This is a genomic window from Vibrio sp. VP6, from assembly GCF_028823755.1.
In the GTDB taxonomy this organism is placed as follows: domain Bacteria; phylum Pseudomonadota; class Gammaproteobacteria; order Enterobacterales; family Vibrionaceae; genus Vibrio; species Vibrio parahaemolyticus.
On the sequence record NZ_JAPEID010000005.1, the window covers coordinates 57,672 to 173,014 of the forward strand.

Consider the following 115,343-nt stretch of genomic DNA (forward strand, 5'->3'; position numbering starts at 1 on the left):
ATAAAACAAGGAATGTGCCAACTCCGATTAACTGGCGATGAGATGTTCTTTGAAGAAAGCTAAGGTACGTTCCCAAGCAAGAGCCGCTTCCTCGGGTGCGTAACGTGCGGTTGAGTCGTTGTGGAAACCATGATTGACGTTTTCATACATCAAAGCTTGGTACTTCGCACCTGAAGCAATCAACTGCTGTTCGTACGAAGGCCAAGTGTCATTCACACGTTTATCCAACCCTGCGAAATGCAACATTAATGGGCCTTTCACTTGTTTTTGAATCTCTTCTGCAGCGGGTGTTCCATAAAAAGGTACGCCTGCATCGAGCTCATTTGGCATAGCTGCCGCCAGCATATTGACGACATAACCACCAAAACAGAAACCAACCGCGCCAAGCTTGCCGTTTCCATGTTCGTGCTGTTTGATAAATTTAGCGGCCGCTATAAAGTCTTGCTCAATCTTGGCTCTGTCCATCTCTTTTTGCATTGCTCGCCCTTCATCATCATTTCCCGGATACCCACCTAACGGGTAGAGAGCATCGGGAGCAAAGGCGATAAAACCATCTTTCGCTAGTCGTCTCGCGACGTCTTTAATGTAAGGGTTGAGGCCACGGTTTTCATGAATCACCAAAACCGTTGGTGATTTGATGGTCTTTTTCTGAGGCATCACCAAGTAACCACGCCCTTCACCATGCCCATTCGGCGACGAAAAGGTTTCGTACGTGGCTTTGATTTCAGGATCATTGAAGGAGACTTGCTCGGCAAGCGCGTAATTTGGTGTCAGCGCGTCAACCAGTGCGGTCATGCTAAACCCTAGCACCGCAAGGCCACCAAGCCGATTAAGAAATTCTCGGCGCGAAATCTTTCCGTGCGCGTATTCGTCGTACCAATCGAAGGCTTCTTGCGGGATGGGGTGAGCCGCCTTTTCACTTGACGTCGTGTGCTTTAGCATTATCCATGTCCTCATTTCTTATCGAAAAGTAAACCCATCACCGCAATGGTGATGTTTATGCTAACCAGCAAAGAGAGACTTGTGGTGATAAATTCATCACTGACGAGCATACACAAACAATAGATAAAGGAATCCGATCCAACAACTTTGTATCGTTAGGCAGTCATGCAATCAGTTCGCTGCGCAATACGACGCCCAGTACAAAAATGCACGTTCAAAAGCTTGTTCTCTGTCATGCATTTCAGCAAACAAGACAACCGTCATGGTAGCTAACACCGTGTTCGCCATTTGATTCATGTCGGTTTCTTCTGTACCAAATGGACAAGCCGTAGGCATTGGCACCTCTGACAGCATTTGCTCTGTCCAGTAGTGAGATGTCACGCCACTGGGTTGACTAAGCCATACTGTCTGGCTCACTTTCGGGTTGTATTCTGACTCACCCGACTGGCCTTTAAACGACACCACAGCATGCGCCGTTTGGCCAATTTCGTACTCGACTTCAGCATGGAGCTGCTGAAAACCAGGATGGAAGCTACCACGAATACCGACTGTCGCCTGCCCCGGGTTCAGTGCTCGAACCACGGTATTAATCGGTGTTCTAAGACCATAACGATTCTTCCAACCAATCATGGTTTCTGCTTGCGGCGCAAACGCACTCAGCGGTAGATACACGATGTTTTGTGTTTCTAACACACGCTTTGCGTCTTCTGCTGATTCCGCTTTGTTGATAGCAAACTTGTCGAGGTAATCTTCTGCGTGTAAACGACCAGACTGGCGGTCGTGATAGCCGTGCATCAATACTTTATGACCGTTGTCAGCAAGGATTTTCGCTGCCAGTAAATGCCACGGATGACCTGCTGCTTCTCGCTTACCGGCGTAACATGGCCAGTCAATGTCTGCGCCAATGGCAGGCATGCGCGATTGGAATGCTTTCACAAAGCCAGCGATTTCTTGTTGAGTCTCGTTCTGTACGCGGATCAGCATCAACAGCATTGCCATCTGATCGTCGTCGCACTCGCCGTTTAGGTATTCATCCATAACTCGAAACGCTTGGTCAAAGTTCAGTGGTTTTCTACCACGCTCGCCACGACCGACTGTTCTGATACATTCCAAAATGCTGCTCATATTCCCTCGAATTCCGTCACTGACTGTACGGTTTCTATTAGTTGTTCGCGCAGTTTGACAACTTCTCCCATCACAATCAATGCTGGGCTGATGCCTTTGAGTGTAATCGATAACTCATTGAGCTGATTGAGTTGGGTAACATACACTTGCTGTTGGGGGCTACAACCATGAGTGATGACCGCGACAGGGAAATTTTCTCTCAAACCAGAGCTAATTAAACCCGTTTGTATTTGCGATGACTTTTCTAACCCCATGTAGAAGACTAACGTTTGTCCGCTTTGCATCAGTTGGCTCCAAGCCTCAAATGCGCCCGTGACAACTTGCCCTGTCACAAAGGTAACGCTGCGAGCAACACCACGATGAGTCAGTGGAATTAAGCTGTTTGCTGAACACCCTATCGCTGCAGTAATACCGGGGATGACTTCATACGGAATCGCATGTTTGACTAGAGCTAACGCTTCTTCGCCACCTCGCCCAAACACAAACGGATCGCCTCCTTTCAGCCGAACAACACGTTTGCCTTGCTGAGCTAATGACACCATTAAACCGCAGATTTCTTCCTGACCGATGCTAGGTTGTCCGCATCGTTTTCCCACGTAAATCCAATCGGCTTGTGGCGAAGCCAACTCCAAAATATCTTTGTTAACCAAACGGTCGTACAACAACACCTCTGCCGACATAATCGCTTTCACTGCCTTTACTGTTAACAAGTCAGGATCGTGCGGCCCTGCTCCGACAATCCACACAAAACCTTTGTGGTTCGCGTCTAGGTCTACTGAATGGTCTTCTAAAAGTTGGTTCAGTTTGCATGCTTGGTCATGCTTAGAAAAACGAGACGAGCGTTCTTGTTTCTGACTCGCTTGTCCTTTCTTAAACCAAGACTTTTGATAAGGCGCTTCCATGTGCTTATCCTCTTTGTGACTTACTTTATTTGAATAGCCAGACTTTGCTGGCTCGCTTGCTGTTTGCCCTTTTGATGCTGATGACTGTCGACCATCTGTTTGATTTGAGAAACGCACGAGCCACAGTTAGTACCGCATTTGAGTTTGTTTTGAAGTTGGGTCACTGACATGCAATCTTGTTTCTCCATCGCGTCATGTATTTGTTTATCAGTGACGCGGAAACAACTACAGATCAGTTTGGCGCTGCTTTGCGATTGAGTGATGGTAAGCAGTTGCGATAGCTCCATCGGCTTGCCAATCAAGCCGGTAAAGTTGGTGTAGTCGGTTTGAATCGGTTCGCTAGACACCACCAAAACCGAACGAATGATACGAACGTCTCCAACAAGGTCGTAATCCACCGCTAGCCAACCTTGGGCAATATCTATCGCAATTCTGCGGCTCTTTTCCGTTCGACAAAAACTCTGCTTTTTTGGTCGTTTATCGTGCGCAAAGCGCCAGATGCCCAAATTACTTTCTGCTTGAAATGCGCTGTAGAGAAACTTGCTGGAATCAAACTGTGTCCCGATGAACATACCGTAGGTTTTTACCGCTGCGTCTTGCACTTCAACATAAGACGACTTAAACGCAGGTTGCCCAGAAATAGGGTCTTTTGCGCTGTTTACTATCGCGTTAACACTGCTTTCACAGCCATATCGACCCGCCCAGTGCATTGACATAAACAGCTCCTGAAAACCTAAACCTTCATCAATGGCAACTTTGGCATAAATACTGGTGTTTGAAGTAGGCTGGAACAGCTTGGTGAGTTGTCCTGCTTTTAAACGATTTTGAGTGGCAGAGAGTGTGTTCATGTACACGGTTGGTTCTAACTCAGAGGCGGCAAGGTGTGCAATATGGCCTGTACGTGTCATGGTGTGCCATTGATCTCGTTGTCTGCCCGTATTGAGCCACCAGCCTTTCGTTCTGGCTAAACGCTGTGGCGATTCGCGAGTTACTACAAACCGCGCTTTACCATCTGGGTGAGAATACACGCCATCGGAAAACGGTCGCTCACCGCCCCATTGGGTTGGCTGCCACTCTTCGTACTCTTGCTCATTCAAATTGGCATATTGAGACAGATCTAGCTTTAAAGGCGACTTCGTATTCATGCCTGTCATGGCAGCGTACTCGCAAAACACCTCGTGTTCAGAGTCAAAATCAAAACCATTCTTTGTCTCTTCTAAGGTGCATAATGCTTGCCCGACTTGGCTCACTGCCCACCAGTCCAATTTTGCCTCGCCGGGAGGGTTTTGGAACTGACGCTGTCTTGAAATCCGACGTTCAGAATTCGTCACCATCCCCTGTTTTTCACCCCATCCAGCCGCCGGAAGCAACAAGTCGGCATAACTCGCAACATCCGACTCAGCGGTAATATCCGAGACAATCACAAACGGACAGCGTTCTAGCGCCCTCTTAACAAACTGATTGTCTGGCAAAGAGACAACGGGGTTGGTCGCCATGATCCACAGGACTTTAATCTCACCACGCTCAACCGCTTCAAACAGTTCAACCGCTTTTAACCCCGGTTTTGTAGCGATTTCTGGTGACTCCCAAAACGCTTGTACTTGTTGAATGGATTCGCCATCAAACCCTCGGTGCACCGCTAATTGATTAGCTAAACCGCCAACTTCTCGCCCGCCCATTGCATTAGGTTGCCCGGTAATGGAAAACGGGCCACAGCCCACCCTGCCAATTTTACCCGTTGCTAAATGCGCATTGATGATCGCATTGCCTTTATCGACACCATTTTCGGCTTGGTTAACCCCTTGGCAAAAAAGCGTAATCGCAGTCGGGCTGTGGGCAAACCATTGGAAAAACGTTGTGAGTTTGTCTTGTGAAACGCCTACATCAGTTGCTAAATTAGTGACATCGTAACGTTTTTGAGTTACTTCTCTCGCTATCGCATCAAAGCCATCGGTATAAGATTGAATGTATTGAGAATCAAGACATGGCTGCTCGATAAGAAATTTAAGTAGACCGTTAAACAATGAAACGTCGCCGTCGTTTTTTATCGCTAAATGTAAATCGGCTTGCTGCGCCGTAACAGTTTCTCGTGGATCGATCACCACTAACTTGAGACTTGGATTGTTCTCTCTCGCTTGTTGAATACGTCGAAATAAAACAGGGTGCGTCCAAGCGGTATTAGCACCGCAAATTATCAATAGCTCGGTGTTATCAATGTCGTCGTAATTGACGGGAACGACATCTTCGCCAAATGCTCGTACATGAGCCGCAACCGCCGAAGACATACACAAACGGGAGTTCGTATCGATATTAGCGCTGCCGACGTACCCTTTCATCAGCTTGTTAGCAACGTAATAGTCTTCCGTTAATAACTGACCTGACACGTACATCGCAACAGAATCAGGTCCAAACTCCGCTTTAGCTCGATGGATCTTTTCAGCAATAATGTTTGTGGCTTGCGACCAGTGAATTTCTTTACCTTGTGGCCGCTCTTTGGTGACAAGCTTCGGATACAAAAGGCGTGATGGCATGTTTAAGCTTTCAGCCAACGCAACACCTTTCACACATAAGGCTCCCGCGTTCGCAGGATGGTTATCGTCCCCAACAATTCCTTTTGAGTTTACTTCAACCCCACACCCTACCCCGCAATAAGGACAGGTCGTTTTTCTGCATCCTTGCGACATTACGCCTCCTGCTATTGACCAACACGACTTACAAACCCAACCATATGAGCAAAAAAAAGCCTCTCCAAACTGGAGAGGCTGCAATGCCTTTAACGCTGTAAGTACATTTTTAAAAAGTAATACCCTAACCCGCATCTCCGCCTGCTCTGGAGAGCGGTCATCGAGTTAACGATGAACATTCTACAAATAGCAAACAAAGTGCCAATAATGAAAATGCTTTAATTACAAGGCATTATGAAAAATGATGAACGGCACATTTTTAAATCCGCACATTTTAAGTGCAGATTGGACTCATTTCTGTGCAGGCCTACTTTACGAATTCCATCACCAAACGGGATTCTTCATCACCGAAGTAATTCGCTTCTTCTTCTAGTACGGTAAAACCCATAGATTGATAGAGAGACAATGCAGGTTGGTTGAGAGGATCAACCGTCAGTTTAACACTAGAACCTTCGGCCAGAGGTGCCATCACCCGCTCAACTAATGATCTCGCAATTCCTCGACCGCGAAATTCGGAATTTACGGCTAGCGACATTATCCAATAGTGCTTCGCGACATTGCTGGTGGTTAAAAGCACATAACCAGCAACTGCTTCTCCTTCCTTTGCAACTAACAAGCTTTCACCCCAACAATCGTACGCTTGTCGTATAAAAAACTGAGGATACGAATGTTCTCCAAACAACTTGTTTTCTAAAGCATAAACAGCGGCTAAATCTTCTTTACGCGCAGACAAAATGTCCATCTCAACTCCACTCCTAAACTCCTTTGTCTGCAGCAATATAGAGGAATCCTTCGTTAAACCCAACTTTTGCTGTCAACTCAAACAGTTGGAGCGGAACACTTTCCTTGCCCGATCCATAGCAAACACCACCATGAATACATTTTAACCACAAAATCTAAAACTAAAAAATATTGTAAATTTAGTAAATAAATTCAATTCACACACCAAATGTTAGAATATAAATCTAGTTTTTAAAAATATTCATAGTTTGATAATTTACAAAATTGTCTTTTTATCAGCACGATTCACCACATAGTTGATGTGATAACAATCACTAAAACAGATACCATCCGCCACATTATTATTTTTATAAAGGCGAGTCTTAAGTGAAAGAATCTCGAAATACGTTAAATTCTAGTGAATTAAACACAACAACCTCTTGGTCAAAACATGACACACATTGGGTACTTAGCCTATTCGGGACCGCCGTTGGTGCCGGTATTTTGTTTCTGCCAATCAACTTGGGCATTGGTGGATTTTGGCCACTAGTCGCAATGGCGTTTTTGGCATTTCCAATGACTTACCTCGCCCATCGCGGTTTAGCGCGCTTTGTATTGTCTTCTAAGATCAAAAATGCCGACTTTACCGATGTGGTTGAAGAACACTTTGGCGCAAAAGCGGGACGTTCAATCTCTCTGCTTTATTTCCTATCGATTTTTCCTATCCTGTTAATTTACGGCGTGGGCATCACCAATACTGTAGACAGCTTTATGGTGAACCAAGCGGGAATGGAAGCCTTACCACGCGAGCTACTTTCGGGCGTATTAGTGTTCGCTTTGATTGCCATTATGATGGCGGGCGAAAAAGTGATGCTGCGCGCGTTTGCCGTTATGGTGTATCCGCTTGTTGCGATTCTAGCTTTCCTCTCATTCTACTTAATGCCGAACTGGACAATGCCCGTGCTTGATACACCGGACATGGGTGCGTTTGCGAGCACAATGTGGTTAGCCGTTCCTGTTGTGATTTTCTCGTTTAGCCATGCAGCAGCGATCTCTAGCTTTGCCAATGTTCAGCGCCGACACTACGGCGATGATGCCGATGCAAAAGCCGAACTGATTTTACGTCGCACGAGCATCATGCTTATCGCATTCGTACTATTGTTTGTTTTCTCGTGCGTATTAGCACTTTCGCCAGAGCAACTTGCACAGGCAAAAGCGCAAAACGTATCCGTACTCTCTTACCTTGCAAACGCAACGGATAACCCATTCATCGCAACACTTGGTCCTTTGGTGGCGTTTGTCGCGATCACTTCTTCTTTCCTTGGTCATTTCTTAGGCGCACGTGAAAGCTTGAACGGCTTAATCACAAAGCACTCAAATTTGTCTGAAACACGTGTTGATCGTATTAGCGTAGTGGTTCTTTTCTTGTCAATTTGGGCTGCAGCAATCATGAACCCAAGTATTTTAGGCATGATGGAAGCGTTATCTGGGCCAGTTATCGCAATGATCTTGTTCATTATGCCGATGTTGGCGGTACATAAGATTGAGTCGATGAAGCAGTATCGTGGAAAGCTCTCTACCTATTTTGTTCTGATCACAGGTATTGTTGCGGTAAGTGCTTTGGTTTTTAGCTTACTCAGCTAAGAATGGGTTACTTTGAGTGATTTTCAGGGGAATACCGTTTACAACTGAAGGTAATTCCCTGAATTTTGCTTTTGTTTTCTAAAACGTAATCTAGCTTACGTCACTCCACTAAATAAGAGCGAAAACACCCGCCAACATTACTACTGAGGCGATACAAGTGCGAGCAATGATGCCGAAGTGCGACGGTTGAATCATTTCGTTATGCATAAATAATCTCCTGTTTGTTATGAACAGCCAATTTACTTTGGCTTAATAACACTATGTCGAATATCCATTTTTTTAACAACCCATACAAACATTAAATATTTATGACACCAAAATCATCTTTTGGAGATCGGAATTACTTTTGGGAGCAGTATCACACATAATTCACATGGAAATATCTTCATCGATTATCGCTATTTCTCAGTCAAAACCTCCGGTTCCCTTATATTGCGATTAAAATTATTTCCCAACTTATAAAAAGCACTTTTCTTTATAAATCAAAAAATTAAATTAAATCAATCAATTATACTCGCCTTAAAATCCCTTATTCTTGGGGAATCCATAAGCACTTAATAGATAAGAAGTGATAGACTTAGCAAGTACTGCTACTTAACGAGATCACAATTTATTAATAAGCTCATGCACTTTCCGATTAAAACGCTGTCTTGCGCTCTATTAGCGGTGATTGGACTCTTCTTCCAGACTGGTTATGTCTTCGCCAATACAGATAAACATATCTATCTCGAAGAACACATTTCGCCCGAAAGCCAACCCATGTTGAGTACCTACTTCCGTTCTATGGGTAAGCCTCGCTCAATCAAAGAAAATGTGCTCACGGTTCCGCAAGATGCTTCGCCCGAAACGCTCGCCCTCTACTATTTTGCTCGTATTTATTTAGAACGCTATGAAGGTGTTCCCCTACCTGACGACATGCCAGATTTGATCGAATTTGGTCGAAAACACAATATGCCTTGGGTTGTCGCAGAAGCAAAATTGAACAAAGCGATTCGAATGATTGAGTTGGATGACGATTGGCACGCAGAGCTTTTGCTCCACGATGTAATTGGGGAGTCTCGTGATATTGGCTATCTGGCGCTGCAAGGCCGCGCTTATCGCTGGATGGGAAATTTAGAAATTGCGCGTAACCAAATCCACAACGGATTAAAACATTATCGTACGGCCTACGAGTTACTCGAAAATACAGTGTTTGAGATTCAAGTAGCGATGACACTTAACAACATCGGTACTGTCTATTTAGACTCCTCCGATTGGAATCGCGCAAGCAACTATCTAAAACAAGCACTCGATGTATATGAGAGCAGTGAATATGAGTACGACAACAGTTTCTTTATTGGCGTAATCTATGCCAACTTGAGCATTGTTCATCTTGGCTTAGGAGACAGTGAGAAAGCCGAATACTACTTCCATGAGGCAATTCGACGCTCAATGCAAACTGGGTCGGATGTCATTAAACATCATTCATTGTCCAACTTTTCTCAAATGCTAAGTAGCATCGGTAAAACAGACGATGCCCTACTGCTCGCACAACGCTGTGTCGAGTTACCTAACCCAGACGGCATCGAAATCATTAAGATGCCATGCTATGAAGCATTTGCCGAAGCGTATCTCGCCGACAAACAATACGACAAAGCGATTAGAACCGCTCTCCTCGTCCTAGAACAAACCAAATCAACCAATGAGCTTGAGCTAAAACAGCGTATCGATATGTTGTCGGTTTTGGTTAACGCCAACCAAGTACTGCAAAATTATGAAGCCGCCTTCCGCTATTTGTCTCAGTTGAGAGCACTTGAAGAGGAATTTTCTGAGCACATTCACGGCGAAGAAATGATCAACATTAAGTTTGACCTTGAAGCGAAATTGGCTCAGAAAGAGTTGAATTTGCTTGAGACGAAAAACGCACTTCAAGCCTCTGAGTTGCGCTCGCAACGTTACCGAGAAATGTTCTACTTTATCGCTATTGCAGCCATTGGTGTAGTAGGTTTCCGTTATGTTTTGCGAGTCAAAAAGATCAATAAAGCACTGACGCAAGAAAGTACTACAGATCTTTTGACTGGCCTTCACAATCGCCGCTATTTAGAAGTGTGGTTAGAGAAGATGGCCCGCCGCACTCCAGATAGAACCTTCGCGCTTGCGGTTCTTGATGTCGACCATTTCAAAGCTTTTAACGACACTTATGGTCACGACATCGGCGATCAAATGTTGATGCACATTGCCTCTATCTTCAACGAATCCACTCGCTCAGGTGACCTGCTGATTCGCTGGGGCGGTGAAGAATTTGTGTTGCTGGTGGAGGTGAACGATCCAAATGATTGTGCGAAATCGCTAGAGCGTTTGAGACATGTCATTGAAAATACGCCATTAATCATTGACTCTAAGCCAATAAACGCCACAATTTCGCTTGGTGCGGTCGACAGGTTATCAGCCCAAACCATCAAACAAGAGTGGGACCAATGGTTCTTCTTGGCCGACCAAGCGTTATATGACGCAAAACAAGCGGGCAGAAACCAATTTAAGATTCACTCGACGTCTTAGTGGCGTCCACGAGTAAATAGATACTTCCATGAAGAAAAAATTAATATTCGCCTTGCTTTCTCCTGTTGTTTTATCCGCTTGTAGTAATCAACAAGCGTCGCAAATGGGCATGCGTAGCAGCAGTGTGAACATGTACGCTCAACAAATGAGCAATACTCAACTTTGTGAGACGCTGTATTACAATCGCTCAACGAACCAAACCAAAGTCGCGATTGGTGCAGAATTCAACCGCCGTGGACTCAATAAAAAATGGTGCGATAACGAATTGAATAAGTGGTATTTGGAGAAGTTTGTCGATAGCGTGCTACCAAAGAAAAAGCCAGCACCGCGCAAACCGATGGCAACCATTCAGCCAGCCTCCACCAAATAGTAACTGTAGTAGCTATCACCTCTCTCTAGCTAACAGATGAGATAGAAAGCAGAAAGTCCTTACCAACTTTCTGCTTTTTTACATCTAACAATGATCAAGATCAGCCAAAACCTTCCTTTACTTCAGTGAGTTAACATCAATTTACGCAGTCCGTCGAAAAAACAACGTAAACAATTTGTAAACAGTTTGCGTCCTCATTCTTTGCCGCTAGTTTTATTCATTCCTGTTTAAAGGAGTATCGAACAGGGACAAAAATTCCAAACAAAGACATGAGGTCACAAATGGAAACACGCTTTAATCGCCTATTTGCCGCTATGTTGGCTGTGGGCCTTGCACCTGCCGTCTCGGCGTTTGATCCGCTCTATTCAGAACAATGGCATCTCGACAACACTGGCCAAACTGCATTCGCAGCAAACCCTGCTGTTGCGGGTAATGACTTAAACACCAAACTTACGCAAGCCATGGGCATTGCCGGTATTGGCGTTAAAGTTGCGGTCATTGATTCTGGTGTGCAGATCGATCACCCAGACCTTGCAGGTAACGTAGTCACAGGTAGCAGAAACTTCGTTGAAGACTCTTTATTCCCATCCAGTTATCCCGTAGACACCAACGGCCACGGTACTGCCGTTGCTGGTTTGATTAGTGCGGTAGGTAACAATGGTGAAGGTGGTCGCGGCGTTGCTTCTCGCTCTTCGCTTGTTGGTTTTAACTGGCTTGCAAACCAAACATTAGAAGGTTGGTTAATTTCTCACGGTATGGACCCAGCGACGCGAGATGTACGCGTATTTAACCAAAGCTATGGCTTTAGTCCGATCAACCCAATCGCGTTTGATGAGAATGACCCACAGTTCAAGCTTGAAATGGATGTCATGCAGAACGTCAGCGAAACGAACGCTTGGGGCCGCGGTGCACTGTTTGTCAAGTCTGCGGGTAATGGTTACCGCTATTTCAACACTGGACGATTCTTCGTTCTTCCTAGCGATTTCTTCGCGGGAGGCGGAAACCAAGGTTTACCGATGCACAACTCGGCGCAATCTTACGACAACTCTAGCTACTTCAACCTTGTCACCAGCGCGCTACGCGCAGATGGCACACGAGCAAGTTACTCTTCTGTTGGCGCTAACGTGTGGGTTGCCGCGCCAGCAGGAGAATACGGGCAAGACTTCCCTGCGATGGTCACAACTGACCTGATGGGATGTGAAGAAGGACAAAACACCAGTGACGGCCTTGGTATTAATGGTCTACACGGTGGTACAGAGCTTGACCCGAACTGTAATTATACCAGCACCATGAACGGCACATCATCGGCTGCGCCGAACACTTCTGGTGCAATCGCCGCGATCATGTCAACCAACCACGCTTTATCTGCCCGTGATATTCGTGCGTTGCTGGCAGAAACCGCACGCGTTACCGATGCCGAGCATCCGGGTGTTCAACTTGAATTTACCAATAATAAAGGTGAGTTGGTGAGCTACGAAGCGATCTCACCTTGGCAGAAAAACGCGGCTGGCGTGAACTTCCATACCTTCTATGGTTTTGGTGCCGTTGATTTGGATGAAGCGATGAAACGCGCTCGCATGACAAATAATGTTCTGCCAGCGCAAATCATCACACCGTGGGCAAACAATGCAACAGAAGTCAGTGTGCCAGATGCAAGCCTTGCTGGTGGTTCGTCAAACATCGCAATTACTGACGACATTACCGTTGAGTCTGTACAGGTGCAGCTGACGCTAGAGCACTCGCGTCTACCTGATTTGGCAATCGAGCTTGTTTCCCCATCAGGCACTCGCTCCGTATTGCAAACACCACGTAACGGCCTTGTTGGTCAGTCTCTTGATCCAAACATTACGGGTTACGAAAACCAACTGATGTTGTCTAACCAATTCTACGGCGAGAATGCCAAGGGTGAATGGACACTGAGAGCTATCGATACAAACGGTGATGAAGTCTTCTCATTTATCGCTTACTTCAACTCATCCGCTATCTATGATGTACCGATGGCGAACAACGCAAAGCCAGGAGTTATCAAAAACTGGTCTATGCGTATCTTTGGCCACTAAGGAGTCAATCACATGAAATATCAGACATTTTCTATTTTGGCTCTTTCACTAATAGCCAACGCAGCCTATGCCGAAACGCAGTTGTCGCAACAACCAAATCCCGAGTTATTTGTTCCTTCTGATGCAGTTGAGGTGAATGGTGAAGCGTATCGTAAAGTGCAAACGAACACAGTGAGCAATCTCTCTGAAGCAGTTAAACTGCAAGCCGGTGACGAGGTGTTTAAGAACGCGTTTGGCAATGTGTCTAAAGCGACGGGACTTATCTACATCACCGTAAACAACGCCGCTGATGCCAAAGCAGTAGCAAAAGAGTTAAAGCTAGACGTTGTGTTTGCAGATGGTGAATCTGCGGTGCTAAAAGCTTCTGAAGGACAAGACTTGCTTAGCATCAGCGATTACTTGAATGCTGACAGTCGCGTCAAAGCGTCTAAAATTGAACTAAACAGCGGTAAATACCGTGCACAATAATTCTCTAGCAAGAGAAGTTGGCTTCTAAAACAATGCCTCAGCAATTGCTGAGGCATTTTCTTTGTTCTTTCGTTTACAGATTAACTTCTAACTTATCTTCGGCTAAAAAATGTCTCTTATTGAAGATAACCAATCAACTTGTTTGCGATATCGGTATTGTTCTGAGAGCCAACGAATGCTTGTGACCCCTTACCATAAGCAAACACCTGAACATCCACCGCGGTATGCCCTTTTGTCGTCCAACCTGTAAGGCTTTGATCGTTGATGATTGACTTTACGGCTTGATAAAGCGCTTTCGCGGGCTCTTCACTCTTCTTCGCGTCAATGAGGAGCGCAAATTGCACATCTGACAGCGCCCAATCTACTGATTCTGACCACACTTGTTTGATGTCTGAACCCTTTGCAAGTGACGTTGCTAATGGCCACGCCGTTTGATGCACGCCTTTGATCACATCCGTTTTCCAGTCGTATTCTCCATTTGCGCCGATAGTTAAACCTCCCGTGGAGTGATCGGCGGTGACAACGAGCAAAGTGTCAGGATGAGCATCAACATACGCCTTGGCTAAAGCAATCGACTTAGCAAAATCATCCATTTCTGCCATCGCGCATGCTATATCGTTAGCATGACCGCACCAGTCGATTTGGCTTCCTTCGATCATAACGAAAAAGCCATGCTCTGAGCGCGACAATAACGACAGCGCCTTATTCGTCATCTTCTCGAGTCGGTTGGGATTCTCATCCAAAGCAAACGGAAATGCTTTGTCGGCAAACAACCCAATCGCAGGCAATGTTTGCAACGAAGGCAAGGTATCAAAATCCGTTAGGTAGTGATAACCCTGCGTTTTAAATTCTTCAATCAGGTTTCTGTCTTCACGCTCAAAGTATCGAACACCTCCACCAAGTAACAGATCGACGGGCAGCTTTCCATTTACTTTGTTATCCAAGTAGTCGTCTGCTATCTGATCATAATTACGACGAGATTCGTTGTGCGCGGCAAAGCTTGCGGGCGTCGCGTGGTTAATTTGCGAAGTCGCCACTAGAGCGGTTGTCATGCCCTGCTCTTTCGCTACTTCCAACATTGTTTTAACTGGCTTTTTATGGGTATCGACAGCGACGGCGCCATTGTAACTCTTTATACCACTGCTTAAGGCCGTCGCGCCTGCTGCACTGTCAGTGACATAAGTATCATCATCGGGATAGGTGTGAGCCATGCCAACCAGTATCGAGTCAAAGACTGTAGGCTCAATCTGTTTAGTTTCTGGGTTATCTTGATAATAACGGTAGGCGGTTGTGTAGGCAGGGCCCATTCCATCACCGATCATATAAATAATATTTTTCGGTGCTTCATTGGCGTGAACAAACCCGGCCAGTAAACTGGCCGCAAGTAAAGAGTATCTGATTGTCATATTTCATCCATGAAAAAGTGACTGCGAATATAAGCCGTCACTTTAATTACTGTTTTGCTTACAAGTATTCATCAATACTATCATTCAGTTAGGATGAAACCGCGTGTTACATCATGGTTTTGCAACCCAAATCATTTCTTAAATAGGATCACTTCTGTACGTAGGCCGGCTTTAGGTGTCTCATTCGGGTTATTCAAGTAGCGCTCAATCCCCAAAGGCTTGCTCTTCACTTTTATGCCGTTTTGGCGTGTCAAATTCATCCCTAACGACCACGCATTGCCCAAAAACTGGTAGTCACCTTTGTGCTCAATCACAAAAGTTTCACACGCTGGAATCGTGCCAAACACAAAACCATTTGGTACCTCTACCATTTCACTCACGGGCAAGCAGGTTACAAATTCAAAATGACCGAGCTTCATATCCATTGAAAGGTAATAGCAGAACAGTTCGCCGCTGACGGGCAGACTTTCTTTCTGCATCAGTTCGTACAGACTTTGAGTTTGCTTTTTCATGATTGGACCAAGCTCAGGAATTGTCCCTGAACCTTGCAAACCAACGTAATGAATCAAATCTTGACGACGAGTGCCGATTTCGCTCAACTGCGACAATATTTGCCCAGTTTCTAACTGGCTTTTTAGCATCTTGAGTCCACGGTCGTAATCCATTTCAATCATGGATTTGAACATCGTTTTCAGAAAAAACAGATACCAAGGAACACAAGACTGCATTTGCCATTCTACGGTACAACCATCTTGTGACGGCGTCACGATAAGCGTCACCTTGCCGTGGCTTTTAATGGGGCGAAAAAAATGCAGCTCCATGTCTAAACAATGTTCTTGTGTGCTTTCCAGAACAACCGCCCCCGTCCCAATTCGTTGCCCATTCCATTGGTAACCAGCTCCAACGTGGCCTTGATTGTCACTGTAAGTCAGCTCGCAGCTTGGCTCCAAAATAATCCAAGGAGACCACTCAGGCCAGTTTTTAAAATCCTTTAGATAATCGATGATCTCACTTTGAGATTTGTTGATTTCAATACTTTTGCTAACCTGATAAGCAAGCATAGCCATTCCTTAAGTTTCTGTTTCGCTCTACTTATTCTAAATCAAATCCTAGTTTTTTCTTGTTTCACTGTGAGTTAGAGGTAAAAAGTGAGACAAAAAAGCCAGAACGTTAACTCTGGCTTCATTGGCAAATTGGGACGTTAAGAAACAAACGTCACTTTCGCGCTAAATCGGACGCCATCATCGTTTAATTCAAACGGCCACCCCATCCGTTCACAAATGCGTTGCACTATCACTAAGCCGCAACCATAACCCGCATTATACGTTTCGTTACCGTCATGACGATTGGTGATAATCAGCGTGTTTTGCTGTAGATCGATCTCGATGTCTCCAACGCTGTAACTGAACGCATTTTTGATTAAGTTGTTGATGACTATCGTCACGAAGCTTGCTGGCGCATACACTTCGCCGCTATTTTGTTCGTTAAGCTGATAATGCGCATCTTGCTTTGCAAACAACGGAGCAAGCTCTTCCAATTGCTGGTGTAAACAAACTAAAAAAAACGCCTCGGTCAAAACGCGCATGTCTTCACACGCGGCTTGCATTCGCGCAATCGCTTTTTGTGCCACCCTTGGCTGGTCAGGCACCCGGGATAAAATATCTGTTGAGCCTGCGATCACCATAATAGGCGTGCGAAGCTCGTGGGAGGCAAAGCGACTAAACTCTTGTTCGCGGCGGAAGTAGCCCGCGATGTCGTTCTTACTGTCTAACAACGTCTGCTCAATATGCCGCGTTTCACTGAACTTCGTTTCCACTTCAAATGCAGGCTGGTCGGGTGGCATCTGGCTGATTTTTGACTCGATTTTAGCGAGCGGTCGAGACAAAATTTTCACCATATAAATACCGTAACCAAGCATAATCAAGGAAAACAACCCGCCCAATAACAGAGTGAACTGGTGCAATGAGCTTTCGTATTCATCCAGATAATCGTCCGAGTCATCTTGGAAGACGATGTACATCAAGCCTTCGCCAGAAGGATGATCAAACACTACAAAGTGCTTATCCTCTTCGCCCAACAAGTATTCATAAAAGCCTGGAGATTTGAACGCGAGCAACCAACTTGGCGTCGGTGCTTTACTCCAATAGGAGTTAAATTCCAACTTGTTTGGTAACGGGGCCTTCCAACCCTGCTTTTGAAAATTTTCGCTGTAGAGCGCCGCTTCTGTATCGAGCCAGTGATGAAGGCTCAATACCTCAAGTTTGTTTTCTGCGACATAAATCAGTGACCAAAACAGCGTAAACATGACGAACGTCATCACGCCAAAACCCCAGCGAATCTTGCGATAAATACTTGGGTATTCGTTATGCTTTAAGTCGGTAGCCTTGTCCATGAATAGTCTCTAATCGTGATTCTTCAAAACCTTTATCGAGTGCGGTTCGCAAACCATAAATATGACTGCGTAATGCGTCACTACTAGGTGGTTCGTCACCCCAAACACTTTCGATCACTTCCGTTCGTGATACTGACGCAGGCGCGTACTTCAAGAGCAGCTTTAAGATTTTGGTTTGGATGCGACTTAGCTTGATCTCTTTACCATCGCGCGTGACTTTACCAGTGCGCGCATCTAAACAGATATCAGCGAACGTCAGCGTACCAATGTCTTGGCGTGGACCACGACTAGCTAAAGCATGAATGCGTAAGCTGAGCTCTTGCATCGCAAACGGCTTCATTAAGTAGTCATCCCCACCCGCTTTAAATGCCGCTATTTTGTCATCTAATGTGTCTTTTGCGGTTAGAAAAAGAATGGGCGTTCCGCAAAACTGTTCCTGACGCAGCTTTTGTACGGCACTGATGCCATCGAGTTTTGGCATCATGATATCCATAATGATCACGTCGTAATGGTTATCTTCCAACAACGCCAGCGCAGCCTCTCCGTGATACGCGCAATCTATCGTCATACCTTCGAGTTCTAGGTAGTCAGCAATGGTCTCGGAAACATTGTGGTTATCATCAACAATTAAAATTTTCATACGGCTCACATTTCTTCACGATCTCTTCACGGTATGCCTCATAAGATACCGCCAAATTCCTAAACTAGCTCGTAAATTGAGGTTAATACAATGAAAAAACTGGCTCTTATTTCTGTCGTAGGTTTGGCATTGTCTGGTTGTGGTGGTTCTGGCAGCGACAATAACGACAGCTCATCAACACTCCCAACAGCAAAACCAAGTGCAGCTATTGGGTCTGTTGAATCTGTAGATGCTCAAGAAAACACATTAACCGTCAATGGATATACTTACCGCGTTTCAAAGGTGGTTTACGGTACAACTCCATTAGCGTTAGCTGTTGTGCAACCAAATATGATGGTAAAAGTGGATGAAAACATCCAAAAAACAGCAAATGCGCATGCCGTTGTGTCACTAGAACCAACCATCACAGGTCGAGTGACTGCCATTGATTACGCAAAGAAAACCTTCACCGTAAATGGTGTAGAACTGCAGTTTGATGGCTTAAGTAACGAGATCGGTTTAGGTGATTGGGTGATGGTGTCTTCACTTCCAACTGCTGATGCTGGCTACAAAGTCTTATCTGTGGTGGAAATTGACGTTGACCACTACCCAAGTATAGGCGACATGTACGAAATTGAAGGCCGAATCGCAAGCATTGATGCAAACCAAAGCACCTTCAAACTGGGTGCAAACATCACCGTGTCTTACCACAGTGTTGGCCAACTAAAAGTAGGTCAATGGGTAGAAGCGGAAGGCAAAATGGAGAGGGATATTTTTGTCGCCTCTGACGTCGAAATAGAAGGCTATGACAACCTAGAAAACGACAGCGATGTGGAAGGCATCGTCACTTGGGTTGCGAACGATTACAGCGAGTTTTCACTAAACTACCGCGGTGCGTTCTTTGTTGATAACGCGACTAGATTCAAAGACGGTAGCAAAATGAGTTTAAAACAAGGCCAAGAAGTCGACGTTTCTTCTGTCTTGAGAAATGGCAAACGCATTGCCACCGTCGTTGAGTTTGAAGCGCCAAATTTTGATGACAACCATCAATGGCAAGGCAAAGAATTTGAATGCGAAGGTTATGTGTCAAATTACGATGCGAATGCAAGAACATTTGAAATCGAACGTTGTGAGAATGATGCTGATCAACTGCTAAATAACAAATTAGTGGTTATCGATGCGCAAACTCAATTCCAAGGCATTGAAGAACTGAACTTGAATGGTGCTCGTGTCGAAGTCGATGGTGTGATCATCAATAATCAAAACGTCGCTCGCGAAATCGAGCGAGAAGGCTACGACGACTAAACTTGGTCTGCCACCACTTTTAAACAAAGCCCAATAAAAGTGTCACTTCGGTGGCACTTTTTCTTACTTTGCATCCCTAGCTTAAACCAGCAAATTCTCAGCCAAACTCTTTTCCCTCAATTACACTTTACCTATGTTTCACAACATCGGTGACTACCATGAAAAAACGTAACCTCGCTCTGCTTATCTTGCTTTTTGGTTCAACCACCAGCATAGCTAGCGTGATGGATCCCGACTGCGATGCAGAAAAAGCAGCCAAAGCCGCAGCAACAAAAGCCGTGGTTGGTGTTGGCGGTCGCTGTACGCCTAAAGAAGCATTGAAAGATACCGCAGTTGATGCAGGAAAAGACAAACTGCCGGATGAAGGGATGGCGGGCAAAGCAGTTGATGCAATGACACCAGAAAAAGAGAAGAAAACGGTGAAAGACGTAACCAAAAAGCTCAATAAAGATTAACACCTACACCATTGAGTTCGGGCGTAGAAAATATGTTCTTGAAATAAATTGTTTATTTACTTGTTGTTTGGTACCCACGTTCAATCTTGTTCTTTCATATTTCAAGATCGGACTTTAACCACATATAATTTTTTTGCAAAACAAGTTCATTAATTAGTAATAGCCTCTCCTAACTTTGAGATTTTGAGCCGAATAACAAAAGCTACAACTTGCATATGAATCACTTACCTATATTGTACGATTAACATTTATTAAAGAAAGGAGGTCTAACAATGGTTAGTGGTTATAGTGAGCAGACGCGAGAGGATTTGTAAGCGATGTTTTGGATACTGGGCCTTTTGATCTCCTTGTTTATCATGTACTCAGATTATGCGCATTACTTCTATACTAAGCGACATGGAAAGAAATCTAAGGTTCCTCGATTATTAAGCTTATTTATCACGGTAACGCTTCCTATGCTTGCGGCTACCGAGATTTTGAACGAGCTTGGGGCTGGGGAAGTCGCCTACCAAGTATGTGTAATTATTGTTTCGGCTTTAGTTGGTCTTTTGGTCTGCCTGTCGGAACAATATCGTTTTAAGGCAGAAAGAGATTAGTTGTATCGGGTTGTATAGCTATCAACAAAAGGCTGCAAAAAAACATCTCTATTGGCTATCGCATCTGATTTATAAAAAAGCGACAACCATGCGCCGCTTTGGATATTAATCTTAGAAAGGGATGACGCTATGCTTGAGCAATCAACGCTTCTAAAGCCGTGATAGATGCAAGCTTTTCACCTTCCATCATCACTTTAGCTTCATCTACGTACTGACCTACCCCTTCCTTCACATCTTGTTGATAAAGCACGACGTTGTTTAAGATCGAAGCCACGTGTAGACCTCTCAATCGACCAACCGTAAACAGCGCCGAGGTTTCCATGTCTGCACCTAGAATACCTTTCTTGTTCCAGTACTGACAAATGGCCTCTTCGTCATCGGTGTAGAAACTGTCGTGAGAACGTACTACGCCTAAATGATATGGCGTCGTTTGCGTCGACAAATAACGCTCGACTTCTTTCAGTAGAGTAAAGCTTGCGTACGCAGGGTAAGCAGAATCGACGTACGATTTGGAGCCACCTTCGTCTCTTACTGCACCTTCAGCAGCAATTAATTCTCCAAGCTGAATCTGCGATTGCATTGCACCAGCAGATCCAACACGTACCACATGAGTTACGCCGCATTGTTTGAGCTCTTCTACCGCAATGATCATCGATGGCGCGCCGATGCCTGTGCTGCATACAGAAACAGCCTGACCTTTGTAGTTGCCGGTAAACACGCGGTACTCACGGTTTTCCGACACCATTTCTGCATCATCAAATAATGCCGCGATACGATTCGCTCGATCTGGCTCGCCACATACAATAACAAGAGGAGCAACTTGTGTTTCATCAACACCGATATGAGGTTGTTTAGCCATTGACTTGTTCCTTACGCCGTTGCTTGAGCTAAGGTTTTATCGCCATTGCGCTTGGCACTACGAGCCCACTCACGCGTACCATTGGCAGCAATGAACATAAGAATCGCGTACTGAACAGACATTGCGTAAACACCTTGCGTCGCGTAGATACCCACACTGATGATGTTAATCACAACCCATAGAATCCAGTTTTCGACGTATTTACGTGTCATCAGAATTTGTGCAACAACAGAAAGTACCGTCATGGTTGCATCCCAGAACGGGAACGCATCAGGCTCAAGTACTGGCTCAGACAGGCCTGCACCGAAAATGTTTAGGCTATCAACAGCAATGTTTGCCAGCGCGAAGAAGAATGGGTCAATGTAGATGGTCAACAATGCAATCGAGACCACACAAACAACCGCAGTCGCCATCAGCTTTTGCTTGCTAAGCCAACGAACTTCCAACGTTTCACCTTGTGCATTTGGTCGAGTCCATGCGTACCAACCGTAAATGTTGGCGCAGAAGAAAAACAGTTGAAGAAGTAGCAACCCGTACAACTGAATTTGGAAAAAGATAACAGCAAAAAGCGTGACATTCAGTAAGCCGAATACGTAGTTGATGGTCTTCTCTTGGCTCGCAAACCAAATGCAAAGCAGACCAAAGACGGTTCCAAATGCTTCGATCCAGCTCATTGCGTAGCCGTCTCCAATCGGAATGTTAACGAGGGTATTGTTGATATCGAGTAAGGCAAATAGGTCCATGGTGATGTCCTTTATTATTTTGTTTGGAATACGCCCATATTAGGGTGCAGCAACAAACAAAAAGGAGGACATTTGTCCTCCTCTTGATGCACTCGATCATAAATCAGATCATTACTTACTTGAAAGCGCCTATTTATCTCAATTATTCATTCCAAATGAACTAGGACTCGTGTCCTAGGTAGCGCTTTTTGAACGTCGATGCTGACGCGAACAGTAAAGTCGAAGCAAATGTAAACACCACGCCAGCCAAGTATACATACTCTTCATTCGCAAGTAGCTCATAAACACTCACGACAAACACCGTTAATACTAGTGAAATATTGAAACGGTGAAACCACGGCCTCTTTACTGAATACTGTGCATATCTCTTAATTAACATAAAGATTTTCCATTCATCTCAATAACTTACAACTCTAATTATAGGCTTTATTAATAATAAACTTTTTAAGCACTATCGACACGAAATCTTTCGAGTTACTCGCAAAAAATCACACTTTTCAAATATTGATTTAATAAATTCGAACATCTATTTTGCATGCTTATTTATTTTTAACCCATTTTTTATAAATTATATGCGCTAAATTTGTTAACCATGCGTCTATTCTTAATTAAGAGAAATTCGTCACACTGTTGCGTACAACCAATGTTGGTTCCAGTTGAACGACTTGAGCTTCGTTAGATTTGTCGTCCAGTCTTCGGACAAGAGTTTCGACGGCGGCTTGGCCGAGTCGATATTTGGGTTGGTGGATGGTCGTTAAGGAAGGCGACATAAATTTCGCGATATGAATGTCATCGTAGCCAATAATGGAAAGATCATCTGGCACTTTAATACCGAGCTCATTTGCGGCGTTAATCACACCCATCGCCATCATATCGTTAGAGACAAAAATCGAGCTGGGTAACGTACCTCGTTCAGCCATTTTCTTGAACGCTTGATACCCACCCTCACATTCGAAGTCCGATTCAATGATCCAATTGGCATTAAATTCCAAGCCAGCTTCGTTCATTGCTCGCTTATAACCTTCGTATCGCATTTGCGCCTGGTGTTTAATCAAAGGGCCGGTGATACATCCGATTTCAGTGTGACCGCAATCAATCAAGTATTTTGCCGCTAAGTAACCGCCACGAAGTGAGTTATCTTGAATTTTATCGCTTGTAAACAGCATCGGCCCCCAGTCCATCACCACGACAGGGATATCTGGATAACGCTCAAATACATCGATACGCTCCCCTTCTAACGACGAGCACATCAAGATCAAACCATCGACACGCTTTTGCAAAAGCGTATTAATGGATTGGCGCATGCGTTCGTTGTCACCTTCAGTGTTACATAGAATGAGACTATAACCTTTGTGGTAACAGCTGCGTTCCACGCCTTTTACGACTTCGCCAAAGAATGGGTTGGTAGAGGTTGTCACTAGCATACCAATGGTTTTGGTACGATTGACTTTAAGGCTACGCGCCAAAGCAGATGGCGCGTAGTAGTTGAGTTCTTTTGCTGCATTGTTAACACGTTCAGAGATTTCTTCACTCACGAAACGCGTCTTGTTAATAACATGGCTCACTGTTGAAGTGGAAACCCCTGCCAGTTTTGCGATGTCTTTCATCGTCGCCATGTTATTACTCCTTTTTTATGAGGCGTTGTGCGCCTTATTGTTCAGCGAGAAACGCATCCACCTCTTCGCGAGTTGGGATCGACGTTTGCGCGCCAAAGCGGGTCACAGAAATTGCAGCCGCCGCATGTGCAAACTTAATCGCTGATTCTAAAGGTAAATCTTCTAAGAGACCAGTGACGAATGCCCCATTAAACGTATCTCCTGCCGCGGTGGTATCGGTCGCTTCGACACGGAAACCAGGGATGATTTCACCTCGACCATTTTGGCTCAACCAAACGCCTTTTGCACCGAGAGTGATCATGACAATTTCAATACCTTTACCATGTAACACATTCGCCGCTTCTTGCGCGCTTTCGTTGTCTGTTACAGTAACACCTGTCAGCACTTCAGCTTCCGTTTCATTTGGCGTGATCACGTCAATACAAGCAAGCAGTTCATCTGACAATTCGCGAGCTGGAGCTGGGTTTAAAATTACGTTGGTTTTTGCATCTTTTGCCACACGCGCGGCTTTCTCAATGCCGCACATCGGCGTTTCCAATTGCATTAGCAAGTAATCCGCTTGGCGAATACGCTCTAAATCTGGCTCAATCGCTTCTGATGTCAGTTTGGCGTTCGCTTCTGCTGATATACAAATGCTGTTTTCACCACTGTCCGACACTTGAATCATCGCGATGCCTGTCGGGCAGTTTGGTTGCATCTTAACACCTGTGATATCGATGCCGTCCATTTTGAAGTTTTCACGAATGTTGATGCCGAAAGAGTCATCGCCTACACAAGCAATAAAACCAATATCTGCATTTAATCGCGCCGCCGCGACGGCTTGGTTGGCACCTTTGCCACCTGGGATAACTTGATAGTTTCGACCATGCAGCGTCTCGCCAGGGCGAGGGAAAGAAGGCACTTGAAGAACATGGTCAGCGTTTACACTACCTAACACCACTAACTTATTCATACGGTTATCCTCGGTTCTGAATGAACCCTTTTTTGAAAAACTGTTTTTGGAAAATACTTAGATGACTTTAACTTCTCGTTTGAGTCGCTATAAAAAGTCAAAGGCATCTATACCCAAGCAATCTCAAGATGCATCGCTGCTTAGGTAAACCTTGCCCTCTCCCCCTAAACGACAGATATAAATAGAGGAGAGAGCAAAGAAATTAGGACGCGTTATCGCGCGTCAGGCTTATTTTGTTACCACTTTTAGAGGAACTGGGATGTACTCATCCACTTTCTCGCCTTTCAGTACTTTGTCAGCCGTTTCAACGCCTAACGCGCCGATAAGATCAGGTTGTTGTGCGATGGTTGCTGCTAGCTTGCCACGGTTAACCGCTGCGATGCCGTCTTCTGTGCCGTCAAAACCAACGATCATGACGTTTTTGCCAGACGCTTGAACCGCGCGTAGTGCACCTAGAGCCATCTCATCATTCTGCGCAAACACCGCTTGAACATCCGGGTTAGCAGCCAGTAGGTTTTCCATTACGTTGAGACCTTTCGTGCGGTCAAAGTCAGCCGGTTGGCTAGCAAGAAGCTCCATATCGCTTCCCTTCACAGCGGTCATGAAGCCTTCACCACGCTCACGAGCCGCAGACGTACCAGCAATACCTTCCAGCTGAATCACTTTTGCTTTCTCGCCAACTTTTTCCATGATGTAGTGGCCAGCCATCTCGCCGCCTACAACGTTGTCAGATGCGATGTGGCTCACTACTTCACCACGGCTTGCACCACGGTCTAGCGTTAACACAGGGATGTTAGAACGGTTTGCCATACGAATCGCATTAGACACTGCGTCAGAATCCGTTGGGTTGATCAAAATCGCTTTTACACCGCGAATGGTTAGGTCTTCGATATTTGACAGTTCTTTGCTCGGGTCATTTTGCGAGTCCAGTACAATCAAATCGTATCCCAGTTCTTTCGCTTTAGCTTCCGCACCGTCTTTCATCGTTACGAAGAACGGGTTGTTTAGCGTCGAAACCACAATCGCCATCGTATCTTGGGCTTGCGCCGCTACTGATACAGTGGAAGAAAGAAGCGCAGCAGAGATAAGAGTTGCTAGTTTTTTCATCGTTTCTAGTCCTTTGTGTAGGGTGAGCCAGCACACGCCTACTGGCTCGGTTTGTATTCACATATTGATATGTAGATTGTTATGAATTACTTGTTTTTGTTGTCTACCAATACCGCCAGCAAGATAACCACTGCTTTTGCAATCATTTGGTAGTAAGAAGAAACGTCCAGTAGGTTAAGCGCATTGTTCAAGAAGCCGATGATCAGCGCACCAATCAATGTCCCCATGATACGGCCTTTACCGCCCATCAAGCTCGTACCGCCAAGTACCACAGCTGCAATCGCATCCAGTTCGTATCCCATACCCGCCGTTGGCTGAGCAGAAGACAGACGAGATGTCACGATGATGCCCGCAAGTGCAGCTAACATACCGCAGATGGCGTACACACCAATCTTCACTCGGTCTACGTTAATACCAGACAGGCGAGTCGCAGACTCATTGCCGCCTAGTGCGTAAACATAGCGACCAAAGCGAGTGTGATTAAGTAGGTACCAAGCCGCTGCGAATACAACAACCATCAACCAAACTGGCACTGGAATACCTAACGCGTAGCCTGTACCAAACCATGCGAATGCGTCTGCCGTGTCTGTGAAGCCAGTAGAAATTGGTCGACCGTCGGTGTAAACCATGGTAACACCGCGCAGTAATGTCATGGTGACCAGCGTCGCGATGAAGGCTTGCACTTTGCCTTTAGCGATGATGATGCCACTGATTGCGCCCAGTGCTGCACCAGCTAATAGAGCCGTTGGAACCGCAATTAAAACTGGCACTTCCATCGCGATTAGGCTCGCGGCAAATGCACCACAAAGCGCAAGGACAGAGCCGACACTCAAGTCGATACCAGCAGTTAAGATAACCAGAGTCATACCTACGGCGATGATCGCGTTAACTGAGGTTTGACGAAGGATGTTAAGAATGTTGTCTACCGTAAAAAAGTTCGGGTTTAAAAAAGACACTACAACAATCAAAAATAGCAGTGCAATCAGTGATTTTTGTTCAATCAACCACTCTTTAGTAAACAGCTTTTTGCTGCTTGTTTCGGTCGGTTTGCTCATGGTATTGGTACTCATGCTGCTTCCTCATTGATCTTTTTGCCTACGGCACAGGCGAGTAATTTTTCTTGGTCGGCGTCTTTCGCATCAAATTCGCCAGTAATGCGACCTTCATGCATCACAAGAATGCGATCGCTCATGCCTAGCACTTCTGGCATCTCAGAAGAAACTAAGATGATGCTCATGCCGTCGGCTTTAAATTTGTTGATGAGTTGGTAGATTTCTTTCTTCGCACCAACGTCAACACCACGCGTTGGTTCATCCAAAATCAGAACTTTAGGCTTGGTCATTAGCCCTTTCGCAATCGCCACTTTCTGTTGGTTACCACCAGAAAGGTTGCCAATAATTTGGTCGCGAGTTGGTGTTTTAATGTTGAATAACTTGATGAAATCTTCCACGGCAATGACTTCTTCGCCGTGCTGGATTTGTACGCCTTTGGTTAGCTTATCCAATGCACACAGAGACATGTTCTCTTTCACGGATAAGCCCAGCACCAGACCATCCCCTTTGCGGTCTTCCGAGATGTAAGCGATGCCATTTGCCAAGCCATCTTGCGGACTAACCGGGTTAATGGTTTTGTTATCGAGATTGATAACGCCATGCTCGCTTGGTAGCGCGCCGTAAATCACTTTCATTAACTCGGTACGGCCTGCGCCCATCAAACCAGAGATACCCAAAATCTCACCGCGTTTAAGCGTGAAGCTCACATCGTGAACGCCAGAACCTGTCAAGCCAATCACTTCAAGACATGTCTCGCCGTGCTTTACATCAATACGTGGGTATTGCTCTTCTAATTTACGGCCAACCATCATTTCGATTAAGCCGTCTTCATCCGTGTCTGCTACTCGGCATTCACCGATAAATTTACCGTCACGAAGCACGGTAATGTCGTCACAGATTTCAAAGATTTCTTTCAGGCGGTGTGAGATATATACAATGCCGCAGCCTTGCTCACGAAGCTCATTAATCACTTTGAACAGAGATTCGGTTTCTGTATCAGTAAGCGCATCGGTTGGTTCATCCATGATGATGACTTTCGATTCAAACGAGAGCGCTTTGGCAATTTCTACCATTTGTTGCTCACCCAAACTTAGATCACCAAGCAAGGTTTTCGAGCTGTGTTTCACGTTCAAACGTTGTAGAAGTCTGTCCGCTTCCGCGTACATTTTGCTCCACTGAATGCGCCCCATAGAACCGGTAAATTCACGACCGAGAAAAATGTTCTCAGCGATTGTCAGTTCAGGGATTAAGTTCAACTCTTGGTGAATAATGCTGATGCCCGCTTCTTGAGAATCTCGCGGACCTTTAAACGCAGCAGCTTGACCTTGATACTGAATGCTACCTGCATCCATATGATAAATACCGGTCAGCACTTTCATCAATGTTGACTTGCCTGCCCCATTTTCGCCCATGAGCGCCATAACACGACCTGGGTATACGTTCAGGCTCGCTTTATCTAGCGCCTTTACACCTGGGAACGCTTTTTCAATTTCGCTCAGTTGTAGAATGGCTTGAGTCATAATCTGTCCTCAATTCTCAGGCTTAAAAAACCACGCCCGCTTGGAAAATCACGTTCGCGTACGGTGTGCATTCACCGGTTCGAACCACTGCGCGACTTTGCTCTGTGCGTGCTTTAAAAGCCTCGTGCGAAACGTATTTGATTTCAATCGATTTGCCCGTTTCCTCACTCTCTTTGCTCAACTCTTTAAGCAGTGCTTCATGAAGAACAGGACTGACATCGGAAAATTCTTCTGCAATGATGACCCCTTCAATCTGTGACTCAGACAAAATCACGCGAACGGTATCAAGAAAACTTGGTACGCCATGCGTTAGCGCCAAATCGATACGCTGTACATGATCAGGAATCGGCAGCCCCGCGTCACAAATCGTGATTTCATCGGTGTGGCCTAGCGTTGCCACTAAGTAAGAAATATCTGAGTTAATAAGGGTACTTTTTTTCATCTCATCGACCTTTCGGTTACACGTTCATACAACAATGAGTGCCTGTTTTAGGAAATTTTAATTATTAACAGAAAACTCATCGAAACGTTTCGATGCAATAATAAGACGCTTGCGAGATTTCACCAGTCACCGATCGGTAAGGTGTGAGAATGATCCGTGATTTTTCCAACTAAGAGAAAGAAAAGGCCGACCAAGTCACACTTTACTCATCGAAACGTTTCGATGGGCATTTTTAAAGCCCACAAAAACCCTACGGTTTGTGCCCGCGAAAGCAGAAATACGTCCAATTACTGAGAAAGTCTCTAGTTAACGGGAAGGAAATCTGCCACATCATCACATTTCTAAAATGGTTGTCTGATTTTCGAGAACACCCACCTTACAATCTGGTTACAATTTGCAAAAAATATATCATCCGTTCAGTACCGTTTAGGTAAGCAACGTTTGTAGGGACACAAACGGAAGTCGAAGAACCATAATGAAATTAAGCAATCGAGTTATCTTGCTTGTCGCACCCGTGATCATTTTGAGTGCGCTGGTATCGAGTTACATCATCTATAGCATTCAAAAAGTAACACTCATCAAGCGCGAAGATAGCTACATACAACTTCAGATGGAAAAACTGGCGGGGCAATTTCGACAAGCCAATATTTTTCTTAACAGCTATGCGTACACGCTGAGTAAAAGTGATGTGCTGCAGGACTATTTTATCAATCACGACAACCCCTACCGTGAGCGAGTACTTTTTAGCCGCCTAGATGAAACCGCTGATGTCCTGAGCCATGGTTATAAAGGTGATGCGAGCATGGCGATCCTCGACGGCAAGCAAAATCTGCTTTATTACACCGAAAACCAATATTACGAATCGTCCGGCGTTGTTGACCCAAAGGTGCTGGAGTACATAGCGACCAGCTTCGCGGCTCGTGGTGAATACAGCCACACAGGGTTCATTTATAACTCCAGTGGCCAAAGCATCTTGTTGCGATACGAACTCATTGATAAACGAACAGGCGCACCGCCAGTTAGCTTCGATCCTAGCAACGTGTTTTTTGTTGTCGTGTCCGTATCTTTAGAAGTGTTTAACGACATCAAACACGACGTCGAATTCGATACTCATAGTGTGATTACGTTTGCCGATAAACCCATTTATCTAGACATCCCTCTTGCGCAAACCATTGAACTTCTGCCCCACTTTTATGCGGTGCTCTCCCCTGCGGAGTATCTGATGTGGAACAAAGTGGACAAAGTATGGCTAGAGCTTGCACTTTCTTTTGGTATCGCGGCATTTTGTACCATAACGCTGATCGTCTTAGTGCTCTATCGTTACGTTTTGCATCCAGTCTCTCGCCTCGATAAACAACTCAGCGAGCTAGAATCGAATCAGCGAGACAACATCGAAAAGCTCGGAACCAATGATGAAATTGGCCGTCTTTCATCACGCTTTTTTGATATGTACGAAGAGCTCAACGTCATTTACAAAAAGACCAAACGTCTCGCAGAAACTGATCACCTTACTCAGCTGGCAAACCGTCATCGATTCCACCAACTTGCCACGCGTGAACTAGCCTCGCCACCTTCTCATTTGTGGGTGATTTATGTCGATCTGGATAACTTCAAGTACGTGAACGATAAATATGGCCATGAACTTGGCGACAACCTGCTAAAGGTCTTCTCGACTCACATTAAAAACGCCTGTCAAAAGTTCTCTCAGCAATACGACAGCCCTTGTTTTGGCGCGCGTTTATCTGGTGATGAGTTCGCCATTCTACTCAGCTCCAATAAAGACGTGGGCAGCATCCCAGATTTACTCGCCAAAGAACTATTAAAACCAATTAGCAACCTCAGCCAAACTTGGGCGAACGCCTTCCCGGTGACCGCCAGTGTTGGCATCGCTCAGTACCCGCAAGATGGGCAAGACATCGCGAAACTGTTGTCCAATGCAGACGCAGCAATGTACCAAGCCAAACGTGCTGGAAAAAATCAGTACGCGTACTATTCAGCAGAGCTAAATTTGGAATCTCAGCGACGCAGTCAGATCGAACGTGCACTGCGTAAAAGCAACGTTGAAGATGAGTTTAGGCTTGTGTTTCAACCTTACATGAATAACAAAGACAACGAAATTGAAGGCTTGGAAGTGCTTCTACGTTGGGACTCTGAAGGCTTGGGGCCAGTGCCACCAACCGAATTTATTCCAATCGCCGAGCAAGCTGGGTTGTTTGACAGAATAGACCGTTGGGTGTTTGCCAATGCAACCGAGGAATACCATCATTTAAGAAGCATTTTTGGCAAAGACATTGTCCTGTCCATCAACCTTTCATCGGCCGAATTAAACTCGTTAGAAATGGCGCAATTTATTCATAAACACGTAACGAGAAATGGCATCAAACCAGAATGTATCGAACTAGAAATTACCGAGACGTTTGCCGCGGAACAGCAAGGCACGGCATTGCTTGATGAGCTTTCGAAACTGGGTTATCGACTTGCTATTGATGATTTCGGCTCTGGCTACACGTCGCTCACTCAACTTGTTCAATATCCAGTACAAAAGATTAAGTTTGACCGAGAATTTCTACTGACGTTGATGAATACCAATAATGGACACGTGATCAAACCGATCATTGAGCTGTGCCATGCTCAAAACAAAACCGTGACCGCCGAAGGCATTGAACACGACGTTATGCACAAATGGTTGTCCGCTTATCGATGTGATTTCATGCAAGGATACTTGTTCGGAAAGCCAATGGACAAAGAGCAACTTAGCTTGTGGTGGAAATCGGCCAACGATGACAATCGATTCTCTCAGCCGCTTACAACCAAACTCGCGGCTGAGGGTGGAATTTGAAGGTAAAGAATCGATAATGTTTACTTTGACGAACTCATAAAAAAGCAGCACTTAATGTGCTGCTTTTCGTATTCTCACCCTATTGCATGCGCTTAAGCATGTTGAGCGTAATGGTTGCTGAGTTATCTGCCGTCGCTTTTTTCAGCTCAGAATAAACCACATCAGCAGAACCATCCGCTTTGTCGGAAATCGTGCGGATGACAACGTACGGAACCTTAAAGGCGGTTGCAACTTGTCCCAATGCTGCACCTTCCATTTCGACGGCTATCGCGTTGAACTCTTGGTAGATGCCCGTGACTTTTACTTTACTGGCGATAAATTGGTCACCAGAAGCAATGATGCCTCGGAACACACTCTCTTTGCCTAACGTCTCCACCGCTGCTTCATACGCGTAATTTTGTAGCGCTTTGTCAGCATAAAAGTAACGCTCTTGATAGTCCGGTAATAACCCTTTCGGTTTGTTGAATGCGGTTAAATCAACGTCATGATGTACAGTACGAGTAGAAATAACCACGTCCAATGGATCAAGTTTCGGGTCACTTGCTCCTGCTATACCAGTAAAAATCAGTTGGTTCACACCAAAAGATTCAATCAGCAAAGTGGTCGTCATCGCAGCATTGACTTTGCCAACACCAGATTGCGTTACCACGACGGATTTACCCTCAAGCTCACCGATATAAAAAGTGTGGTTCGCAACTTTTTTGATTTGTTGATTCTGAATTTTTGGCAGCAGAGCTTCAACCTCCACATCCATCGCGCCAACAATACCTATCGTTGATGCAGCAAATGTAGGAAGTGAAAACGCGGCAAGAATGAAAACAAGAGATTTCTTAAACATACGAGTCCTGAAGTGTAGCAATGCGCCGCCCTTTTGCGACGCGCCACACATTATATACCCTTGAGATTTAAAGGGGGAATATTCCGTACGCTATCAGTCAAAACAATCAGCAATGAGACAAGGTGAGCTTCTCTACAACCTCAGTTTTTGGGTTCTTGACTTGTCGGGACTCGCAGTTTCGTTGAAATCGTAGGCATAAAAAATTCGCAAGCTATCCTAGTTGCGCAGGTAGGATGTCCCCAAGCGCCACATATATCCTGATCGCTTGATTTCACTCTCGTGAATTGTCGGCATTGACCACATTTATTCGTCATTAATTCTTCTCCCTGAAAATGATCTTATTGATAAGCAAGCGGTCGTTAAGCGTAATTCTATAACGCGATAACGACCTCAACTAGCCAAATTAGTGTTTAGAAACTAACACAATGTTCTGAGTGAAGATTTGACTTATAACCGTACTTTGCTCAAAAAATTTAAGAAACAAATTCAGAGAAGACAAAATAATATTTTATCCAGACCACAATTTTTATTTATCGAATAAAAATAATTTAAAAAAATGAAACTAATTCCGTTTCAACTTGTCTTAACCGAACATTAATTCATTTATAATAAAAGTCTAATTGCTTATTCAGTTCATAAAAAGAAAACATAAAAATAATGGCTACCCATCACTTTCGTTTTTCCTTATATAAAATTGCCTGATTTAGAGTTTCCATTCGTTCCATATCCGTACCTTATAAAACTCATCATCACATTTTTTTCACTTTTTTCAGTTGGAGTGAAACGCTCAGATGAAGAGCTGTTTATCTATCTTTCCGTTCTACATCCTTTATTCTACTTATAAAACTGTAATCACAACGATAAGAGACAGCCCCTTAAGTAACGCGGCGTTTAGAGCTGGATCACAGAGTAAACTTTTTGTCCTCCGCTCATGGTTCTAATAAATACTTTGAAATTAAAAGATATTTTCCACATCCATTTAATTAAACATTGTTTTTTAACTTTACTCTATCAAAAATATTGCTAAACACAGTTTTATTAATTAGCGAAATCGGCTAGTATTTACGTCGAAGTTTTTCAAAAGCAACGATTAACTTATTAATATTAAGCAGTTTCAATTGGTTAGACAGAACCCTTGAAACTTAATGGAATCCCAACATTACGTGCTTTTGTGCATAATAAGAAACATTGGGAATATAATTATATTGATGTGCAAGTTGTTTTAACGAGTGCATGAAGCAATCGATAAATTTGTAACACCAAAGAGTTTTTATTTAGTCAAAATGAAAAAGTTATTTTTATTGTTGATATGGACATGTTTGTCGGTATCTCCTTTTGCAATGGCGCAACACCCAAATAGCAAGGCAGAGAACCGCGTATCCCAACAAGTTATTGAAAAAACATATAAAGAAGCCAAACTCAATGGCGTCATCGACTTTAAACTGTTTCGCGATGCCTTCATCGCCTACCAAAAAACACCAGATAGAAAGAAGTCGATACTAACCATTATTGATTACAGCAAACCATCGACCGAAAAACGTTTTTATGTTGTGGACGTAAACAAAAAGAAGCTGATCTACAACACTTACGTGGCTCATGGTGTGAATAGCGGAAAGAAAACAGCAACGCAGTTTTCGAACGTCGTGAATTCTCGCAAAACATCACTTGGCACGTTTTTAACAGACACAACATACTACGGTTCTAACGGCTATTCACTGCGACTAGATGGTCTTAGCTCTGGCCTTAATGACAAAGCTCGCGAGCGCTACATCGTTGTACACGGCGCAGACTATGCGAACCCTTCTTTCATTAAAAAGAACGGTTACTTGGGACGCAGTTGGGGTTGCCCAGCGTTACCTCAAAAGCTGTCACGCGAAATCATTGACACGATTAAAGGTGGCAGCGTGATCTACGCCAGCGCGTAAACCACGCAGCACACCAATACTAAGGGAGCCTAGCTCCCTTTTTTGTTGCCTGATGTTCTCACAAGTCGCGGGTAAAATCGCATGTCGAGCAGAACAACGCCAATATTTGTGTAATCTTTGAGAGTCAATCACGTCATGAATCTATTAGCGCTTTTTCAGGTGTTGGTTAGATTCGCTTAAAACACTGTTCATTCCTGTTTCGTCTCGTTAGTATACGCACAATTGGTCACTTACCGACTGATGTATTGCCCAAGTCTATACCCACTGACGTTTAGGATTGTTTTTTGCGTTATCTTCTTCGTATTTTATTTGTGCTGACACTGTCCATGCTCTCTGGGCATTTGTATGCAGCGCACCACAATACAAATCACGTGACGTCAGAACGCCTCGACAAACTCGTGCAATCTGATTTTCAATCCGTAGTCAACGCCCCACACTCAGAAGCACAACAACACTATTGGAGTTCTGATGGGTTTGAGCGCCACATCAAGCGAGACTTGTTCGCTCTGGTGAGTTACCGCCGAACGTCTACTGATGACGGATCGCTCTCCCTCAGCTTTGAATCTGAATACCATCTACTTGTCGCGTTTTTGCCTCCTCCATTAAAAGAGTTAGCGTGGCAAACTATTCCGTTGCCTTCTGATAGCTATGGCATGTTAAAAAACCAACGTTCTCTCTATCGTTTATCAGGGCGGAAAGAGGCGAATTTACTGTACGTGTTTAAACACGGCCGCGAATCGATCATCACAGTTTGATACCACAAAGAAAAACAAGGAAGCATGTCACACCAGGCATGGATGTCCTCAAATTTATCTGATCTGATTCGAGGTCTATTTATGAAAAAATTCACAGCAGCAGCGTTAACGGCCCTACTTTTCACTGCAGTACCAACATTTGCAAATACAGACACAAACGCGGACAAAATGACAAACGAAACGCTATTGGAATGCGCAAATGCTTCCAATGCTCGTAACGCGATACCAGAGCACCGAGCCGTTTTTCGTCATTACTTGATGTCTGAACGTGGTTACAGCTTTAGCCAACTCTCTTCCACCGAAACCGAGTTTAAAGCACAAGACAACAACGATTCTGAGATAGAACAGTTCTATCAAACACAGTGTAAAGATGTTGGTGAGCAGCTCTACCGCGTGGGCTACTGACACCAGCGAGAATGAAGAACTCGCTAAAGGGTTAACCGTTCCAAAAACAAAAGGCGCATTCTCTGCGCCTTTTGCTTACATCAATATCCTAGTTACACATGAGTGAACCATTGTTAAGAGAGCTGAGACGCCGCCTTAGATTTAAACCGCGCTTTGCGCACCTTGAGGATCACAAAACTCATCACAGCAATAGTAAGAGTAATCACTGGCGCAGCCATTAACCCCATCGTCACCATCTTGCTGATATTCTCCGGAAGCAAAGGCAGGAGCATGCCAAAGCCGCACAGTAATAACGTCCACAATATGGCGCTCAGCCATGCAAAGTAATGGAACTTCGACACGCGTTTCACACGTAATCCCATCATCAATGGCAAAAGCGAACGCACCACCGGAATGAAACGCGCGCAAAACAATGCAATTAAGCCATGTTTACCCAAAAGAACATCGACTTGTTCGAGTCTTTTCTGTGGAACAGCATTCACCCAGCCTTGAACTTTAGGTAGGCGGTTTAGCCATTTTCCTTGCAAGTATGCCGCCCAACTTCCTAAGCCCGCACTCACAATAATCACCAACATGATGGCAATAGGATCAAGCACGCCTACCGCCGCAAGTGTGCCAGACAACACCACTACACTATCGCACGGAAATGGCGCAGCAGGAATAAAACCACTTTCCAAAAAGATTAATGTCGCCACGACAATATAAATAATCCCTGCACTTCCTGGCGCCATAAGTGCAGAAAAGTCTTGATGCCAAAAGGCAAGCAAGACGCCCATCATTGAATCAAACATAAAAAAGCTCCTAAACATCACTAAATAACAACAAGGTAGATGCTTAGAACTATCGAGCGTGAATAAACCGATAGATAAGATTAGAGCCTAACCCATCTCCAATTTGATATTTTGAATGAGAGAAGTCTTTCGCAAGACCAAGGAAAGCCGTCAGACCCGCGTTCAAATATGGCGTTTCTGATAAAGCGCGGTTCCAATGAGGAGCCAACGTTTCGAACCAACCGATATCGAGCTCATCAAGATCTGATTTTGAATCATGAACTCGCAGTGCATTGCGATTTAACAGGCTAGCAAACGAATGAAAAGGTGGTGCTAGTGGCGTTTCGGAAAATTGTGCGTCTTCATCATAAAACACACTGCCGACGGTGTAGTGGTGAGTAGTTTCAGGCGACGTTGATTCTTGACCAACAGAAACCGCCAATAAGCTCAGAAATAGCCCGAAAAAGCTAATAAGAAGAGCACGCACAACGTTCACCTACATCACAGTAATACGTACTTTTAACTCTGAGGGCGAGAATTTGCAATCGAAATTCTCGCCTCGTGGTTTTAGCCACTCAGTTTGATATAATTGAGGACTTAGTTCTTGCCATATGGGTAGTTTTCGAACATTTTCGCCACTTCTTCTGTGATCAAATTTTCCCTTTTCTCAGTACTCATTGATTCGGTTAACTTGCGGCTTGAAACGCCTTTCCACACAACTTGGTTCGCCTTACTATCCACCAGCTCTACCACTAACTTCCCGTATTTGCGTTCTTTATATCGTTCAGGGCTTGATGTAATCACACCAAAGCTGTTCCATCCATAACCGACGCTAAAAGAAGAACCAGACGCTACCAACTCCGACTCCTCAACGATATCGTGATGAACGTATAAATCACCACCACTTGCAACTCGAGAAAGCCCCTTCGATTCCAGTTGAGCAGCCAAACCTTGTTCTATACGGCGTCCATCGATACTTGCTGGAGCATCATTTTGAGTACCAAAATCAAACGTTTTGTAAGAAGCGAAGTCCGCTTGTTTATCCACGTCTGTTGTTACTGTCGTACAAGCGGCCATCAAAAGCGCCATTGCCCCAATTGTTACTGTTTTCCACATACGCGCTCTCCTCGTTTTTTTACTTATACGGCTGACAATAAAGTTGTGTCATTTCAATATTGAGTCTTGACCATGAATGATAAGTGTTCAATGTCAGGTGATGATTAAACCATCAAATGGATTGACGATTAATGAGCCAGCTCTGTCACATAACGGTGTCATTTTCGTCGAGCATCATCAGGAAGCCATTTACGTTCATCGAAAGCGTATTTTTTCACCAAGAAGACAATTTTTTATACAACTGACAAGCGACTGATGAAAAAAGACTTTTCTTTTGAAATCAATGTGGCATATTAGCTGAGTCCTATCGATGCGCGGGCATCGTATAATGGCTATTACCTCAGCCTTCCAAGCTGATGATGCGGGTTCGATTCCCGCTGCCCGCTCCAATATCTACTCCCAAAAAATTCTTTTCTAAGTTACTCAGTTGAATCCGAAGGCGGAGCAAACAAACAGCGCCAACGTTGTTGCCATGTTAAATTTGGTCGACGTACCTCGTTGAACATATCTTTCCATTCTGCAAACGTCACCTTGATTGGGTTGAAGCTGTTTACCGGTTTAGAAATGCCATAACGAACCGTTTCTATTTCTGGTTCAAAAGTGCCAAACATTCGATCCCAGATAATCAAAACGCCTGCGTAATTTTTATCAATATATTGACGATTGATCCCGTGATGCACTCGGTGGTGAGACGGCGTGTTGAATACCCACTCCAGTGGGCCAAGTGAACGAATCGACTGCGTGTGCACAAAGAACTGCAAACCTAGATTCAACAACACCACGAATACTACCCATTTAGGGTCAAAACCAATAATGACCAAAGGTAGCCAGAACAGCCACATCCCCGCCAACGGGTACATCAAGCTTTGGCGAAACGCCGTACTAAAATTCATTCTTTCTGAACTGTGATGCACCACATGTGCCGCCCACATCCAACGAATACGATGGCTAGCACGGTGGAACCAGTAATAGAAAAAGTCTTGCAGCAACATAAGAAGCAAGAAGGCCGATACACTCATTTCGATATCAAATAATCGCCAATCAAACATCCACAAGTAGAAATGCGCAATCAGCAACCCCGTTAAAATATCAGCAGCTTGATGTAATCCTGCCAACACAAAGTTACACGCCACTTCCGGCAGATAATATTGTGCGCTGTCAGGCAGTTTACCTCGACGCTGTCCCAAACCGTATTCCGCGGCGATGCAGAGAAAAAAGATAGGAGCCAAAGCCATAAGCAAGAGCTCCGGTCGTTCCATGATTTGTGACCAATCCATTGTCTTATCTACCATTTTGCGTAGTGATCTTCCGTTAAACCCACAACACCGTCTAGTTCGTGCTTACTGCCATTGCCATCCACAACAAACCCTGAAAAGTGGCCGATATATTGACGAAAGTTACTTTTCAAAAACCAGAAGTTCTTTTTCTCAGAACGTTGATTGATAGGCTCAAACACTAAGTCTACGCAACCATCTTCGGAGGTGATGCGCCAATCCGTACGTGGATTCTGACGTGAAAATTGAAACTGCACCGGATTAAGCAAATGCCTTTCACCATCCACCCACAGTACATTTTCACAAAACCCGGTTTCGTTTACGCCAGCGGCGAGGTTGAGACCCAAGCTTTTGTCGCCATCTTTATGGTTGATACTCGCCCAGCGCCAGCTCGTTTCCCTTCGCATGTAACCCGCCGAGAAATCATAACCCGCTGCAACCTGTGACAGGTCTTGCTCTTCACCCAGAATAAATAGATTTCCTGTTACCGTCATCGCGTTGTGTTTTTGCGTATACGTCCATCCGGAGTAACCCGTTGGCGTAGAGAGCATAAGAGGTAAACTTTGTGGCTGTGGATGCAGTGTAATGTTGGCGTTAACGGAAGGCGTCACAAACTGAACATGCCACTGCCCCTCCTCAATAGAGAACTGAATTGTATTGTTCGCGAGATGTGCTTTGCTCAACCAGCTCGATGGTTGAGTCTGATAACCAAGCTGACAAGGTTTAAGCCATTGCTGCTCGGTGAGTGCATTGCGCTTAATATCGAACAAATAACAAAATCCGGAAGCCAAATAGCGAATATCGGCAATAGCAATCCCGACGACATAGTCAGGGGTCACGAGAGACACGAACTGGAACTGCTTGTAATCGAAATGTTTTCGCCACTTCGATACAGGATTGTCCATCTCATTGAGATATTGAAATGACTCTAAATCGAGTGATCTTGGAATCGCCGACAAGTGCCCAAAAACCGGCATACCATCTTGCTGAATAAATGAGTCCAAAGGCTTAATTACGTCCATGATTCTGACTTGGCTAATCACACATGGATCGATATTAACATTAATTTAACAACAAACGAGTTGCGCGACTGCACAACAATCACGCATTTAAGGCAGACAACGAAGCAATAGTGTGAAACAGGTCACTCATATCCCATCACTATCACTGCGATTTAGAGTTTTAGCTTGGCTGTAGAGCATTAATCAGAATGAAGAATATTGGTTACGATCTCCGTTTTCACCGAATTCGCGATAAAACAGTTTTCATGCGCCATGTGATGCATTTTTTCCAATTGCTCATAGCTTGGCTGCTTATCACCAGAAAATACAACTTTCGGATTTAACACCACTCTCGAAACCCACTCTTTCCCATTTTCACCAACGGTCAACTCCCCTTCAGCTGCATCAACATAAGAGTCGATAACATAACGACGCTTTGCTGCAATCGAAAGGAAAACCAACATATGGCAACTAGAAAGTGCCGCAACAAACGCCTCTTCGGGATCGACGTTTTCTTCTACCGACAGCGGCAACGGAACAACATGAGGAGATGGCGAAGCAGGAACTAACAAACCGCCATCAAAGCGCCAAGTGTGCGCTCGACTGTATTGATTATCGCTAAAGATTTCATTGGCCTGGCGTTGCCACGTTATTAATGCCGTGTGCTTACTCATACTCATTCCCTGATTGTTGAGTGGTGTAGTAAATCACAGCTCAATACGGAAAGAAAACAGACACTGAGTGAAATGAGCGAACAGCCACTTCAAAGCACCTGTTCTGAGTTTTGTTGCGCTTTTACTAACTCATCTCTCAAACGGTGTCCTTGATGAATATTCACTTGGAGGCGATTGATCAACATCTGTAGCTGTTCAATCGCTGGCACTTGGTTCATTTTTAACTGTGTTTCGAGTTCCAGCGCTTGGCTAGCCAGTATCTTCAGCCCTAAATTCAACGCCATTCCCTTGGTCGTATGCATCGTCAATTTGAGAGAGTCGAAATCGCTCTGCATAAAGTTTTCAATCAGGTCATCAACCGCCAGTTCAAAATCGGTGATGATGCTATTGAGCAGATCAAGTAACTCATTCGGATGTTCTTTGAGGGACGCCAACATTTCGGAGTTCGACAGTTCCTCTTCCGTCAGCCTCAAGTTTTCAATCGGCTTACGTTGCAGTTGCAATACATTGCTCGCTGGCGATACCTCTTCAGTTTGTTTCACTTTGAGCCTCGCACTGAATTGCTTCAAAGCGTCAGCAAAACTTTCCCTTTGCAGAGGCTTGGTTAGGACATGATCGGCACCTGCCGCGATAAAGTGGTCATGGGCCTCACGAAAGACATCCGCAGTATAGGCAAACAGCAACGTCTTTACCCCTAGCTTTTCGCGAATAAAACGAGTCGCTTCGACACCATTCATCTCTGGCATGTGATTATCCATCAAGATAAGGTCATAATCGTTGTCGCGTGCCTTTTCTACAGCAACCAGCCCGTTTTCTGCGACATCCACTGCGTGCCCTAACTTTTCGCAAAAGCCTTTCGCCACCAAAGCATTTACGCGGTTATCTTCTGCCAACAAAATGCGCAAGTTCTGAGTGCTTCGGGTTTGAACTGGCGTATGCTGCGGGCTAGGTTTTTCGCTCTCATTCCATGGTATCGGCAAAGTGACAATAAACTGCGTGCCGACCCCTACTACGCTCTTTAAGGTAATAGAACCACCCATAAGCTCAGTGAGCTTTTTAACGATGGCCAACCCTAAACCCGTTCCTCCAAACCTTCTTGTAGTTGAAGAATCTGCTTGCTCGAAGGAGTTAAATACTCGCCCTTGTTTATCGGGCGCGATACCGATCCCCGTATCACTAACGATGATCAACAGCTGTTTGTCTTCACCATTTAACTCGGTACGAATCAGTACGTGCCCTTCATTGGTAAACTTCACGGCGTTACCCGCCAAATTAAACAAAATTTGGCGAAGTCGAGCACAATCGCCTGTGAACTCGGTGTTGTTCGGAACGTCGTTCTCAACAATCAGCTCAATGCTTTTTTCATCAATTAACGGTTGTATGGCGCTGCAAACCGGAGTTAAGACTTGCTCAAGATGAAACGGGGCCTCTTCCAGTTCTAGCTTATTTTCCTCAACTTTAGAAAAGTCCAAGATGTCGTTGAGGATAGTCATTAAATGCTGCCCTGAATCCAGAATCACCTTAATGTGCTCTTTGGTGACGGGCTCTTTGGTTTCCTCTGCAATCAACTGAGAAATCCCGAGCACACCATTCATTGGCGTTCTTAATTCGTGACTCATTGCAGCAAGAAAGCTGGATTTAGCCTTCGCCGCTCGCTCTGCTTTGTCCGTCTCGGCTTCCAACTCCGAGTTAAGCTGCTTCAAGTTGTGCATTCGGTATTGCAGTTGATACAAGAACGACCCGACTAACAACATCACTGCGACAAACACAAACAGCCAAGTGAAGCGCGCCTCATTTTGGGCGAGATCAAGAAGTGAGTGCTCGGCCTCTTCCACAAACACAAAGTAATTGTGATCCAGTAGCTCATTGGTCAACAGCTCGATTTTTTTATCGCTTTCATGTAAGCGCCCCAAAAAGTTCGCGCCACTTTCGCTTTGCTCCCCACTTTGATTCACTAAGTCGCGGCTAAAAAACTCGACGTAATGTTTATCTAATTGCGTTTCACCAATGTGCGTCGAAAACTCCTCTTCATAGATGTCCAACAGCATCAGCAAGGCATATTGATTTTCGACTTGTACCCCAATCAACATGTCTAATTGCGAAGTGGTTTGAATAACCCGTTGCTCAAACTTGGCTAACGTCTGTTGTATTTTCTGGCGGTTGGGTGAGATGGGAAACCAAACGGCATTATCGAAGGTATCAGCCAATTTTTCCGCTTCAACTTCAATATCAACCAACGATTTAGTGAGCTCGAAGTTCTTTCGCTCCTTGATGGCATACTGATTCACGATCACATCGCGTTCTTCAATCAGCTGATGGCCGACCTCAGAAAGCGCGCTATGAAGTTGTTGCGTACTCTTGGAGTTAATGTGAGCCATGTAGGCAAAGGTGCACGCCACCAGCATCGCAATAAATAAGCATGAATTGACCAACCTAAACTTATTCATTTTCCAGCACCTCTAAAATTACTGGCCTTGGGGCGCTGAGTGACGTCAAGAACGCTTCGATGTCTTCGATGTTGCTATCACTCATCGTAATACCAAGCTGCGTTTGCGACATGATTTGAATCGCCTCAGCAAGGGTGGTCACTTGCCCGTTATGAAAATACGGCCCCGTTAATGCGACGTTTCTTAAACTGGCAACACGGAAATAATACCCTTCATCCCCTTCCGTTGTGAGTAAATGGCGACCTGTGTCTTTCTGCACGGGTTTATGCTCAAAGTAAGCGAAGCGTTGAATCATCGCGCCGCCAACATTTTTCCCTTGATGACATTGTACGCACCCAGCTTTCTGGAAGGTTTTCCAACCGCGCTTCGCTTTCTCATTCAAAACATGCGTGTAACCCAATAAGTAGGCATCAAACGGCGCGCCTGGAGTTTCAAGCCCTTTAACAAACTCAACAATGGACGCTTTGATGTTGTCGATAGAAATTGGCAGGTTTCCAGCGCGTTTAAACAGCGCTTGATACTGCTCGTTGTTTTGAACGTAGCTTTCAATCTTCGGCCAGTTGGAGTCCATTTCTAACGGGTCGTGAATTGGGCCATCCATTTGAGAGACTAACGTATTCGACGAGCCATCCCATAACAGTCGGTAATTCAGTGACGCATTAAAAACCGTGATCGCGTTTCGTATTCCTGCCCCTTTTACACCTGCTGCTACGGCTGTGTTTTGCGCGCCATTCGTTTGTAGATTGTGGCAACTTTCACAACTGACTTTACCATTCGATGACAAGTTGGGATCTCTAAATAAATGCCAACCAATCCGCGCTAACTTAACGTCGACGACCGGATCGCCCTCGATAGGCAAAACAAGTTCGACTTCTGCTTTTGCAACACTGACGGATGATGCGGTACAAACGAATAGCACGGCGGCACCCCATTTGATAGCTGTACTCAGCCTCATAACTTGAACTTCCTATAACGCCCTAATTATGAACCTAGTTGCAAATGCGATTTTTTGCCATTTTCAGGCGAGAGTAAAAGGTATGATTTTGTTTCGTATAAAGCTCAAGAGGGAGAGAGATAAAAACAGACAGAGCGAGTCCAATAGAATTCGAACTCGCGTCCGGAAGGCAATAGAGCGTGGCTAGTTGATGAAGGCAAGCAGGCGATAAAACCAAGTGACTTCACCGTAAGCAATCAAATCAAAGATGGTGAAGAAGATGACACAGATGATGGCCAATTTGACCAAGCGTTGAACTATAAACATCACAATTTCCTGTTGTTTTTTCGCAGTTTACTACGTCAACAGGCGAATGAAAAACGGATGCTTGTATCAAGGCGTGTTAAACAATCAACAAAATTTTTTGCAAAAAATGACGTGCTAGAAGCGCTGTTATCTAAGCGATTGTACTATCTACTTTTTTATTAATTTACTGCTCGTTTTGCTTAAAAAGCAATCGGTTAACTAACTGTATAACCTAGATAAGCGAGCGAAAATGGATGTCGACAAGTTGGACGAGCATCAACTATTTCAAATATGATATGTCGTACACTTTTTTAAAACTAATACTTATAACTATTTTTTAATGCAAACACCTCGCTTGTTTAACTTAAATCTTCGCTACAAGACTGCCTTGTATTTCTCGCTCGGTCTGCTCGGGATGATAATTAGTTTTCTTTTTATCAGCCGATACTTTTTCCTGTACAGCTTAGATGAGTTGGAAAACATGGAAATTGACCACTCAAGTCAGCAAGCTATAGCCGTAATTGACATGATGGTGACTCAGCAAGAAGGAAGTTCCTATGATTGGGCTTACTGGGATGAGACCTATGACCTTTTCGCACACCGTGACATCGCAAGTTACAGCGAACGCAACTTATATGTCGAAACCCTTGATGCGCTGAACCTCGATTTGATGTCGTTTATCACACTGGATGGGCAGTCCTTAGTGTCATTGAGTCGTGAAAACACACCAGAGTCTTCATCCTCACTAAACAATAAAGTCGTGTCCGTGCCACTCCTCCAACAGCATATTTTGGCGATGAACAGTAAGCTTGATGTTCACCGCGAAAGTTTGGCGGGCATATTTAAGATCAATGACAACATTTGGGGGTTGAGCTTAGCGCCGGTTCGCAACAGCGAAGGAGATCGTCCTTCGAACGGCTGGATGCTTTGGGGACGCAATCTGTCTGAGCGTTTCCCTGGCGACTTTAAAGCGATGATGTCTGCCAACAATACGCTCGTGACCAAGTCGTTTAATCCTGTCGATCATGCCAAAACTAAAAGCATCGATAAAACCTCAGAGTCCATCATCAAATGGACCCCAATCAGCGATCTCGCGGGTGAGCCGATTGCGTGGTTGAAAACACAAACCAAACGCGAACACTATTCAAAAGGTAATACGCTCTTTATTTACCTCTTTGCGACGGTTGGGGTGGTAGCGTCAGTCATTGCTACCAGCACGTTTTTCATCTTCAAAAGAAAGGTGGCAACACGCTTTAGCCACTTTGCAGAAGGCATTAACGAAATCGCCTCCCAATATCAGCTTGAAGGTTTGCAGTCCGTAAAGTTCGATGAGTTAGAACTCGCGACAAAGCTTGTGCAAAAGCTCTCTGAAAACACGTCTATGACTCAGTTACAACTGAAAGACTCCATGGAGAAATTCGGCGCACTTTACCACAGCTCATCGTTAGGCATGCTGATCGTTATTGAACGTGAAATCGTCGACGCCAACCATCGAGCGCTTGAACTACTGAGTTATAAAAAGTCCGACCTTCTTGAGCAGCCATTAGACTCGCTCTGCCCTACGACTGCTGATGAGTGTCGTGTTGATGCAATGTATCGAGAGCTTCAACATGGCCGCAATCAGTTTGAAGCACAGATGCTAGACAGCCATGGCGAAACCATCGATTGTTTAATAGAAGCAACACTGATTCAGCACAACGGGCACACCGCCTTGATGCTGCTGTTGCAAGATTTGAGTGAAAACAAACAACAAGCTGAGATGATTCAAAAGCTGACCGATTTTGATCCTGTGTCCGGCTTTTGTAATCGCCCGGTAATCTTAGGTGCACTTGAAGAGTTGGTGAAACACCAGCCGAATCACTTCTCGTTCATCTACATAACAAGTAAGAGCCTCAAGCAAATCGCTGAAGTGTACGGACACCTGATCTTTGATGAGGCGATCCAGTACATCTCGACTTTGTTGCGCGACCATTTGGGTACTCACCAAATTGGTCGGATTAGTGAGCATGAGTTCATCGTCATTCTTCCCAACGCAAGCGGTCACAGCGACGCGTTGGAAGCGGCAAACCGACTGTTAAATCAGCTCTCTTACAAAATCGAACTCTCTGGGATTATGTTGTCGCTCGACAGCAAAGCCGTGATGGTTGACCCTAAAATCACCCACCAATCCCTTGAGCACCTATTGCTTGTAGCTCGTTACTCTGCGCAGTCAATGAGCGGTCGTCACATGCATGAAGTGTTGGTCGCTGATGGTGAATTATCTGAGCAGGCAGAAACGTCGATGATCATCCATCGCGACTTAGAAGTAGCGATTCGACAAGACAACATCATTCCTTATTTTCAACCAATCGTGAACGCGAAATCAGGTGAAATCATTGGCTTTGAAGCATTGGCTCGATGGCCGCATCCAACGCTCGGCATTATCTCGCCGTTGATCTTTATTCCGCTTGCAGAGCAAGGGAAACTAATTGTTGAACTTGGAGAATCCATCCTCAATCAGTCTTGCGATTTTATCGGCAAACTGAACACAAAGAGACACAGCCAAGGCTTGCCGCCACTGACGGTGCACGTCAACCTGAGTGCGCAGCATTTCTACCATTCACGGCTGATTTCATTCCTGCAAACCATGATTGAAGAGCACAACATCTCTGCAGGTCATTTGGTGCTAGAAATCACCGAAAGTATGCTGATGGGCGGCGAAACGGAATCCATCCACTGCATCAACGAAATCAAACAACTGGGCGTACAACTGGCGCTGGATGATTTTGGTACGGGCTACGCATCATTCAGCAGCGTGTGCAACTTCCCTCTAGACATCGTCAAACTCGACAAATCGTACGTGGATGAAATTGAAACCAACGACCGAGCCAAAACGCTCGTGCGAAACATTGCCAATATGTCGCAAGAGTTAGGATTAACCATCGTCGCAGAAGGGGTCGAGACGGCCAGCCAAGTCCGCAAACTAAAAGTGTGGAATATAGATGAGTTACAAGGTTTCTACTTCTATAAACCGATGACTCGAGAAGACGCATTCGCTCAGTTTTCTGGCTTGCCCCACTGTTAATCTCGCTCCCCCTCCCAAGGCAAAGCCCTTTTTTGTTCCCCAATCTCTCTGCTTCTTGCCACGTAAGACTCAGTATTGCATCGCACTGATGATCGAACACGGTTTCAACCCGATATAAATGTCTGCGTATATACTTTAAACAAGGTTTTCAATAAGTCCCTGTCACCGGACAAGGAGGACTGCATGAAACGGACATGGATATGGCTACTACCGCTGCTTCTATTTGCTGGCCAAACACTGGCAAATACGGTTTGGATTGTGCCCGTAAAAGGGGCAATTGGCCCAGCCAACAGTGACTACCTCACTAGGGAAATTGAACAAGCTCAAATCAACGGCGTGAGCCTAGTGATTCTCAAAATGGATACCCCTGGCGGGCTAGATAGCGCGATGAGAGACATTATTCACGCCATTACAACCTCGACCACACCGATTGCGACTTGGGTTGGGCCTTCAGGCTCTAGAGCCGCGAGCGCGGGCACTTACATTCTGCTTGCCAGCCACGTTGCGGCAATGGCAGAAGCGACCAACCTAGGCGCAGCAACACCTGTCGCCATAGGTGGTGCACCACAAGCGCCCTCTTCTGATGACGGCAAAGACAAAGAAGCCTCGGATGAAAACAAACCCAATGCAGAAAAGAGCGGCGATCAAGTTCCGGCTAAAACCGCCATGGAGAAAAAGGTCATCAATGACGCAAAAGCCTACATTAAAGGGCTCGCAAAATTACATGACCGCAATGCACAATGGGCAGAAAAAGCCGTCAGTGAAGCCGCCAGTTTAGACGCAGAAGAAGCCTTAGAACTCAATGTCATTGATGTCATCGCCAACTCGCCAGAAGAGTTGGTCACCGCGATAAACGGTAAATCCGTCAAGGTGAACAATCTCCCCATGACATTGTCACTCGAGAATCCCATTTGGGTTGAAAGAACACCGGACTGGCGTGCAGAAATGCTTGCGGTGATCACCAATCCTAATGTCGCCTACATTCTAATGCTCATCGGCATTTACGGCCTATTACTCGAGTTTTATAACCCCGGAGTGGGTTTACCCGGTGTGCTTGGCGGCATCTGCTTACTGCTTGCGATGTACGCACTGCAAATGATGCCCGTCAACTACGCAGGTTTAGGGCTGCTGCTACTCGGTATCGCGCTCATGATTGCCGAAGCCTTTAGCCCAAGCTTTGGCATTTTAGGCTTGGGCGGCGTAGTAGCATTTGTGCTTGGTTCAATATTCCTGATGGACAGCGAGCTCCCGGGCTTCCAAATTGCCCTACCGTTGATTTTCGGTATCGCCATTTTCTCTATCGCGTTGATTCTTCTCACTATTGGTTTCTTACTCAGGATTCGAGGAAAAGGCGTCACCACAGGTTTAGAGACCTACCCCGGTAAACATGCCATTGTGAGTGACGACTTCATCGACGGACAAGGCCGCGTGCAGTTTGAAGGTGCATTTTGGCAAGCGAAGACCGAACAAGATCAAGAACTCAAACAAGGTGAATCGGTCACCATTGTTCATGTTAAAGGGCTAACCTTAACGGTGAAGCCCAATGACCGCCCTAAAGAATAGGAGGCGTTTATGATGCTCTACACTGTTGCTGTGATCGTGGTGCTGCTGTTCGCATTAGCGACACAAATGTTTAAGGTTCTGCGCGAGTACGAACGAGGCGTAGTGTTCTTTCTGGGGCGATTTCAAGAAGTAAAAGGCCCGGGCTTGATCATTTTGATTCCTTTCATCCAACAAATGGTTCGTGTTGATCTGCGAACCATTGTGCTGGATGTGCCAACACAAGATTTGATCACCAAAGATAACGTCTCTGTGCGCGTTAACGCGGTGGTGTATTTTCGCGTGGTTGACCCACAAATGGCAATCAACAATATTGAAAGTTACAGCGATGCCACCAGCCAGTTAGCACAAACGACGCTACGCTCGGTGCTGGGCCAACACGAGTTGGATGAACTGCTATCCGAACGAGAACGACTCAACAAGGATTTACAATCCATACTCGATCAACAAACCGACGATTGGGGCATTAAAATCTCCACCGTCGAAGTCAAACACGTCGATTTGAACGACAGCATGGTTCGCGCGCTGGCTCGCCAAGCCGAAGCTGAACGTAACCGCCGAGCCAAAGTGATTCACGCAACGGGTGAATTGGAAGCGTCGAACAAGCTGAAAGAAGCCGCAGAAATGCTAAACGAAGCGCCAAACGCGCTGCAATTACGCTATATGCAGACCTTAACCGAAATTACGACGGACAAAACCTCAACCATCATCTTCCCAATGCCAATTAATTTGGTCGAAGCGGTGACGGACATTGCCAACGCCGTTAAAAAGAATCAGGGGCAGGATAAAGAAGAATAGCCACATTAATTTTCAAATAAGGGCGGAAGCGGCTTGGGTTTAACTTGAGCGGACTTAGTTTGGTCTCGTTGAGTTTGGTGTAAACAGTAAGGCCGCTTCTTCATATTAGATATCACAAACCTTTCGATCACTGATCCGTGTCGGATTTACTTGGCGGTGTACCACATTCGCGTTTCATGATTTCCAGACCCGATTTAAAACAAGCGCGCCATGCCTTTTCAACGTCGGAGTTGTACTCATAATCACACTCTTGTACTGTTTCCAATAAGCTTTCAAACCAAATATCAATGTCTTCGGGTTTGATACCAATGTTATCGATACCGTGCTTTTTGCCATACTTTTCCATCATTTTTCGCGCATCAGAAGACGTGTCTGTCATCATAAAAAAGACGATCGAACCTTTGAGCATACGAACTTGCTTTTGCATATCTACGCCTTCAAATTTCTGCCGAAAGCTCTTTCCTTTCGACCAAAACTTGGCATAAAACCGCTCGAAGAAGTGCTCACTGAGAACACAACGCTCGTAACTGTCGTTGAAAACCTCAATCACATTCATGACCACTCCAAACGAAAACCAGAGTACAACTCATATTTTATGAGTGTAATTTAATATCTCAAACAAGGGGCAAGCGAATATCTCAAAGCTTGTAATTTTGGCCAAGAAACAGCAAAGACCACGTTCTCTACGCAGAGTTTGAAACATCACTCCCAAGTTCTCTGTTCGATTTTCAACAAAAAGTTAAAAGTGATTTAAATAAAAGCCATCTTATCAATTGCTGGTTATTCGGTACTATGAACTCACTTTCGAGGTACGCGTGGTTGTCGAAGCTAAAAGCGGCCGATATAAAACTGAATAACGAGGATAAAAACGTGTCTCATCAAATCATTAAAGATCTAAACAGCCGCTACACAGCGAAAAAATACGACGCAGAAAAACGCATTTCTCAAGAAGATATGGCCATCATCAAAGAAGCCATTCGTCTGTCTGCATCGTCAATTAACTCGCAACCATGGAAATTCATCGTGATTGAAAGTGATGAAGCGAAACAACGCTTCCACAGCACGTTCGCGAACAAACACCAATTTAACCAACCCCACGCAACCACGGCGTCGCACACTATCCTTCTTGCTTACGATCCTAAGTTCACAAAAGAGAAGTTTGCAAAACGCGTGGATGCCGAAGTCACTTCAGGTCACCTACCAGCAGATATGTACAACACCTTTATGGGCGCATACGCATTTGCCGAAGCGAACACCGATGAAAATGGCTTCAACGGTCATTGGACTAAGGCGCAAGTTTACATCGCACTGGGTAACCTACTGCACACATTAGCGCGCCTTGGTATTGACTCCACTCCAATGGAAGGCGTTGATCCTGAGCTGATTGGCGAAGAATTTAAAGACGAGTTGGAAGGCCACGTTTGTGAAGTTGCGCTGGCGATCGGTTACCACAAAGATGGTGAAGACTACAATCACGGTTTACCTAAAGCGCGTATGGCATTGGATGATGTTATCACCACGCTATAAAAGCTGATTGAAATCATCATTGTTGAATGAACAAGCCGCACATTGATGTGCGGCTTGTTTGTTTTGAGTGTAATTTGAGTTGAGTATCGCTTTCAGTTCAGACGTTTATCTCAACTAAGCCACTTGCTCGGATTTAAAATTACCAAGCAGCGCGTCATACAACTCGTGATCACTCAACACACCAACCAACTTGTCATCTTCCACCAGCAACAGAGGCTGGTTACTGCGCTGCTTAAGCTCTATCGCTTCGCGCATGCTGATGTTCGGGCTAACCTGAACCAGAGAGTTAGATTCGACATCATCAAGGTTCGATGATTCGCTTACCCACTGAATCAGCGACTGTTCAGAGTTCGGCAAACTCAGGCCTTTCGACTCTTGCGTCACCCAAATTTCTTTATCAGGACAAATAAGCACACGCTCTTTTTCACGTACCAAAGCATCACTCGACTTCATTAGAGAACGACCTTTAAGCACATTCAGAGGATTCGTGTGGGCAACGAAGTCCGCCACATAATCGGTTTCTGGTGCCAGAATGATCTGCTCTGGTTTGCCATGCTGAATGAGTTTACCCGATTCCATAATGGCAATGTTGTTACCAATTTTAAGTGCTTCATCTAAGTCATGACTTACGAACAAAATCGTTTTGTTCAGCTTTTCTTGCAGCAGAATCAGTTCATCTTGAAGTTGTGCACGAATCAGTGGGTCAAGTGCTGAAAACGGTTCATCCATGAGAAGAATGTCCGTATCCATCGCAAACGCACGAGCCAAGCCCACGCGCTGCTGCATACCGCCAGAAAGCTCATGCGGGAACTTACTCTCCCATTCTGACAAACCAACCATTTCTAACTGTTCACGTGCTTTTGCACGGCGCGCTGCTTTACCTATACCTTGCATTTCAAGGCCAAATGCCACGTTATCCAGTACCGTTAGCCAAGGCATCAGAGCAAACTTCTGGAACACCATCGACACTCGATGAGTACGTAGATGACGAAGCGTCTGCTCATTACAGTTAGCAAGCTCTACCATATCGTCGCCATCTTGAATTTTCAGCGAACCACGAGAAATATCATTGAGCCCGTTCACGGTGCGAAGCAAGCTGGATTTTCCAGAACCAGACAAACCCATCAATACACAGATTTCACCACGTTTGACCGTTAGAGAAACATTATCAACACCAACGACCTGACCGGTTTCGTCGATGATCTCCTGACGAGACTTACCTTGACCCAGCAAAGCCAAAGCTTGTGATTGCTGCTGACCAAACACCACATCAAGATTTTCAATAGTAATAGCGTCCATGATTAAGCCTCCTTCTGGTTTGGCGCTTTGCATAAGCGATCAAGAATGATGGCAACAAGAACAATCGCTAAACCAGCTTCAAAACCTTGTGAGATATTTACCGTGTTCAGTGCGCGCACAACTGGCTTACCTAAACCATCTGCACCTACTAGTGCGGCAATGACCACCATCGAAAGAGATAGCATAATACATTGAGTAACCCCCGCCATGATGCTAGGTAATGCCGCAGGTAACTCCACCTTAAACAGTAACTTCATACGGCTTGCGCCAAATGCTTTACCCGCTTCCAGTAGTTCTTGTGGCACTTTGATGATGCCCAAATACGTCAATCGAATTGGTGCGGCAATGGCAAAAATGATGGTTGAAATCAGTCCCGGTACAATGCCTAAACCAAACAAAACTAATGTCGGGATCAAGTAGACGAATGTCGGTACGGTTTGCATCAGATCCAAAATAGGTCGAAGTAACGTGTATAACCAAGGGCGATGCGCTGCCATGATCCCCAGTGGAACGCCAATTAATACGGAAATCGTTGTCGCTGCAAACACAAGAACAAAGGTTTCCAGCATTTCTTGCCAGTAGCCAAGGTTAAGAATTGCCAACAGAGCCAATACAATAAATACGACCAACGGGAGACTGCGGTGCAAAAACCACGCTAACGCAGCAGTCATAATGATAGGAGCGGCTGGCGGCATCCATTTAAAGATATCCACCACAAACATAATGATGGTTTCTAGGGTAATAGAGATTGCATCAAAAAAACCTGATGCATTGATGGTTAACCAATCGACGCCCGTTTCCATCCATTGGCCCAACGGTAGTTTGTTGTCCGTAATAAAATTCACAATAAAACCTATGTGTTGATGATGTGGGCATTGCTGCCCACTAAGAAAATCAATTAAGCGTTGTCTTTAAGGTAACGAGCAATTGCCGACTGAGCGTCTTGGCCATCGACGGTTTTCACGTCTTTCAGCCACGCTTCGATTTTGTCTGCGTTCGCGTTTAACCATGCCTGTGCCGCTTTAGATGGCTTTTGCTTCTGGTTAAGAATCGCTTCCATCAGCTCGTTTTCCATTTCTAGGCTGAATTCTAGGTTTTTCACTAGTTGACCCACATTCGGACACTCAGCAAGGTAGTTTTGACGTACGTTTGTATAAACGTTTGCACCGCCGTAATTTGGACCGAAGAAATCATCGCCACCCGCCAGGTATTCCATTTCAACGTTGCTGTTCATTGGGTGCGGTGCCCAACCCAAGTAAACGATCCACTGATTGCGACGTACCGCACGTGATACTTGTGACACCATGCCCGCTTCACTTGATTCAACTAGGCTGAAGTCTTTTAAACCAAACGCATTGCTGTCGATCATGGATTGAATCAGGCGGTTACCATCGTTACCTGGTTCGATGCCGTAAATGCGGTCTTTAAATTTGTCGGCATGTTTTTCCAGGTCAGCAAAGCTCTTCACACCGGCGTCATAAACGTATTTTGGTACTGCCAGAGTGTATTTCGCACCGACAAGGTTCGCTTTTACCGTTTCGACAGTGCCAGCATCTCGGTACTTAGCGATGTCACCTTCCATCGTTGGCATCCAGTTACCAAGGAAGATATCAATGTCGCCGTTCGCCATAGAAGAATAAGTTACTGGTACAGACAGCAGATCCGTCTTGGTTTTGTAACCCAAGCCTTTCAGTAGCTCTGTGGTTACAGCAGTGGTTGCGGTAATGTCTGTCCAACCGACATCAGCAAAACGAACCGTTTCACATTGATTTGCGTAAGCGCCAGTCGCTACAGAACTTAATGCGATAGTCGATAGTATTTTTGTCATCTTAGACATGTTGAATTCCTTTTAATAATTTCTGACTTTATTCTCAGTTTTTAAAGATTAAGAGATCGACTCCAAGTCTCTTTTCGGTGGATGCATTCGCTGCATCTCTTGCCAGTTCGGTGCAATCCAAACCGGAGTGTTATTTGATTTTTCTAGTGCGTTACCCAAGATCATGTCCGCAGCCCGTTCTGCAACCATGATGGTTGGCGCATTCAAGTTACCATTTGGAATGGTTGGGAAAATTGACGAGTCCACAACACGCAAACCCTGGATGCCGCGTACCTGACACTGCTCATCCAGTACGGCTAGCGGATCATCGTCTGCACCCATTTTGCAGCTACATGAAGGATGATAAGCACTCTCAACATTTTGCTTAACCCACTCATCAATTTGCTCGTCGGTAGTGATATTGAGACCTGGCTGGATCTCATCGCCACGGAACTCATCCATCGCAGGTTGATTGAGAATTTCGCGCGTCAGACGAATACAGTCACGCCAGTCCTGTTTATCTTGCTCGGCCGAGATGTAGTTAAACTCAATCTTTGGCTTATCATTCGGGTTAGAAGAAACCACCTCTACAGTGCCCCGGCTCTCTGGTTTATTAGGGCCGACGTGTACCTGGAAACCATGGCCATCAAAGGCAGCCTGTCCGTCATAACGCATTGCCGCAGGTAGGAAGTGATATTGAATATTTGGCCACTTTAATCCTTCACGCGAACGAATAAACGCACACGATTCAAAATGGTTAGTTGCGCCAAGACCTTTTCGAGTCAGAATCCACTCGGTACCGATTAACCCTTTGCTCACCAAGCCTAGTTTACTGTTCAGTGTGATTGGCTGCTTACAGTGGTATTGGAAGTACACTTCCAGATGGTCTTGCAGGTTTTTACCTACCCCTTCCAACTGGTGTTTCAACTCGATGCCCGCTTTTTCCAGTACATCTTTAGGACCAATACCGGAAAGTTGAAGTAGCTGTACCGAGCCGATTGAGCCTGCACTAGAAATGACTTCATTTTTCGCGAAACACTGCTGAATTGAACCTGCTTTCTCAAATTCAACGCCGACCGCTTTCTTGCCTTGTAGCCCTGTCTCTTCAAGTAACACACGACGCACAGTCACTCGCTTCATGAGCGTGAAGTTCTTGCGCTTTTTAGCACGGCTTAAGTATGCATTAGAGGTTGAAGCACGTACGCCTTTATCAACGGTCATGTGCATCGGACCGAAGCCTTCCTGCTGGAAACCGTTGTAATCGTCAGTTTCGGGATAGCCCGCCTCTTTACCAGCCTCAATAAAGGCTTCATACAACGGGTTCAGCTTCATGTCATTGCCGCTACATGTGCCTAGCGGACCACTGTCACCTCGGTACTCATCAGCACCACCGACCCAAGATTCAGCTTTGCGGAAGTACGGTAAGCACGCTTGGTAATTCCAACCTTTAGCTCCCTCTTCTTCCCACTGGTCGAAGTCGCAAGCATGGCCACGTACGTAAACCATACCGTTGATAGAAGAGCTACCACCGAGAACTTTACCGCGAGGACAGTGCAACTGGCGTCCATCAAGACCATCTTCTTGTACGGTCTCAAACTGCCAAGCGTATTTTTCAGTGTTCATCGGGTACGAAAGTGCTGTCGGCATTTGGATGAAAATACTCTTATCCGTACCACCCGCTTCCAGCAATAATACTGAGTGCTGACCACTCTCACTCAAGCGATCCGCTAACACACAGCCGGCCGAACCCGCACCGACGATAATATAATCGTAGTGTTGTTTCATTTTGTGTCTCCTAGGTGTGTTTAGGCGTAAGGGCTTTCGAAGTCGCTAAGCTGAACCAGTACGCTCTTAGTTTGCGTGTAGTGCTTCAGTGTTTCGACGCCGTTCTCACGGCCAATACCGGATTGCTTATAGCCACCAACTGGCATTTCTGCCGGAGAGTCACCCCATGCATTAACCCAGCAGATACCTGCCTGAATCTTATGAATTACGCGATGAGCGCGAGAGAGGTTCTGAGTAAAGACACCAGCAGCCAAGCCATAGTCCGTATCGTTAGCTCGCTCGATAACTTCAGCTTCTTCGCTAAATTTAAGCACGGACATTACAGGACCAAAGATCTCTTGCTGTACGTGGCTCATGCTGTCGTCACAGTCGATAAATACGGTTGGAGCAACGAAGTTACCATTTTGCAGACCATTATCTGTTACTTTGTAACCGCCGGTCAGCAGAGTGGCACCGCTCGCTTTTGCGCTCTCAATCGCTGACAGCACTTTGCTTTCATGTTCTTTTGAAATTAGGGCACCGATTTGTGTATTTTCATCAAGAGGGTCGCCGACAACCAGTTTCTCAGTACGAGTTTTAAGCTGTGCAACAAAGTCGTCGTAGATAGATTCATGGACGAATACACGGGTACCGTTGGTACATACCTCACCCTGAGTGTAAAAGTTAGCAACCATTGCGGCCGATACCGCATCATTCAACTTCGCATCATCAAAAACGATCAGTGGTGACTTGCCACCTAACTCCATTGTGACTTGCTTAAGCGTTTTTGCACTGTCACCCATAACAACTTTGCCAGTACCTGATTCGCCAGTGAACGATACTTTAGCAATATCCGGATGCGCCGTTAGCATCTGCCCTACGCGGTAGTCACCCTGCACGACGTTAAACACACCATCAGGAAGACCCGCTTCAGAATAAATTTCCGCAAGCTTAAGTGCTGTAAGCGGTGTTTCTTCCGACGGCTTAAAGATCATTGCATTACCCGCAGCCAGTGCTGGTGCTGATTTCCACATTGCGATTTGAATAGGATAGTTCCAGGCGCCAATACCTGCGCAAATTCCCAAAGGTTCACGGCGGGTATAGAAAAACTGGTTTTCATTAAGTGGTTGTTGCTCACCCTGCAAACTTGGTGCAAGACCAGCGTAATATTCGATAACATCTGCGCCTGTCGTAATATCAACAGCGATCGCTTCTTGAATTGGCTTACCCGTGTCCGCCACTTCTAAAGCGGCTAACTCGTCATTGCGTTCACGCAGAATCGCTACCGCTTTGTTGAGAATTCGGCTACGTTCTATGGCCGTCATTGCAGACCAAACCTCAAAGCCGCGCTTTGCAGATTCAATAGCGGCTTCCATATCGCTCTGGTTTGCTTGTTTAATATTGGCCAATGGCTCACCATTTGCCGGATTGTAAGTGGTGAAATGCTCTTCAGAACATCCGATATACATTGCACCATCGATGTAATGTGTTTTCATTTCCATAGTGAAGACCTGTGACTTTTATATTTTATGAGAGTAAAACGTTAGCTGCTTTTCGAGATAATCGTTGATGATGATCCTCGCTTTATCAGCATCGATGCCTTGCGGGTTGAGCGTGCCGCGTAGCCATATACCGTCAATCAGTGATGCTATCCCGTGAGCAACCAACTCTGCTTGCTCCGCACTTAATAGCGCTTTTAATTCTCTTCTTAGATGGGACAACAGACGTCGTTCATTCACTCGTTGCAAACGCTTAAGTTGCTCGTCATGCATTGAGTAAGACCAGAAAGCCAGCCACGTTTTAGCGACTTTGTTTTCTGCCTGATAACCAACAAAGTTGCCGTCAATAATGGCGTTGATACGCTGATGATGAGCATCTGCTGGCAACGCACGAAGCTTCCCAGTGATTGTTGAAGAAAGCTGACGAAGGATCTCGCGCATGGTTTCTTCTAACAACCCATGCTTACCACCGAAGTAGTGATTAATTATCCCCGTTGATACTCCAGCCTCTTTACTGATCAACGAGATGCTCGCAGCATGTAAACCGACTCTGTCAATCACTGACATGGTCGCTTTTACAAGCTGCGGTTTTCTGATTTCAGGCATCCCCACCTTTGGCATTTTGCGTCCTTGTTATTTTTAATTGAACGGTTAGTTAAATATAAAATGCCAAAAATTTAGTTCGAACTCAAACCATTTATTGTTAAAAGTAGTGATAATGAGATTTAAATACATGCCGTAATAAGACAAACCCAACCCTACCATCCATTCAAAGATCCGCCAAAAAACAAGAAACAAAACAAATTAACGCAATTAATTTCAACAACTTAATTAACAACAGCAGTTAAACTGAACTTCAACACCAACGAAGCGAACAACGCAACGCAGAAGCGTTAGAAAACATTTACATCGAACACTAATTATTTGTGTTGTTTCATTTCTGAATGGTAGGCAAGTAATTCCAATTAACTGCCCAGCCCCGTGAGTTGCTAGATTGTTACCAACCACAACTACGTAAATTAGAAGATTTAAATGAAAGATGGGAGCACCTGGCAAAATGGACGCATATCCAAGTGCTGCACTTGCAGGAAGCATATTGATAAGATTCAGATAGATAAGTACGTCGAGTTCTGCCAGAACTTAAGAAGGGAGTGGTGAGCACATAAAACTGGCAAAAAAAGAGCCGCGTTGCGCGACTCTTATTGTGCCATGCTCAGCTAAACGACAGTGCTTTCACACAGTTTCGTCCACTGGATTTGGCTTCGTACAACAACTTATCTGCTTGGCTACAAAGCGCTTCAAATGAAACGTCGACGTCATCCGAAGTGATCACACCAAAACTACAAGTGACATTCACGGCTTGATTGTTCTCCGTTACAAAGCCACGTTGAGAAAGCGCAATACGCAGTCGTTCAGCCAGCGCGGTTGCTTCTTCAAGATCGGTATTAGGAAGAACGATAACGAACTCTTCCCCACCAAGACGAGCAACAATATCACTCTCACGCACCGACGAGTCGAGCACTTTGGCTACGCCAGTTAATACGACATCACCAAACACATGGCCATAGGTATCGTTGACTTGTTTGAAGTGGTCGACATCCATCATAACCAGCGTGATCGGCCCTGTTTCCGGCTTTTTCGCTACCATTTTTTGCTTATCAAGCTTTCTTTCAACCCAATGATTGAGCGCCAAATAGCCGTAGTGAACACGCATGACTTGCTTGTTTAGCTTGTGAACCAACTTACCTTTCTTCGTTTCTGGAATTGGCTTTTCAATCAGCTTAGGCTTTTGCTCTGCAGGTTTCGCAAACCATTCTTCCAAGAATCGGCGGTTAAACAGGCCCGTTAACATGTCGGTTTTCGCCAAACGACGCATACGTAAACGCGAACGGTTCACGTACAAAAATACCAACGCCATAAGCAATAAAATACCAATCATTACCAATAACACTTCACCCAACAGGTAGAACGTTCGGCGATTATTCTCCAGCTCTAGACGCTGTAATACATTATTCCAGTTGAGGTTTTCGTTCTCGTACTCTAATCGCTCTAGCTCAAACAAGGTTTGTTGTCGCTCTAAGTTCTCGACTTCACGCTGATTACTAAATTGAATGAATTTTTCATGATATTGACCGTAGGTTTGATAGGCCAATTCGAAGTTTTGATCTCCGGCGTAAGCCATAGCAGCGACTTTTAACAGCTCCATTTGCTGCTGTTTGATGTAGCGACTCTCGATGATCTCAGGAAGTAAAGGCGTAATCATCGTTAACAAAGCTTGATACTGCTTACGCTCTAGCATGTACTCAGCTTGCAACAACTTAAATGTTGCCAAGTACGCATTCGAGGTTTCACGATACTGCAAGTTTTCGGCAAGCTTGAGATGACGCAGCATGTTTTTTTCGTTGTTGGTTTCGCGATACAGAGACGCAAGCTCCAAGTTCACCCGAAAGCGAAAACGTCCGTCACCAATAATCTGCGCAAGCTTTAAAGCTGCTTGATAAGATTTGATGGCTTCATCGTATTGGAACTGAGCTTTGTGTAGCTTTGCAATAGTTAGGACGCTAAGCAACTCATTAAACGACATGCGGCGGTCTTTAAAATAACGATACGCCTGCTTCAGCACGACTTCAGAGCGGTCATAGCCTTGAATTTTTACCAATACATCACCGAGCTCTAGCGCTGCACGTTCGACTAAGCCCTGCGCACCCGATGACTCCGCCGCTTCCATCGAAGACATCAACGCCGCGTACGATTTCTTATAGTCCCCTTGCTCATCGTAGTAACGACCTTTGAGCAACAGAACTTCCGATTCCAATTTCTTGTCACCTTTTTCTCGTGACGTTTCAAGCAAAGCATCCAACGACGAGAGCGCGGTATCGATATCTCGATTGCCCATCATGGCTCGAATTTGGATCAGCTTGAACAGCAAGTGCTCTTGGCTTTGTTCTGGTGTCAAACTCAACCCTTTATCTACCACTGCTAAGCTCTCTTTATCGCGCCCTAACAACTCAAGAACGGTCGACTTCGCCAGCCAATAACGAATCAACAGATCCTTGGGCTGGTTTTGCAGTAGAGAGTCTTCTTCTAATGATTCGATTTGTGCTAGTGAACTTTGTGGCAGCGCGTAAATTTGGCTCTCAATCCCTTCAAGAGATTGCAGAAACTTATCTTTTGGCTCAGGGCTTTGCGCATAGACTTTGGTCGTCAAAAACACGAACCAAAACACAAGCGACAACGCTCTGAGCTTATAAAATTGCGACATTATTATTATTCCCTGATGGGTAGTTACTTCAGTGTGGTGGGAAGTTTTGATTATTATTTTGCACGTGAATGACAATGGTCACACCGCGCATGCTTTCCCATGCATTCTGTAGTGAATAATAAATCACCAACTTTCGATGTAGAAACGATTTCGTCCCACAAAAAAGACAAAGAGAATAATTTTCAACCATAAAAGGGAATTTCTCATTTAAGAGACAAATGAATAATTTCAGTTTTGACGCAACAATAGATTTTATGGTTATTTCACGCGAAAACATCACAATTCTGGATAAAAAAGAAATTGCGTCGTGTCACTGAGCATGGTGTGTTATGAAAACTAGCGTATAAACGCTGTTGGAAGAGGACATTACGTGAAACTAAAGTGGCGCTTTAATGATCACTAGAATAATACGGAAGAACCAGCAACACTGTTATCGCTGGTCCTCTTATTAAGATTACATTCGCATTCCACCATCGACTTCTAGTACCCTCCCGGTGACGAACTCGTTGGTTAACACATATTTGATGGTCGATGAAATTTCGTCCGCAAGCCCTAAGCGTCCCACAGGGATCATACTAACCAAGCGTTCCATTGCTTCAGGTTTTATTTGATCGGTCATTGCGGTTTTGATAACGCCCGGTGCAATCGCCACTGAGCGGATGCCAAAACGCCCTAACTCTTTCGCCCACACCGTCGCCATGGTGGCTACGGCCGCTTTGGATGCGGAGTAGTTGGTTTGACCAATATTCCCGGCACGCGCAACGCTGGATATGTTGATCAGCACACCTTTACTGTCGGTGTTGAGCATTACCTTGCTCGCTTCACGACCGCACAGAAAAGTGCCTTTCACATTCACATCCAGAACGGACTGAAACTGCTCTAGCGACATCGCGTTAACCTGACCATCTTTTACTTTAATGAACATGCCATCGCGCATAATGCCTGCGTTATTGATCACGCCATTGAGCTGTTTGAAATCCGCTTCAATTTGCGCAAATGCAGTGCACACCTGCTGCTCGTCAGTCACGTTCGTCACGTAAAAACGAGCGGTAACGCCGAGAGATTCACACTCCGCTTTCGTTTCAGCCAGTTGGTCTGGGTTGAGGTCGATAAGCGCAAGATGAACGCCACTTTGCGCCAAAGACAGTGCCATTTGTTTACCCAGCCCCTGCCCAGCCCCCGTGATCGCAATGACCTTATTTGCTAACTCCATAAGCGCTCCTTAGGCCTGATTTTGCTTTTGGTAGAACTCGAACAAGCTTGAGAAATCTTTTTGCCCGTTGCCCTGACCGTTGTGAAAATTAAACAGATTACGAGCCAAGCTGCCCATTGGTGTTGATGTTTGACTGGCAACCGCCGCTTCCATCGCAAGACCGAGATCTTTCGCCATTAACTGGCTCATGAAGCCACCCTGATAGCCATTACTCGCAGGCGTATTTTCCATCACGCCCGGACACGGGTTGTAGAGCTCTAGAGCCCAATTTCGACCCGAACTTTGCAGCATAATGTCGGACAACACTTTAGGATCGAGTCCGTTTTCCATGCCTAAATTGAGTGCTTCACAAGTGCCGCTCATCAAAATGCCCAACATCATGTTATTGCAGATCTTCGCCACCTGACCGGCTCCGGCATCGCCAGCATGAAAAATGTTTTTGCCCATGTGGCTAAGCACCGCTTTGGCTTGAACAAAGTTCTCTTGTGAGCCGCCAACAATGAAAGTCAGCGTACCTGCCGCTGCGCCCGCAACGCCGCCAGACACCGGCGCGTCCACAAAGCTGATGCCACGCAGCTCTGATTGTTCTCCGACTGATCGTGCTGTCTCCGGATCGATGGTCGATGAATCAATCAGCAAAGTGCCCGATTTAACGCTGTCTAAGATCCCGTCTTGACCGAGATAAACGCTTTGAACGTGTTGGCTCGCTGGCAACATGGTGACTACCACGTCCGCACCTTGTACTGCCTGCTGAACCGAATCGGCACTTGAAGCGCCTAGTGCGGTAAGTTCTGCCACTGCGTTTGGGTTCAAATCAAACACTTCAACGTTCAAGCCCGCTTTGAGTAGGTTCTTAGCCATAGGCGCACCCATGTTGCCAAGGCCAATAAATGCAATTTTGTCCATGTCGTATTTCTTCCTTGTCTAAAGTACCGCAGTGGCAACCGACGATGCGGTCAGTGGGTATTCTGCTGAGTCAATTGGCGCGAAGAAGCGTTCCAAAGCTTGTGGCGTTACGTCAGAAACCGTGCGATGTTGCCAAGTCGGTTGATTGGTTTTATCAATAATCAGCGCACGAACCCCTTCTCTAAAATCACCTTCTAAACCACAACGTAGTGTTAGGTTAAATTCCATATCAAAACACGCTTTCAAAGAGAGATTTTGATACTGCGTTAACTGCTGATAGGTGATATTGAGCGACAACGGACTGCCATAGTTCAATGCTTTTTGCGCATTGACGAACCACTTGTTATCAACGTCAGCACTGCTGATTGCGCGAACAATCGAATCTAAATCACCCGAACAAAGCTGCTCAATCAATCCCGCATATGGCATCAACATCCCTTCGCTTGGCTCGTCCACTTGTACCAAACGCAGCGTAGTGGCGATTTTTTCGTTGATATTCGCTTCACCTTTCCAACTTATGGATGTAAGCAGATCCAACAGTGCTTGTTTGCTTTCTGGCTTTGCAATCCATTGGCTTAACCCCAACGCTTTCATGTCTGTCGCGTTGATTTGGCAAGCCGTCAAACTCAGAAAAAGTGCCAAATGTTTTGGCAGCTGATTTAGGAAGTACGTCGCGCCTACGTCTGGGTAAAGGCCGATCTTGATCTCTGGCATCGCAAAGCGTGTGGTGGTTTCTGCAACGCGATGGCTGGCGCCCATAAATAAGCCCACACCGCCGCCCATCAAATAACCATGTCCCCACGCGATGATCGGTTTTGGATAAGTGTGAATAAGATGATCACAGCGATATTCAAGGTCAAAGAAGGTCTCCATGGCTGAAAACGCAGAATCAAAATCTTGCTCTTTGTTTTCTAGAGCACGGTAGATAGCCTGAATATCACCACCTGCACAAAACGCTTTTTCACCCTGAGCATGCAAAAACACCGCAACGATACTGTCGTCCATTTGCCATTCATTAAGCTGTTTGTACAACTGCTCAATCATCACATAGCTAAGTGCGTTGAGGGCGGCTGGATTATCAAGCTCCAACACACCAATGGCAGAGCCGTCAGCACATTCTATCTGTGAAACATTTACCGTACCTGTCATTTGGCCTCCGCTAGCTGTTTGTCCATTGTGGCTTACGCTTCTGCAAGAAGGCATTCACACCCTCAGTCTGATCTTGTGTATTGAACAGCTGTAAGAACAGTTCACGCTCCGAGACCAATCCGGCCGCGTGAGTTTGGCTGCGTCGGCCTTGAATGAGCGTTTTGCACGCAGACACGGATTTCGGTGATTGACCTGCGACACGCTGTGCAAGTGCCATCGCTGCATCTAGTGCTTTGCCTTTTGCAACCACTTCTTCGACTAAACCAATTTTTTCCGCTCGCTCGGCCGTCACACGCTCACCACACAGGATCATGCGCTTCGCCCAACCTTCACCAACCAACGCGGTCAGGTTTTGCGTCCCGCCCGCGCAAGGCAACAAGCCGACCGATGCTTCAGGAAGTGCCATTTGTACTTGTTCTTCTGCGATGCGAAGGTCGCACGCCATTGCCACTTCCAAACCGCCACCCATCGCGTAACCATTAATTGCCGCGATGGAAACACCATCGAGCGCAGACAGCGCTTCAAAGGCTTCACCAAATGCGAACGCCATATCTGCGGCTTGCGATTTATCGCCGGATGCAAAGTTGTTGAGATCCGCGCCAGCAGAAAAGAATTTCTCTCCTTCGCCTGTCAGTACCAACGCATAAATAGAGCGATCATTACTGAGTTCAATCGCCAACTCTTTTAGCTGATTCAAAGATTCAAGCGTCCAAGTGTTTGCTGGCGGGTTACTAATCGTGAGCTTGGCAATGTGCGCTTCACGCTCTAATTTGATTTGTGCCGTCATAATCTTTCAGTCCTTTGTTATTCCTTGAGGTAAGGCTGTGTCTCGCTGACTAAAGCAGCTCTACGCCTTCCGTGAGTAAACGTCTTGAAATGATCAGACGCATGATTTCGTTGGTACCTTCAAGGATTTGGTGAACACGAACGTCTCGGAAATGGCGCTCGACCGGATATTCTTTGATGTAGCCATAACCACCGTGAATTTGCAGCGCCTGATCGCAGACTTTAAAGCCCACATCCGTGGCAAAGCGTTTTGCCATGGCACAGTACGCGCTTTTTTCTGTATGTTGCGCATCGAGTTTGGCGGCAGCAAATCGCACCATTTGACGCGCAGCAACCAGCTCAGTCGCCATATCGGCCAACTTGAATTGCAGGGCTTGAAATTGCGCCAGTGAACGTCCGAACTGTTTGCGTTCAGTCATGTATTGTTTGGCTTCGTTCAGTGCTTGTTGTGCCGTGCCGACGGAACAAGTAGCAATGTTGATTCGGCCGCCATCCAGACCAAGCATGGCAAACTTAAAACCTTCGCCCTCTTCACCCAACAGATAGTCGGCAGGAATGCGGACATTTTCGAAAGTGATCATGCGCGTTGGCTGGCAGTTCCAACCCATTTTGGCTTCTTTTTTACCGTAGCTAATGCCTTCGATGTCAGCAGGAACGACGAACGCAGAAACGCCACCCGCCCCTTCGCCGCACGAACGCGCCATCACGACGAGAACATCTGTATCACCCGCGCCAGAGATAAACACTTTTGCGCCATTGAGGACAAACTCGTCACCGTCACGTACCGCACTTGTCGTCAGCGAAGCGGCATCAGAGCCTGCGTTTGGCTCGGTTAAACAGTAGGAAGCAAGCTTTTCACCCGAAATTAAATCCGCGCTAAATTGCTGCGCGACTTCGGTTTTGGCAAAGCTGGTGATCATCCAAGTTGCCATGTTATGGATTGTCATAAACGCTGTAGTCGCGGTACAACCCATGGCCAACTGCTCAAAAATGATCGCTGCATCCAAACGAGATAACCCCAAGCCACCATGCTCTGGCGGTGTGTAGATGCTTAGAAAACCCAGCTCACCCGCCTGACGAAGCACATCTTTAGGGAAGTGATGGTTTTCATCCCACTCGGCCGCATGCGGTGCTAACATTTGGTCTGCAAACTGCTTTGCTACTTCGGCAAACGCGAGTTGATCTTCGTTTAATTCAAAATCCATCTTGAAGTCCTAAGGTCTAATTCGTTGCACTTGAAGCCAAGCCCACTTAAACGGAGGGCTTGGCTAGAGGTATCGCCAATCCAGTAATTAGCTAAGTTGGATAGTCATGTTTGGACCGCTTGGAATGTCATCTTCAAACCAACGCGCGGTGACGGTTTTCGTTTCGGTGTAGAAGCGAACCGCCTGTTTTCCATAAGCATGCAAATCGCCATAGAAACTGCCTTTCCACCCCGTAAATGAGAAGAACGGCAATGGCACCGGAATCGGCACGTTGATGCCTACGTTACCTACTTCGATATTGTGTTGATACTTTCTCGCGGCAGCGCCGTTCGCCGTGAAAATAGACGTACCATTACCAAAACGATTCGCGTTGATTAGCTCAATTGCCGCATCTAAATTGTCGACTTCCATTGTCAGCAGCACTGGGCCAAAAATCTCTTCCTGATAAATCGACATGTCAGTAGTCACGTTAGTGAATAGCGTTGGACCAACCCAGTTGCCGTTCGGGAAGCCAGGTACTTGGCAATCTGTCCCATCCAGAACACAGTTCGCGCCTGACGCTTTGCCTTCATTAATCAGATTCACCACTCGCTGCTTCGCTTGCGGGCTAATCAGCGGACCATAACCGGCGGTTTCATCATCCCACGCGCCTGGTTGAACTTGAGCTAACGCCTCTTTAAGCTCTGGAATCCATTCTTTGGTTTCGCCGACAAATACCGCCACCGAAATCGCCATACAGCGTTGGCCTGCGGCACCGACTGACGCGCCAACTAGGTTATTGATGACTTGCTGCTTGTTTGCATCTGGCATGATGACCATGTGGTTCTTCGCACCCGCAAATGACTGCACGCGCTTTAGGTTGTCTGTACCTGTTTTGTAGATGTATTCACCAACTGGCACAGAGCCTACAAAAGAAATCGCACGAACCACCGGATCGGTAAGAATGCGATCGACTTGTTCTTTCGAGCCATGGACAATTTGTAGTACGCCTTTTGGTGCACCTGCTTGCTCAAACAGAGCTGCCAGTTTCATTGCTGTCAGCGGCACTTGCTCTGAAGGTTTCAAAATGAAAGTGTTTCCACAAGCGATCGCCATTGGGAACATCCACAGTGGGATCATCGCCGGGAAGTTAAACGGGGTAATGCCAGCACAAACACCAAGAGGCTGGACATAAGAGTAACCATCAATATTGGTTGCCACGTTTTCTACCGTTTCGCCCATCATCGAGCTACAGATATTCGCCGCTTGTTCCACCACTTCAATACCACGCCAAACATCCCCTTTTGCATCCGCTAGGGTTTTGCCTGTTTCGCTGGAAAGCAGTATCGCCAACTCATCGTGTTGCTCTTTTAGTAGATGTTGATAGCGCAGCATCAGTCTTGCACGCTCGGGCGCCGCCACTTCTTTCCAACGCTTAAACGTTTCTGTTGCGCTGGCAATAGCCGCATTCATTTCCGATTCCGTGGCACAAGGCACTTGCGCAATCACCTCATTGGTTGTCGGGTTAGTTACATCTAGCCATTGTTTTGAGTCGGATTGGGTAAATTCACCACCGATGTACTGCTTTACTTGTTCTGTCATGATGACATCCTTGTATTTTTCAGCTTTGTACTGACTACTGTTAGTAAAATCGACACTGGCTTACGCCGCGGTCAAAGTGTTGTGTTCAAAAGTCTTAACAGATCTCAATCGCAATTGCGGTTGCCTCGCCACCACCAATACAAAGCGATGCAACGCCACGTTTACCGCCTGTTTGTTTAAGAGCGTGAATCAAAGTCACGAGGATTCGGTTACCACTTGCACCAATGGGGTGGCCTAAAGCACATGCACCGCCGCGAGAGTTCACTTTGCTCGCGTCCAGTTCGAGTGTCTTCACCGCGTATTGAGTGACAACAGCAAAGGCTTCATTGATTTCCCAAAGGTCCACGTCTGATTTGTCCCAGCCCGTTTTTTCCAACAGCGTTTCAATCGCGAATACGGGTGCGATGGTGAACTCATCTGGCTGTCTTGCATGCGTGCTGTACGCGACAATTTTGGCTAGAGGTTGAAGGTTTTCCTGACGGCCAAATTCACTATCGACCAATACCATTGCCGATGCACCATCAGAAATAGAACTGGAGTTGGCTGCCGTTACGCCGCCATCTTTAGCAAACGCAGGGCGTAAGGTAGGAATTCTAGTGACGTCGAGTTTACTCGGTTGCTCATCGTCTACAACCAAGGTGTCACCACGTCGACTTTTTACGTTAACAGGCACGATCTCTTCTTTGAACAAACCTTGCTCAATCGCTTGCTGCGCACGAGTCACCGATTGTTGTGCCCATGCATCCATACTTTCACGGCTGAATTGGTACTTTTGCGCGGTTTGTTCGGCAAAGACACCCATCAATTCGCCTTGGTAGGCATCCTGCAAACCGTCATAAAACATGTGATCAAGCACTTGCTCGTGACCTAAACGGAAACCATCACGCGCTTTCTTTAATAGATAAGGAGAAGACGACATGTTTTCCATACCACCAGCGATAACCGCATGCGCATTACCAGATTGAATAAGATCATGGGCCAGCATCACGGTTTTCATACCCGATCCACAAACTTTGTTCAGTGTCGTACAACCAATCGATTGTGGCATTTCAGCTTTAAGACTTGCTTGTCTTGCTGGCGCTTGCCCCACACCGGCGGGTAAAACGCATCCCATCAACACTTCGTTTATTTTGTGCACATCGAGTTGGCTTTCGGCTAGCGCCCCTTGAATGGCTTTCGCACCGAGTTCCGTGACATCTGTTGAAGCTAATGCACCTTGAAAAGAGCCGATAGGCGTTCGCTTAGCGGCAACAATCCATGTTTCATTTTTCATTCCATTAACCTTTTGTTGACGTTTACGTCATAACTATACTAACATTTACGTTAACGTCAAGTTTGAGGTTATTGTTTGTTCGAGTGATTCTTTTATTTCGAGTAAATGCGAGTGATATCAAGGCTCAAGAGTGGATGTTGTTTGTTTACTTTAACGTTAACGAATTGTATATTCGTATGAATGTTATACGAAAGTCGTAAGGTTAAGGAATGAACACATTTAAGATCAGCGAGCTCGCGAAGGAGTTCGACATTACTACCCGAAGTATTCGCTTCTACGAAGATTTAGGTCTCCTAACTCCAGAACGTAAAGGCAACACTCGAATCTACAATGGTCGCGATCGAATTCGACTAAAACTGATTTTGCGAGGTAAGCGATTGGGCTTTTCTCTTGCAGATATCAAAGAGTTATTTGAACTCTACGATACCGATCAAAGTACTGAGCAGTTGAACTATATGATTCGGTTGATCGAAGAGAAGAAGGCAGCATTGCAACAGCAAGCAAACGACATTCAAGCGGTAATGATGGAGTTAAACGCGGCACAGTTGCGATGCCAAAACACACTGAGATCCATGAAAGGCGAAAAAGTCACCTGATACCTCAGCACTGGGATGTAGGTGACGTAAAGGCAAGGACACGCAATGAAATCTACCTACTCTTCCCTGAACTTTGTTTATGACGAAAATACCGATTTGCTTCGCGAGCAAATCAATAGTTTTGCTGCAAGAGAAATTGCGCCGCTAGCGCAATCTATCGACCAATCTAACGACTTTCCAAACCATCTTTGGTCCAAGCTGGGTGACATGGGTCTTTTAGGCGTGACCACCAGCGAAGAGTTTGGTGGTGCAGGCATGGGCTATCTCGCCCACGTTATTGCCATGGAAGAAATCAGCCGAGCTTCCGCCTCGGTCGCATTAAGTTACGGCGCTCACTCCAATCTTTGTGTCAATCAAATCCACCGCAACGGCACACAAGCGCAAAAAGAGAAATACCTACCTAAACTCATCTCCGGTGAACATATTGGTGCTCTAGCAATGAGCGAGCCCGGCGCTGGCTCTGATGTGGTCTCTATGCAGCTTAAAGCGGAACGTAAAGGCGATATTTTCCTGCTAAACGGCAACAAAATGTGGATCACCAACGGCCCTGATGCACACACCTATGTTGTCTACGCCAAAACCGATCCAAGCCAGCACTCCAAAGGCATCACGGCCTTTATTGTAGAACGTGGATACCCGGGATTCACTCAAGCGCAAAAGCTCGACAAACTAGGCATGCGCGGTTCGAACACTTGTGAATTGGTATTCCAAAACTGCGAAGTCCCTGCGGAAAATATTCTCGGCGAAGAAAACCAAGGCGTGAAAGTGTTGATGAGCGGTTTGGACTACGAACGCGTTGTCCTTGCCGGCGGCCCGCTTGGCATTATGCAGGCATGTATGGATATCGTTGTGCCATATATCCACGACCGTAAACAGTTCGGCAAATCCATTGGCGAATTCCAGCTTGTGCAAGCGAAAATCGCGGATATGTACACACAAATGAATGCTGCTAAAGCCTACGTATATGCTGTGGCAGCTGCTTGTGATCGCGGTGAAACCACACGTAAAGATTCTGCTGGTGCGATCCTCTACAGCGCAGAGCTGGCAACCAAAATGGCATTAGATGTCATTCAGCTACTCGGTGGTAACGGTTATATCAATGAGTTTGATACCGGTCGTTTGCTACGTGATGCCAAACTATATGAAATTGGGGCCGGCACTTCAGAAATTCGCCGCATGCTTATTGGTCGCGAATTGTTTAACGAAAGCGCCTAATCAACATACCTAGGCGTTCTGAATCTAAATAAATTCCTTATTCAACCTAAATCTTATTCAACATAGATAAAGGCGGGTGGTGTCACCCGTCTACCGAATGGAGATCGGCTATTTATGGCTTGTTTGACGACCAATATTAATACCCATTCAGAGCAGTATCAGGAAAACTACCGCTCTATGGCGTCGCTCGTGGATCAACTCTATACCGTGACTGCGCAAATCGAAGATGGTGGCGGCGAGAAAGCACGTGAGCATCAGCAGAAGAAAGGCAAACTTCCGGTACGTGAGCGCATTCTTGCCCTCCTCGATCCCGGTTCATCCTTCTTAGAAATTGGCCAGTTCGCGGGTTGGGATGTGTATCCAGATTACGTTCCATGTGCTGGAGTGGTTGCAGGTGTGGGTGTGATTGACGGCACTGAGTGCATGATCGTCGCGAACGACGTGACGGTAAAAGGCGGCAGTTACTACCCACTTACCGTGAAAAAGCACTTAAGAGCACAGGAAATTGCAGAAAAATGCCAACTGCCGTGTGTTTACTTAGTCGACTCTGGCGGCGCTAACCTACCCCGCCAAGATGAGGTCTTCCCAGACAAAGACCACTTCGGTCGTATTTTCTATAACCAAGCCCGAATGTCAGCCAAGGGTATCCCGCAAATTGCAGTGGTCATGGGGCTATGTACCGCTGGCGGAGCTTACGTGCCTGCCATGTGTGACGTTTCGATCATCGTAAAAGAGCAAGGCACGATTTTCTTGGCAGGTCCACCGCTCGTTAAAGCGGCGACAGGTGAAGAAGTCAGCGCGGAAGATCTTGGTGGCGCAGACGTGCATTGCCGTACCTCTGGTGTGGCGGACTATTACGCAGAAAACGACCACCATGCATTAGAGCTGGCAAGACAAGCGGTTTCACAAATCAACCACTTGAAACCCGTCCAACTCAAGCAAAAAACGCCACAGGAACCACGCTTTCCTGCGCGAGAGCTGTACGGCATCGTCGGAACCGATCTTAAAAAGCCGTTTGATGTAAAAGAAGTGATTGCCCGAATTGTTGATGATTCGCAGTTCGATGAATTTAAAGCGCTATTTGGTGAAACCTTAGTCTGTGGCTTTGCCCATATTCACGGTATGCCGATTGGCATTGTCGCTAACAACGGCATTCTATTTTCAGAATCCGCACAAAAAGGCGCGCATTTTATTGAGCTGTGCGCACAGCGCAAAATTCCTCTGCTTTTCTTGCAGAACATCACTGGCTTTATGGTCGGTCAGAAGTACGAAGCCGAAGGCATCGCCAAACATGGCGCGAAAATGGTAACCGCTGTGGCGTGTGCGGACGTGCCTAAATTTACCGTGGTTATTGGTGGCTCGTATGGCGCAGGTAACTACGGCATGTGTGGCCGAGCTTATGACCCAACCATGATGTGGATGTGGCCAAACGCACGCATCTCCGTCATGGGTGGAGAGCAAGCGGCTGGCGTGATGGCGCAAGTAACCCGCGATATCAAAACGCGGAAAGGTGAAAGCTGGAGCGTAGAGGAAGAAGAAGCGTTCAAACGTCCAATTGCGGAGCAATATCAAGTCCAAAGCCACGCTTATTACGCCAGTGCCCGCCTGTGGGACGACGGGATTATTGATCCGGCGAAAACACGCGATGTTGTCGGCATTGCTCTGTCTGCTGCGCTCAATGCACCAATACCAGACAGTAAATTTGGCATCTTCCGCATGTAGCCGGAGACAAGGCAAACCTTAACTCCTCGCGAATACCGATGTTTGTACAAGTAACGGTTAGCGAGCATTGGAATAGAGACTGAAATGTCAGACATAGGAAGTCACATGACCGGACTACTGCTTGAAAAAGACAGCAATGGCGTTGCCTGGTTGAGCCTGAATCGACCAGAGAAACACAACGCGTTTAATGACGAGTTAATTGCTTCACTTATCGAAACTTTGGAACAACTTGAGCAAGACGATTCTTTACGTGCATTGGTGCTCACCGCGCAAGGGAAACACTTTTCTGCGGGTGCTGATCTTGGCTGGATGCAGTCAATGGCCACCAAAACCGAGAGTGAAAACCTTCAAGATGCACAGCAATTGGCGATGCTCCTGCATAAACTGGATACCTTTAGCAAACCAACCATTGCCATGGTGCATGGCGCGGCATTTGGTGGTGCACTCGGGCTTATCTGCTGCTGCGATATCGCTATCGGTACACCTGAAAGCCGCTTCTGTTTGAGTGAAGTGAAGCTCGGTTTATTACCCGCCACCATCGGCCCATACGTAATCCGAGCGATTGGACAACGACAAAGCCGACGCTACTTTTTAACCGCGGAACTGATTGATGCCGAAACCGCGCTATCGATGAATATTCTTCATCAGATCGACTCTCAACCACGTGAAGCCGTCAATCGCACCATTGACCACCTGCTCAACAACGGTCCACAAGCCATGCAGGCAGCAAAAATGCTCTGCTTACGTTGTGACAACCAACCTATCGATCACTCATTAATTGAATACACCAGCCAAGCCATTGCAACCGCCCGCGTGTCCGGTGAAGGACAAGAAGGACTGAGTGCATTTTTTGAAAAGCGCGCCGCTCATTGGAGGAATCATGTTTAAAAGAATACTGATCGCAAACCGCGGTGAAATTGCCTGCCGAATCATTAAAACCGCAAAAAGCATGGCTATCGAGACGGTTGCCGTCTATTCCGAAGCGGATCGCAGCAGCTTACATGTAAAACAGGCGGATTTCGCTGAATTCATTGGCCCTGCTCCGGCAAGTGAGTCGTATCTCGATATCGATGCGATTATCGGCGCAGCGAAAAAATGGCAAGCCGATGCTATCCACCCTGGGTATGGTTTTCTTTCCGAGAACCCGAAACTAGCCAAAGCGTGCAGTGAAAATGGCATCGTTTTTATTGGTCCCTCTACCAACGCAATCGAGGCTATGGGGTCGAAATCTCAAGCCAAAGCAATCATGTCAGAGGCGAACGTGCCTTTGGTTCCGGGCTATCACGGCACAGACAACAGCGTTGAGCATTTATTAACGGAAGCGGAAAAAATCGGTTACCCAGTGATGCTTAAAGCAACCCAAGGTGGCGGCGGTAAAGGCATGCGAGTGGTCAATAGCGCAGCCGAAATGCCCTTGGCCATCGACGGTGCGCAGCGTGAAGCGCTTTCCAGCTTTGGCGACAAGCAGCTTCTAATCGAAAAATGCATATTGCAGCCTCGCCACGTTGAGGTGCAGGTATTTGCTGACCAACATGGTAACTGTGTCTATCTCTCTGATCGTGACTGTTCCATTCAGCGTCGTCATCAAAAGGTGGTCGAAGAAGCACCTGCACCCGGTCTTGGGGATGAACTGCGTAAACAAATGGGTGAAGCCGCAGTTCAGGCCGCTCAAGCGATTGACTATGTAGGCGCTGGTACGGTTGAGTTCTTGCTCGATAGCCGAGGTCAATTCTACTTCATGGAGATGAATACCCGCCTTCAAGTTGAACACCCTGTCACTGAATTGATCACCGGCGTTGATTTGGTTGAATGGCAATTCAAAGTCGCAGCTGGTGAGCATTTACCGATCTCGCAATCCGAAATCACCCATAACGGACACTCAATCGAGCTGCGAATTTACGCTGAAGATGCCGACAATGACTTTATGCCGTCGACTGGACGCATTGATTATTTACAAGAACCCATCTCAGACAGCAATGTTCGACTAGCTTGTGTGCGTGTTGATAGCGGTGTTACTCAAGGCGATATCATCAGCGAATACTACGATCCGATGATCAGCAAACTGATCGTCTGGGGTCAAACTCGTGATATCGCCCTAAAACAGCTTAAACAGGCGTTGACTCAATACCACGTACGTGGAGTAACGACAAACATCGGTTATCTGCATAGCATTATTTCGCAGCCAGCCTTTGCCGAGATTGAGCTTGATACAGGTTTCCTCGTCACACACCAGCAAGGCATAAGTGAGCAGCAAAACGTGTCGGATTCTATCTGGCTAACGTTGGCGGCGGTTGCTCGCTGGAATGATCTCACTTCAAAATCAGGCAGCTCAACGTTACCCTCTCCAACCACGCAAGGTTTTAGGCTATCAATTGACAACGTTTATCGATTTAACTTCACGGATGCCAATGCCAACCATCAAGTACGCTTGCAACAACCATCGCAAGATACAGGGACTCAGCACCTTAACCACTTCACAGTCCGATGCGGTGAGGAGTTGCATCAGGTCACTTTGCTTGAAAGTGGCAACCAGTTCGTCGTCGATATCGATAATGTTCGTTACACCTTTAACGCGCTTAGCGACGAGCACCAGACAACGCTGTTTTATCTTGGTCAGCAACGTACCTTTGTTCACCAACCAAGTTTTGAATCACCAAAAGGCAAAGACGACGAACTTAGTCCAACCGCACCACTGAACGGCGTGATCTCGGCGGTCATGGCAAATAAGGGAGACAAAGTAGCGGCTGGCGATCCGCTGTTAGTACTCGAAGCAATGAAGATGGAATACACCATTACCGCTCCGGTAGCAGCGACCGTTGATGAAGTGTTTTATCAACATGGAGACCAAGTACTGCACGGTTCCATCCTGCTGCATTTAATTTCTGCACCCGATAATGTCTGTGAAGATAAGGAGCACGAATATGCTACCAACGAAAGTTAACATCGTCGAAGTCGGCGCGCGTGATGGCTTGCAGAATGAAACGGCAGTGACGCTGGTTGATAAAATCCGTTTGATCAATCTGCTAAGCAACAGTGGCTTAGAGCACATTGAAGCAGGCTCTTTCGTCTCGCCGAAATGGGTACCTCAAATGGCCGATTCCGATCAGGTGTTTGCGGGGATCACACAAAAGCCTAACGTGGTTTATAGCGCACTCACACCAAATCTCGCAGGGTTAGAACGTGCACTGGAAAGCGGCGTAAAGCAAATCGCGGTATTTGGCTCCGCTTCAGAAGCGTTCAGCCAGAAGAACATCAACTGCAGCATTGCGGAAAGCATCTCTCGCTTTGAACCCGTTATCGAGCTCGCACAGCAGCACAACATTCCAGTGCGCGGTTACTTGTCTTGCACCATGGTTTGCCCCTACGAGGGAGAAATAAAACCAGAGCAAACCACCACGGTCGCCAATACGTTGTTTGATATGGGATGTTATGAAATATCTCTAGGCGATACTGTCGGTAAAGCAACGCCCAATCGCGTTATCGCCATGCTGGATTCGCTATTAACGCAACTGACAAAAGACGCGTTAGCCGTGCACTTCCACGATACCTACGGGCAAGCACTAGCCAATATTTACCAAGCCTTGTTAATGGGTATCAACACCATTGACAGCGCTGTTGCTGGTTTGGGGGGCTGCCCTTACGCGAAAGGAGCCAGTGGTAATGTCGCAACGGAAGATGTGCTTTATCTGTGTGAGCAGCTTGGCATTGAAACGGGGATTGATCTCAACATTATCAATGAAGCGGGTTGGCAAATTTGCCATGCATTAGGTAAACGTCCGTCTTCCAAAGTAGCACTCGCTCTGGGTGATCCGCACAGCTTGTAAAAGACTCCATCCGCGATAAGCAACCAATAAATACAAACGGGCATGCGTAACAACATGCCCGTTTTATTAGCGCAAAGTACGATTCACAAAAGCACTAACCAGAGGCGTGCTTTTCAGCCATTTGAGTATGGCGTCCCCACTTCGCAATCATATCGAGTAAATCGCTTTTCTGAACTGGTTTCGTCAGGTAATCATTCATCCCTAATGCAATACTCTTTTGCTGCTCTTCTTGCATCGCGTGAGCAGAAAACGCCACGATTGGACACCAAGGAAACTCACCGTTTTCCTGCAACTCACGAATGTCTTTTGTCACACCAAAACCATCTTTGTTTGGCATAGAAATATCGGTAATCACCAAATCAGGGGAAAGCTGCTTGTAGAGTTCAACGGCCTCGACACCATCTTCCGCCAACGTCAGTTTCACACCGGTGTCTTGCAACATTTTTTCAATCAAGATTCGGTTGATATGGCTGTCTTCTGCAACCAAAAGGTGCAAATTAGAAAAATCCGGATTGTCTTGTGAGGAAAGCGCTCGACGCTTTTGTATTTTGCTAGAAAGCAGAGTTTGCAGTTTATGCTGCGTGACAGGTTGCGGCAGTAAACGATCCCGTTCGCACGACCATGCCAGCCCTTCCTCCATCACACAAGGGGCGAGAAACAGTACCCGTTTGGCGGCTGATTCTGTCGCATCAAGATCATAGAGCGCATCTCTATCCTGAGCATTATTCACGCTCGCGATGATGCGGTCAAAATCGTCCAAATCTCTGCCCAAAGACTGCGCCGCAGACCAATCGTTGCGATGAGTCACCTCGATGCCAATCTCTTTAGCTAAGCGCATCAAGTGTTCCACGCGCGGTAGATAATCATCAATCAACAATAGTCGATTTGCATTCAGTTCCACCGGCTCAGAATGAGGCTGACTTCGTTTAGGCAACTGCAAACTAAAGCTAAAACACGATCCGTTGCCAAAATCCGAGCGCACACAAAGCTCACCGTTGTACATGCTGATCAAACGTTTTGAGATTGCTAACCCTAAGCCCGTTCCTTCATGTCGCCTTGTCGCAGAGGTATCGACCTGCTCAAATTTATCCATAATATGAGTTAGCCTGTCTTCAGGAATTCCAATGCCTGTATCGGTCACTGAAAAATCAAAACCGAACTCACTTTCTCTTACTTTCAGCTGCACATGACCTTCATCCGTGAATTTCACTGCATTGCCGAGCAAGTTAAGTAAGATTTGATTAATCCGACCTTTATCACCGACCACGACCGTATTCATGGCTAATGGCATATCAACCAATAACTTAAGGTTCTTTTTATCCGCTTGATACGCACACAATGCCGTGCAACTCTCTACTAACGAGCGCAAATCAAACTCCTCTTCAACAAGCGTCAACTTGCCTGCTTCGACTTTGCTGTAATCGAGGATGTCGTTAATGATGGTCACAAGGTTATTGGCAGATTTGTGCAGCAGGAGCAATAACTCCCTTGGCTCTCGGCGGTTTTCGTTCTCAAGCAATATCTCGCTGATCCCCATGATCGCGTTCATTGGAGTGCGAATCTCATGGCTCATGTTCGCCAGAAATTCCGACTTGGCTTGCGTGGCTTTTTTCGATTTATCCAATGCAGACGACAAACGCTTCTCCATCTCGCGTCTATCGGTGATGTCACGTTCTACCGCAATAAAACGCAGTAGCTCGCCATTTTCATCAAACACTGGAGACAACTCCAATTCGACCCAATATGGGCGCTGCGACTTGGTGTAATTGAGTATCTCAACCCTAACCGGGGAATGGCTGCGAACACTTTGTGAGAGCAACGCGACGGTGTTTGCGTCGGTGTCTTCACCTTGCAGCAGTTCGCCCGGTGATTTACCAACCACTTCCTCTAACGAATATTCGGTTAACTGCTCAAACGCAGAGTTTACCCAAGCAATCGTGCCGTCAGGATGCGTAATGATGATGGTATCGCGAGCGTGTTCCGCCACCTCGGCAAGCTGCGATATTTTTGCGGATAACTGCTGCTGGGTTTGATGTTCTTGCTGAAGTTTATTTTGCGCTAGCGCTAAAGAGCGCGACATTTGGTTAAACGCCTCTCCAACGCGCGTGACTTCATCATTGCCTGAAATAGAAATTTGCGAACCCGGCCCTTGCTGTGAAACCTTGATTACCCCAGTGCGGAGAAGATCCAGACGCTTCATCAAGTAGCTGCCTAGCGCAAATGAAAACAGCGCCACCAGCGACATTTCGACAAAGGCAATCACCAAACTCGCATGAGTCGCAAACGAAAGCATTTGATGAACATGCTCGACGTGAACACCCATTTCTACCACGCCAAAAGTCTGATCGCCTAACGTGATTGCTTTCGCCACGTCATAAACACCGTCGCTTGCATCAAAAGGACGAACATTGGTGTCAACGCCTGTGTAATCACCTTGAAGCGTAAGTTCGATGCCATCTTGATTGACGATACGGATGTAAGCCAACTTGTGCTCACTTACGACAGAGCGAGCAAAGCTGTCTAAGTACGCCAGATCCGTTGCGATTACCGCGTCTCTCGAAGCTTGAGCAAACACACTCACCAAATTCTGGCTACCAACTTCGAGACTGGTCTCGTTCGAGCTTTTAAACCAGTTGAGGCCGCTGATGATAAGTACACCGAGCGCGAGTGCTTCGATGAGTGCAATGCCAATTATCGTTTTTGAACGCAGCGTCATAAAGCGCCCACTTATCTCGAAATGCCCAATTGGACGACGTCTTGCCAATCTTGGTCTTGCGCCAATTGCAATCCATCAATATTGAGTAAAGCGAAGCTCTCCTGTGCTTTGGGATCCTCATTGAGTTGTGAGATCGCCGCTCGCAATGCCAAAGCCATCTCTTCATCTACCTCATTCGAGACTGCAATGGCATGAGGGGTATAACCTGCGGTTGTATAAATCACGCTCAGTTGTTCTTTGGTTTCACTTGGCAAGCTCTCAAAGGTACGCTTCACGCCACCACCAGCGATATACAAGCCTTTCAGAACACCTAAATAGACCGAATCGTGCGAACCCACATATTTGGGCGTAAATTTGATGCCTTTCTGTTCTAGTTCAGATTGCGTGATGATGGAAGCCGCAAACGCGCGCGGAGCCGGAAAAGCAATCGTCTCTTCTTGCAGATCATCAAGAGTAACTGACTGCCCTTTTCTCGCCACAATAATCCCTGTAATGCGCTTGTTCTTCGCTCTTGCTAACGCCGTATAACCCGGAGTTTGGTTCACCAGCGTAAAGTGATAAGGATTCATGTACGCGATGTCATATTCTCCAGCCATTAAACGGGCTTCAAAAGTAGGAATATCACGCGCAGTAGCAAATTTGATTTCAACTCCGGCAAGCTCGCCCCAACGTTGCAGTAAGGGTTGCCATTGTTGAACTAATTTGGTGGCCGATTGTTGTGGCACCACACCAAAAACAAGAGAGGGCTGAGCGAAGATGGAAGGCGACAATATGCATAACGTCATAAGCAACGTAAAAATTCGCCTTTTAAACAGCCAAGTCAGCTTCTGCAATTGAGAATTCAACAAAATCACCTCCTTGTGTTTGTCTTCCGTTAAAGATAGATAGCTATTTGAAAGATTGCGAATTAACGCGTTAAATTGCCTCATGTCTCGGATAGGATTTATACTCAAACGAACACCTAAAAATAGGAGCAGTACATGCTTATTACATTTCGTTGTCGTAGTTATGCAAATGTCACGATGTTTGGCGACATTGCACTAGAGATGATCAAAATGATGGGTCACAGCGGCACAGTGCCGGGCTCAATTTCCGCTCAAGATGTTCCTGACGCGCTATCAAAGTTAACTTCTGCTCTATCTGCGAAAAATGCGGCTGAGGAAAACCTCCCTACTGATGTAGATGTAGACGAAGAGGAAGAACAAGCAGAGCCTGCGGTAAGCTTAGGGCGCAGAGCGTTTCCACTGATTGAGTTGCTAAAATCAGCAATCAAAGAAGAATGCGAAGTCATGTGGGACAACCAATAACGCCTTCAAACTGGTTTCTAGCGAGGTGAATCCATATTGTGACCGCCTCGCTATCACTACTCGAAGCCAAGATAAGGGCACCTACACCGCTTATCGCCCTATCCGTTTCTCTCCCTAGACAACTTGATTTCCCCATCAATGTGCACATCTCGTTGTGGAAACGCGATTTCAATACCGTGCTTTTCGAAAGCTTCATAGATTTCAAAACGTATGGCACTTGCGACCGATCGAATCCCGCCTTCAACCGTTGAGTTGATCCAAAAATAAGATTCGAAGATCAAAGCATTATCGCCAAAGTCTTGAAAAAACACGTCTGGAGCTGGTGAACTCAGAACTTGCGCTTGCTGCGAAGTCACTTCCGCCATTAAGGCAGCAACCTGTTTGACATCGCTCCCATACGCGACGCCGACGACGACCGAGCCACGGACTAATCTGTCGCATAACGTCCAGTTGATCACCACGTTCTCAATCAACTGACTGTTGGGAATGAGCATGTGAACGCCATCGGTTCGCCTGATTCGAGTTGAACGTGTATTTATTTGCTCGACAATGCCTTTGGCGCCCTCAACCTCTAAAAAGTCCCCAATTCGGATTGGCTTTTCACCAATCAAAATCCAGCCACTTATGAAGTTGTTAATGATGTTTTGTGCACCAAAACCGAAGCCGATAGCGATGGCACCAGACAGAAAGGCGAACGCGGTAATTGGCACATTGATCATCGAAAGTGTGGTCATAAAAATAATGGCGAGAGCGATGACAAATAATATCCGTTTAACCAAATGAATGACGTTTGGATCTTTCCCGGATGAAGACATTCTTGACGTAACGGTTTTGATTAAAATTTTGGACAACCATAAAGCGACAATCACCCATGTCGGCACCATCAATATCGCCCACAACGTGATAGGTTGTTCGTTAAAGGTAAACAGCGTTGTTTCTAAAAATGAAATGACCCGTTCGAACATAAAGTGCTCACTCTTGATTCATCGTTGCCAGCAAGCCAGAGCGCATAAGTCTTATATTTTTAGCCCAATCGATAGCGCAAGTGGCTCAATTAAGTTCTTCTTATTAACTATATTGTAATCTACGTAAAACGCTTCGAGTGGTTTCCCGCTTTGGCTTCAACACGATTAAGCCATTTAAGGAGCACGTCTTTGTGTACTAAACGAGCCAATCAACCGACTGAATACGCAAGGCAAATCAGTGATAACTTTCTGATTTTTAAGCATCAAATTTTCACTTCGAATCACTCTCACTTATTATTGTGCACCTTGTTGCAAATAATATTGATGGAATGATTGTTATGTCAGAACTGACTCGGATGCGCTCTGGGGAAACCTATAATTGCCTGGATGAAGAACTAAAGCTAATGCGCGCCAAAACCGCGCAGCTTGTCTTCCAATTTAACCACGAGGCAAACCCAGATATACGTAGACAACTATTGGCAGAAATGGGCGTCCAATTAGAAAACAGCGCCTGTATAGAGCCACCGCTTCAACTTACCTACGGTTGTCACTTGTCCATCGGGGAAAACTCCTACATCAACTGGGATGCCATTATTCTGGACAATGGGCAGGTTGAGATTGGCGCGAACGTCATGATTGGACCTAGAGTGCAAATTTACACAGCCGCTCATTCACTCGATACACAAAGACGCTTAGCCGGAGATGAGATCGCCAAACCGGTAAAAATTGGCAATAACGTTTGGATTGGTGGGGGCGCAATCATACTGCCAGGCGTGACCATTGGCGATGAGGCCGTCGTCGGCGCTGGCTCTGTTGTAACCAAAGACGTTGCACCGGGCGATCGAGTTGCTGGAAATCCGGCGCGCTCCATTAAACCAAAAAACTGAAGAAAGTCGCTATTTCGCCAAATGACAGCGAATAATGTTGGCAAGCAAATTGAGAGCATGGACGTATTTGTCATTAAGCTCAAAAGAAGCGTTAAGACGAATACAGTGATCGTATTGTTCTGTCAGGCTGAACATCTTTCCCGGTGCGATGCTGATATTATCTTTTAGCGCTTCTCGATATATCTGCAAGGCGTCGATATGCTTGGGAAGCTCTAACCAAATAAAGTACCCGCCGCTTTGGCTTAACACTTTGACTTCTTCAGGTAACAGCTCATTAAGCAGATCCGTCATCTTACTTTTACGTTCAAACAGCTTTTTCCGTAACTGCTTCAAATGCGATTCATAATTGCGGCTTGTTAAATAATGCACCAATGTCATTTGCACTGGTGCACTCGTCGCTAATGTACTCATTAACTGTAACTTTTGTACCTCTAGCGCCCGCTTTCCCGCCGCAACCCAACCAATACGTAGCCCTGCGATTAACGATTTTGAAAACGACGAGCACAACATGGTATTGCCCATGTCATCAAACATTCTTAGTGGGTAAACCGAGTCATTCTCGGCATGCAGTTCGCTGTACACATCATCTTCAATCACTGGCACGTTATATCGCTGTGTCAGCTCAATCAGCTTTTGTTTTTTCTCGTTGGAGAGCGTAAAACCCAGAGGATTTTGGAAGTTCGACATCAGCCAACATGCTTTCACATCGTGTGTTTGCAGCGCTCGTTCCAATGAATCTAGGTCAATGCCCGTGACTGGGTCTGTTCTTACTGAGAGCGCTTTCAAACCTAACCGCTCTAAGGATTGTAATGCACCGTAGAATGCAGGCGACTCCACAACCACCCAATCTCCCGGTCTTGTGCAGGCTTGCAAACTGAGCGTTAACGCCTCCAGCGCGCCTGCCGTAATGACAATTTCATCGGGTGAAATTTCAATGCCTTTCGCAGCATAACGCTTCGCGATGATGGTGCGTAATTGCTCGTTTCCCGGCGGTAAGTTATCAAAGGTGGTGGAAATCGGCATATTGCGAGCGGCTGCGCTCATCGCCCGATTCACGTGATATCGTGGGTACAAACTTGGATCTGGATAGGCAAAGCCAAAATTGATCATGGATGGATTTTTACTCGCCTGCAGCACATCAAAGATAAACTCATTGATGTCTACCTGCTCTGTCCACGAAACCGCGGCTGACGCTTGGGGTTCATTTGAACTCTTAATATTGGGAGCGACTCGATAACCAGAGCGCGGCTGTGAGGTGACCCAGCCTTGAGAGTCCAGAATTTGATAAGCGTGCAATACCGTCATCAAGCTCAAACCCGAGTGTTCAGATTGGCGACGCAGAGAAGGCAGTTTGTCACCCGGATGCCATATCCCCGATTTTATCTGCCTTTTAAGCTGTTCCACTAACTCTTGATACTTCGCCAAACGCAAATCCCCCTCCATAAAGCTGAATTCAAAATAATAACACTTCAATATTTAATCTGTTATAGGTTTATAGTCACTGTCTGTACCTACTTCCCTCATTCCGCTCCTTTTAAAATAGCTCTCTCATAAAACTTAAAAGATCAAAGGAAGTTTAATGTTTGGCCTCGACGCATTTATGCTTGCACGGATACAGTTCGCCTTTACGGTATCCTTTCATATTATTTTCCCCGCTATCACCATAGGTTTGGCCACCTATCTCGCCGTGCTGGAAGGCTTATGGCTAAAAACACGTAATCCCGATTACCAAAAGCTCTACCACTTCTGGTCGAAAATTTTTGCGGTTAACTTTGGAATGGGTGTTGTATCTGGTCTTGTCATGGCCTATCAATTCGGCACCAACTGGAGTGGTTTCTCCGACTTCGCTGGTTCTATCACTGGCCCATTACTGACTTATGAAGTGTTAACGGCTTTCTTTCTCGAAGCCGGATTTCTTGGCGTAATGCTGTTTGGGTGGCGTCGCGTCGGCGAAAAGCTGCACTTTTTTGCAACCTCGATGGTGGCGTTAGGCACGATCATTTCGACGTTCTGGATTCTCGCCTCCAACAGTTGGATGCAAACGCCACAAGGCTATGAAATTGTCGACGGACGTGTGGTACCAACCGACTGGTTTGCTATCGTTTTCAATCCTTCATTTCCTTATCGTTTGGCGCACATGAGCGTCGCGGCTTTCGTCAGTTCAGCACTCTTTGTAGGCGCGTCAGCCGCTTGGCATTTATTGAGAGGCAATCAATCGACTGCGGTAAAAACCATGTTTTCGATGTCGCTCGGGATCTTAGTGTTCCTTGCTCCACTCCAAGCCGTGATTGGCGATGTACACGGGTTAAACACCTTAGAATACCAGCCCGCCAAAATTGCCGCCATCGAAGGACATTGGGATAACAGCGATGGCAAACCAACCCCATTGATATTGTTCGGCATGCCAAACATGGAACAAGAACGCACAGACTATGCCATAGAAATTCCTGTTCTAGGAAGTTTGATCCTACGCCACAGTTTAACTGAGCCAATCCCGGCGCTGAAAGACTTCCCGAAAGAGGAACGACCGAACTCACCTATCGTCTTTTGGTCATTTCGAATCATGGTCGGGCTAGGACTTCTGATGATTTTTCAAAGCTTCTACAGCATGTGGTTACGAAAAAAGAACACGCTTTATACCTCGCGTTGGTTCCTCAAATTTTCATTATTTATGGGGCCATCTGGTCTTATCGCAATACTCGCTGGCTGGTTTACGACAGAGGTTGGTCGGCAACCTTGGGTGGTGTATGGCGTACAAAAAACGCGTGACGCGGTTTCTGCACACGGAGACCTACAAATGAGCATCAGCCTGCTGTGTTTCCTTGTTGTGTACAGCTTGGTGTTTGGTTTTGGGTATTACTACATGATCCACCAAATCAAGAAAGGCCCCGATGCAATCGAGCACGATGAGCACGACATGACGACCGTTTCAGGCCGCATCTAGAATTTGTCACAAAGTTAAGGTAGAGAATATGCATTTTGATTTATCCGTGATTTGGTTCGCGATCATCGTTTTTGCCACTTTGATGTACATCATCATGGATGGCTTCGATTTAGGTATTGGAATACTGATGCCCTTCATCAAGGATGAAAAACAAAAAGACGTCATGGTCAACAGTGTCGCGCCAGTTTGGGACGGAAACGAAACTTGGATTGTGCTTGGAGGTGCATCTCTATTTGGCGCTTTTCCCATGGCTTACGCGGTAATTATTGAAGCGCTAACCATCCCTTTGACGTTGATGTTGATTGCTTTGATCTTTCGTGGCGTAGCGTTTGAGTTTCGCTTTAAAGCATTGGAAAATCACTTAAAGTTCTGGGACCGCTCTTTTATGGTCGGCTCGATTTTAACCACGTTTTTCCAAGGCATCGTTGTTGGCGCGGTAATTCAGGGCTTTACGGTGGAAAACCGCGTTTTCGTGGGTAGCCAACTAGACTGGCTCACCCCTTTTCCCATATTTTGCGGCTTGGGTTTAGTCACAACGTACGCGCTGCTCGGTAGCACATGGCTCATCATGAAAACGGAAGGTGCACTGCAAAACACGATGTATCGCTTCACTAACAAAACACTACTGGCGATGATCTCCGCATTAATCATTGTGAGCGCTTGGACCCCACTTGCTTACCCTGCCATTGCGGAAAGATGGTTTTCTCTGCCCAATTTGTTCTACTTACTGCCCGTACCTGTCATTACTGGGCTGGTCTGTTTGAAGATTGCCGACTCCGTAAAAAAGCGAAAAGAGCGCAGCCCTTTCGTGATGGCATTGGTGATCGTGATTCTCGGGTTCGCTGGGCTTGGCATCAGTATCTGGCCAAATATCATTCCTCCTAACATATCGATATGGGAAGCAGCGGCTCCTGCAAGCAGTCAGCGCTTTATGCTCGTTGGAGCGGTGATCATCATCCCGATCATTCTGGCTTACACCTTTTGGAGTTACTACGTCTTCTCCGGAAAAGTGAAAGAAGACGAAGCGTACCATTAACGAGTTGGCAAGGAGTGAGTATGAAAATCAAAAATTGGTGTCGCCAATGGGCTTGGATGGTTGGGATCTGGGCGGCCAGTGTGCTAGCTCTGGGGTTCGTATCAATGCTGTTTCGCGTCATGATGACCGCTGCAGGGTTAAAATCTTAGCTCGGCACTTATAGGACAATCAAAAAATCGACCGCCTCCGGTTCTTGGTCAGAGCTAGAGGCGTTTAAAGTTAAGTGCGACTTTTTACGTGTGCAGACAATACGATAGTAGATTCTGAACCACGAGCCACTTCAAAATAACCACCAGCACGAGATAGCTGACGAGCCGTCAATTTTTCTTTGCCCAGCTTTTCAAACCAATAAGGCGCTAATGAGCACTGAGCCGAGCCTGTGGCAAGGTCTTCTGAAATACCGATTTTAGGTGCAAAGTAACGCAACACATAGCCACTATCAGAACTTTGAGCCGTCACGATGACAGCATGAAACTCATCAATTTTAATCAGCTCATCAAAGTTAGGTTGATAGCGAACAACATCATCTTCGGATTCGAGAACAACAACCAAATCACGCGTTGTAAAAGCATCTATGGGGCGATTGGAGAAGCCTGAAATATCCAAGGGGATGGCATGAGGCTTAGCTTGCCAACTTGGCATCACAATCCTGAACATTCCATCCAGTTCAGAAACAGTAATATGACCATGCGAACTTTGAAGAATGACCTCATTCTGATGATATTTAGAAATGAGCGCGGCTCCTGCGCCTAAACTCCCATGTCCGCATAAGTTGATTTCCCCTGCTAGAGTAAACCAACGAATGTGGTAGTCACTGCCAGACTGAACCACAAATGATGTGACAGGTTGAGCGACCTGATGAGTGATTTGAAGTAACTCAGAATCACTCAGCCAGTGATTTAGTTCGACAACGCCACAAGGGTTACCTTGAGCCAACTCATCACAAAATACATCATATATTTGCGCTTTAATCATCCACCATCCTTGCGGTTTAATAACGCGTTAAAAAATATAAAAATAAAAGCGTTAGAGACTCCTAACGCTCACTTTCAATGTTGCTTGCAAGCAGCTAAACCTGCCTTTCCGAGAGTACTTCTTTAAAGGCAAACATGCCATTTAATGCAGCTGGAAATCCTGCGTAAACAGACATTTGTATGATCACTTCTTTGATCTCTTCTTCCGTGCAACCAACGTTTAGCGCAGCGTGTAAATGCACTTTAAGCTGTGGAGTACAGTTCCCCATCGCCGTCAATGCGGACACCGTAGCGATCTCTCGCGATTTTAGATCTAGCCCTTCACGGGTGTAGATGTCGCCAAACGGGTACTCAATCGTGAACTTTGCTAAATCAGGGCAAATGTCGTTCAGGCTTTCGATAACTTTTTGGCCAGCCTCTCCATCGATTTTTGATAACTGTTCTAGCCCTGTTTGAAATCGCGTATTTTCCATTTTGTGTGCTCCTTTGAGTGAATACCCGCACACCTTACAAGTTAGAGTGAACTCTAAGTCAACGTACTTTTCCGCTTTTATACAGATTTATTTTTTCTTCTAATCGTTTCAGATGCTCATTTTGTTGTCGGATATGTTCGATTAAATTATCTCGATGAACTTCCAAAAGCTTTTGTCTGTCAGCAGTCGTTTGCGAGCCTATCTCCCTCAATGAAGCATATTCTTGAATCTCTTCTAACGGCATTCCCGTCTCTTTCAGCCGCTTGATGAAGTTGACCCAATCAATATCTCGATGTGTGTAGACACGGTGCCCACTGCTATTTCGGTGGACATGTTTCAGTAAGCCAATTTTTTCATAGTATCTAAGCGTGTAAGACGACAACCCAACTGCGCTGGAAAACTCTTTCATATTCATTATTTTCACCGAAGATTATCCCTTCCTGTGACCACAAGTAATGTAACCACACTATGGATACCCTTTGCAAAGCAAGCAGTCTAGTTTCTTACCGATGTTGTTAAGACTATAAATAGTCGTCTACTTTTATTGATGTAAACCCTTTAGTAAGGCAACTGTAGAGATCGGCGATACGAACTAAGGGACGAGAATGACGTAGCAGTTCTTGGGCGTGTGCCGACAAAGGAACACATCATGAGTGAGAACGAGAAAAACAAACCGCAAGGGATCTATAAATATTATGAAAACAATCCCAAATCTGCGGATGAGAAAGTCTTTGGACGAGTCAGCTACCCAGACAGGCGCGGTTTTCTAAAAGGCGCTGGTTTAGCGACCATGGCCGCCGCGCTTGGTGGATTTATCCCATTTCACCGTAATATGCCGGCTGGCATCATCCCCGCAGCTTTTGCAGAGGGTCTTGATGACGTCATGATCGAAGGCAAAGACGGTTTAACGGTCCTCAACGACAGACCGATGAATGCAGAAACCCCACCCCATTTGTTGAATGACGACGTAACTCCAACTCGACGCCATTTCATTCGCAACAACGGTATTCCACCAGCAGACGTGAACCCTGAAACTTGGACGTTGACCATTGATGGATTGGTCGACAAACCAATGTCGCTGTCGATTGCCGATCTCAAAAAGAACTTCGATGTCGTAGAACAACAACTGGTCGTTGAATGTGGCGGTAACGGCCGTGCTTTCTTTGATCCCAAAGCATCCGGTAATCAATGGACTTACGGCGCTGTGGCTTGCTCCAGTTGGACAGGCGTTCGCTTGGCCGACGTGCTCAAAGCCGCAGGCGTAAAAGACGGAGCCATTTACACCGCGCACTATGGTGCCGACAAGCATCTTTCAGGCAAAGAAGGCAAGTTACCAATTTCTCGTGGCGTACCCATCGCTAAAGCCATGAGCAGTGAAAATCTCATCGCCTTTGCCCAAAACGGCGAAGCGCTTCACCCTATGAATGGCGCGCCATTGCGTTTAGTGGTTCCAGGTTGGCCGGGTTCTTGTTCGCAAAAATGGCTCACTCGCATTCAAATTCGCGATCAAATACACGATGGACCAAAGATGACAGGCACTTCCTATCGAGTCCCTAACCGACCTGTCGCCCCGGGAGAAAACGTGGCGAAAGAGGATTTCGAGATCATAGAGCGCATGCCAGTAAAATCACTCATCACATCTCCGCAAACCAACACAGAAGTCAATGGCAATGAAATCGCCATTCGCGGACATGCTTGGTCTGGCGACCGAAAAGTGACCAAAGTGCAGATTTCGATTGATTTTGGCGCAACATGGATGGATGCCGACCTCGCAGCTCCTGCTAACGACGGTGCTTGGCAAACGTTCAATGCTAAGGTGAAGTTCCCTCAAGCGGGTTACTACGAAGTGTGGGCGAAAGCGACTGACGATCAAGGCGTCAGCCAGCCTTTTGCCATCGCATGGAATCCGAAAGGTTACCTCAACAACACTTTCCACCGCATCGCATTGATTGTACGAAGTTAAAGGGTCAGTAGCAGAATGGTGAGAACTTAGGGGACATAACAAGGTGAGAACAAAACAACCATCAGAGCGGGTACTCCTGCTCGCTTTCACCCTTTTGGCTTTGTTGAGTGCCCCTGTCCTTGCGAGTAACGACGAGTTGATTGCAGCAGGCGAGCAGCAAGCTATGGTTTGTAAAGCCTGCCATCAATTTGAGCCGAATGGCGTAACGGTGGTTGGCCCGCCCTTATGGGGGCTAGCAGAACGCAATATCGCCAGTTTTGAGGGCTTCAATTACAGCGACGGAATTAGACAACATCAAGGAAAGTGGGACGCTGAAAAGTTGAACGCATTTTTATCCGCTCCGAATGACTTCGCGCAAGGAACCAACATGGTCTTCCCTGGCGTAACAGATCCCGGTGCGCGCGCGGCTATCATTGCATGGCTTGCGACGAAAAACCCGACACCACCCAATTGGAATATGACGTCATCAGGATTGGAGGTTAAATCGCCAGGTGATGAGATATTAACGCCGGGAGAGAATATGGAGCTCGTCGCAGCAGTCTGCTCAACCTGTCATTCGTTACACATGGTCACACAACAAGGACTAAGCCGCCAAAGATGGGATGAAACCCTCGACTGGATGATTGAGGAGCAAGGAATGGAAGATTTATCAGGCGACGACCGAGAAGCCATTCTGGAATACCTTTCTACCTATTATGGGGGGTAACCAAGCGTCAGCTGCTATCGCTATTTGATTACACGAGACTCAACCTGTCCTTGGACAAAGTGAAGTTCCGCGCGACCGCCAGTTATAGTAAGCGACTGCGGCCCATTCCATACATCTACGTCGTTTTGCGAAATACTAAATGTATGGAAAGTACATCGACTCGCAATCACAATACTCCACCGCTACTTGGGGGTTAAACTCTCAAGTCCGCTTGTATCGACTCCTTCTAATGCATGTTTTTCAAGAAGATATGTCTCTGAGCGCTCATTGGCTTTGCGTTGTTCAATCAGTTTTTGCTGCTCTATTGTTATTCGGGTTTGACGCTCAATTGCTTCCTGTTCACTCTCACACTGTCTGAATCCATCAGACCAACCTTGAGCATACTTTTTATCAGAGTTAAATCGGGAAATGTCTTTCTTAAATTCATCAAACAAGCTTCCAGCCGCTTTGTATCCACTGTGACACCCGTCATCAAAACCCTCTGCATATTGAACAGGAAACCCTTTGGCCACCATATTGTCTTTCGTGCTTGCGCAGCCTAAAAGCCCCAAAGTGAATAAAGAGATAACGAACACATTACATTTAGACATTATTTTCATGAAAATACCTTCGTTTAGCATGGGTAATCAGATTAAAGTCTAGGCAATGGAGTTCGAGGATAGCAAGGTGTCTATTCGGTATCATCTATGTCTCCATATCTAATCCCAAAATGAGTCAACTGCTAAACGACTAATAGGTAATTGGACAACTAAAGATCACCAACAATGTCAGATTGAGTCGCCATGACCTCATTTCTTCTGCCAGACCATCCACTGTTCTTTGCCTTTGAACACGTCAACGCTGTCAGTAACGGGAGCGCTTTCGATTAGGTTGAAGTTGGCCGCTAGCTTTTGTTCAAGCTCTCCGCTACGCAAACAAAAGGGAGGAAAACGCGATCGGTAGTCGTCGCTGATAACAAAATACCCCACCAGCAAGCCATTACTTGGCAGCAAACGTTCGACCATTGCAAAATACTCATCCCACATCTCTCTCGGTAATGCGGCTAAAAAAGCGCGTTCGTAAATCACATCAAACGGTTGTGAGAATTCTGCTCCAAACACATCACCCAACATCACTTTATCTTGATATTGACCAAGCTGAGATTTCGCAAGGTTGACGGCTTCTGCGCTGTAATCCATCGCGATAACGTCATGTCCGCAATCGACAAAATGCGATACTTCATAAGCTGCGCCGCAGCCAGGGATAACCACCGAGTGAGCCTTGTCAGCAATGCGTTTTAAGTAGTGCTTCAGCTCGTTTGGCGTTTGGTTACGATCCCAAGGCATCGTGCCGTTGAAAAACAGCGCATCCCAAAATTGTTCATTGATGATTGGTGAATCTTTGCTTTTCATCGTTCTTGTTCTCGCTTACATGCACACATTCAACAAAAGCATGCACTCAAAACAGAAAGGGATACGCGATGAATCTCGGTATCCCTTTTTCTTTTATAGCCTATCGTTAAATGCCTAGTGTTGATGTTTAACGTTGTTAATGACGTGGCTGTTCTTATTATTCATCTAACTGCGCAAATCATTGATCAAGGGCTGATCCGCATCGTTTGCGACAAACTGAACATTGCCTTTCAGTTTGGTGACGGATTGAAGTGTCGCTTGAATGTCCTCTGCTGATACATGTACATCATGACAACAGAATGTGATGGTATCGCTGAAGCCGTCACGCTCAATCTTCAAGGAGCCTTTAATATCGTGGCGACGACAGACTTCTTGAATCTGATGCGGATACACAAACAGACCTTTGACTTTCACCGCCGAGTCCGCACGCCCCATCCAACCCTTTATTCGCGCATTTGTGCGTGGCAAATCGGAGTCTGAGTCTAAATAAGCCGATAAATCTCCCGTTGCGTACCGAATCAGCGGAAACTTGTCATCAAGCGAGGTAACGACCACCTCTCCGACCTCACCCAGTTGTACTGGTATACCGTCGGGATCAACGATTTCAACAATAATATCTTCGGCAATCACTAAGCCTTGCTCACCAGCAACTTGATACGCAATCAAACCAAGCTCGGCACTCGCGTAGGCTTGAAATACAGCAATCCCTTTGTCCGTAAACGCTTGTTGCATATCTGCGGTGACGGCTTCACCAGAAACTAACGCTTTGGTAAAACTAGGTAACTCGCCGTATTGCTCTTGGTATTTCTGTAGCAGCGTCAACAAATAAGATGGCGTTCCCGTGTAACCCGTCGGCTGAAGCTGTTTGATCGCTTCAATCTGCGCTTCGGTATTACCTACCCCAGCCGGAAATACCGCGCAGCCACACGCTCTAGCACCGCCATCCATAATGAATCCACCCGGAGAGAAGTGATAAGAGAGCGTGTTGTGGACCAAATCACCACGGCAAAATCCTGCGGCATGAAACGCGCGTCCCATACGCCAGAAGTCCGATTCATCCGTTTGCGCCTCATACAAAGGCCCCGGAGATTGAAACACACGCGCCATCTGACCAATCGCAACGCTGTTTAAACCACCAAACGGCGGCTTGAGTTGCTGCAGGCTTGGGACATTGAATTTGCGAGTAATCGGAAACTGGGCGAGCCCTTCACGGTTACTTGCGATTGAGGCGTCTATATCCGCAAAAATGTTGCCGTAGTGCTCGCTGTTCGCTTTTGCGTTTTCAATCAGTGTCGGCAAGCGTTGAAACAACGAATCTTCTCTCTCAGCAGGAGACAAAGACTCTTTTGCATCGAATAATTCGTTCATCACCACTCCTTACAACCAACGCTTACGACGTTTGTAAGACTTAAGATTCTTGAAGCTCTTACGCTCTTCATCGCCACCACCAAGATAAAACTCTTTGACGTCTTCATTATTGAGCAGCTCATGTTTAGTACCATCGAGCACAATCTTGCCTGACTCCATGATGTAGCCATAATCAGCAGCATGCAGCGCAAAGTTCGCATTCTGTTCCACCAGCAACATCGTAATGCCTTGGTCTTTGTTGATCTTTTCAATGATGCTGAACACCTCTTTCACCAGTAGTGGCGAAAGCCCCATCGACGGCTCATCAAGTAAGATCATTTTCGGGCGCGCCATCAATGCCCGGCCAATAGCCAACATCTGCTGCTCACCGCCCGACAAATAGCCCGCGAGACCAGTTCGTTCTTTGAGTCGAGGGAAGTAATCAAACACCATTTCGATGTCTTGCTCAACCTCGTTGTCGTTGCGGGTAAACGCCCCTAAACGAAGGTTTTCGATAACCGTCATGTCTTCGACGATTCTACGCCCTTCCATCACTTGGAAAATGCCCGAACGGACAATCTCTTCTGGGCTTTTGTTATCGATACGCTCGCCCATGAAGTTAATTTCACCGCGAGTCACTTCACCATCTTCGGTTTTTAACAAACCCGAAATGGCTTTTAGTGTGGTCGATTTACCTGCCCCGTTCGCGCCTAACAGCGTCACGATTTGACCTTTAGGTACTTCAAGGCTCACGCCACGCAGAACCAAAATAACTTCGTCGTAGACCACTTCGATGTTGTTTACCGAGAGTAAAATCTCCGCTGGTTCTATATCCCTTGCTAATTCACTCATCAAGCCACTCCTTGTTCAGGAGAAGGGATGACGTATATCGTATCCCCTCACCTGTTCTTGTTTTGTTGTTAGTAACCTAGCCAATCGTCACGGCGTGACAATGTCACCTGAGACACTTTCTTGATGTCTACTGCACCGCCTTGGTTGTTACCCATAAACACGTTTACGGTGGTTGTGCCTCGATGATCTTCTGGTTGCCAGTTAGCAGGAATACACACGCCCTCTAGACCTTTTGGAACCCAGTTTTTGTGAACGTACATGCCTTTCTTGATGTTTTCACCCGTAATGCCGCCATTGTCCTTCGCCCATTCCATCGCTTCTTTCATGTAGAACGCTGAGCAAACGCCGCGAATGTAATGGTGAGTTCGGAACTCGCCCGGCTCAGATTCGGACAGTTTGGAGATTTGCTGAACCAGCTTCATGCCTTCGCTATCGTCGCCCCAGAATGCCGTCATACCTGGGAACACGTAATCTTTCAGACCGTCACCTGCCGCTTCAATTACGGGTTTATCACCACCCCAGATATTCGCCATGTACTGGAATTCCGTGCCAACCGTGTTACACGACTTCACTAGTGAAATGACTGAGCCACCTAAGTTGGCGATGTAACCGTAGTTGGTGCCGGATTCTTTTAGCGACAGACATTGCGCTTTGAAATCACCCGGTTTGAGTGATACAACCACAGGATTTTGCACTTCAAAGCCCAGCTCTTTGGCGTATTCCGCACACGCGTCTTTTGGTGCATTCGGGAACGGATGGTTATCACCAATGTGAGTAAATTTAGGTGCCGTGGTATTGCCTTTTGATTCCCAATCCTCTTTCGCCCATTTCACCAATGCACGACAGGCATCCGAGTAAGAAGCGCCATAGAAAAAGTTATACGGAGCAGGCTTGGCTGTTTTCGGGTTTTTACCAGTAGGGTCCGTTAGGTGGCCTGAGTAAGATGCCGAAAATACCGGCACTTTGTCTTTGGTTACGAATGAGATCAGTGCTTCGGTATCCGCTGTACCCCAGCCTTGCATTGCCACCATGTTTTTGCGAGCAACCCAACGTTTGTAGTTCGAAATCGCCACTGGCACCTTGTACGCCATGTCTACCGTTTCAAATTCAAGCTCAGTACCGTTGATGCCGCCATTTTGGTTTATCCAACGCAAGGCGTCGCGTACACCAGAACCATAAGGCTTACTGACGTATGCGGTAGGACCAGAAAAGTCCACCAGATGCCCGACAAAAACGGAATCTTTTGCCCAAGATGCGGTAGTAAACAGTGCCGAAGATAGCACCAACGTTGTCGCTAAATGTCCTTTATTCATAACTCGTTGTCCTTGTTATTTAGGTATATTCCACTTAAGTACACGACGTACCGATTAGTAAGAAAACGGATAGTGTTTCCAATATGCTCGAATTTGTTGCCAGCGATGCGACAACCCTTGAGGTTCAAAAATTAAGAACAGCATGATCACCAGACCAATCGCCATCTCTTTGAAGTAAGCAAGTCCATCAATGAACGAAGTGTTGTCGCTAAACGCAGCCAACCCCGTCACGCTAAACTCTAATACTTCAGGCAGTAATACGATGAATATCGTGCCCATCAATGTACCTTTCACCGATCCCAGACCACCGATGATGATCATCGCTAGGAACTGAATCGACATCAAAATGGTAAAGCCTTCAGCGGAAACAAACCCTAAATAGTGACCATAGAGCGCACCACCAATGCCCGCGTAAAACGCACACACACCAAAAGAGAGCAAACGATATTTAGTCAGGTTGATGCCCATGATTTCAGCCGATAGGTAATGATCGCGTACAGAGACAAACGCACGCCCATCACGCGAACGGATGAGGTTCGAAGCCCACATGTACATAAAGATCAGCGCAAACAGTGCGACATAGAAGAAGCTTTCATCGGTCGAGAACTCGAAGCCAAACAGGTTGATTGGGCTGGCACTCGCACCGTATGAACCACCACTGAACCACTCCGCGCGAGCAAAGAAGTCTTCCAAAATGAACTGCGCAGCTAAAGTTGCAATCGCAAGGTACAAACCTTTGATTCGCGCGGCTGGCAAGCCAAAGAGCATCCCGACGATCATGGTCAAGTAACCCGCGAGCGGAATGGCAAATACCACTGGAATGTTGAACTGGTTGTTCAGCCAAGCCGATGCAAACGCGCCAAACCCAAAGAACGCACCGTGACCTAGCGAGATTTGTCCGGTAAAGCCGACCAAAATGTTCAAACCAAGGGCCGCAATACCGAGATACGCAATCTGAATAAACAGGTTGAGGAAGTAAATATCCAGTACCAAAGGCGCGGCCAGCATGGCGATCACACCCGCTATCGCAAGGCTTCTGATGGTTTTGGTTTCAAAAATTGGCGTATCACTTTTGTATGTGGTTCGAAAATCCCCACATGGGCGCATGCTAAGTTGAGCCATAGTATTTCTCCTTAAATACGCTCAATATCTTTGGTACCAAACAGGCCGTATGGCTTGAAGGCAAGAATGATTAACAGCACATAGAACGGTGCGATGTTGTAAAGGTTACCGACTTGCAGATATTGGCTATCAAAGAACTCAGCCAAGTTCTCCAGCACCCCGATGGTGATACCACCGACGATTGCACCAACCACGGAATCCAAGCCACCTAAAATAACCGCTGGGAACACTTTGATGCCGATGATAGATAACGCGTCTGATACGCCATTTACGATCCCGATAACAATCCCTGCTGTCGCGGATACCATCGCCGAAATAGCCCAACTGATGGCGAACACTTTCTTGATGGAAATGCCAAGACTCTGGGCGACCTGCTGGTTAAATGCCGTCGCTCGCATCGCCAAACCCATTTTGCTGAATTTGAAGAACCAGTAGAACGCGCCCATGATGATCATCGAAAAGATCAAACTGAGGATGTAAGCAAATTCCACGTTCAAACCACCAATATTGACGACGTTAGTTTCGAATACCTGTGGGTACGACACCGCCGATACACCAAACATCCATTTCATCAGGGCTTGGAAGAACATCGACAACCCAATCGTCACCATAATCACCGAGATGATCGGCTCACCAATCAATGGCCTGAGCACGATGGTTTGCACGGCGATACCAAACACCATCATAAAGGCGAGAGTGAGTAAGAAGCCGACGAAAAATGGCAGTTGTAGATGAACCAATGCTGCCCAACACACCCATGCGCCGATCAGTAGAAACTCACCCTGCGCAAAGTTCACCACCTGAGTTGATTTGTAAATCAGTACAAAGCACATGGCGACCACGCCATACAACATGCCGACGATCACGCCATTAATGACGAGTTGCAGTAATAAATCCGTATTCACTATGCGATCCTCCGTTGTTCGCTATCCACCAGTGTCAGCTCATGTTGAATAAGCGTTTCTATCACCAGCGACGTTTGAATGCGTGTCTTGGTTCCATCCTGATAAGTGATCACCGTATCGACGTCCACAGTCGGCGCGGCGCTGTAAATGGTTTCGATGATGTCACCGTATTTCTCGGCAACCACACCACGACGCACTTTACGTGTACGAGTTAGCTCGCCGTCATCCGCGTCCAGCTCTTTATAAAGCAGAATGAATTTGCTGATTTTCTGTGCGTCTGGCAGCGATTCATTCACTTTCAGCACTTCTTCACGAATCGCTTGATAGACTTCAGGTTGAGAAGAAAGGTTGGTGTAGTTGGTGAATGCAATGCCCTTTTGCTCTGCCCACTTCGCGACGATCGCGTAACGAATACAGATAATTGCGGAGAGCCAAGGTCGGCCTTTACCCACCACCACCGCTTCTGCGATAAATGGCGAGAACTTGAGTTTGTTTTCAATGAACTGCGGAGAGTAACGGTCGCCATGGCTGGTTTCCGACATGTCTTTCAAACGGTCGATAACGACTAAGTGACCAGAATCTTTAAAGTAGCCCGCATCGCCTGTGTGCATCCAGCCGTCTTGCACATCTTCATCGTACGCCGCTTGGTTATTGAGATAGCCGGTAAACATGCCAGTACTTTTCGCGATGATCTCACCCACCCCGTTGCTGTCTGGGTTGATGACTTTCACGTCTGCATTGTCAAACGCAACGCCGACTGAATCGTAATCCACGTCATCGGCTTGGTGTACGGTGTACGCGCCACACATTTCGGTCTGACCATAAAGCTGCTTAAGTGGCACACCGATCGCTTGTAGGTAACGGAAAGTATCTGGCCCCATTGCCGCACCACCGGTAGCCGCAGAAGACAGATTCGAGAAACCTAAACGGTCGCGTAGAGCGCGTAGAAGAATCCATTCCGCCAGCTTAGAACGCTTGCCCTGATCCAGCGCTTTGTTCGCTAAGCTCATGCCCAGTTTGTACATCTTCTGCTTAAACGGTGTGGAATCCATCATGCGTGCAGACACGTCTGCCACAATGTTTTCCCACACGCGCGGTGCCAGTAACACGAAGTTCGGGCCAATCTCGCGTAAGTCCGACATCATGGTCTCTTGCTCTTCAACAAAGTTGACGATTTGACGAGAAATCAACGCCTGACCAACCACATACACCTGCTCCATGATCCAAGGAAGAGGAAGAACAGAAACGTAATTGTCGCCTGGAGAACGTGGGTCCGCACGCAAGTAAGCCGCACAGTGATCCAAGAACGTACCGCTGTGAAGTTGCGCCAATTTCGGTTTGGACGTCGTACCCGAAGTGGTACAAAGAATCGAGAGATCACTGCCTTTGGTTGCGGCAACCATATTGAGATACTTATCTGGGTTAGCTTTATCGATCAGCTGACCTTTTTTGTAAACCTGCTCAACATCGATCAGTCGCGGATCATCGTATTTGCGCATCCCGCGTGGATCGCAGTAAATAATGTATTCCACACTTGGAATTTCATCCCCAAGCTCAAGAAGTTTGTCGCATTGCTCTTCATCTTCGGCAATCACAACTTTCGCTTTCGCGTAATTGATTAAGTACGCCACTTCCTCATGCATGGAATCTTGATAGATACCCAGTGAATAGCCTTTGATCGCGTGCGCAGCCAGTTCACCCCACACCCATTCAGGTCGGTTATCCCCCAACAGGCCAATCACATCTTGCTCGCCGATGCCTAAATCTTGTAGCGATAATGCCATCCACTTGACTCGGTTTTCGTAATCCTGCCAAGTAAACTCTCGCCAAATACCGAACTCTTTCTCACGCATTGCCACTTGCTCTGGCCAGTGCTTGGCATTGTGCTGCAACACTTTTGGAAAGGTATCTAAGCTGGTTATATCTGCCCAATCATTATGTTGCTGTGCCATTATGCACTCTCCTCTAATGTCGGTAGTTCTTCACCCAAATAAGCCTGTTTCACGTGTGGGTTCGCCATCACTTCTTCCGGTTCGCCCATGGCAATGTGTTTACCAAAATCCAAAACCAACACGCGATTGGAGATATCCATCACCACGCCCATGTCGTGTTCGATCATGATGATGGTGATGTCGAGTTCTTCATTCAGATCCATGATGTAACGTGCCATATCTTCCTTTTCTTCAAGGTTCATACCGGCCATCGGCTCATCGAGTAAAAGAAGTTTTGGTCTTAACGCTATTGCGCGCGCAAGCTCGACACGTTTACGTAAACCGTAAGAAAGCGTGCCAGCGGTGGCTTTGCGGATGTGTTGAATTTCAAGAAAATCGATGACATCTTCCACGTATTTGCGGTGCGCCATCTCTTCTTTTTGCGCGTTAGAGAACCAGTAAAGCGGGCCTGTCACGAAGTTGTTTTTCAACAGGTGGTGTCGGCCAACCATGATGTTGTCGAGCACAGACATGTGTGAAAAGAGGGCTAAGTTTTGGAAGGTTCTGCCCAGACCTAACTCAGCGCGTTGACTCGGTGTACGTTTGGTTACGTCGTTTCCAGCAAAGATGACCGAACCTTTGTTCGGAGTGTATCGGCCAGAGATGCAGTTGAGCATCGAGGTTTTACCAGCACCATTGGGACCAATGATTGAAAAGATTTCCTTCTCGTTCACATGGAAGCTCACGTCGGTTAACGCTTTCACCCCACCAAAGGCCAATGAAATATCGTTTACCTGCAAAAGAGGTGTTTCCGATACCATAGTTGATCTCCCTTTCATTTTGAGTGCGTTTCCTTGAGCACTATTTCGATATCAAACTTCACTTTGATACTGGTAACCGCTTCTACACCTATGCATCAACTTTTCATTCAGTTTACGTAAACGTCAATTTAAAATCAGAATAGTGCCTTGAAGATTAAGTTGCAATCGAGTTCACCGATAAAGATTTGAACTGACGCAAACTTTAAGTAAATAAGTTGTTAATAAAAACTATTCTCAGACCACTACATATTTGGGTAGTTGGGACCACCACCACCTTCAGGAGGCATCCAGGTGATGTTTTGACTTGGGTCTTTGATATCGCAGGTTTTACAGTGAATACAGTTCGCCGCATTAATCTGTAATTCGGCTTGCTCTGCACCTTCTACAATTTCATACACCCCAGCAGGGCAGTAGCGTTGAGCGGGCTCGGCATAGAGCGCCAAGTTCTGTTCGATAGGAATGCGCTGGCTGGCAAGCTGCAAATGACACGGTTGGTCTTCTTCATGGAAAATATTGGATAAATAGACGGAAGAAAGACGGTCGAAACTCAACACGCCATCAGGCTTCGGATAGAGGATCTCATTGCTGTTTTCCGCCAGAATCAAAGACTGATGATCGGGATGTTCACAACGTACATTCCACTTTGCTTTGCCTTTTAACACGTTGTGTTCCAACATCGCTAAACCACCACCTAACCAAGAGCCAAAACGGTGTATTCCGCTAGAGAAATTGCGTGCTTGATAAAGCTCTTCATATAGCCAGGACTGTTTGAAATGGCTTTGGTAGTCGGCAATAACCGATTGATTTGAAACCGCTTCAAAAACGGCTTCAGCGGCGAGTATCCCCGACTTCATCGCGGTATGCGTGCCTTTGATTTTCGCGCTATTGAGCGTGCCAGCATCACAGCCAATCAATAGTCCACCCGCAAATTGTTGGGTCGGAAGGGAATGAAAGCCGCCTTTGGCAATCGCCCTAGCCCCATAGCTGATGCGCTTACCGTTTTGAAGATACTGCTCAATCATCGGGTGATGTTTAAAACGTTGAAATTCGTCAAACGGACTCAGGTGGGGATTTTCGTAATTAAGGTCAACAATCAGGCCAACTGCGACTTGGTTGCCCTCAAGATGATAAAGATAACTGCCACCAATTGCTTCGTTTGCCAACGGCCAACCTAATCCATGAACAACCAATCCTTGCTGATGTTGCTCTGCAGGTATTTCCCACAGCTCTTTAAAGCCAATCGCATAGTGCTGTGGCGTTTTATCTTCAGCGAGATTAAATTTGTTAATCAATTGCTTACCAATATGACCTCTGGCACCTTCGGCAAACAGCGTAAACTTAGCGCGAAGTTCGATACCCGGCTCGAAATTGGCTTTTTGCTCGCCGTTTTTGTCGAGCCCCATATCTCCTGTGATCACGCCACAAACACGGTTTTGTTCATCAATAATGGCTCGGTTAGCACTAAAGCCAGGGTAGATTTCTACGCCTAGGTTTTCTGCTTGCGATGCCATCCAACGGCACAAATTACCTAAACTGATGATGTAATTACCATCGTTATGCAGCGTATTCGGCACTGCCCACGTTGGCAGTTCATGACCATTAAGTTCGTTACTTAAATAGTAGGTTTTATCTTGATTGACTTTGGTATTGAGTGGCGCGTTCTTTTCTTTCCAATCCGGAAACAACTCATCCAAACTGCGCGTTTCAAACACCGCGCCAGAGAGAATGTGCGCCCCCACTTCCGAACCTTTCTCTACAACACAAACTGAGATTTCTTGGTCTTTTTCCATTGCCAACTGTTTGATACGGCAAGCAGCAGACAAGCCTGCCGGGCCCGCACCCACAATCAGAACATCAAACTCCATGCAGTCTCTTTCCATGGTTGTATTCCCTTCTTCTTTTTCATGTTGCCAACTTGTTAATCAACAATATATTTAAAGTTGACGCAAACGTAAAGGTAAATTAACATCATTTTAAAGACGTCAACACATCGTCTTCAGTGTCAACAGATAGTCTTCACTGTAAAAAGGAATCTAACGTGAAAATACTAGTGCCAATTAAAAGGGTCATTGATCCCTACATTAAGGTCCGTGTTAAACCGGACAACAGCGATGTTGAAACCAATAACGTCAAGATGACTATCAACCCGTTTTGCGAAATCGCCGTTGAAGAAGCGGTTCGACTAAAAGAGCAAGGGATTGCAGAAGAAGTCATCGTTGTGAGTGCTGGCGGCATACAATGTCAGGAACAATTGCGCACGGCCCTAGCACTAGGAGCAGATCGCGCGATTCATATCGACACGGCGGACAAAATTGAACCGCTCGTGGTGTCTATGTTGCTCAAAGCGATTGTTGAGCAAGAGCAAGCTCAGTTGGTGATCACCGGCAAACAATCGATCGATACGGACAATAACCAAGTCGCGCAGATGCTGGCCGCTTTACTTGATTGGCCTCAAGCCACTTTCGCATCGGATGTAAAAATTGAAGATCACAAGGTGCAGGTGGTGCGAGAAGTCGATGGTGGATTGATGACGGTAGCAATGAACTTGCCAGCGGTGATCAGCACTGATTTGCGTTTAAACGAGCCTCGCTTCGCTTCCCTGCCAAACATCATGAAAGCCAAACGCAAGCCGCTCGACACAGTCACACCAGAGAGCTTGGGCGTTGAAGTTGTGTTCAGCCAAACCATCACGGAAGTTACCCCACCAGCGCAAAGAAAAGCAGGTATCAAAGTGGAGTCTGTTTCAGAACTTCTCGATAAGCTACGTAACGAAGCGAAGGTGATTTCATGAAGAATCTAATTATTGCAGAACATGACAACAACCAACTGCACGCCGATACGTTGAAAGTCGTGAATGCCGCAAGTCAAGCGGGCCAAGATAACACATTGCTCGTGATTGGTTATCAATGTGAAGAAGTCGCTCAGCAAGCCAGCCGCGTCAATGGTATTGCAAAAGTAATTTGCATTGACGACGAATCGCTGGTGCACCAATTCGCGGAAAATATCGCGCCAGTAGTCGTCGGACTTGCCGACGGCTTTGACGGCATTTGGGCTAACTCATCGTCCAAAGGCAAAGATCTTGCGCCACGTATCGCCGCTAAATGTGGTGTTGGGCAAATCTCTGACATCGTTCAAGTGGTGGATGACAAAACGTTTATACGCCCAATTTATGCGGGCAACGCTTTCGCTAAAGTGACTTCAAATGACAGTTTACGTGTGGTCACCGTGCGCGCATCTGCTTTTGATCCTGTTGCTTGCAACAGCCAAGTCGATATTGAACATCAGCAAACCTCGGCTCAATCTCTCGTTGTAGAGTTAGTTGCTATCGACAAGACCGTTTCTGAGCGCCCTGAACTCACCGCTGCGGAAATCGTGATTTCTGGCGGTCGTGGCGTTGGCAGCAAAGAGAACTTCGAACTTATCGAAAAAGTCGCCGACAAACTCGGCGCAGCGATTGGGGCGTCTCGCGCTGCTGTCGATGCAGGTTTTGTCGCTAACGACTTACAAGTCGGTCAAACAGGCAAAATCGTCGCGCCTAAACTTTACATTGCCGTCGGGATCTCTGGTGCCATCCAACACCTTGCCGGCATGAAAGAGTCAAAAGTGATTGTCGCTATCAACAAAGATCCGGACTCCCCTATCTTCGAAGTGGCGGATTATGGGTTAGTCGGCGATCTGTTTGAGATATTGCCTCAGCTCGCTGAGCAACTATAAATAAACTCCCCTTTTTGATCAACGTAAGTTAACAATGGATTGAATATAGAGGGAACTATGCCAAGCCAAACTCCTATTTGGTCACCATCTGCTGAGCGAGTCAGAGACAGTAACCTGCTTCGATTTATCGAGAGCATTAATGCACGAAACAGCGCAAGTAATGAGATTAGAGATTATGCGTCATTACACCGCTGGTCTATTGAACACAATGACGCATTTTGGCAACACACTTGGCAATTTTGTAAAGTCGTTGGCAAGTTAGGTTCACAAGTCAAAAGTTTAGGCGAGCCAAAATGGAGCGATTCAAACTCACCAAATATCAACAGAGATACGGTTTGGTTCTGCGATACAACCCTTAACTACGCTCAGAACTTACTTGTACACGCTGAGCAATCGCCAGAGCGAAAATTGATTGTTTTCAGCAATGAAAGTGGCGAGCAAAAACAGCTCTCTGGTCAACAGTTGATTGAGCAAGTGTCCATCATCCAACAATGGTTGATTGCAAATGGTGTCGGCAAAGGAGATGTCGTGGCGGCCTACTTGCCCTACCTTCCTGAGACCGTAATCGCGATGCTCGCGACCACCAGCCTCGGTGCTATTTGGACATCGACCTCTCCAGACTTTGGCGTCAACAGCGTGTTGGAGCGGTTCGGCCAAGTGACACCCAAAGTATTGTTTTGTTGTAATGGCTACCAATTTGGCGGCAAGATCTTCGATATGACGCAAAAAAACCGAGCGATTAGCAGCAAGCTCGGAAACACCATCAGCGTTTGCCAAATTGACTATTTAACGCCAAGCAGCGAATTAAAACCAAGAGACGAACGATCCGACTCCGACTTCGTCACATGGAACGAGTTGTCTGAACACATTGCTCCACAAGCTATTCACTACCAACCAGTACTGTTTAATGACCCGTTATTCATTTTATATTCGTCAGGAACCACAGGGCAGCCTAAGTGCATTGTCCATTCCGTAGGTGGAACCTTACTCAATCATTTGAAAGAACATCAGCTGCACTGCGATGTTAAACCTCTCGACAAGGTTTTCTACTACACCACTTGTGGTTGGATGATGTGGAACTGGCATGTTTCCGCACTCGCGAGCGGTGCCACGTTGGTGATTTACGACGGTAGCCCCGTGTACCCCGACCATTCTGTGCTTTGGCGCTTGGCGGAAGAACAGTCGGTGTCACTGTTTGGCACCTCTGCAAAGTATCTCGAAGCGCTTGAGCAAGCCAATTATTCGCCTCGGTCAGAGCATAATTTGGATTCGCTGAAGACCTTATGCTCTACAGGTTCCGTGCTCTATCCAGAGCAGTTCAGTTACGTTTATCAACATATCAAACAGGATTTACACTTAGCCTCCATCGCTGGCGGAACAGACATTTGTGGCTGCTTTGTTCTCGGTAACCCGATTTCTCCCGTCTACAAAGGGGAATGCCAAGGCGCGGGGCTCGGCAACAATGTAAAAGTGCTTGATGACGCAGGGAACGAAGTAGTTTCACAACGCGGAGAACTGACATGTAACAACTCGCTGCCAAACTTTCCTATCGGCTTTTGGCATGACAATGGCGAACGTTATCACGATGCTTACTGGAGCAAATTTGCGGATACTTGGCACCACGGTGATGACGTCATGCAAACCGCAAACGGCGGCTTTATCTTCTACGGCCGAAGTGACGCAACGCTCAATCCCGGCGGAGTACGTATTGGCACAGCAGAAATCTATCAACAAGTGAACGCGCTATCGGGTATCGAAGATTCGATTGCCGTCGGTAAGTTGAGCCAGCAATCTGAAGAGATCTGGTTATTCGTCAAATTAAGCCAAAGTGTTGAGTTAAAGCCACAACTGACTGACTTGATCCACCAAACGTTGAAAGCGAACTGCTCACCGCGACATGTCCCGCGCAAGATCTTCGCACTCAGTGATATTCCACGAACGCGTTCCGGCAAAACGGTTGAACTGGCAGTAAAGCAAGTCGTGAATGGTCAGACAGTTAAAAATATCGGCGCAATTGCGAATCCAGAGGTTTTGGAAGAGATAGCGGCAATTGCCGTTGAAACACAGCCCGCACTGACCAATGCGCTATAAAAAAGAGCCGCTATTGCGGCTCTTACTATTTCAATTTATTCGAAGTTTAAATTACTTCTCTTTACCGAATACGTTGTTCTCTTGCTCTTGTACGCGGATGAAAGTCGTACGCTTCGTTAGTTCTTTAAGCTTCGCTGCGCCTACGTAGGTACAGGTTGAACGCACACCACCAAGGATATCTGAGATCGTACCATGAACACTGCCACGGAATGGCAGTAGTACGGTTTTACCTTCAGCGGCACGGTACTTAGCCACACCACCAGAGTGCTTGTCCATCGCCGACTGAGAAGACATGCCGTAGAATTTCGAAATAAAACCACATTAGTCATATATTTCAAAAACTTACAAGCACTTACATGTGTATAAAAACAGTTAAAACTGGCGATTCAGCCCCCTATTTGACGTAGTTTTTCAATGAGTGTCGCCACTTTTGTCGCCACTATATAACCATACGAGCAATTATGTGAGTCGCAGAGGTATAATGTCCAAAAGGACAACGCTACTAGTAAGTTGCGCAAATAAAACATGTACTGCACCTACTACCCTGACTATACATTAGTCTGTTCAACAGACTGACTACTAACATTGCTGGTAATATCCGCTATACTAAACGTGAGGTGTCACGCGACTAACCAAAGTAATACTAGTAAATTGACATGCGGCTATAAAGTAGGCATGATCAGTATGTAGCAGCTACTTGGCTACTACGTAATTCATAGCTCCAAGTGAGTACAAGGTTTATAAGGGAGGTTCTAGCTATGGCTACTACTTCATTTGATAAGAATTTCGTTGTGACTGATGAAGTGGCTATCGCAAAGTTTAAAAACGCAGCGAAAAACCCACGAAAGGTCAGTGTAAAGAAACGCGACTATGAGTCTGATAAAGAAAAAGGTATTCAACGATTAGTACGGAAGTTATCAAACTCAGCGACTTGTTAGAAGCTGTTGGTACAGAAGGTTGCCAACGGCTTTTCTCTGATTTTTCTTGCCCCAAAAATCCAGATCTAGAAATCTTTCTAAAAACTAAATCCATACGATTCGAGCAAAGCGACAATTCTCGCACTTATCTAATACTCGATAGTGAAAGCACTGATATTCTCGCCTATTTTTCGATATCCTTTAAAGAAGTCTCTCTGACACAAGCTGAACTGTCTAAGAATCAAGTAAAAAAACTAGATGGCATTAACAAACACTCGGAGAGAGTTAGGGCTTATCTCATTGGGCAAATAGGTAAAAACTTTGCTATTCCCCAAAATCCGATATCTCTACCCAACATTTTAGAAGAGGTTTATGCCATTATAGAAGCAGCTCAAGCATTAGTTGGTGGGAGAGCGATCATACTTGAATGTGGTAAAGTGAATAAGCTTATTGATATATATCGAGATAACGGTTTTGATGTATTGATTCAGAGTGATGAAGAGCCCTTAGTTACTATGTATACCTACATAACAGACTAAAGCCGTTATAATAGACGAAGAATCATTGTGTTGTCTTAGCAACTAATTATTGAGGTAACCATATGATGCTATATAACGAAGAAGATTGGTTCTAACTATACATATGACACAGTCCCCGAACGACTACCCTCCTTCGAGTGAGATTAAATTCGACACTGCCTCTAAGCCACCTAAATTCAGGTGGCTTCTTTATATCAGTAACTCCACCCCATATCACCCACATCCAAATTCAACTCTGTCCCTTTTCACTCTTAGCTTTATCAACGGTGACTGGTTTATCGAACTTGATGTGGCATTCAGTTTTGGGGCTTGCTAAGCGGCCAGATTAGCAGGTGAGATAGCTTTGAACTTTCCGTCGCTTGATGATCTCTTGTGTAGTGCCACCGAACCTCGAGTTTTATCCTCGGACTTGCCAAACAGATACCATTGTGCGATTTCGGTATATTCGTACATTGCTTGTACTTTCATTTGTCACGCATAGTGGTTGCATTGATATTGGAATGATTGAAAACAAAGAGTCATTCTCGTTTACTTTTGAATCCAATACATAACTAAAAGAGTCGGCTGCTCTTACTGCTGAAAGCGCCACAGATGGGCGCAGGACAGCTTAAATAACCTAACCAAATTCAGGCGCCTGTTAGGTGAGGCGCAGACCAATGCCAACATTCTGAGTATGTATGCAAGCATCATCACTCGGTTTGAGGGAGCTAATTGGGAGTATCACCTTAGCCTTTAACTTAAATCTTAAAGGTTGAGTTTGACTACACAAACTCACAAGCCAGTTTGTAGCACGAGCTCTGGAAGGGGCTCCATTGTTGTGTGGATTTTGCAGTCTACACAACAATGTCCTATTACAAGGAGTGCCTATGATCATCGTCTACGGATATTACAAAGGCGAACCCATGGAACTGATTGGCAAGTCGCTTGACCAACAAGGCACTTTCATTGCGGCCAAACCTATTGGACGCATTGATAATCGATTAACCTTTGCCGCGCTTGTTGAAAGCCCTGATCCCATTCATTTTCCAGTCGTTCTACCCCACTGCGTTCTTGTAAAAGAACAAACATACACCCACAAGCCTTATAAACCCCATCTCGTCAATACAGCGGTGATGGATGCCAAGCAGCGCAAAACCTATTGTAAAAAGCTAAAAAAGAGACAGCCCTTAAGTACTTCGAATTGGAAACTGCACATCAGTCGCAACCGAGGTCTTAAGTGGATACGCGATCATTTAGCCGCTTAATCTCATCACTTTTTAACTCCCCAAAACGGCTCTACGTCATCCAGCGTTGAGTCTTTTTATATTTCAACTCAAATAAGGAAGCAACTTATGCCACTTATCAATCGAAAACACACCAATCACGTTCTTTTTCTATTGCTCACCACCTTCTTACTGCTCTGCTTCGCTACCCCATCCTTCGCCACTGACTTGTTTGCAGCTGGTAAAGCCACCATCAAATCAACCGCGGGCGAGGATTCTGCTGCGGAAATGGCCATGCTAACCGCAGGTGCGCTTAGCGCAGCAGTAACAGGCTTTGCCACTCGCAGTTGGTTTGGTGCGATCGGCGGTTTTGGCGGTATGATTTTCTGGGAAGTCATTAAGCCACTGGTTGGCCTAGCTTAAAAACGGGCGGTGATGTATGGATAACCAACAGCTCTTTTTTGCTATCCCAAAACACCTGAGTAAAGGCAAGCGCATATCAGGCTTGCCCCGAGACGAAGTCTTGCCAGGGTTTCTTCTCTTTGTGCTCTTCTTCTTAGCCGGTAAGTACTTGATAGGCCTTATCCTTGCGGCTATCTGGTTTATGGGACTTCGCTACATCAAAGTTCAGTACGGTGAAAACATTATCGCATTAACCCTTTACTGGTGGGGGAACACATCACTCAATCACAGCGTCTTCAAACACACACCCGCGGCGCAAAAGCGTTACTGGCTCTCATAAGAGGGACAATCTATGGATAACCAACACCAAGGTAACTTACTTGCATTGAGTAAGTTACTGAACTTTCTTCTCGTCTTTGGGTTTGCAGCATCGATGCTCGTGAATGTGGCCTTAGGTCTTAGCTTGGCGAAAACGTCATCAGAAAAGAGTCGAACTCTCGTTCCCCCTACGATTTCGCAAGCGTTTACGATTTCAGATACGGCCATTGATGCGCCTTACCTTCAGCTTATGGGGGAATTCTTTTTAAAGCTCAAGCTCAACGTGACGCCTGCGAATGTCACCAGGCAATACGGGCTCTTGCTTGAGTACGTACCAGCAAAAAACTGGTCGGCCATTCAACCGGTGTTAATCCAGGATGCCGAGCACCTTAAAAAGTACAACACGACCAGTCGCTTTGATGCCCTGCCCGGGCGAACCGAAATTTCGATTGAAAATAAGCAGTTCAAACAGACAGGTCACCTTACGAAAACCGTCGGCGACCGCACACTGCCACCAGAGCTTGTGACCTACACCGTTCAAATGGATTACAGCAATGGCGTGATTGAGCTTATTGGCATCAAGAAACAAGGAGCAAAAGAATGAAACCCTTATCATGGTTGATGAGCATGCTTATCGCCACTCTGAGCCCTTTCGCGTTAGCAAGTAATGTCCAAAAAGCCACGTTCCCCTTTGCTGACGGCGACACCATCCCCGTGAGTTTGTCGTCTGTGAACATTAATCGTCTTGTGGTCGAAGACGATAAAATCCTTAACATCACCTGCCCTCACGGTTTTTGTACCACTAACGGTATCCAAAAGGACAAAACGGGCTCGGTGTCCTTAAAGCTCAATGTCGCGCTCCCTTTTACCGCCCACGTTCTCACTCAAAAAGGGCGTCTTTTCGCGCTGTTCATTACCCCAAAAGCCACGCCAGGCATCGTCACTGCGTTTACCCCAACCGACCGCCACCTGTCCCAACCTTCCGTGTTTGAGCGCGGCTTTGATTATCCTTCGGCCATCGCTAACTTCACCAAAGCCATGATGACATGGAAAAAAAATGGCACACCGATTTCAGGATTTAGCCTTCATCCGGTAGACCCGAACACTTTACCGAAGAAGGACTCCTTACTGCCCGTCACTCCGCAAACCGTGTTCGTTGGCAGGGATTATTCGGGCATCATTTACGAGGTGAAGAACAAATCCAGTGACACCGTCACGCTCACAACCGCACAATTCTACAGTTATGCCGCTCGAAGCGCGGCGCTGGATACATTTGAGCTCAGCCCAAATCAAACCACACACCTGTATGTGGTGACAGGAGGAGGAGTGAATCATGCTCGATAACTGGAGAAAACGCCTGTTTAGTGACAAGGAGGGCGACTTTGAGCAAGGTGGCGAGATTAATCAGCGCACCGCATCGCGGAACAACACCGTCACCATTATCGCCGTCTCTGCCCTGCTCCTTGCCGCGCTAGGACTCTATAAATACACCAGACCGCCTGCGCCTTCACAAGAAGAAAACCATCAAGAGCCTGTCGAGTTTGGGGTCATTATTGAGCAAGATTTTGTCGAAAAAGACAACCAATCGGCGCTCACATTACAGCAAAACACGCTCTCTGGCTTAGAAAAGCAAATCGCAGAGTTAAGCAAATCGATGCGCACTCATAAAGAGGAAACACAACGTAAAATCGAGCAAGCAAAAGAGAAGACCGCTCGCTTAGTCGAAGAGCAAGTACGTGAAGAGTTTCGAAGTAAAGAAGCGCAGCTTCAAGCCCGTATTGATGAACTTGAACAAAGCACTTCGGAGCTCGTCAATACCGAGCCGTACAGTACCATTCATACTCAAGGAGCAATTAACGGCTCAGAAACGTTTGGGCAGCGCAAGCTTCCGCCTAGACCCATCGCATCAAGCAACGACAACCCTGACATCGCGCAGATGCAATATCAGCCCTCAGAGCAAATCCCTTTCAATCGCAATGAGTTTGATAGCTTTGATTTCTTTTGGGAAAGCGACGAAAAGACGTATCACCGCACCACTGAGAACTACGTACCGACCGGAACCTTTGTGACTGCCGTAGTGACCGGAGGCGCGGACACCAACGCTGGCGTTCTTGGCCAAGGAGACACGACACCAGTCGTATTCCAAACCATTCATGAGGGTATCTTGCCCAATGGTGAAAAGTCCAAGCTCAACAACTGCACCATTACAGGTTCATCCTACGGTGAGATATCGTCAAGCCGCGGCATTCTCCGCACTAACCGCTTAAGCTGTATCCAAGACGAAGGGCGTATCTTAGACGTCGCCATCAAAGGAACGGCGTTTAACTTTGGACGCAACGGCATACGTGGCACCACCATCTTAAAAAATGGCGAAATTGTTCAAATGGCAGGGATTGCCGGCATTTTGACTGGCATCGGTGAGACTGGTCAAGCGCTCTCACAAACCACTTCCACCTCAGCACTAGGCACAACCTCAAGCATCAACAGCCAAGATGCAGCGTTGAACTTGCTGGGCAATGCCACCTCAAGTGTGGGAGAAAAACTCTCCGATTACTACATCGGCCTTGCTGAGCTCTACCACCCCATCGTGGAAATCAACCCAGGCGCCGTTGTCAATATTGTCTTCTTAGAAGGATTCCCACTCGACCCACTCATGGCTGAAGAGTATGAACGCCAGCAACTCGCGGAGCAAAGCATGTCGAGTCAATCGAATCAAATCCTCGATGTGATCACCAATACTCCTCTTAATCCATTGGCGAACGAATTGTCTACACAAGGTATTGACGTTCCCCCAACGCCATTTGGCCGCAAATAAAGGAATAGGAATATGTTAAAACTGTCATCAATATTCTTTGCTGCGCTGCTCTTAACGGGTTGCGCGGCAGGTCTTGGCGAAGATTATAGCTGCACAAAAGTTGGCGGCGTACCAGGTTGTACCAGCATGGACGACGTCCGGCGAAATATCGCTCTCTACGCCGCTTCAGGAAACCAAACGTCGGTTGAGCAAGCTCACCGCGTACCCACAGACTTTATGACCTTACCGAGACGTACACGACAAGGTGAGCCGACCCGCACCGACGATGTAGTGAAAAAGGTCACCGTCTTCCCTTTTATTGATAAAAGCGGTCATTACGTAGATACCACCGATATCTACATCATCCTCGATGACAGCCGTTGGACAGGTCGCCCAGTACGCACCATTTGGAAGGACTGACTATGTTCATGAATTTCTTTTCAAAGCCCAAACCAGGTACGTTAGGGGCGTTTTATCAAGACGTCAAAAAGCATCAAAATCACTTCCATCATGAGCTCCCTTATCGCACCTTCGACAATGACACCAAGATTTTCCTCAATCAAGCATCCCATGGTATTGGTTTTAAACTCAACGTCTTAGGCGGCGCTAACGATGAGCTCATTCACTCTCTCAATAAATTAGTGTGTGAGTTTCCGCAAGGGGATAAATGGGATTACCAACTGTCGCTGTTTGGCCACAACAAAGTGGCGCATTACATTGAAGCCAATCAGGCGCTCATGAGTAAGCGTGGGGGTATTTGTGAAACCCTCGCCGTTAAGGAGGCGCAATACGCGCAATTTGCCGCCACACAAGGATTTTTCCACAAACAACGACATCATTTTGATCTGCGTGACTATGAAGCGTACTTCTTTGTCTCCACCACAACCAAAGACGACGAAGCGCTGTGCGACTTACGCGCAACCATTGAAACGGCCTTCAGCCAACTTGGTATTGACACTCAAAGACTCACCCCAGAGGGACTGATCACCTTTACTGGCGACTTCTTAAACTTTGATTCGATGCAAGATCGTCCTATCGAGCGCACCTACAACCGCTATGATCCCATTAATCAACAGGTGATGTCGGCTGATACCGAGCTGCTTATTCGTCGTGATCATGTTGCCACTCGTCATACCAATCATTTTGGCTCTGAAACAATAGGCCGCACCGTCTGTATGGGACTGGCTCGAACCCCAAGCGACTTTCGACTCTACGCGTTACCTGAGTGCTTTGCATCAATCCGCAATATCGCCCGGCATGTCACGTGTCCTCACGTCCTGACTTTAAACTTTCGACAAGAAGTGACGGGAAACTTTGAGCATGACAATAACCGCAAGATTTCCGATCTCACCAAAACGGTAGGCTCGTCTCTGGCCATGATCATGCCAAATGCCAAAGATGAACTGGAAGAGCGTAAAGGGCTGCAAAAAGGACTCAGTGACAAAGAGTTTACCATCAGCTCAATGGTGCTCAATTTAACTCTGTTTACCAATCAAGCCCATCAGCGTCGTGACGTTCAGGCCGCCAAAGAAGCGTTTTCCGCTACTGGCCTCGATATCCGTCCTCAAATTATGTTGCAAACGCAAAGCCTGCTGACAGCCCTGCCCTTTACCATGAGCGAAGGGTTATGGCGAGATTGTGGCGTCGCGGGCAAAGTACGCTCGATGAAAAGCTCAAACCTCGTCAACTTCTTCCCTATCGTGCTGGATGTTAAACGCATGACCGGAGGCTTGTTGCTACCGACCATGCGTGGCCAACTTTCGTTTTTTGACCCGTTCAACTGTGGCAGTGACAATAAGAATATTGCTTTAACAGGCGGCTCTGGCGCAGGAAAAAGCTTCTTCGTGCAAAGCATGGCCAAGTCGGTTTATGCGTATGGAGGGAAATGCTGGATTTTAGATAAAGGCGCCAGTTACAAAAAGCTCACGCTTATGCTCGGCGGCTCCTACCTCGATCACCGAAACATCTACCTCAATCCATTCACTCACCTTGGTAAAGTGATGGACAGCGCATCACGTGCCAAAGAAACCCTGCAATTTGTCAACGACGATGGGCAACATGAAAACGTAGATCCCATCAAAGAAGCACTCAGTAACATTACCGCGCTGTTTGCCACTATCGCCTCGCCTTATCAAGAGCTAGAAAGCTACCAGATGGCGGTCCTTGGTGATGCCATCATTCGCGCTTGGGAGCGAAAACACACGAAAACCTTGGTGGACGATGTTCAAACCGCCTTGTTCGAGCTGTCAAAAGAGTATAACGATGATCGCCGTATCCATGACATCGCCGTGCAGTTGAACAAATATTGCAGCAACGGTATTTACGGCGACACCTTTAATAAACCGTCCATGCTCGACCCAAACATCGACATCACCACCTTAGAGCTCGATGGTTTCAACGAAGACGTTCTGCGTCCGGTCATTTTTGCACTGATTGTCTCTATCAACCAACAAATGTACCTGTCTGGCTCTCGCTCTACGCCTAAGATGTGCATCATTGAAGAGGCGTGGAGTTTGATGAGTGGCGCTAACGCCCAGACCCGAACCTTCATCAATACTGGTTATCGCACAGCACGTAAGTTTGGCGGCTCATTTTGCACCGTTACTCAAGGCATTATCGACTTCTTTGCCAATGAAGAAGCCCGGGCCAGTTACGACAACAGCGATATCCATATGGTTCTGAGACAAGGTGACGGCTTCGATAAATTCTTAACCGACAACCCGAAAGCGTTCTGTGAGATGGAAGAGCGGATCATTAAAAGTTTTCCGCGAGCCAGTGACGCAGGTTACAGCTGTGTTCGCGTCAAAGCCGGTGGGCATACCTCGTATCACCGCATGTTCTCCGACCCTTTTTCACGCGCCTGTTTAAGCACTGAGCCTCATGAGTTTGAGTTCTGCGAAAACCTGATGAATAAAGGCATGCCGCTCATGGAGGCCATTAACGCCACCGCTGAGCACTTTTATGGTAAGGAGATTGCCGAATTTGAACACGCGCTCAAAGCTAAGGAGTCCGTATGAAGCAGTCATTTTCATTGATTGCGATGATGGTGAGCATCAGCGTGCTTTCGACGCTGGCAACGCACACTTTTATCGAACCTTCCTCTCCCCCAACCTTTGTCAGTATGGATGTGAAAAGCACACTCAATGCCTATCACCAAGCGCTCATTCAAAAAGAGATGAGCCTTGAAGAGCAAACTAAGCGCTTAACGCAGTTTGCCGACATTATGCACGAAGAAATCGAGGCGTATAACGCGCAGCACAACACCATTGCGTTAGTCAGTGCGGCTGTCGTTGGCGGAGCCGTGGATATCACCCCTCAAATCCAACGTTCAATCATCACCCGCTACCAAGACAAGGAGTGACTATGAAAAGAATGACGGCGCTCGCCCTATGGGGCGCTGCGCTCTTATTTCAGCCCCATGCTGGAGCCAAAGATTTAGGTCGTATCGGGGCGACCTTCCCTATCGGTGAAATCGATATGCTGGTCTGGATAAAGCAGCGTTTAAAGGGGTTTGAACAATCGGGCAAACTGGCGAGTATGCAGCAAGAATTTGCTCAAAGAGTCGCTGAGAGTGTTGAGACCCCGCCGCCACTCACACTCACCACAACCACGACACCTAGCAGCTTTTTCGTCGATCCCAGTTTGACGTTAGCCCGAGACTTAAGCGATGCCAAAGGCCAGATCTTTGCGAAAGCAGGTATACGCATTAACCCTTTTGATACGAACACTTGGCCCGAGCAAAGCCGCCCCCCAAACCAATTTGAGTACTCTCATGTTTTGATCTTCTTTGATGCGCGCGATGAGCAGCAAATAGCCTTTGCTCAGACTTTTGAATCAACGAAGCCCATTAAGT

At 46.2% G+C, this 115,343-nt stretch carries 104 protein-coding genes, 1 tRNA gene and 1 pseudogene (1 of these 106 only partly in view); 45 read left to right on the plus strand and 61 right to left on the minus strand.

The window, feature by feature from the left end:
- Positions 1 to 27: 27 nt before the first annotated feature.
- The 5 genes from OU793_RS04990 to OU793_RS05010 form a co-directional block, all read right to left on the minus strand.
- Positions 28 to 942, minus strand: coding sequence for a dienelactone hydrolase family protein (locus OU793_RS04990; protein ID WP_046264869.1), 915 nt, complete (start codon positions 940 to 942; stop codon positions 28 to 30).
- Between the two features lie 171 nt (positions 943 to 1,113).
- Positions 1,114 to 2,067, minus strand: coding sequence for a glycosyl transferase family protein (locus OU793_RS04995; RefSeq protein WP_140103443.1), 954 nt, complete (start codon positions 2,065 to 2,067; stop codon positions 1,114 to 1,116).
- Entirely contained in the window at positions 2,064 to 2,969 is a 906-nt protein-coding gene (cobA, locus tag OU793_RS05000; RefSeq protein WP_140103444.1) for a uroporphyrinogen-III C-methyltransferase, read from the minus strand. The genes OU793_RS04995 and cobA overlap by 4 nt, the downstream gene beginning before the upstream one ends.
- Positions 2,970 to 2,989: 20 nt before the next feature.
- Positions 2,990 to 5,653, minus strand: coding sequence for a nitrate reductase (locus OU793_RS05005; RefSeq protein WP_180793882.1), 2,664 nt, complete (start codon positions 5,651 to 5,653; stop codon positions 2,990 to 2,992).
- Between the two features lie 307 nt (positions 5,654 to 5,960).
- Entirely contained in the window at positions 5,961 to 6,395 is a 435-nt protein-coding gene (locus tag OU793_RS05010; protein WP_005499071.1) for a GNAT family N-acetyltransferase, read from the minus strand.
- 365 nt (positions 6,396 to 6,760) lie between these two features.
- On the opposite strand from OU793_RS05010, the gene OU793_RS05015 reads away from it, so the two are divergent.
- The 5 genes from OU793_RS05015 (at position 6,761) to OU793_RS05035 (ending at position 13,453) form a co-directional block, all read left to right on the plus strand.
- A complete protein-coding gene (locus OU793_RS05015; protein ID WP_005499076.1) occupies positions 6,761 to 8,017 on the plus strand; it encodes an aromatic amino acid transport family protein in 1,257 nt (418 codons plus the stop codon).
- Positions 8,018 to 8,641: 624 nt separating this feature from the next.
- Positions 8,642 to 10,555: a diguanylate cyclase gene (locus OU793_RS05020; protein ID WP_005499080.1), complete on the plus strand. Its 1,914-nt coding sequence runs from the start codon at positions 8,642 to 8,644 to the stop codon at positions 10,553 to 10,555.
- A gap of 28 nt (positions 10,556 to 10,583) precedes the next feature.
- The gene (locus OU793_RS05025; RefSeq protein WP_005463744.1) at positions 10,584 to 10,925 is read left to right on the plus strand and encodes a hypothetical protein; all 342 of its coding nucleotides are present in this window, start codon (positions 10,584 to 10,586) and stop codon (positions 10,923 to 10,925) included.
- Positions 10,926 to 11,206: 281 nt separating this feature from the next.
- Complete coding sequence (locus tag OU793_RS05030) at positions 11,207 to 12,985, plus strand: S8 family peptidase (protein ID WP_017447453.1); 1,779 nt, start codon at positions 11,207 to 11,209, stop codon at positions 12,983 to 12,985.
- Between the two features lie 12 nt (positions 12,986 to 12,997).
- Entirely contained in the window at positions 12,998 to 13,453 is a 456-nt protein-coding gene (locus tag OU793_RS05035) for a hypothetical protein (RefSeq protein ID WP_005463738.1), read from the plus strand.
- 116 nt (positions 13,454 to 13,569) lie between these two features.
- Here OU793_RS05035 and OU793_RS05040 read toward each other — a convergent pair whose 3' ends face one another.
- From OU793_RS05040 to OU793_RS05055, 4 genes are all read right to left on the minus strand, one after another.
- The gene (locus tag OU793_RS05040) at positions 13,570 to 14,859 is read right to left on the minus strand and encodes an alkaline phosphatase (RefSeq protein ID WP_140103446.1); all 1,290 of its coding nucleotides are present in this window, start codon (positions 14,857 to 14,859) and stop codon (positions 13,570 to 13,572) included.
- Between the two features lie 131 nt (positions 14,860 to 14,990).
- On the minus strand, positions 14,991 to 15,920 hold the full coding sequence (locus OU793_RS05045; RefSeq protein ID WP_193237415.1) for an SRPBCC family protein: 930 nt from the start codon (positions 15,918 to 15,920) through the stop codon (positions 14,991 to 14,993).
- A gap of 140 nt (positions 15,921 to 16,060) precedes the next feature.
- Complete coding sequence (locus OU793_RS05050; protein ID WP_274647732.1) at positions 16,061 to 17,251, minus strand: HAMP domain-containing sensor histidine kinase; 1,191 nt, start codon at positions 17,249 to 17,251, stop codon at positions 16,061 to 16,063.
- Positions 17,223 to 17,891, minus strand: coding sequence for a response regulator transcription factor (locus OU793_RS05055; RefSeq protein ID WP_005499099.1), 669 nt, complete (start codon positions 17,889 to 17,891; stop codon positions 17,223 to 17,225). The genes OU793_RS05050 and OU793_RS05055 overlap by 29 nt, the downstream gene beginning before the upstream one ends.
- 90 nt (positions 17,892 to 17,981) lie before the next feature.
- On the opposite strand from OU793_RS05055, the gene OU793_RS05060 reads away from it, so the two are divergent.
- The 3 genes from OU793_RS05060 to OU793_RS05070 all read left to right on the plus strand — a co-directional run bounded on the left by OU793_RS05060 (position 17,982) and on the right by OU793_RS05070 (position 20,226).
- Positions 17,982 to 19,175 (plus strand): DUF5666 domain-containing protein, encoded by a 1,194-nt coding sequence (locus tag OU793_RS05060; RefSeq protein ID WP_140103448.1) that lies wholly within the window; start codon positions 17,982 to 17,984, stop codon positions 19,173 to 19,175.
- Positions 19,176 to 19,333: 158 nt separating this feature from the next.
- Positions 19,334 to 19,630 carry a hypothetical protein gene (locus OU793_RS05065; protein WP_024702030.1) on the plus strand — a complete coding sequence of 99 codons (297 nt, stop codon included), beginning with the start codon at positions 19,334 to 19,336 and terminating at the stop codon, positions 19,628 to 19,630.
- Positions 19,631 to 19,947: 317 nt separating this feature from the next.
- On the plus strand, positions 19,948 to 20,226 hold the full coding sequence (locus tag OU793_RS05070) for a hypothetical protein (protein WP_020837975.1): 279 nt from the start codon (positions 19,948 to 19,950) through the stop codon (positions 20,224 to 20,226).
- A gap of 127 nt (positions 20,227 to 20,353) precedes the next feature.
- Here OU793_RS05070 and OU793_RS05075 read toward each other — a convergent pair whose 3' ends face one another.
- The 9 genes from OU793_RS05075 to rbsD all read right to left on the minus strand — a co-directional run bounded on the left by OU793_RS05075 (position 20,354) and on the right by rbsD (position 28,517).
- Positions 20,354 to 21,085 (minus strand): nucleoside phosphorylase, encoded by a 732-nt coding sequence (locus OU793_RS05075; RefSeq protein ID WP_140103449.1) that lies wholly within the window; start codon positions 21,083 to 21,085, stop codon positions 20,354 to 20,356.
- 11 nt (positions 21,086 to 21,096) lie between these two features.
- Positions 21,097 to 21,828, minus strand: a complete 732-nt coding sequence (pnuC, locus tag OU793_RS05080) for a nicotinamide riboside transporter PnuC (protein WP_024700702.1) — start codon at positions 21,826 to 21,828, stop codon at positions 21,097 to 21,099.
- Positions 21,829 to 21,988: 160 nt separating this feature from the next.
- A complete protein-coding gene (locus tag OU793_RS05085) occupies positions 21,989 to 22,207 on the minus strand; it encodes a hypothetical protein (protein WP_029795802.1) in 219 nt (72 codons plus the stop codon).
- Between the two features lie 229 nt (positions 22,208 to 22,436).
- Complete coding sequence (locus OU793_RS05090; protein WP_005463707.1) at positions 22,437 to 23,444, minus strand: substrate-binding domain-containing protein; 1,008 nt, start codon at positions 23,442 to 23,444, stop codon at positions 22,437 to 22,439.
- A 34-nt stretch (positions 23,445 to 23,478) separates the two neighbouring features.
- Positions 23,479 to 24,396: a ribokinase gene (gene rbsK, locus OU793_RS05095; protein WP_017447445.1), complete on the minus strand. Its 918-nt coding sequence runs from the start codon at positions 24,394 to 24,396 to the stop codon at positions 23,479 to 23,481.
- A 228-nt stretch (positions 24,397 to 24,624) separates the two neighbouring features.
- On the minus strand, positions 24,625 to 25,503 hold the full coding sequence (gene rbsB / locus OU793_RS05100; protein WP_005463703.1) for a ribose ABC transporter substrate-binding protein RbsB: 879 nt from the start codon (positions 25,501 to 25,503) through the stop codon (positions 24,625 to 24,627).
- 86 nt (positions 25,504 to 25,589) lie between these two features.
- Complete coding sequence (rbsC, locus tag OU793_RS05105; RefSeq protein ID WP_005463702.1) at positions 25,590 to 26,573, minus strand: ribose ABC transporter permease; 984 nt, start codon at positions 26,571 to 26,573, stop codon at positions 25,590 to 25,592.
- Complete coding sequence (gene rbsA / locus OU793_RS05110; RefSeq protein ID WP_140103450.1) at positions 26,570 to 28,075, minus strand: ribose ABC transporter ATP-binding protein RbsA; 1,506 nt, start codon at positions 28,073 to 28,075, stop codon at positions 26,570 to 26,572. Before rbsA ends, rbsC begins: the two co-directional genes overlap by 4 nt.
- 22 nt (positions 28,076 to 28,097) lie before the next feature.
- Positions 28,098 to 28,517, minus strand: a complete 420-nt coding sequence (gene rbsD / locus OU793_RS05115) for a D-ribose pyranase (RefSeq protein ID WP_015313345.1) — start codon at positions 28,515 to 28,517, stop codon at positions 28,098 to 28,100.
- A 475-nt stretch (positions 28,518 to 28,992) separates the two neighbouring features.
- Between rbsD and OU793_RS05120 the strand changes: the two genes are divergently transcribed.
- Complete coding sequence (locus OU793_RS05120) at positions 28,993 to 31,356, plus strand: EAL domain-containing protein (RefSeq protein WP_140103451.1); 2,364 nt, start codon at positions 28,993 to 28,995, stop codon at positions 31,354 to 31,356.
- Between the two features lie 79 nt (positions 31,357 to 31,435).
- On the opposite strand, the gene OU793_RS05125 is transcribed toward OU793_RS05120, so the two are convergent.
- Positions 31,436 to 32,194, minus strand: a complete 759-nt coding sequence (locus OU793_RS05125) for a 5'-methylthioadenosine/adenosylhomocysteine nucleosidase (RefSeq protein ID WP_024702035.1) — start codon at positions 32,192 to 32,194, stop codon at positions 31,436 to 31,438.
- A gap of 1,283 nt (positions 32,195 to 33,477) precedes the next feature.
- Here OU793_RS05125 and OU793_RS05130 point away from each other — a divergent pair.
- From OU793_RS05130 to OU793_RS05140, 3 genes are all read left to right on the plus strand, one after another.
- The gene (locus OU793_RS05130) at positions 33,478 to 34,119 is read left to right on the plus strand and encodes a murein L,D-transpeptidase catalytic domain family protein (RefSeq protein ID WP_005499139.1); all 642 of its coding nucleotides are present in this window, start codon (positions 33,478 to 33,480) and stop codon (positions 34,117 to 34,119) included.
- A 284-nt stretch (positions 34,120 to 34,403) separates the two neighbouring features.
- Positions 34,404 to 34,874, plus strand: a complete 471-nt coding sequence (locus OU793_RS05135; RefSeq protein WP_140387766.1) for a hypothetical protein — start codon at positions 34,404 to 34,406, stop codon at positions 34,872 to 34,874.
- A gap of 81 nt (positions 34,875 to 34,955) precedes the next feature.
- On the plus strand, positions 34,956 to 35,279 hold the full coding sequence (locus tag OU793_RS05140; protein ID WP_021452262.1) for a hypothetical protein: 324 nt from the start codon (positions 34,956 to 34,958) through the stop codon (positions 35,277 to 35,279).
- A gap of 113 nt (positions 35,280 to 35,392) precedes the next feature.
- On the opposite strand, the gene OU793_RS05145 is transcribed toward OU793_RS05140, so the two are convergent.
- From OU793_RS05145 to OU793_RS05155, 3 genes are all read right to left on the minus strand, one after another.
- Complete coding sequence (locus OU793_RS05145; RefSeq protein ID WP_005463688.1) at positions 35,393 to 36,070, minus strand: DedA family protein; 678 nt, start codon at positions 36,068 to 36,070, stop codon at positions 35,393 to 35,395.
- Positions 36,071 to 36,119: 49 nt separating this feature from the next.
- A complete protein-coding gene (locus OU793_RS05150) occupies positions 36,120 to 36,536 on the minus strand; it encodes a hypothetical protein (protein WP_021484340.1) in 417 nt (138 codons plus the stop codon).
- Positions 36,537 to 36,646: 110 nt separating this feature from the next.
- Positions 36,647 to 37,165, minus strand: a complete 519-nt coding sequence (locus OU793_RS05155; RefSeq protein ID WP_159404355.1) for a DUF4136 domain-containing protein — start codon at positions 37,163 to 37,165, stop codon at positions 36,647 to 36,649.
- Between the two features lie 314 nt (positions 37,166 to 37,479).
- Between OU793_RS05155 and OU793_RS05160 the strand changes: the two genes are divergently transcribed.
- Positions 37,480 to 37,554, plus strand: a tRNA-Gly gene (locus tag OU793_RS05160).
- A 30-nt stretch (positions 37,555 to 37,584) separates the two neighbouring features.
- Here OU793_RS05160 and OU793_RS05165 read toward each other — a convergent pair.
- The 6 genes from OU793_RS05165 to OU793_RS05190 form a co-directional block, all read right to left on the minus strand.
- On the minus strand, positions 37,585 to 38,442 hold the full coding sequence (locus OU793_RS05165) for a sterol desaturase family protein (protein ID WP_021821779.1): 858 nt from the start codon (positions 38,440 to 38,442) through the stop codon (positions 37,585 to 37,587).
- Between the two features lie 8 nt (positions 38,443 to 38,450).
- On the minus strand, positions 38,451 to 39,461 hold the full coding sequence (locus tag OU793_RS05170) for a DUF2804 domain-containing protein (RefSeq protein WP_025576003.1): 1,011 nt from the start codon (positions 39,459 to 39,461) through the stop codon (positions 38,451 to 38,453).
- 179 nt (positions 39,462 to 39,640) lie between these two features.
- The gene (locus tag OU793_RS05175) at positions 39,641 to 40,114 is read right to left on the minus strand and encodes an OsmC family protein (protein ID WP_021484460.1); all 474 of its coding nucleotides are present in this window, start codon (positions 40,112 to 40,114) and stop codon (positions 39,641 to 39,643) included.
- 89 nt (positions 40,115 to 40,203) lie between these two features.
- Positions 40,204 to 42,561: an ATP-binding protein gene (locus OU793_RS05180; protein WP_140102967.1), complete on the minus strand. Its 2,358-nt coding sequence runs from the start codon at positions 42,559 to 42,561 to the stop codon at positions 40,204 to 40,206.
- Complete coding sequence (locus tag OU793_RS05185; protein ID WP_140102968.1) at positions 42,554 to 43,516, minus strand: cytochrome-c peroxidase; 963 nt, start codon at positions 43,514 to 43,516, stop codon at positions 42,554 to 42,556. The genes OU793_RS05180 and OU793_RS05185 overlap by 8 nt, the downstream gene beginning before the upstream one ends.
- A gap of 183 nt (positions 43,517 to 43,699) precedes the next feature.
- A complete protein-coding gene (locus OU793_RS05190) occupies positions 43,700 to 43,822 on the minus strand; it encodes a hypothetical protein (RefSeq protein ID WP_017447435.1) in 123 nt (40 codons plus the stop codon).
- A gap of 319 nt (positions 43,823 to 44,141) precedes the next feature.
- On the opposite strand from OU793_RS05190, the gene OU793_RS05195 reads away from it, so the two are divergent.
- From OU793_RS05195 to OU793_RS05205, 3 genes are all read left to right on the plus strand, one after another.
- Positions 44,142 to 46,865, plus strand: coding sequence for an EAL domain-containing protein (locus tag OU793_RS05195; protein ID WP_159404356.1), 2,724 nt, complete (start codon positions 44,142 to 44,144; stop codon positions 46,863 to 46,865).
- Between the two features lie 183 nt (positions 46,866 to 47,048).
- Entirely contained in the window at positions 47,049 to 48,428 is a 1,380-nt protein-coding gene (locus OU793_RS05200; protein ID WP_140102969.1) for a nodulation protein NfeD, read from the plus strand.
- A 9-nt stretch (positions 48,429 to 48,437) separates the two neighbouring features.
- Positions 48,438 to 49,223: a slipin family protein gene (locus tag OU793_RS05205; protein WP_005463674.1), complete on the plus strand. Its 786-nt coding sequence runs from the start codon at positions 48,438 to 48,440 to the stop codon at positions 49,221 to 49,223.
- A 127-nt stretch (positions 49,224 to 49,350) separates the two neighbouring features.
- Here OU793_RS05205 and OU793_RS05210 read toward each other — a convergent pair whose 3' ends face one another.
- The gene (locus OU793_RS05210; protein ID WP_140102970.1) at positions 49,351 to 49,779 is read right to left on the minus strand and encodes a globin; all 429 of its coding nucleotides are present in this window, start codon (positions 49,777 to 49,779) and stop codon (positions 49,351 to 49,353) included.
- 314 nt (positions 49,780 to 50,093) lie between these two features.
- Here OU793_RS05210 and OU793_RS05215 point away from each other — a divergent pair, with 314 nt between their 5' ends.
- Positions 50,094 to 50,750 carry an NAD(P)H-dependent oxidoreductase gene (locus OU793_RS05215; protein ID WP_005499154.1) on the plus strand — a complete coding sequence of 219 codons (657 nt, stop codon included), beginning with the start codon at positions 50,094 to 50,096 and terminating at the stop codon, positions 50,748 to 50,750.
- A gap of 114 nt (positions 50,751 to 50,864) precedes the next feature.
- Here OU793_RS05215 and choV read toward each other — a convergent pair whose 3' ends face one another.
- From choV to OU793_RS05285, 14 genes are all read right to left on the minus strand, one after another.
- Positions 50,865 to 52,049, minus strand: a complete 1,185-nt coding sequence (choV, locus tag OU793_RS05220) for a choline ABC transporter ATP-binding protein (RefSeq protein ID WP_140102971.1) — start codon at positions 52,047 to 52,049, stop codon at positions 50,865 to 50,867.
- Between the two features lie 2 nt (positions 52,050 to 52,051).
- Positions 52,052 to 52,894: a choline ABC transporter permease subunit gene (choW, locus tag OU793_RS05225; RefSeq protein WP_047732335.1), complete on the minus strand. Its 843-nt coding sequence runs from the start codon at positions 52,892 to 52,894 to the stop codon at positions 52,052 to 52,054.
- A 53-nt stretch (positions 52,895 to 52,947) separates the two neighbouring features.
- On the minus strand, positions 52,948 to 53,886 hold the full coding sequence (locus tag OU793_RS05230) for a choline ABC transporter substrate-binding protein (RefSeq protein ID WP_029832585.1): 939 nt from the start codon (positions 53,884 to 53,886) through the stop codon (positions 52,948 to 52,950).
- A 48-nt stretch (positions 53,887 to 53,934) separates the two neighbouring features.
- Complete coding sequence (gene betA, locus OU793_RS05235) at positions 53,935 to 55,650, minus strand: choline dehydrogenase (protein WP_140102972.1); 1,716 nt, start codon at positions 55,648 to 55,650, stop codon at positions 53,935 to 53,937.
- Positions 55,651 to 55,670: 20 nt separating this feature from the next.
- Entirely contained in the window at positions 55,671 to 57,131 is a 1,461-nt protein-coding gene (betB, locus tag OU793_RS05240; protein ID WP_021449499.1) for a betaine-aldehyde dehydrogenase, read from the minus strand.
- A gap of 18 nt (positions 57,132 to 57,149) precedes the next feature.
- Complete coding sequence (gene betI, locus OU793_RS05245; protein WP_005463648.1) at positions 57,150 to 57,749, minus strand: transcriptional regulator BetI; 600 nt, start codon at positions 57,747 to 57,749, stop codon at positions 57,150 to 57,152.
- Between the two features lie 592 nt (positions 57,750 to 58,341).
- Complete coding sequence (locus OU793_RS05250) at positions 58,342 to 60,390, minus strand: GGDEF domain-containing protein (RefSeq protein ID WP_140050908.1); 2,049 nt, start codon at positions 60,388 to 60,390, stop codon at positions 58,342 to 58,344.
- Positions 60,391 to 60,844: 454 nt separating this feature from the next.
- Positions 60,845 to 61,603, minus strand: coding sequence for an SDR family oxidoreductase (locus tag OU793_RS05255; protein ID WP_140102973.1), 759 nt, complete (start codon positions 61,601 to 61,603; stop codon positions 60,845 to 60,847).
- 9 nt (positions 61,604 to 61,612) lie between these two features.
- The gene (mmsB, locus tag OU793_RS05260; protein ID WP_025442644.1) at positions 61,613 to 62,509 is read right to left on the minus strand and encodes a 3-hydroxyisobutyrate dehydrogenase; all 897 of its coding nucleotides are present in this window, start codon (positions 62,507 to 62,509) and stop codon (positions 61,613 to 61,615) included.
- Between the two features lie 18 nt (positions 62,510 to 62,527).
- Positions 62,528 to 63,658: an enoyl-CoA hydratase/isomerase family protein gene (locus OU793_RS05265; RefSeq protein ID WP_159404357.1), complete on the minus strand. Its 1,131-nt coding sequence runs from the start codon at positions 63,656 to 63,658 to the stop codon at positions 62,528 to 62,530.
- A 10-nt stretch (positions 63,659 to 63,668) separates the two neighbouring features.
- A complete protein-coding gene (locus OU793_RS05270; protein ID WP_140102975.1) occupies positions 63,669 to 64,445 on the minus strand; it encodes an enoyl-CoA hydratase in 777 nt (258 codons plus the stop codon).
- A 49-nt stretch (positions 64,446 to 64,494) separates the two neighbouring features.
- Positions 64,495 to 65,649, minus strand: a complete 1,155-nt coding sequence (locus OU793_RS05275; protein ID WP_140102976.1) for an acyl-CoA dehydrogenase family protein — start codon at positions 65,647 to 65,649, stop codon at positions 64,495 to 64,497.
- An 87-nt stretch (positions 65,650 to 65,736) separates the two neighbouring features.
- Positions 65,737 to 67,230 carry a CoA-acylating methylmalonate-semialdehyde dehydrogenase gene (locus OU793_RS05280; protein WP_140102977.1) on the minus strand — a complete coding sequence of 498 codons (1,494 nt, stop codon included), beginning with the start codon at positions 67,228 to 67,230 and terminating at the stop codon, positions 65,737 to 65,739.
- A gap of 94 nt (positions 67,231 to 67,324) precedes the next feature.
- Complete coding sequence (locus tag OU793_RS05285) at positions 67,325 to 68,503, minus strand: thiolase family protein (protein WP_140102978.1); 1,179 nt, start codon at positions 68,501 to 68,503, stop codon at positions 67,325 to 67,327.
- Between the two features lie 209 nt (positions 68,504 to 68,712).
- Here OU793_RS05285 and OU793_RS05290 point away from each other — a divergent pair, with 209 nt between their 5' ends.
- The 6 genes from OU793_RS05290 to OU793_RS05315 all read left to right on the plus strand — a co-directional run bounded on the left by OU793_RS05290 (position 68,713) and on the right by OU793_RS05315 (position 75,860).
- Positions 68,713 to 69,099 (plus strand): MerR family DNA-binding transcriptional regulator, encoded by a 387-nt coding sequence (locus tag OU793_RS05290; RefSeq protein ID WP_005373242.1) that lies wholly within the window; start codon positions 68,713 to 68,715, stop codon positions 69,097 to 69,099.
- 45 nt (positions 69,100 to 69,144) lie between these two features.
- Positions 69,145 to 70,314 (plus strand): isovaleryl-CoA dehydrogenase, encoded by a 1,170-nt coding sequence (locus OU793_RS05295; protein WP_159404358.1) that lies wholly within the window; start codon positions 69,145 to 69,147, stop codon positions 70,312 to 70,314.
- Positions 70,315 to 70,428: 114 nt separating this feature from the next.
- Positions 70,429 to 72,036, plus strand: a complete 1,608-nt coding sequence (locus OU793_RS05300; RefSeq protein WP_020838010.1) for a carboxyl transferase domain-containing protein — start codon at positions 70,429 to 70,431, stop codon at positions 72,034 to 72,036.
- Between the two features lie 105 nt (positions 72,037 to 72,141).
- Complete coding sequence (locus OU793_RS05305) at positions 72,142 to 72,924, plus strand: enoyl-CoA hydratase-related protein (RefSeq protein WP_180793831.1); 783 nt, start codon at positions 72,142 to 72,144, stop codon at positions 72,922 to 72,924.
- Positions 72,917 to 74,977 (plus strand): acetyl/propionyl/methylcrotonyl-CoA carboxylase subunit alpha, encoded by a 2,061-nt coding sequence (locus OU793_RS05310; protein ID WP_180793832.1) that lies wholly within the window; start codon positions 72,917 to 72,919, stop codon positions 74,975 to 74,977. Before OU793_RS05305 ends, OU793_RS05310 begins: the two co-directional genes overlap by 8 nt.
- On the plus strand, positions 74,958 to 75,860 hold the full coding sequence (locus OU793_RS05315) for a hydroxymethylglutaryl-CoA lyase (protein ID WP_180793833.1): 903 nt from the start codon (positions 74,958 to 74,960) through the stop codon (positions 75,858 to 75,860). The genes OU793_RS05310 and OU793_RS05315 overlap by 20 nt, the downstream gene beginning before the upstream one ends.
- A 94-nt stretch (positions 75,861 to 75,954) precedes the next feature.
- On the opposite strand, the gene OU793_RS05320 is transcribed toward OU793_RS05315, so the two are convergent.
- Together OU793_RS05320 and OU793_RS05325 are read right to left on the minus strand one after the other, a co-directional pair.
- Positions 75,955 to 78,576 carry an ATP-binding protein gene (locus tag OU793_RS05320; protein ID WP_024700734.1) on the minus strand — a complete coding sequence of 874 codons (2,622 nt, stop codon included), beginning with the start codon at positions 78,574 to 78,576 and terminating at the stop codon, positions 75,955 to 75,957.
- 11 nt (positions 78,577 to 78,587) lie between these two features.
- A complete protein-coding gene (locus tag OU793_RS05325) occupies positions 78,588 to 79,424 on the minus strand; it encodes a phosphate/phosphite/phosphonate ABC transporter substrate-binding protein (protein WP_025505457.1) in 837 nt (278 codons plus the stop codon).
- A 132-nt stretch (positions 79,425 to 79,556) separates the two neighbouring features.
- On the opposite strand from OU793_RS05325, the gene OU793_RS05330 reads away from it, so the two are divergent.
- Positions 79,557 to 79,883, plus strand: a complete 327-nt coding sequence (locus OU793_RS05330; protein ID WP_024700735.1) for a DUF1840 domain-containing protein — start codon at positions 79,557 to 79,559, stop codon at positions 79,881 to 79,883.
- 98 nt (positions 79,884 to 79,981) lie between these two features.
- Here the strand turns inward: OU793_RS05330 and OU793_RS05335 are convergent, their stop codons facing one another.
- Positions 79,982 to 80,848, minus strand: a complete 867-nt coding sequence (locus OU793_RS05335; protein ID WP_005463614.1) for a mechanosensitive ion channel family protein — start codon at positions 80,846 to 80,848, stop codon at positions 79,982 to 79,984.
- A 338-nt stretch (positions 80,849 to 81,186) separates the two neighbouring features.
- Here OU793_RS05335 and OU793_RS05340 point away from each other — a divergent pair, with 338 nt between their 5' ends.
- Positions 81,187 to 81,735 carry a sugar O-acetyltransferase gene (locus OU793_RS05340; RefSeq protein WP_029805709.1) on the plus strand — a complete coding sequence of 183 codons (549 nt, stop codon included), beginning with the start codon at positions 81,187 to 81,189 and terminating at the stop codon, positions 81,733 to 81,735.
- Positions 81,736 to 81,744: 9 nt separating this feature from the next.
- On the opposite strand, the gene OU793_RS05345 is transcribed toward OU793_RS05340, so the two are convergent.
- The gene (locus OU793_RS05345) at positions 81,745 to 83,178 is read right to left on the minus strand and encodes a PLP-dependent aminotransferase family protein (RefSeq protein WP_180701466.1); all 1,434 of its coding nucleotides are present in this window, start codon (positions 83,176 to 83,178) and stop codon (positions 81,745 to 81,747) included.
- A 136-nt stretch (positions 83,179 to 83,314) separates the two neighbouring features.
- Here OU793_RS05345 and OU793_RS05350 point away from each other — a divergent pair, with 136 nt between their 5' ends.
- The 3 genes from OU793_RS05350 to OU793_RS05360 are packed head-to-tail and all read left to right on the plus strand — an operon-like array spanning position 83,315 to position 85,864.
- Positions 83,315 to 84,679: a cytochrome ubiquinol oxidase subunit I gene (locus OU793_RS05350; protein WP_120416948.1), complete on the plus strand. Its 1,365-nt coding sequence runs from the start codon at positions 83,315 to 83,317 to the stop codon at positions 84,677 to 84,679.
- 28 nt (positions 84,680 to 84,707) lie between these two features.
- Positions 84,708 to 85,715, plus strand: a complete 1,008-nt coding sequence (cydB, locus tag OU793_RS05355) for a cytochrome d ubiquinol oxidase subunit II (RefSeq protein WP_140102982.1) — start codon at positions 84,708 to 84,710, stop codon at positions 85,713 to 85,715.
- Between the two features lie 20 nt (positions 85,716 to 85,735).
- Positions 85,736 to 85,864, plus strand: a complete 129-nt coding sequence (locus tag OU793_RS05360) for a DUF2474 domain-containing protein (RefSeq protein ID WP_015313385.1) — start codon at positions 85,736 to 85,738, stop codon at positions 85,862 to 85,864.
- A 70-nt stretch (positions 85,865 to 85,934) separates the two neighbouring features.
- Here OU793_RS05360 and OU793_RS05365 read toward each other — a convergent pair whose 3' ends face one another.
- From OU793_RS05365 to OU793_RS05375, 3 genes are all read right to left on the minus strand, one after another.
- Entirely contained in the window at positions 85,935 to 86,690 is a 756-nt protein-coding gene (locus OU793_RS05365; RefSeq protein WP_045345275.1) for a PhzF family phenazine biosynthesis protein, read from the minus strand.
- Between the two features lie 94 nt (positions 86,691 to 86,784).
- Positions 86,785 to 87,162: a carboxymuconolactone decarboxylase family protein gene (locus OU793_RS05370; protein WP_005463606.1), complete on the minus strand. Its 378-nt coding sequence runs from the start codon at positions 87,160 to 87,162 to the stop codon at positions 86,785 to 86,787.
- A 58-nt stretch (positions 87,163 to 87,220) separates the two neighbouring features.
- Positions 87,221 to 87,577 carry a MerR family transcriptional regulator gene (locus OU793_RS05375; RefSeq protein ID WP_023623662.1) on the minus strand — a complete coding sequence of 119 codons (357 nt, stop codon included), beginning with the start codon at positions 87,575 to 87,577 and terminating at the stop codon, positions 87,221 to 87,223.
- 234 nt (positions 87,578 to 87,811) lie between these two features.
- Between OU793_RS05375 and OU793_RS05380 the strand changes: the two genes are divergently transcribed.
- Together OU793_RS05380 and OU793_RS05385 are read left to right on the plus strand one after the other, a co-directional pair.
- The gene (locus OU793_RS05380; protein WP_025556166.1) at positions 87,812 to 89,125 is read left to right on the plus strand and encodes a molybdopterin-dependent oxidoreductase; all 1,314 of its coding nucleotides are present in this window, start codon (positions 87,812 to 87,814) and stop codon (positions 89,123 to 89,125) included.
- A gap of 43 nt (positions 89,126 to 89,168) precedes the next feature.
- Positions 89,169 to 89,831 carry a cytochrome c family protein gene (locus OU793_RS05385; protein ID WP_140102983.1) on the plus strand — a complete coding sequence of 221 codons (663 nt, stop codon included), beginning with the start codon at positions 89,169 to 89,171 and terminating at the stop codon, positions 89,829 to 89,831.
- 182 nt (positions 89,832 to 90,013) lie between these two features.
- On the opposite strand, the gene OU793_RS05390 is transcribed toward OU793_RS05385, so the two are convergent.
- From OU793_RS05390 to OU793_RS05435, 10 genes are all read right to left on the minus strand, one after another.
- Positions 90,014 to 90,430, minus strand: coding sequence for a hypothetical protein (locus tag OU793_RS05390; RefSeq protein ID WP_020838025.1), 417 nt, complete (start codon positions 90,428 to 90,430; stop codon positions 90,014 to 90,016).
- A 189-nt stretch (positions 90,431 to 90,619) separates the two neighbouring features.
- Complete coding sequence (locus OU793_RS05395; protein ID WP_159404359.1) at positions 90,620 to 91,222, minus strand: methyltransferase domain-containing protein; 603 nt, start codon at positions 91,220 to 91,222, stop codon at positions 90,620 to 90,622.
- A gap of 165 nt (positions 91,223 to 91,387) precedes the next feature.
- Entirely contained in the window at positions 91,388 to 92,590 is a 1,203-nt protein-coding gene (locus tag OU793_RS05400; RefSeq protein ID WP_140102985.1) for a phenylacetate--CoA ligase family protein, read from the minus strand.
- Positions 92,591 to 92,599: 9 nt separating this feature from the next.
- Positions 92,600 to 93,421 (minus strand): ABC transporter ATP-binding protein, encoded by an 822-nt coding sequence (locus tag OU793_RS05405; RefSeq protein ID WP_025573809.1) that lies wholly within the window; start codon positions 93,419 to 93,421, stop codon positions 92,600 to 92,602.
- Between the two features lie 68 nt (positions 93,422 to 93,489).
- Positions 93,490 to 94,734 (minus strand): ABC transporter substrate-binding protein, encoded by a 1,245-nt coding sequence (locus OU793_RS05410; protein WP_140102986.1) that lies wholly within the window; start codon positions 94,732 to 94,734, stop codon positions 93,490 to 93,492.
- A gap of 54 nt (positions 94,735 to 94,788) precedes the next feature.
- Complete coding sequence (locus OU793_RS05415) at positions 94,789 to 95,856, minus strand: branched-chain amino acid ABC transporter permease (RefSeq protein ID WP_029850350.1); 1,068 nt, start codon at positions 95,854 to 95,856, stop codon at positions 94,789 to 94,791.
- A gap of 11 nt (positions 95,857 to 95,867) precedes the next feature.
- Complete coding sequence (locus OU793_RS05420) at positions 95,868 to 96,761, minus strand: branched-chain amino acid ABC transporter permease (RefSeq protein WP_005463595.1); 894 nt, start codon at positions 96,759 to 96,761, stop codon at positions 95,868 to 95,870.
- The gene (locus OU793_RS05425) at positions 96,761 to 98,713 is read right to left on the minus strand and encodes a long-chain fatty acid--CoA ligase (RefSeq protein ID WP_017447397.1); all 1,953 of its coding nucleotides are present in this window, start codon (positions 98,711 to 98,713) and stop codon (positions 96,761 to 96,763) included. The genes OU793_RS05420 and OU793_RS05425 overlap by 1 nt, the downstream gene beginning before the upstream one ends.
- Entirely contained in the window at positions 98,713 to 99,513 is an 801-nt protein-coding gene (locus tag OU793_RS05430) for an ABC transporter ATP-binding protein (RefSeq protein ID WP_005463591.1), read from the minus strand. Before OU793_RS05430 ends, OU793_RS05425 begins: the two co-directional genes overlap by 1 nt.
- A 242-nt stretch (positions 99,514 to 99,755) precedes the next feature.
- Positions 99,756 to 101,393: an electron transfer flavoprotein-ubiquinone oxidoreductase gene (locus tag OU793_RS05435; protein WP_140102987.1), complete on the minus strand. Its 1,638-nt coding sequence runs from the start codon at positions 101,391 to 101,393 to the stop codon at positions 99,756 to 99,758.
- A gap of 158 nt (positions 101,394 to 101,551) precedes the next feature.
- Here OU793_RS05435 and OU793_RS05440 point away from each other — a divergent pair, with 158 nt between their 5' ends.
- Genes OU793_RS05440 through OU793_RS05450 form a run of 3 tightly spaced genes read left to right on the plus strand, consistent with a single transcriptional unit; the run spans position 101,552 to position 105,318 of the window.
- Positions 101,552 to 102,304 carry an electron transfer flavoprotein subunit beta/FixA family protein gene (locus tag OU793_RS05440; RefSeq protein ID WP_140102988.1) on the plus strand — a complete coding sequence of 251 codons (753 nt, stop codon included), beginning with the start codon at positions 101,552 to 101,554 and terminating at the stop codon, positions 102,302 to 102,304.
- Complete coding sequence (locus tag OU793_RS05445) at positions 102,301 to 103,227, plus strand: electron transfer flavoprotein subunit alpha/FixB family protein (protein ID WP_140102989.1); 927 nt, start codon at positions 102,301 to 102,303, stop codon at positions 103,225 to 103,227. Before OU793_RS05440 ends, OU793_RS05445 begins: the two co-directional genes overlap by 4 nt.
- 57 nt (positions 103,228 to 103,284) lie before the next feature.
- Positions 103,285 to 105,318, plus strand: a complete 2,034-nt coding sequence (locus OU793_RS05450) for an acetoacetate--CoA ligase (protein ID WP_140102990.1) — start codon at positions 103,285 to 103,287, stop codon at positions 105,316 to 105,318.
- A gap of 51 nt (positions 105,319 to 105,369) precedes the next feature.
- On the opposite strand, the pseudogene OU793_RS05455 reads toward OU793_RS05450, so the two are convergent.
- A pseudogene (locus tag OU793_RS05455) lies at positions 105,370 to 105,624 on the minus strand (IMP dehydrogenase); the annotation flags it as partial.
- 452 nt (positions 105,625 to 106,076) lie between these two features.
- Between OU793_RS05455 and OU793_RS05460 the strand changes: the two are divergent.
- From OU793_RS05460 to traW, 12 genes are all read left to right on the plus strand, one after another.
- The gene (locus OU793_RS05460) at positions 106,077 to 106,256 is read left to right on the plus strand and encodes a hypothetical protein (RefSeq protein WP_029864008.1); all 180 of its coding nucleotides are present in this window, start codon (positions 106,077 to 106,079) and stop codon (positions 106,254 to 106,256) included.
- A complete protein-coding gene (locus tag OU793_RS05465) occupies positions 106,250 to 106,774 on the plus strand; it encodes a hypothetical protein (protein ID WP_198421120.1) in 525 nt (174 codons plus the stop codon). Before OU793_RS05460 ends, OU793_RS05465 begins: the two co-directional genes overlap by 7 nt.
- A gap of 866 nt (positions 106,775 to 107,640) precedes the next feature.
- Positions 107,641 to 108,018, plus strand: a complete 378-nt coding sequence (locus OU793_RS05470; protein WP_029864007.1) for a hypothetical protein — start codon at positions 107,641 to 107,643, stop codon at positions 108,016 to 108,018.
- Positions 108,019 to 108,105: 87 nt separating this feature from the next.
- On the plus strand, positions 108,106 to 108,399 hold the full coding sequence (traA, locus tag OU793_RS05475) for a type IV conjugative transfer system pilin TraA (RefSeq protein ID WP_274647733.1): 294 nt from the start codon (positions 108,106 to 108,108) through the stop codon (positions 108,397 to 108,399).
- A gap of 16 nt (positions 108,400 to 108,415) precedes the next feature.
- Positions 108,416 to 108,718 carry a type IV conjugative transfer system protein TraL gene (gene traL / locus OU793_RS05480; RefSeq protein ID WP_029864005.1) on the plus strand — a complete coding sequence of 101 codons (303 nt, stop codon included), beginning with the start codon at positions 108,416 to 108,418 and terminating at the stop codon, positions 108,716 to 108,718.
- A 12-nt stretch (positions 108,719 to 108,730) separates the two neighbouring features.
- Complete coding sequence (gene traE / locus OU793_RS05485) at positions 108,731 to 109,300, plus strand: type IV conjugative transfer system protein TraE (RefSeq protein ID WP_108653714.1); 570 nt, start codon at positions 108,731 to 108,733, stop codon at positions 109,298 to 109,300.
- Positions 109,297 to 110,040 (plus strand): type-F conjugative transfer system secretin TraK, encoded by a 744-nt coding sequence (traK, locus tag OU793_RS05490; protein ID WP_108653713.1) that lies wholly within the window; start codon positions 109,297 to 109,299, stop codon positions 110,038 to 110,040. The genes traE and traK overlap by 4 nt, the downstream gene beginning before the upstream one ends.
- Entirely contained in the window at positions 110,030 to 111,511 is a 1,482-nt protein-coding gene (locus OU793_RS05495) for a TrbI/VirB10 family protein (RefSeq protein WP_108653712.1), read from the plus strand. Before traK ends, OU793_RS05495 begins: the two co-directional genes overlap by 11 nt.
- 12 nt (positions 111,512 to 111,523) lie before the next feature.
- Positions 111,524 to 111,910 carry a type IV conjugative transfer system lipoprotein TraV gene (gene traV, locus OU793_RS05500; protein WP_108653711.1) on the plus strand — a complete coding sequence of 129 codons (387 nt, stop codon included), beginning with the start codon at positions 111,524 to 111,526 and terminating at the stop codon, positions 111,908 to 111,910.
- Between the two features lie 8 nt (positions 111,911 to 111,918).
- Entirely contained in the window at positions 111,919 to 114,507 is a 2,589-nt protein-coding gene (gene traC / locus OU793_RS05505; protein WP_108653742.1) for a type IV secretion system protein TraC, read from the plus strand.
- The gene (gene trbI / locus OU793_RS05510; protein WP_029863998.1) at positions 114,504 to 114,851 is read left to right on the plus strand and encodes a type-F conjugative transfer system protein TrbI; all 348 of its coding nucleotides are present in this window, start codon (positions 114,504 to 114,506) and stop codon (positions 114,849 to 114,851) included. The genes traC and trbI overlap by 4 nt, the downstream gene beginning before the upstream one ends.
- A gap of 2 nt (positions 114,852 to 114,853) precedes the next feature.
- Positions 114,854 to 115,343, plus strand: the 5' portion of a protein-coding gene (gene traW / locus OU793_RS05515; protein ID WP_029863997.1) for a type-F conjugative transfer system protein TraW. The gene runs 185 nt beyond the window's last position; only the first 490 of its 675 coding nucleotides appear in the window; its start codon is at positions 114,854 to 114,856; its stop codon lies off the right edge, out of view.

Excerpts from the sequence above, each read along its gene's own strand:
- OU793_RS05270 (WP_140102975.1), bottom strand. The coding sequence starts at position 64,445 with ATGACGGCACAAATCAAATTAGAGCGTGAAGCGCACATTGCCAAGCTC.
- OU793_RS05010 (WP_005499071.1), bottom strand. The coding sequence starts at position 6,395 with ATGGACATTTTGTCTGCGCGTAAAGAAGATTTAGCCGCTGTTTATGCT.
- OU793_RS05265 (WP_159404357.1), bottom strand. The coding sequence starts at position 63,658 with ATGACAGGTACGGTAAATGTTTCACAGATAGAATGTGCTGACGGCTCT.
- rbsD (WP_015313345.1), bottom strand. The coding sequence starts at position 28,517 with ATGAAAAAAAGTACCCTTATTAACTCAGATATTTCTTACTTAGTGGCA.
- OU793_RS05335 (WP_005463614.1), bottom strand. The coding sequence starts at position 80,848 with ATGTTCGAACGGGTCATTTCATTTTTAGAAACAACGCTGTTTACCTTT.
- cydB (WP_140102982.1), top strand. The coding sequence starts at position 84,708 with ATGCATTTTGATTTATCCGTGATTTGGTTCGCGATCATCGTTTTTGCC.
- OU793_RS04995 (WP_140103443.1), bottom strand. The coding sequence starts at position 2,067 with ATGAGCAGCATTTTGGAATGTATCAGAACAGTCGGTCGTGGCGAGCGT.
- OU793_RS05140 (WP_021452262.1), top strand. The coding sequence starts at position 34,956 with ATGAAAAAATTCACAGCAGCAGCGTTAACGGCCCTACTTTTCACTGCA.
- OU793_RS05350 (WP_120416948.1), top strand. The coding sequence starts at position 83,315 with ATGTTTGGCCTCGACGCATTTATGCTTGCACGGATACAGTTCGCCTTT.
- OU793_RS05405 (WP_025573809.1), bottom strand. The coding sequence starts at position 93,421 with ATGAGTGAATTAGCAAGGGATATAGAACCAGCGGAGATTTTACTCTCG.
- traE (WP_108653714.1), top strand. The coding sequence starts at position 108,731 with ATGGATAACCAACACCAAGGTAACTTACTTGCATTGAGTAAGTTACTG.
- OU793_RS05120 (WP_140103451.1), top strand. The coding sequence starts at position 28,993 with ATGAAATTAAGCAATCGAGTTATCTTGCTTGTCGCACCCGTGATCATT.
- OU793_RS05045 (WP_193237415.1), bottom strand. The coding sequence starts at position 15,920 with ATGCTTGCTTATCAGGTTAGCAAAAGTATTGAAATCAACAAATCTCAA.
- OU793_RS05360 (WP_015313385.1), top strand. The coding sequence starts at position 85,736 with ATGAAAATCAAAAATTGGTGTCGCCAATGGGCTTGGATGGTTGGGATC.
- OU793_RS05280 (WP_140102977.1), bottom strand. The coding sequence starts at position 67,230 with ATGACAGAACAAGTAAAGCAGTACATCGGTGGTGAATTTACCCAATCC.
- traC (WP_108653742.1), top strand. The coding sequence starts at position 111,919 with ATGAATTTCTTTTCAAAGCCCAAACCAGGTACGTTAGGGGCGTTTTAT.
- OU793_RS05210 (WP_140102970.1), bottom strand. The coding sequence starts at position 49,779 with ATGAATGTGATTGAGGTTTTCAACGACAGTTACGAGCGTTGTGTTCTC.
- OU793_RS05450 (WP_140102990.1), top strand. The coding sequence starts at position 103,285 with ATGCCAAGCCAAACTCCTATTTGGTCACCATCTGCTGAGCGAGTCAGA.
- OU793_RS05340 (WP_029805709.1), top strand. The coding sequence starts at position 81,187 with ATGTCAGAACTGACTCGGATGCGCTCTGGGGAAACCTATAATTGCCTG.
- rbsC (WP_005463702.1), bottom strand. The coding sequence starts at position 26,573 with ATGAGTACCAATACCATGAGCAAACCGACCGAAACAAGCAGCAAAAAG.
- OU793_RS05410 (WP_140102986.1), bottom strand. The coding sequence starts at position 94,734 with ATGAATAAAGGACATTTAGCGACAACGTTGGTGCTATCTTCGGCACTG.
- OU793_RS05460 (WP_029864008.1), top strand. The coding sequence starts at position 106,077 with ATGGCTACTACTTCATTTGATAAGAATTTCGTTGTGACTGATGAAGTG.
- OU793_RS05205 (WP_005463674.1), top strand. The coding sequence starts at position 48,438 with ATGATGCTCTACACTGTTGCTGTGATCGTGGTGCTGCTGTTCGCATTA.
- traK (WP_108653713.1), top strand. The coding sequence starts at position 109,297 with ATGAAACCCTTATCATGGTTGATGAGCATGCTTATCGCCACTCTGAGC.
- OU793_RS05330 (WP_024700735.1), top strand. The coding sequence starts at position 79,557 with ATGCTTATTACATTTCGTTGTCGTAGTTATGCAAATGTCACGATGTTT.
- OU793_RS05230 (WP_029832585.1), bottom strand. The coding sequence starts at position 53,886 with ATGTCTAAGATGACAAAAATACTATCGACTATCGCATTAAGTTCTGTA.
- OU793_RS05425 (WP_017447397.1), bottom strand. The coding sequence starts at position 98,713 with ATGGCACAGCAACATAATGATTGGGCAGATATAACCAGCTTAGATACC.
- OU793_RS05195 (WP_159404356.1), top strand. The coding sequence starts at position 44,142 with ATGCAAACACCTCGCTTGTTTAACTTAAATCTTCGCTACAAGACTGCC.
- OU793_RS05315 (WP_180793833.1), top strand. The coding sequence starts at position 74,958 with ATGCTACCAACGAAAGTTAACATCGTCGAAGTCGGCGCGCGTGATGGC.
- OU793_RS05020 (WP_005499080.1), top strand. The coding sequence starts at position 8,642 with ATGCACTTTCCGATTAAAACGCTGTCTTGCGCTCTATTAGCGGTGATT.
- betI (WP_005463648.1), bottom strand. The coding sequence starts at position 57,749 with ATGCCAAAGGTGGGGATGCCTGAAATCAGAAAACCGCAGCTTGTAAAA.
- OU793_RS05400 (WP_140102985.1), bottom strand. The coding sequence starts at position 92,590 with ATGAACGAATTATTCGATGCAAAAGAGTCTTTGTCTCCTGCTGAGAGA.
- OU793_RS05285 (WP_140102978.1), bottom strand. The coding sequence starts at position 68,503 with ATGAAAAATGAAACATGGATTGTTGCCGCTAAGCGAACGCCTATCGGC.
- OU793_RS05320 (WP_024700734.1), bottom strand. The coding sequence starts at position 78,576 with ATGACGCTGCGTTCAAAAACGATAATTGGCATTGCACTCATCGAAGCA.
- pnuC (WP_024700702.1), bottom strand. The coding sequence starts at position 21,828 with ATGGACCTATTTGCCTTACTCGATATCAACAATACCCTCGTTAACATT.
- OU793_RS05055 (WP_005499099.1), bottom strand. The coding sequence starts at position 17,891 with ATGAAAATTTTAATTGTTGATGATAACCACAATGTTTCCGAGACCATT.
- cobA (WP_140103444.1), bottom strand. The coding sequence starts at position 2,969 with ATGGAAGCGCCTTATCAAAAGTCTTGGTTTAAGAAAGGACAAGCGAGT.
- OU793_RS05130 (WP_005499139.1), top strand. The coding sequence starts at position 33,478 with ATGAAAAAGTTATTTTTATTGTTGATATGGACATGTTTGTCGGTATCT.
- OU793_RS05065 (WP_024702030.1), top strand. The coding sequence starts at position 19,334 with ATGAAAAAACGTAACCTCGCTCTGCTTATCTTGCTTTTTGGTTCAACC.
- OU793_RS05090 (WP_005463707.1), bottom strand. The coding sequence starts at position 23,444 with ATGGCGACGATGAAAGACATCGCAAAACTGGCAGGGGTTTCCACTTCA.
- OU793_RS05495 (WP_108653712.1), top strand. The coding sequence starts at position 110,030 with ATGCTCGATAACTGGAGAAAACGCCTGTTTAGTGACAAGGAGGGCGAC.
- OU793_RS04990 (WP_046264869.1), bottom strand. The coding sequence starts at position 942 with ATGCTAAAGCACACGACGTCAAGTGAAAAGGCGGCTCACCCCATCCCG.
- OU793_RS05025 (WP_005463744.1), top strand. The coding sequence starts at position 10,584 with ATGAAGAAAAAATTAATATTCGCCTTGCTTTCTCCTGTTGTTTTATCC.
- OU793_RS05310 (WP_180793832.1), top strand. The coding sequence starts at position 72,917 with ATGTTTAAAAGAATACTGATCGCAAACCGCGGTGAAATTGCCTGCCGA.
- rbsB (WP_005463703.1), bottom strand. The coding sequence starts at position 25,503 with ATGAAAAAACTAGCAACTCTTATCTCTGCTGCGCTTCTTTCTTCCACT.
- OU793_RS05380 (WP_025556166.1), top strand. The coding sequence starts at position 87,812 with ATGAGTGAGAACGAGAAAAACAAACCGCAAGGGATCTATAAATATTAT.
- OU793_RS05370 (WP_005463606.1), bottom strand. The coding sequence starts at position 87,162 with ATGGAAAATACGCGATTTCAAACAGGGCTAGAACAGTTATCAAAAATC.
- OU793_RS05290 (WP_005373242.1), top strand. The coding sequence starts at position 68,713 with ATGAACACATTTAAGATCAGCGAGCTCGCGAAGGAGTTCGACATTACT.
- OU793_RS05165 (WP_021821779.1), bottom strand. The coding sequence starts at position 38,442 with ATGGATTGGTCACAAATCATGGAACGACCGGAGCTCTTGCTTATGGCT.
- OU793_RS05060 (WP_140103448.1), top strand. The coding sequence starts at position 17,982 with ATGAAAAAACTGGCTCTTATTTCTGTCGTAGGTTTGGCATTGTCTGGT.
- OU793_RS05275 (WP_140102976.1), bottom strand. The coding sequence starts at position 65,649 with ATGGATTTTGAATTAAACGAAGATCAACTCGCGTTTGCCGAAGTAGCA.
- OU793_RS05175 (WP_021484460.1), bottom strand. The coding sequence starts at position 40,114 with ATGAGTAAGCACACGGCATTAATAACGTGGCAACGCCAGGCCAATGAA.
- OU793_RS05180 (WP_140102967.1), bottom strand. The coding sequence starts at position 42,561 with ATGAATAAGTTTAGGTTGGTCAATTCATGCTTATTTATTGCGATGCTG.
- OU793_RS05430 (WP_005463591.1), bottom strand. The coding sequence starts at position 99,513 with ATGGTATCGGAAACACCTCTTTTGCAGGTAAACGATATTTCATTGGCC.
- OU793_RS05375 (WP_023623662.1), bottom strand. The coding sequence starts at position 87,577 with ATGAATATGAAAGAGTTTTCCAGCGCAGTTGGGTTGTCGTCTTACACG.
- OU793_RS05040 (WP_140103446.1), bottom strand. The coding sequence starts at position 14,859 with ATGACAATCAGATACTCTTTACTTGCGGCCAGTTTACTGGCCGGGTTT.
- OU793_RS05395 (WP_159404359.1), bottom strand. The coding sequence starts at position 91,222 with ATGAAAAGCAAAGATTCACCAATCATCAATGAACAATTTTGGGATGCG.
- OU793_RS05030 (WP_017447453.1), top strand. The coding sequence starts at position 11,207 with ATGGAAACACGCTTTAATCGCCTATTTGCCGCTATGTTGGCTGTGGGC.
- OU793_RS05345 (WP_180701466.1), bottom strand. The coding sequence starts at position 83,178 with ATGGAGGGGGATTTGCGTTTGGCGAAGTATCAAGAGTTAGTGGAACAG.
- traV (WP_108653711.1), top strand. The coding sequence starts at position 111,524 with ATGTTAAAACTGTCATCAATATTCTTTGCTGCGCTGCTCTTAACGGGT.
- betB (WP_021449499.1), bottom strand. The coding sequence starts at position 57,131 with ATGGAAATGAAAACACATTACATCGATGGTGCAATGTATATCGGATGT.
- traA (WP_274647733.1), top strand. The coding sequence starts at position 108,106 with ATGCCACTTATCAATCGAAAACACACCAATCACGTTCTTTTTCTATTG.
- OU793_RS05050 (WP_274647732.1), bottom strand. The coding sequence starts at position 17,251 with ATGGACAAGGCTACCGACTTAAAGCATAACGAATACCCAAGTATTTAT.
- choV (WP_140102971.1), bottom strand. The coding sequence starts at position 52,049 with ATGGACGCTATTACTATTGAAAATCTTGATGTGGTGTTTGGTCAGCAG.
- mmsB (WP_025442644.1), bottom strand. The coding sequence starts at position 62,509 with ATGGACAAAATTGCATTTATTGGCCTTGGCAACATGGGTGCGCCTATG.
- OU793_RS05155 (WP_159404355.1), bottom strand. The coding sequence starts at position 37,165 with ATGTGGAAAACAGTAACAATTGGGGCAATGGCGCTTTTGATGGCCGCT.
- rbsA (WP_140103450.1), bottom strand. The coding sequence starts at position 28,075 with ATGACTCAAGCCATTCTACAACTGAGCGAAATTGAAAAAGCGTTCCCA.
- OU793_RS05305 (WP_180793831.1), top strand. The coding sequence starts at position 72,142 with ATGACCGGACTACTGCTTGAAAAAGACAGCAATGGCGTTGCCTGGTTG.
- OU793_RS05185 (WP_140102968.1), bottom strand. The coding sequence starts at position 43,516 with ATGAGGCTGAGTACAGCTATCAAATGGGGTGCCGCCGTGCTATTCGTT.
- OU793_RS05295 (WP_159404358.1), top strand. The coding sequence starts at position 69,145 with ATGAAATCTACCTACTCTTCCCTGAACTTTGTTTATGACGAAAATACC.
- OU793_RS05255 (WP_140102973.1), bottom strand. The coding sequence starts at position 61,603 with ATGGAGTTAGCAAATAAGGTCATTGCGATCACGGGGGCTGGGCAGGGG.
- OU793_RS05435 (WP_140102987.1), bottom strand. The coding sequence starts at position 101,393 with ATGGAAAGAGACTGCATGGAGTTTGATGTTCTGATTGTGGGTGCGGGC.
- OU793_RS05035 (WP_005463738.1), top strand. The coding sequence starts at position 12,998 with ATGAAATATCAGACATTTTCTATTTTGGCTCTTTCACTAATAGCCAAC.
- OU793_RS05415 (WP_029850350.1), bottom strand. The coding sequence starts at position 95,856 with ATGGCTCAACTTAGCATGCGCCCATGTGGGGATTTTCGAACCACATAC.
- OU793_RS05145 (WP_005463688.1), bottom strand. The coding sequence starts at position 36,070 with ATGTTTGATTCAATGATGGGCGTCTTGCTTGCCTTTTGGCATCAAGAC.
- rbsK (WP_017447445.1), bottom strand. The coding sequence starts at position 24,396 with ATGAATAAGTTAGTGGTGTTAGGTAGTGTAAACGCTGACCATGTTCTT.
- betA (WP_140102972.1), bottom strand. The coding sequence starts at position 55,650 with ATGAAACAACACTACGATTATATTATCGTCGGTGCGGGTTCGGCCGGC.
- OU793_RS05075 (WP_140103449.1), bottom strand. The coding sequence starts at position 21,085 with ATGGCTAAACAACCTCATATCGGTGTTGATGAAACACAAGTTGCTCCT.
- OU793_RS05250 (WP_140050908.1), bottom strand. The coding sequence starts at position 60,390 with ATGTCGCAATTTTATAAGCTCAGAGCGTTGTCGCTTGTGTTTTGGTTC.
- OU793_RS05085 (WP_029795802.1), bottom strand. The coding sequence starts at position 22,207 with ATGTTAATTAAGAGATATGCACAGTATTCAGTAAAGAGGCCGTGGTTT.
- OU793_RS05365 (WP_045345275.1), bottom strand. The coding sequence starts at position 86,690 with ATGATTAAAGCGCAAATATATGATGTATTTTGTGATGAGTTGGCTCAA.
- trbI (WP_029863998.1), top strand. The coding sequence starts at position 114,504 with ATGAAGCAGTCATTTTCATTGATTGCGATGATGGTGAGCATCAGCGTG.
- OU793_RS05070 (WP_020837975.1), top strand. The coding sequence starts at position 19,948 with ATGTTTTGGATACTGGGCCTTTTGATCTCCTTGTTTATCATGTACTCA.
- OU793_RS05445 (WP_140102989.1), top strand. The coding sequence starts at position 102,301 with ATGAAGAATCTAATTATTGCAGAACATGACAACAACCAACTGCACGCC.
- OU793_RS05005 (WP_180793882.1), bottom strand. The coding sequence starts at position 5,653 with ATGTCGCAAGGATGCAGAAAAACGACCTGTCCTTATTGCGGGGTAGGG.
- OU793_RS05170 (WP_025576003.1), bottom strand. The coding sequence starts at position 39,461 with ATGGACGTAATTAAGCCTTTGGACTCATTTATTCAGCAAGATGGTATG.
- OU793_RS05200 (WP_140102969.1), top strand. The coding sequence starts at position 47,049 with ATGAAACGGACATGGATATGGCTACTACCGCTGCTTCTATTTGCTGGC.
- traL (WP_029864005.1), top strand. The coding sequence starts at position 108,416 with ATGGATAACCAACAGCTCTTTTTTGCTATCCCAAAACACCTGAGTAAA.
- OU793_RS05125 (WP_024702035.1), bottom strand. The coding sequence starts at position 32,194 with ATGTTTAAGAAATCTCTTGTTTTCATTCTTGCCGCGTTTTCACTTCCT.
- OU793_RS05300 (WP_020838010.1), top strand. The coding sequence starts at position 70,429 with ATGGCTTGTTTGACGACCAATATTAATACCCATTCAGAGCAGTATCAG.
- OU793_RS05470 (WP_029864007.1), top strand. The coding sequence starts at position 107,641 with ATGATCATCGTCTACGGATATTACAAAGGCGAACCCATGGAACTGATT.
- OU793_RS05190 (WP_017447435.1), bottom strand. The coding sequence starts at position 43,822 with ATGTTTATAGTTCAACGCTTGGTCAAATTGGCCATCATCTGTGTCATC.
- OU793_RS05390 (WP_020838025.1), bottom strand. The coding sequence starts at position 90,430 with ATGAAAATAATGTCTAAATGTAATGTGTTCGTTATCTCTTTATTCACT.